Origin of the sequence: Methylobacter psychrophilus (genome assembly GCF_025583945.1) — a bacterium.
Lineage (GTDB): Bacteria > Pseudomonadota > Gammaproteobacteria > Methylococcales > Methylomonadaceae > Methylobacter_C > Methylobacter_C psychrophilus.
Window position 1 is genome coordinate 1 of sequence record NZ_JAOEGU010000004.1, and the last position, 115,343, is coordinate 115,343.

The 115,343-nt window shown below is 41.4% G+C and carries 106 protein-coding genes, 5 tRNA genes and 3 pseudogenes (1 of these 114 running past the window's edge); 84 read left to right on the forward strand and 30 right to left on the reverse strand.

What is annotated here, in order from left to right; genetic code table 11:
- A pseudogene (locus N7974_RS20720) lies at window positions 1-965 on the reverse strand (transposase); the annotation flags it as partial.
- Window positions 966-1,169: 204 nt separating this feature from the next.
- Between N7974_RS20720 and N7974_RS03025 the strand changes: the two are divergent.
- From N7974_RS03025 to N7974_RS03105, 17 genes are all read left to right on the forward strand, one after another.
- Complete coding sequence (locus tag N7974_RS03025; RefSeq protein WP_262964207.1) at window positions 1,170-2,213, forward strand: hypothetical protein; 1,044 nt, start codon at window positions 1,170-1,172, stop codon at window positions 2,211-2,213.
- A 137-nt stretch (window positions 2,214-2,350) separates the two neighbouring features.
- Window positions 2,351-3,112, forward strand: a complete 762-nt coding sequence (locus tag N7974_RS03030) for a bestrophin-like domain (protein WP_262964208.1) — start codon at window positions 2,351-2,353, stop codon at window positions 3,110-3,112.
- Between the two features lie 290 nt (window positions 3,113-3,402).
- Window positions 3,403-3,813 (forward strand): hypothetical protein, encoded by a 411-nt coding sequence (locus N7974_RS03035; RefSeq protein WP_262964209.1) that lies wholly within the window; start codon window positions 3,403-3,405, stop codon window positions 3,811-3,813.
- A 341-nt stretch (window positions 3,814-4,154) separates the two neighbouring features.
- On the forward strand, window positions 4,155-4,586 hold the full coding sequence (locus N7974_RS03040; protein ID WP_243220053.1) for a hypothetical protein: 432 nt from the start codon (window positions 4,155-4,157) through the stop codon (window positions 4,584-4,586).
- A 25-nt stretch (window positions 4,587-4,611) separates the two neighbouring features.
- Window positions 4,612-5,550: a transporter gene (locus tag N7974_RS03045; RefSeq protein WP_262964210.1), complete on the forward strand. Its 939-nt coding sequence runs from the start codon at window positions 4,612-4,614 to the stop codon at window positions 5,548-5,550.
- A 298-nt stretch (window positions 5,551-5,848) separates the two neighbouring features.
- Window positions 5,849-6,448 (forward strand): hypothetical protein, encoded by a 600-nt coding sequence (locus N7974_RS03050; RefSeq protein ID WP_262964211.1) that lies wholly within the window; start codon window positions 5,849-5,851, stop codon window positions 6,446-6,448.
- Between the two features lie 81 nt (window positions 6,449-6,529).
- Window positions 6,530-7,408: a DUF2092 domain-containing protein gene (locus tag N7974_RS03055; RefSeq protein ID WP_262964212.1), complete on the forward strand. Its 879-nt coding sequence runs from the start codon at window positions 6,530-6,532 to the stop codon at window positions 7,406-7,408.
- A gap of 335 nt (window positions 7,409-7,743) precedes the next feature.
- Window positions 7,744-7,881: a hypothetical protein gene (locus N7974_RS03060; RefSeq protein WP_262964213.1), complete on the forward strand. Its 138-nt coding sequence runs from the start codon at window positions 7,744-7,746 to the stop codon at window positions 7,879-7,881.
- A gap of 159 nt (window positions 7,882-8,040) precedes the next feature.
- A complete protein-coding gene (locus N7974_RS03065; protein ID WP_262964214.1) occupies window positions 8,041-8,778 on the forward strand; it encodes a DUF4410 domain-containing protein in 738 nt (245 codons plus the stop codon).
- A 128-nt stretch (window positions 8,779-8,906) separates the two neighbouring features.
- Window positions 8,907-10,049 (forward strand): hypothetical protein, encoded by a 1,143-nt coding sequence (locus N7974_RS03070; protein WP_262964215.1) that lies wholly within the window; start codon window positions 8,907-8,909, stop codon window positions 10,047-10,049.
- A 46-nt stretch (window positions 10,050-10,095) separates the two neighbouring features.
- Entirely contained in the window at window positions 10,096-12,513 is a 2,418-nt protein-coding gene (locus N7974_RS03075; protein WP_262964216.1) for a mechanosensitive ion channel domain-containing protein, read from the forward strand.
- 219 nt (window positions 12,514-12,732) lie between these two features.
- Window positions 12,733-14,364, forward strand: a complete 1,632-nt coding sequence (locus tag N7974_RS03080; protein WP_262964217.1) for a cytochrome P450 — start codon at window positions 12,733-12,735, stop codon at window positions 14,362-14,364.
- Window positions 14,365-14,383: 19 nt separating this feature from the next.
- A complete protein-coding gene (locus N7974_RS03085) occupies window positions 14,384-14,986 on the forward strand; it encodes a nuclear transport factor 2 family protein (protein WP_262964218.1) in 603 nt (200 codons plus the stop codon).
- Window positions 14,987-15,068: 82 nt separating this feature from the next.
- On the forward strand, window positions 15,069-17,297 hold the full coding sequence (locus N7974_RS03090) for a terpene cyclase/mutase family protein (RefSeq protein WP_262964219.1): 2,229 nt from the start codon (window positions 15,069-15,071) through the stop codon (window positions 17,295-17,297).
- Between the two features lie 61 nt (window positions 17,298-17,358).
- Window positions 17,359-18,717, forward strand: a complete 1,359-nt coding sequence (locus tag N7974_RS03095; RefSeq protein ID WP_262964220.1) for an FAD-dependent monooxygenase — start codon at window positions 17,359-17,361, stop codon at window positions 18,715-18,717.
- Window positions 18,718-19,293: 576 nt separating this feature from the next.
- The gene (locus N7974_RS03100) at window positions 19,294-20,523 is read left to right on the forward strand and encodes a pyrophosphate--fructose-6-phosphate 1-phosphotransferase (RefSeq protein ID WP_262964221.1); all 1,230 of its coding nucleotides are present in this window, start codon (window positions 19,294-19,296) and stop codon (window positions 20,521-20,523) included.
- A 101-nt stretch (window positions 20,524-20,624) separates the two neighbouring features.
- Window positions 20,625-22,955 (forward strand): dynamin family protein, encoded by a 2,331-nt coding sequence (locus N7974_RS03105; RefSeq protein ID WP_262964222.1) that lies wholly within the window; start codon window positions 20,625-20,627, stop codon window positions 22,953-22,955.
- A 669-nt stretch (window positions 22,956-23,624) separates the two neighbouring features.
- Here N7974_RS03105 and N7974_RS03110 read toward each other — a convergent pair.
- From N7974_RS03110 to hemA, 8 genes are all read right to left on the reverse strand, one after another.
- Window positions 23,625-24,344 carry an SIMPL domain-containing protein gene (locus N7974_RS03110; RefSeq protein WP_262964223.1) on the reverse strand — a complete coding sequence of 240 codons (720 nt, stop codon included), beginning with the start codon at window positions 24,342-24,344 and terminating at the stop codon, window positions 23,625-23,627.
- 168 nt (window positions 24,345-24,512) lie between these two features.
- Entirely contained in the window at window positions 24,513-25,529 is a 1,017-nt protein-coding gene (gene ilvC, locus N7974_RS03115) for a ketol-acid reductoisomerase (RefSeq protein WP_262964224.1), read from the reverse strand.
- Window positions 25,530-25,613: 84 nt separating this feature from the next.
- Complete coding sequence (gene ilvN, locus N7974_RS03120; protein ID WP_262964225.1) at window positions 25,614-26,105, reverse strand: acetolactate synthase small subunit; 492 nt, start codon at window positions 26,103-26,105, stop codon at window positions 25,614-25,616.
- Window positions 26,106-27,842: an acetolactate synthase 3 large subunit gene (locus N7974_RS03125; protein ID WP_262964226.1), complete on the reverse strand. Its 1,737-nt coding sequence runs from the start codon at window positions 27,840-27,842 to the stop codon at window positions 26,106-26,108. It abuts the gene before it with no gap.
- 255 nt (window positions 27,843-28,097) lie between these two features.
- The gene (locus N7974_RS03130) at window positions 28,098-28,517 is read right to left on the reverse strand and encodes a M67 family metallopeptidase (protein ID WP_262964227.1); all 420 of its coding nucleotides are present in this window, start codon (window positions 28,515-28,517) and stop codon (window positions 28,098-28,100) included.
- Between the two features lie 21 nt (window positions 28,518-28,538).
- Window positions 28,539-29,414 (reverse strand): peptide chain release factor N(5)-glutamine methyltransferase, encoded by an 876-nt coding sequence (prmC, locus tag N7974_RS03135; RefSeq protein WP_262964228.1) that lies wholly within the window; start codon window positions 29,412-29,414, stop codon window positions 28,539-28,541.
- Between the two features lie 5 nt (window positions 29,415-29,419).
- Entirely contained in the window at window positions 29,420-30,505 is a 1,086-nt protein-coding gene (gene prfA, locus N7974_RS03140) for a peptide chain release factor 1 (RefSeq protein ID WP_262964229.1), read from the reverse strand.
- Window positions 30,502-31,761, reverse strand: coding sequence for a glutamyl-tRNA reductase (gene hemA, locus N7974_RS03145; RefSeq protein WP_262964230.1), 1,260 nt, complete (start codon window positions 31,759-31,761; stop codon window positions 30,502-30,504). Before hemA ends, prfA begins: the two co-directional genes overlap by 4 nt.
- A 259-nt stretch (window positions 31,762-32,020) precedes the next feature.
- Here hemA and N7974_RS03150 point away from each other — a divergent pair, with 259 nt between their 5' ends.
- The 52 genes from N7974_RS03150 to rplQ all read left to right on the forward strand — a co-directional run bounded on the left by N7974_RS03150 (window position 32,021) and on the right by rplQ (window position 69,785).
- Window positions 32,021-33,766, forward strand: coding sequence for a tetratricopeptide repeat protein (locus N7974_RS03150; protein ID WP_262964231.1), 1,746 nt, complete (start codon window positions 32,021-32,023; stop codon window positions 33,764-33,766).
- Entirely contained in the window at window positions 33,753-34,364 is a 612-nt protein-coding gene (lolB, locus tag N7974_RS03155; RefSeq protein WP_262964232.1) for a lipoprotein insertase outer membrane protein LolB, read from the forward strand. Before N7974_RS03150 ends, lolB begins: the two co-directional genes overlap by 14 nt.
- Complete coding sequence (ispE, locus tag N7974_RS03160) at window positions 34,345-35,229, forward strand: 4-(cytidine 5'-diphospho)-2-C-methyl-D-erythritol kinase (protein ID WP_262964233.1); 885 nt, start codon at window positions 34,345-34,347, stop codon at window positions 35,227-35,229. Before lolB ends, ispE begins: the two co-directional genes overlap by 20 nt.
- A gap of 4 nt (window positions 35,230-35,233) precedes the next feature.
- Window positions 35,234-35,308: transfer RNA gene (locus N7974_RS03165), tRNA-Gln, on the forward strand.
- Between the two features lie 40 nt (window positions 35,309-35,348).
- Window positions 35,349-36,302, forward strand: a complete 954-nt coding sequence (locus N7974_RS03170) for a ribose-phosphate diphosphokinase (protein WP_262964234.1) — start codon at window positions 35,349-35,351, stop codon at window positions 36,300-36,302.
- 84 nt (window positions 36,303-36,386) lie between these two features.
- Window positions 36,387-37,007 (forward strand): 50S ribosomal protein L25/general stress protein Ctc, encoded by a 621-nt coding sequence (locus N7974_RS03175; RefSeq protein ID WP_262964235.1) that lies wholly within the window; start codon window positions 36,387-36,389, stop codon window positions 37,005-37,007.
- A gap of 10 nt (window positions 37,008-37,017) precedes the next feature.
- Entirely contained in the window at window positions 37,018-37,584 is a 567-nt protein-coding gene (gene pth, locus N7974_RS03180; RefSeq protein WP_262964236.1) for an aminoacyl-tRNA hydrolase, read from the forward strand.
- A 771-nt stretch (window positions 37,585-38,355) separates the two neighbouring features.
- A tRNA-Tyr gene (locus N7974_RS03185) sits at window positions 38,356-38,440 on the forward strand.
- A 22-nt stretch (window positions 38,441-38,462) separates the two neighbouring features.
- Window positions 38,463-38,536, forward strand: a tRNA-Gly gene (locus N7974_RS03190).
- A 15-nt stretch (window positions 38,537-38,551) separates the two neighbouring features.
- A tRNA-Thr gene (locus N7974_RS03195) sits at window positions 38,552-38,627 on the forward strand.
- A 32-nt stretch (window positions 38,628-38,659) separates the two neighbouring features.
- The gene (tuf, locus tag N7974_RS03200) at window positions 38,660-39,850 is read left to right on the forward strand and encodes an elongation factor Tu (protein ID WP_262964237.1); all 1,191 of its coding nucleotides are present in this window, start codon (window positions 38,660-38,662) and stop codon (window positions 39,848-39,850) included.
- A 48-nt stretch (window positions 39,851-39,898) separates the two neighbouring features.
- Window positions 39,899-39,974, forward strand: a tRNA-Trp gene (locus N7974_RS03205).
- Window positions 39,975-40,017: 43 nt separating this feature from the next.
- A complete protein-coding gene (gene secE, locus N7974_RS03210) occupies window positions 40,018-40,413 on the forward strand; it encodes a preprotein translocase subunit SecE (protein ID WP_262964238.1) in 396 nt (131 codons plus the stop codon).
- Between the two features lie 4 nt (window positions 40,414-40,417).
- Window positions 40,418-40,951 (forward strand): transcription termination/antitermination protein NusG, encoded by a 534-nt coding sequence (gene nusG / locus N7974_RS03215; protein WP_243220002.1) that lies wholly within the window; start codon window positions 40,418-40,420, stop codon window positions 40,949-40,951.
- Between the two features lie 117 nt (window positions 40,952-41,068).
- Window positions 41,069-41,500 carry a 50S ribosomal protein L11 gene (rplK, locus tag N7974_RS03220; protein WP_243219989.1) on the forward strand — a complete coding sequence of 144 codons (432 nt, stop codon included), beginning with the start codon at window positions 41,069-41,071 and terminating at the stop codon, window positions 41,498-41,500.
- The gene (gene rplA / locus N7974_RS03225; RefSeq protein ID WP_262964239.1) at window positions 41,500-42,195 is read left to right on the forward strand and encodes a 50S ribosomal protein L1; all 696 of its coding nucleotides are present in this window, start codon (window positions 41,500-41,502) and stop codon (window positions 42,193-42,195) included. The genes rplK and rplA overlap by 1 nt, the downstream gene beginning before the upstream one ends.
- 184 nt (window positions 42,196-42,379) lie before the next feature.
- A complete protein-coding gene (gene rplJ, locus N7974_RS03230) occupies window positions 42,380-42,877 on the forward strand; it encodes a 50S ribosomal protein L10 (RefSeq protein WP_262964240.1) in 498 nt (165 codons plus the stop codon).
- 47 nt (window positions 42,878-42,924) lie between these two features.
- Window positions 42,925-43,293, forward strand: coding sequence for a 50S ribosomal protein L7/L12 (rplL, locus tag N7974_RS03235; protein ID WP_243219983.1), 369 nt, complete (start codon window positions 42,925-42,927; stop codon window positions 43,291-43,293).
- A gap of 139 nt (window positions 43,294-43,432) precedes the next feature.
- A complete protein-coding gene (gene rpoB, locus N7974_RS03240; RefSeq protein ID WP_262964342.1) occupies window positions 43,433-47,524 on the forward strand; it encodes a DNA-directed RNA polymerase subunit beta in 4,092 nt (1,363 codons plus the stop codon).
- 250 nt (window positions 47,525-47,774) lie between these two features.
- On the forward strand, window positions 47,775-51,968 hold the full coding sequence (rpoC, locus tag N7974_RS03245; RefSeq protein WP_262964241.1) for a DNA-directed RNA polymerase subunit beta': 4,194 nt from the start codon (window positions 47,775-47,777) through the stop codon (window positions 51,966-51,968).
- Between the two features lie 184 nt (window positions 51,969-52,152).
- Window positions 52,153-52,527 carry a 30S ribosomal protein S12 gene (rpsL, locus tag N7974_RS03250; RefSeq protein ID WP_262964242.1) on the forward strand — a complete coding sequence of 125 codons (375 nt, stop codon included), beginning with the start codon at window positions 52,153-52,155 and terminating at the stop codon, window positions 52,525-52,527.
- Between the two features lie 16 nt (window positions 52,528-52,543).
- Window positions 52,544-53,014, forward strand: a complete 471-nt coding sequence (rpsG, locus tag N7974_RS03255; protein WP_243219972.1) for a 30S ribosomal protein S7 — start codon at window positions 52,544-52,546, stop codon at window positions 53,012-53,014.
- A gap of 75 nt (window positions 53,015-53,089) precedes the next feature.
- Window positions 53,090-55,141: an elongation factor G gene (gene fusA / locus N7974_RS03260; RefSeq protein WP_394813030.1), complete on the forward strand. Its 2,052-nt coding sequence runs from the start codon at window positions 53,090-53,092 to the stop codon at window positions 55,139-55,141.
- 27 nt (window positions 55,142-55,168) lie between these two features.
- Window positions 55,169-56,359 carry an elongation factor Tu gene (tuf, locus tag N7974_RS03265; RefSeq protein ID WP_243219960.1) on the forward strand — a complete coding sequence of 397 codons (1,191 nt, stop codon included), beginning with the start codon at window positions 55,169-55,171 and terminating at the stop codon, window positions 56,357-56,359.
- A gap of 5 nt (window positions 56,360-56,364) precedes the next feature.
- A complete protein-coding gene (gene rpsJ / locus N7974_RS03270; protein WP_006890490.1) occupies window positions 56,365-56,676 on the forward strand; it encodes a 30S ribosomal protein S10 in 312 nt (103 codons plus the stop codon).
- Window positions 56,677-56,693: 17 nt separating this feature from the next.
- Window positions 56,694-57,344 (forward strand): 50S ribosomal protein L3, encoded by a 651-nt coding sequence (gene rplC, locus N7974_RS03275; RefSeq protein ID WP_262964244.1) that lies wholly within the window; start codon window positions 56,694-56,696, stop codon window positions 57,342-57,344.
- 3 nt (window positions 57,345-57,347) lie between these two features.
- Window positions 57,348-57,968 (forward strand): 50S ribosomal protein L4, encoded by a 621-nt coding sequence (gene rplD, locus N7974_RS03280; RefSeq protein WP_262964245.1) that lies wholly within the window; start codon window positions 57,348-57,350, stop codon window positions 57,966-57,968.
- Window positions 57,965-58,264 (forward strand): 50S ribosomal protein L23, encoded by a 300-nt coding sequence (gene rplW, locus N7974_RS03285; RefSeq protein ID WP_262964246.1) that lies wholly within the window; start codon window positions 57,965-57,967, stop codon window positions 58,262-58,264. The genes rplD and rplW overlap by 4 nt, the downstream gene beginning before the upstream one ends.
- 39 nt (window positions 58,265-58,303) lie before the next feature.
- Window positions 58,304-59,131 (forward strand): 50S ribosomal protein L2, encoded by an 828-nt coding sequence (rplB, locus tag N7974_RS03290; RefSeq protein ID WP_243219950.1) that lies wholly within the window; start codon window positions 58,304-58,306, stop codon window positions 59,129-59,131.
- Window positions 59,132-59,143: 12 nt separating this feature from the next.
- Window positions 59,144-59,416, forward strand: a complete 273-nt coding sequence (gene rpsS, locus N7974_RS03295; RefSeq protein WP_243219946.1) for a 30S ribosomal protein S19 — start codon at window positions 59,144-59,146, stop codon at window positions 59,414-59,416.
- 6 nt (window positions 59,417-59,422) lie between these two features.
- Window positions 59,423-59,758: a 50S ribosomal protein L22 gene (gene rplV, locus N7974_RS03300; RefSeq protein WP_262964343.1), complete on the forward strand. Its 336-nt coding sequence runs from the start codon at window positions 59,423-59,425 to the stop codon at window positions 59,756-59,758.
- A 9-nt stretch (window positions 59,759-59,767) separates the two neighbouring features.
- Entirely contained in the window at window positions 59,768-60,439 is a 672-nt protein-coding gene (rpsC, locus tag N7974_RS03305; RefSeq protein ID WP_243219945.1) for a 30S ribosomal protein S3, read from the forward strand.
- A gap of 16 nt (window positions 60,440-60,455) precedes the next feature.
- The gene (gene rplP / locus N7974_RS03310; RefSeq protein ID WP_243219944.1) at window positions 60,456-60,869 is read left to right on the forward strand and encodes a 50S ribosomal protein L16; all 414 of its coding nucleotides are present in this window, start codon (window positions 60,456-60,458) and stop codon (window positions 60,867-60,869) included.
- The gene (gene rpmC / locus N7974_RS03315; RefSeq protein ID WP_262964247.1) at window positions 60,869-61,060 is read left to right on the forward strand and encodes a 50S ribosomal protein L29; all 192 of its coding nucleotides are present in this window, start codon (window positions 60,869-60,871) and stop codon (window positions 61,058-61,060) included. Before rplP ends, rpmC begins: the two co-directional genes overlap by 1 nt.
- Window positions 61,061-61,062: 2 nt before the next feature.
- On the forward strand, window positions 61,063-61,326 hold the full coding sequence (gene rpsQ, locus N7974_RS03320; protein ID WP_243219942.1) for a 30S ribosomal protein S17: 264 nt from the start codon (window positions 61,063-61,065) through the stop codon (window positions 61,324-61,326).
- A gap of 36 nt (window positions 61,327-61,362) precedes the next feature.
- Window positions 61,363-61,731: a 50S ribosomal protein L14 gene (gene rplN / locus N7974_RS03325; RefSeq protein ID WP_243219941.1), complete on the forward strand. Its 369-nt coding sequence runs from the start codon at window positions 61,363-61,365 to the stop codon at window positions 61,729-61,731.
- A gap of 13 nt (window positions 61,732-61,744) precedes the next feature.
- Window positions 61,745-62,062, forward strand: a complete 318-nt coding sequence (rplX, locus tag N7974_RS03330) for a 50S ribosomal protein L24 (RefSeq protein WP_262964248.1) — start codon at window positions 61,745-61,747, stop codon at window positions 62,060-62,062.
- 14 nt (window positions 62,063-62,076) lie between these two features.
- On the forward strand, window positions 62,077-62,616 hold the full coding sequence (rplE, locus tag N7974_RS03335; protein WP_262964249.1) for a 50S ribosomal protein L5: 540 nt from the start codon (window positions 62,077-62,079) through the stop codon (window positions 62,614-62,616).
- 14 nt (window positions 62,617-62,630) lie between these two features.
- On the forward strand, window positions 62,631-62,936 hold the full coding sequence (gene rpsN, locus N7974_RS03340) for a 30S ribosomal protein S14 (protein WP_262964250.1): 306 nt from the start codon (window positions 62,631-62,633) through the stop codon (window positions 62,934-62,936).
- Window positions 62,937-62,967: 31 nt separating this feature from the next.
- Window positions 62,968-63,363, forward strand: a complete 396-nt coding sequence (gene rpsH, locus N7974_RS03345; RefSeq protein WP_243219937.1) for a 30S ribosomal protein S8 — start codon at window positions 62,968-62,970, stop codon at window positions 63,361-63,363.
- A 12-nt stretch (window positions 63,364-63,375) separates the two neighbouring features.
- Window positions 63,376-63,909 carry a 50S ribosomal protein L6 gene (gene rplF, locus N7974_RS03350; protein ID WP_262964251.1) on the forward strand — a complete coding sequence of 178 codons (534 nt, stop codon included), beginning with the start codon at window positions 63,376-63,378 and terminating at the stop codon, window positions 63,907-63,909.
- A 9-nt stretch (window positions 63,910-63,918) separates the two neighbouring features.
- Window positions 63,919-64,272 (forward strand): 50S ribosomal protein L18, encoded by a 354-nt coding sequence (rplR, locus tag N7974_RS03355; protein ID WP_262964252.1) that lies wholly within the window; start codon window positions 63,919-63,921, stop codon window positions 64,270-64,272.
- A gap of 11 nt (window positions 64,273-64,283) precedes the next feature.
- On the forward strand, window positions 64,284-64,790 hold the full coding sequence (gene rpsE / locus N7974_RS03360) for a 30S ribosomal protein S5 (RefSeq protein ID WP_262964253.1): 507 nt from the start codon (window positions 64,284-64,286) through the stop codon (window positions 64,788-64,790).
- A 5-nt stretch (window positions 64,791-64,795) separates the two neighbouring features.
- A complete protein-coding gene (gene rpmD / locus N7974_RS03365) occupies window positions 64,796-64,981 on the forward strand; it encodes a 50S ribosomal protein L30 (protein WP_262964254.1) in 186 nt (61 codons plus the stop codon).
- Window positions 64,981-65,415 carry a 50S ribosomal protein L15 gene (rplO, locus tag N7974_RS03370; protein WP_262964255.1) on the forward strand — a complete coding sequence of 145 codons (435 nt, stop codon included), beginning with the start codon at window positions 64,981-64,983 and terminating at the stop codon, window positions 65,413-65,415. The genes rpmD and rplO overlap by 1 nt, the downstream gene beginning before the upstream one ends.
- A gap of 21 nt (window positions 65,416-65,436) precedes the next feature.
- Entirely contained in the window at window positions 65,437-66,738 is a 1,302-nt protein-coding gene (gene secY / locus N7974_RS03375; RefSeq protein ID WP_262964344.1) for a preprotein translocase subunit SecY, read from the forward strand.
- 31 nt (window positions 66,739-66,769) lie between these two features.
- On the forward strand, window positions 66,770-66,883 hold the full coding sequence (rpmJ, locus tag N7974_RS03380) for a 50S ribosomal protein L36 (RefSeq protein ID WP_243219931.1): 114 nt from the start codon (window positions 66,770-66,772) through the stop codon (window positions 66,881-66,883).
- 77 nt (window positions 66,884-66,960) lie between these two features.
- Window positions 66,961-67,317, forward strand: a complete 357-nt coding sequence (gene rpsM / locus N7974_RS03385; RefSeq protein ID WP_243219930.1) for a 30S ribosomal protein S13 — start codon at window positions 66,961-66,963, stop codon at window positions 67,315-67,317.
- Window positions 67,318-67,341: 24 nt separating this feature from the next.
- Window positions 67,342-67,728 (forward strand): 30S ribosomal protein S11, encoded by a 387-nt coding sequence (rpsK, locus tag N7974_RS03390; RefSeq protein ID WP_243219929.1) that lies wholly within the window; start codon window positions 67,342-67,344, stop codon window positions 67,726-67,728.
- A gap of 18 nt (window positions 67,729-67,746) precedes the next feature.
- Window positions 67,747-68,367 carry a 30S ribosomal protein S4 gene (gene rpsD, locus N7974_RS03395; RefSeq protein WP_262964256.1) on the forward strand — a complete coding sequence of 207 codons (621 nt, stop codon included), beginning with the start codon at window positions 67,747-67,749 and terminating at the stop codon, window positions 68,365-68,367.
- A 21-nt stretch (window positions 68,368-68,388) separates the two neighbouring features.
- A complete protein-coding gene (locus tag N7974_RS03400) occupies window positions 68,389-69,405 on the forward strand; it encodes a DNA-directed RNA polymerase subunit alpha (RefSeq protein WP_262964257.1) in 1,017 nt (338 codons plus the stop codon).
- Between the two features lie 17 nt (window positions 69,406-69,422).
- Window positions 69,423-69,785: a 50S ribosomal protein L17 gene (gene rplQ / locus N7974_RS03405; protein ID WP_243219926.1), complete on the forward strand. Its 363-nt coding sequence runs from the start codon at window positions 69,423-69,425 to the stop codon at window positions 69,783-69,785.
- 713 nt (window positions 69,786-70,498) lie between these two features.
- Here rplQ and ltrA read toward each other — a convergent pair.
- Together ltrA and N7974_RS03415 are read right to left on the reverse strand one after the other, a co-directional pair.
- On the reverse strand, window positions 70,499-71,734 hold the full coding sequence (gene ltrA, locus N7974_RS03410) for a group II intron reverse transcriptase/maturase (protein ID WP_262964258.1): 1,236 nt from the start codon (window positions 71,732-71,734) through the stop codon (window positions 70,499-70,501).
- 686 nt (window positions 71,735-72,420) lie between these two features.
- A complete protein-coding gene (locus tag N7974_RS03415; RefSeq protein ID WP_262964259.1) occupies window positions 72,421-72,624 on the reverse strand; it encodes an ATP-binding protein in 204 nt (67 codons plus the stop codon).
- Between the two features lie 702 nt (window positions 72,625-73,326).
- Here N7974_RS03415 and N7974_RS03420 point away from each other — a divergent pair.
- The 4 genes from N7974_RS03420 (at window position 73,327) to N7974_RS03435 (ending at window position 78,880) form a co-directional block, all read left to right on the forward strand.
- Window positions 73,327-76,545 (forward strand): response regulator, encoded by a 3,219-nt coding sequence (locus N7974_RS03420; protein ID WP_262964260.1) that lies wholly within the window; start codon window positions 73,327-73,329, stop codon window positions 76,543-76,545.
- Between the two features lie 544 nt (window positions 76,546-77,089).
- The gene (locus tag N7974_RS03425; RefSeq protein WP_262964261.1) at window positions 77,090-77,353 is read left to right on the forward strand and encodes a hypothetical protein; all 264 of its coding nucleotides are present in this window, start codon (window positions 77,090-77,092) and stop codon (window positions 77,351-77,353) included.
- A gap of 73 nt (window positions 77,354-77,426) precedes the next feature.
- Window positions 77,427-78,137 carry a transposase gene (locus N7974_RS03430; protein WP_262964262.1) on the forward strand — a complete coding sequence of 237 codons (711 nt, stop codon included), beginning with the start codon at window positions 77,427-77,429 and terminating at the stop codon, window positions 78,135-78,137.
- A gap of 266 nt (window positions 78,138-78,403) precedes the next feature.
- Entirely contained in the window at window positions 78,404-78,880 is a 477-nt protein-coding gene (locus N7974_RS03435; RefSeq protein WP_262964263.1) for a CYTH domain-containing protein, read from the forward strand.
- Window positions 78,881-79,304: 424 nt separating this feature from the next.
- Here the strand turns inward: N7974_RS03435 and N7974_RS20725 are convergent.
- From N7974_RS20725 to N7974_RS03450, 4 genes and pseudogenes are all read right to left on the reverse strand, one after another.
- Window positions 79,305-79,466 (reverse strand): annotated as a pseudogene (locus N7974_RS20725) (hypothetical protein); the annotation flags it as partial.
- A 44-nt stretch (window positions 79,467-79,510) separates the two neighbouring features.
- Window positions 79,511-79,774, reverse strand: a pseudogene (locus tag N7974_RS03440) (transposase domain-containing protein); the annotation flags it as partial.
- Complete coding sequence (locus N7974_RS03445) at window positions 79,770-80,441, reverse strand: transposase (protein ID WP_317451580.1); 672 nt, start codon at window positions 80,439-80,441, stop codon at window positions 79,770-79,772. The gene N7974_RS03445 and the pseudogene N7974_RS03440, both read right to left, overlap by 5 nt.
- The gene (locus tag N7974_RS03450; protein WP_262964264.1) at window positions 80,398-80,613 is read right to left on the reverse strand and encodes a hypothetical protein; all 216 of its coding nucleotides are present in this window, start codon (window positions 80,611-80,613) and stop codon (window positions 80,398-80,400) included. The genes N7974_RS03445 and N7974_RS03450 overlap by 44 nt, the downstream gene beginning before the upstream one ends.
- Before the next feature lie 687 nt (window positions 80,614-81,300).
- On the opposite strand from N7974_RS03450, the gene fdxA reads away from it, so the two are divergent.
- Window positions 81,301-81,624, forward strand: coding sequence for a ferredoxin FdxA (gene fdxA / locus N7974_RS03455; RefSeq protein ID WP_262964265.1), 324 nt, complete (start codon window positions 81,301-81,303; stop codon window positions 81,622-81,624).
- Window positions 81,625-81,721: 97 nt separating this feature from the next.
- On the opposite strand, the gene N7974_RS03460 is transcribed toward fdxA, so the two are convergent.
- A protein-coding gene (locus N7974_RS03460; protein WP_262964266.1) for an IS630 family transposase occupies window positions 81,722-82,854 on the reverse strand; the annotation gives its coding sequence in 2 pieces (ribosomal slippage) (window positions 81,722-82,428 and window positions 82,428-82,854; 1,134 coding nt in all).
- A 569-nt stretch (window positions 82,855-83,423) separates the two neighbouring features.
- On the opposite strand from N7974_RS03460, the gene N7974_RS03465 reads away from it, so the two are divergent.
- From N7974_RS03465 to N7974_RS03485, 5 genes are all read left to right on the forward strand, one after another.
- Window positions 83,424-84,638: a tyrosine-type recombinase/integrase gene (locus N7974_RS03465; RefSeq protein ID WP_262964267.1), complete on the forward strand. Its 1,215-nt coding sequence runs from the start codon at window positions 83,424-83,426 to the stop codon at window positions 84,636-84,638.
- Window positions 84,638-85,276: a hypothetical protein gene (locus N7974_RS03470; RefSeq protein ID WP_262964268.1), complete on the forward strand. Its 639-nt coding sequence runs from the start codon at window positions 84,638-84,640 to the stop codon at window positions 85,274-85,276. Before N7974_RS03465 ends, N7974_RS03470 begins: the two co-directional genes overlap by 1 nt.
- 224 nt (window positions 85,277-85,500) lie before the next feature.
- Window positions 85,501-85,767, forward strand: a complete 267-nt coding sequence (locus N7974_RS03475; RefSeq protein ID WP_262964269.1) for a helix-turn-helix transcriptional regulator — start codon at window positions 85,501-85,503, stop codon at window positions 85,765-85,767.
- Window positions 85,768-86,053: 286 nt separating this feature from the next.
- Window positions 86,054-88,354: an AAA family ATPase gene (locus N7974_RS03480; RefSeq protein ID WP_262964270.1), complete on the forward strand. Its 2,301-nt coding sequence runs from the start codon at window positions 86,054-86,056 to the stop codon at window positions 88,352-88,354.
- Window positions 88,355-88,650: 296 nt separating this feature from the next.
- Window positions 88,651-89,037 carry a hypothetical protein gene (locus tag N7974_RS03485; RefSeq protein ID WP_262964271.1) on the forward strand — a complete coding sequence of 129 codons (387 nt, stop codon included), beginning with the start codon at window positions 88,651-88,653 and terminating at the stop codon, window positions 89,035-89,037.
- 283 nt (window positions 89,038-89,320) lie between these two features.
- Here N7974_RS03485 and N7974_RS03490 read toward each other — a convergent pair whose 3' ends face one another.
- Both N7974_RS03490 and N7974_RS03495 read right to left on the reverse strand, forming a co-directional pair.
- Entirely contained in the window at window positions 89,321-90,403 is a 1,083-nt protein-coding gene (locus N7974_RS03490) for an HNH endonuclease family protein (RefSeq protein WP_262964272.1), read from the reverse strand.
- The gene (locus N7974_RS03495) at window positions 90,403-91,368 is read right to left on the reverse strand and encodes an adenine-specific methyltransferase EcoRI family protein (protein WP_262964273.1); all 966 of its coding nucleotides are present in this window, start codon (window positions 91,366-91,368) and stop codon (window positions 90,403-90,405) included. Before N7974_RS03495 ends, N7974_RS03490 begins: the two co-directional genes overlap by 1 nt.
- A gap of 1,388 nt (window positions 91,369-92,756) precedes the next feature.
- Here N7974_RS03495 and N7974_RS03500 point away from each other — a divergent pair.
- Both N7974_RS03500 and N7974_RS03505 read left to right on the forward strand, forming a co-directional pair.
- Window positions 92,757-92,993, forward strand: a complete 237-nt coding sequence (locus N7974_RS03500; protein WP_262964274.1) for a FitA-like ribbon-helix-helix domain-containing protein — start codon at window positions 92,757-92,759, stop codon at window positions 92,991-92,993.
- A complete protein-coding gene (locus N7974_RS03505) occupies window positions 92,980-93,399 on the forward strand; it encodes a type II toxin-antitoxin system VapC family toxin (RefSeq protein ID WP_262964275.1) in 420 nt (139 codons plus the stop codon). Before N7974_RS03500 ends, N7974_RS03505 begins: the two co-directional genes overlap by 14 nt.
- 167 nt (window positions 93,400-93,566) lie before the next feature.
- On the opposite strand, the gene N7974_RS03510 is transcribed toward N7974_RS03505, so the two are convergent.
- From N7974_RS03510 to N7974_RS03520, 3 genes are all read right to left on the reverse strand, one after another.
- The gene (locus tag N7974_RS03510; protein ID WP_262964276.1) at window positions 93,567-94,055 is read right to left on the reverse strand and encodes a DUF3368 domain-containing protein; all 489 of its coding nucleotides are present in this window, start codon (window positions 94,053-94,055) and stop codon (window positions 93,567-93,569) included.
- Window positions 94,056-94,061: 6 nt separating this feature from the next.
- Window positions 94,062-94,406: a UPF0175 family protein gene (locus N7974_RS03515; RefSeq protein WP_262964277.1), complete on the reverse strand. Its 345-nt coding sequence runs from the start codon at window positions 94,404-94,406 to the stop codon at window positions 94,062-94,064.
- Between the two features lie 128 nt (window positions 94,407-94,534).
- Complete coding sequence (locus N7974_RS03520; RefSeq protein WP_262964278.1) at window positions 94,535-96,979, reverse strand: TOTE conflict system archaeo-eukaryotic primase domain-containing protein; 2,445 nt, start codon at window positions 96,977-96,979, stop codon at window positions 94,535-94,537.
- Between the two features lie 133 nt (window positions 96,980-97,112).
- Here N7974_RS03520 and N7974_RS03525 point away from each other — a divergent pair, with 133 nt between their 5' ends.
- Window positions 97,113-97,631 carry a YqiA/YcfP family alpha/beta fold hydrolase gene (locus N7974_RS03525; protein ID WP_262964279.1) on the forward strand — a complete coding sequence of 173 codons (519 nt, stop codon included), beginning with the start codon at window positions 97,113-97,115 and terminating at the stop codon, window positions 97,629-97,631.
- Window positions 97,632-97,944: 313 nt separating this feature from the next.
- Here N7974_RS03525 and N7974_RS03530 read toward each other — a convergent pair whose 3' ends face one another.
- The 6 genes from N7974_RS03530 to N7974_RS03555 all read right to left on the reverse strand — a co-directional run bounded on the left by N7974_RS03530 (window position 97,945) and on the right by N7974_RS03555 (window position 107,855).
- Window positions 97,945-100,635, reverse strand: a complete 2,691-nt coding sequence (locus N7974_RS03530) for a DEAD/DEAH box helicase (protein WP_262964280.1) — start codon at window positions 100,633-100,635, stop codon at window positions 97,945-97,947.
- The gene (locus N7974_RS03535; protein WP_262964281.1) at window positions 100,632-100,817 is read right to left on the reverse strand and encodes a hypothetical protein; all 186 of its coding nucleotides are present in this window, start codon (window positions 100,815-100,817) and stop codon (window positions 100,632-100,634) included. Before N7974_RS03535 ends, N7974_RS03530 begins: the two co-directional genes overlap by 4 nt.
- A complete protein-coding gene (locus N7974_RS03540; RefSeq protein WP_262964282.1) occupies window positions 100,817-101,332 on the reverse strand; it encodes a zeta toxin family protein in 516 nt (171 codons plus the stop codon). Before N7974_RS03540 ends, N7974_RS03535 begins: the two co-directional genes overlap by 1 nt.
- The gene (locus N7974_RS03545) at window positions 101,329-103,005 is read right to left on the reverse strand and encodes a site-specific DNA-methyltransferase (protein ID WP_262964283.1); all 1,677 of its coding nucleotides are present in this window, start codon (window positions 103,003-103,005) and stop codon (window positions 101,329-101,331) included. Before N7974_RS03545 ends, N7974_RS03540 begins: the two co-directional genes overlap by 4 nt.
- Before the next feature lie 10 nt (window positions 103,006-103,015).
- A complete protein-coding gene (locus N7974_RS03550) occupies window positions 103,016-104,803 on the reverse strand; it encodes an AIPR family protein (protein WP_262964284.1) in 1,788 nt (595 codons plus the stop codon).
- Window positions 104,804-105,002: 199 nt separating this feature from the next.
- Window positions 105,003-107,855 carry an SNF2-related protein gene (locus N7974_RS03555; RefSeq protein ID WP_262964285.1) on the reverse strand — a complete coding sequence of 951 codons (2,853 nt, stop codon included), beginning with the start codon at window positions 107,853-107,855 and terminating at the stop codon, window positions 105,003-105,005.
- Between the two features lie 514 nt (window positions 107,856-108,369).
- On the opposite strand from N7974_RS03555, the gene N7974_RS03560 reads away from it, so the two are divergent.
- Window positions 108,370-110,070, forward strand: a complete 1,701-nt coding sequence (locus N7974_RS03560) for a hypothetical protein (protein ID WP_262964286.1) — start codon at window positions 108,370-108,372, stop codon at window positions 110,068-110,070.
- A gap of 192 nt (window positions 110,071-110,262) precedes the next feature.
- Here N7974_RS03560 and N7974_RS03565 read toward each other — a convergent pair whose 3' ends face one another.
- The 3 genes from N7974_RS03565 to N7974_RS03575 all read right to left on the reverse strand — a co-directional run bounded on the left by N7974_RS03565 (window position 110,263) and on the right by N7974_RS03575 (window position 114,574).
- Window positions 110,263-111,090 carry a hypothetical protein gene (locus N7974_RS03565; RefSeq protein ID WP_262964287.1) on the reverse strand — a complete coding sequence of 276 codons (828 nt, stop codon included), beginning with the start codon at window positions 111,088-111,090 and terminating at the stop codon, window positions 110,263-110,265.
- A gap of 413 nt (window positions 111,091-111,503) precedes the next feature.
- Window positions 111,504-113,420, reverse strand: a complete 1,917-nt coding sequence (locus N7974_RS03570) for a UvrD-helicase domain-containing protein (protein WP_262964288.1) — start codon at window positions 113,418-113,420, stop codon at window positions 111,504-111,506.
- A gap of 248 nt (window positions 113,421-113,668) precedes the next feature.
- Entirely contained in the window at window positions 113,669-114,574 is a 906-nt protein-coding gene (locus tag N7974_RS03575; protein WP_262964289.1) for a hypothetical protein, read from the reverse strand.
- Between the two features lie 454 nt (window positions 114,575-115,028).
- On the opposite strand from N7974_RS03575, the gene N7974_RS03580 reads away from it, so the two are divergent.
- Window positions 115,029-115,343 carry the 5' portion of a DUF2285 domain-containing protein gene (locus N7974_RS03580; protein WP_262964290.1) on the forward strand. The gene runs 504 nt beyond the window's last position, so 315 of the gene's 819 nt are visible here — the first part of the coding sequence; its start codon is at window positions 115,029-115,031; its stop codon lies beyond the right edge, outside the window.

Genomic DNA, 115,343 nt, shown 5'->3' on the forward strand with positions numbered 1-115,343 from the left:
GGCAAGCGTTAGGTCATCACTAAACAACAGTACCTTTGCGATCCGTCCTGTTTTTAGGTTGGTCTTTACAATGATGGCGACATTGAGCAATTCAGGAAAGTTTTTGTGCCAAACGTGTACCTGATAGATACACGTTTGAATGCCTTTTTCCACGACCTCCGATTTCCGATGCGCGTCCGTCAAGGTTTCCAGTGTTAGTTTTTCACCGTATTTACGCGGCTTACCTTTTCCTGAATACTCGCCCGAGTAGGGAAAGTAAAGCTGCGAATCATGGCGTAGTTTGCAAATAAGGTGTAGCCCGGTTTGTATAACGGCTTGTAGGCCGGCATTGTTGCCCAGTGCGCCATCGTAAACAAAATAGACGATTCCCAAATCCAACGCTATCAGCGTTAACGATGCATTAATACAGGCTTGCAACTGTTTTTGAAAGGATGATAGTTCAACCGATTTCCGGTTTTTGTTAACACTGCCCTTAGGTCTGCCAGGTTTCGGATGTTTGGGTTTAACAGCCTTTGGCGCACTGGCTTGAACATCGCTACGCACCAACTGCTCGGTGATTAAAGGGTAGGCTATCCGCGTTTCGACAGATAACAAGGACAGGTTTAAAAAACACAGCCCCGGCAATGGCTTGTTGTAAATCGAAGAAAAAAAAACCCTAATCCATGCGTTTCTTTCCCTGATTTAGTCACCATGACCTCATCCCCAATCAGCAACCATATACCTTTAGTTTCCTGTGTGTGTTGCTTTATGAGCTGCCAACGTAACGCCGACCACTCTATTTTTTCTTTAAAAAAACGCTGTACCGTTCGATAGCTGCCACCTTTTTCAGTCCAACGCGACAAACTCAGCATGGTTACTCGCCCCGTCATCGACAGCATGGCTTCAATAAGCAGGGTCATCTGCTTTAGCGTGCGGGCTTTTAAATGTGGACTTACGGTATTTAGTATTGCTATGATTTCGTTCATGGTCAGTTTGGGTGCGAATGCTCTGTTAGAAGCGGTATTCTACCTTCTCTGACCTTTCTCTTTCCTTCGATATCTATAAATTACTCATGCCAATTGGCGAAGGTATTGTTAAACGGAATTATTTTAGGAAAGTTTTTAAATAAAACAGATGTGAATGGTGAGACTTTGGATTATTATTTGTTTTTTATAGGCAGGTATAAAGGTATGGCCAAGCAAATCAGTATCATAGGAAATGGTTTTTTAAAGAAACAAAAAATTCGGTACGTGTTGTTAGCCTTTATGGGATTAAGCATAAGCATGGTTTCTCCAGTGTTTTCTGCAAATATGCCCGATTCTATAACGTTGATTCAACAACTGGGAATCAAGCAACAAGACCTTGCGAGCCTTGATCAGGGCGAAATTGTTTTTTTCAATGTTCCAGGTAGTAGCGAAAATGAGCTAACCACGGGTGCTGCAATGTATTTGCCGGTAGAGTCCTCCAAAATTATTGAGTTGATCAAGAGAGAAGACTTGCAATCCATGGATACTGCCGTTATTGCTGCGGGTGTTATTCCGTTACAGGCTACGCAGGATGCGTTTAAAGGTTTTGCTTTCCGGACTGGAAGTGATGACGCTGAAGATTTTTTGGCGGCAACGCCAGGCAGTCAATTTAATTTGTCCACTCAAGAATATCAGATTATACGGGCTATCAATACGGCACTACCTGATGCGGCATCGGAAGTTTATAGAAAGATTTTATGGCAGCGTTGGCAGTCTTATCGCAAGACAGGCTTGATGGGCGTTGCAACTTATGATCGTGGTGATGGCGCAGAAGCTAATCCGGGCCAAGAGTTGCAGACAGCGGCGTTAGAAGACAAAGTGCTGGCGCACTATTTTTCCGAGTTATTTAAGGCTTGGTTGAATTATCCGGTTGCTTTCCCGATGGGTGTCGAAGAAGCATTTTTTTGGAGTAATCGAGAAATCCAAGGTAGTCCTACGGCTATTCTTGTTCACCGTGTGATGTTGAGTGAGCGTGGTGGCTATTTAATTCTTACCCGGCAATTTTATGCCGGGCATTCTTTTAATTCCAATCAGCTCGTTGTTGTTTGCTTACCGTATCGCAATGGTTCTCTGGTTTTTTATGAAAATCGAAACTTTACCGATCAAGTTACTGGATTTGGCAGCGTTTTAAAACATGTTATAGGTAATAGTATGGCGCAAAGTGAAATCAGCAAGTTACTGAAAAATTTGCGTAAGTCTCTTAAATAGATTGCTTTTATTAGCCATTATCAGGCTGTATTTTCTAAATACAGCTATAGTGTAAAGGGCATAAATTAACAGGTAAAAAATGAAATACTATTTTTCGTTTAATTCATAAATCCGGTGATAGTAGGGGAGGGTAACTGATGTCTGCTCCGTTAACTGCTTTCGTTATTTTTGTCTGTATGCTTTGTGGAATGGCATTGGGTTCATACCTCCGGTTGATTATACCCGATCATCACACGCAATCGGACTCCAAAGATATTTTGAAGACGTCGGCCGGGATGATGGCTACGCTGATCGCTTTGATTATTGGTTTACTGGTGACGTCGGCGAAAGGCAACTACGATAATACAACTTCAGGCATTACTCAATCAGGTGCGAAAATCATCACGCTCGGCTATTACTTGTCTAACTATGGACCGGAAGCGAAAGAAGCGCGTGAGCTTGTGCGTCAGGCGACCGCTTCGGCAATCGAACGCATTTGGCCTGACGAAAGTACACAAGAGGTCGATTTGACGAAGATAGAAATGGCCACTGGAATGGCTGAAGTTTACAGCATGATTCGTGAGCTTTCGCCGCAGAACGACTCGCAAAAATATCTTCAAACTCAGGCCCTGCAAATAAGCGCCGACATGATGCAATCACGATGGATGTTAATCGAACAGTCACAAACTAACTTGCCGAAGATATTTCTTGTGGTGCTGACATTCTGGCTTACTGTTCTGTTCGCTCAATTTGGCTTGTTGGCTCCTCGAAACCTGACAGCAACGTCGGCATTGTTCATCTGCGTCCTATCGATGACGGGTGCAATTTTCCTTATCCTGGAATTAAATCAGCCACTGGAAGGAATTATTAAGGTTTCGAGTGTCCCGCTTCACAAAGCCCTTTCTGTAATCGGAAAATAGCTTGTCGAGATACAGGGTTAAATAATCTACTGATAGCCGTTACAAATATAAAAAAATGCCATGAAATCTGTGCTAAAAATTATAGGTTGTTGGGTTTTAGGAAGTTCTGTTACACGTTATACTCCGTGCGGTCACTATTGCGGATTCTTAAATGTGCTTAACATCATATATTACAAAGGGTTAATGTGTTTCTATTTTCCGCATCCGTGACCGCGCGGAGTATAGTTATCAATCGCCGTCGGATGACAGGATCGAAATTGGCGGCTTATCTATAAATTGGGAGAAAAACCATGAAAAATTCAGGAAAGCTCAATACCGTTAGCAGTCAAATACAGTTTGGCATAAGTCGCCCTATCCGGGTCGGCTTAGCTGCGCTGGTGCTGCCATTAATTATCAATGCCTGTGCGACTGAGGCTCAGTTTCTCGCGCAAAATTCCCCATCTGCTTTAAAAACTGCACTAACCCGGGGACAGTTTGAGCTCAATTGTCCTCAGGCTACAGGAACAGTGCTTTCGCAGAAAGTTACTTACATCAATGGTTTGGGTGTAGGCATGAGGGGCGGCGCTGGCTATGAATGGACCGAATATACCATCGGCGTCAGAGGTTGTGGCAAACAGGCGGTTTATGAAACGATGTGCCGCGATCCTGATAATTGCAATGCCTTTGGACAGACTGCACGCGTTCTGGAAGGTGGCCAATAACGCACACATTACCCGATTACGTAGGGTGTTGTGTTCCTTTGGTGAATTCTACGATTACATTTCGTCAGACTGGCTGTGCCAATAATTTTGGCAATGACACTATGTTGGCGAGTGCTTTAAATAGTGAACCTAAGGCCTTTCCAGTATACTCCGATCTCTCTGTGCAAACTTATCTATCAGGGCTATTTTATGCGGCATAATATACCGCTGGTATAAAAATGATTAAGAGGGTAATTGCGAGGGGTACCGTTATTTTGGAGTGGAGGCCGATGTTTTGAAAAAATTGCCTTCGTTATTCAATATAAAATTTTTGTTAAACTATCAACAACGAGCAATATGTTATGAACAACAACTTAACTATAAAGTTACGACTATTAAAAGGCGTTGGCATCGCCATACTAAGTAGCGTTTTAATTTCCTGTGCCGCGATAAACGCGCAGAATGCTGAGGATAAAGAACAGCTGTTAGCCGCTGCCGGATTTAAAATGCAACTGGCGAATAGTCCAGAAAAGCTGGCTCATTTAAAAACATTGACGCAACAGAAAATAGTAACACATGAAAAAGACGGCAAAAACTATTACGTATACGCCGACGCTACAAATTGTCAGTGCCTCTATATAGGTGAAGATGCCAATTATCAAAGTTTTCAACAATTGCAACTCCAAAAAAATATTGCTCAGGATCAACGCACGGCAGCGGAAATGAATGAAGATGCCAACATGAATTGGGGTATGTGGGGCCCTGGATATGGAATGGGCGGGTATTATTATTGATTAATGTTTGCCGCACAGACTGGTTATGTTTTGCCGTTTAGTCGAATGCTTTTTTTCTCATTTCGCCAGATCCACTATTCTGGCGATTCTGGGCATAACAAGCTCGCCGGTAAGTGCGACAGATATGGATCCACGAGCGTATTCAAATATACCCATTGGTCTCAACTTTCTGATCGCTGGCTACACCAACATTAAAGGCAATATAGCCTTCGCCCCGACTGTGCCCATCACTAACGCCAACTTGGAAACTCATAGCTCCGTCTTTGCTTATGTGCGTTCACTGGATTTTTGGGGAAAGTCTGGCAAGGTTGATATTATTATTCCAGAGGCTTGGCTATCCGGTCAAGCCGAGGTGTTAGGGCAACAGAAGAGCCGAGATGTTGTTGGTTTTGCCGATCCCATGGCTCGTTTATATGTGAATCTTTACGGAGCACCTGCTCTGGCGATGAAAGAGTTTGCCAGCTATAAACAGGATACTATTGTCGGTGTCAGTCTTGCGGTAACGGCACCCGGAGGTCAATACGATCAGCGCAAACTGGTGAATATCGGCACTAATCGCTGGTCTATCAAGCCGGAGATCGGTATTTCCAAAGCGTGGGGAGCATTGATTACTGAATTCGCTGCCGGGATGTACATTTTTACCGATAACACTCAGTCATTTATGAAAAATACCTTGGAGCAAAAGCCGATTTATAACCTTCAAGGACATCTGATTTATAACTTCGGTATGGGTATTTGGGCCGCTTTCGATGCCAATTACTACACCGGTGGTCGTACCATTCAAGATAATATAATGGATGCCAATATGCAGCAGAATTGGCGTGTTGGCGGTACCTTGTCGTTTCCGATCACCAAGCAGAATTCCATCAAACTGAATGGTAGTACGGGTATTTACTCACGGACTGGGAGTAACTTCGATATAATCGGAATTGCTTGGCAATATCGATGGGGCGAAGGGCTTTAGATGCTTGAACGATTGCTGTGTAGTTACCAATAAGAGTAAAAATAGCGGTTATTAGTCTGCCTGTTTCAAAAAGTGTGTTGTATTTCGTCAATGAAACTACGGATTACTTTTACACTACGAATACTACGATTTATAACTTATAGATTGGTGGCTGGATAATAGTAAGGCAGGTTATTAACTTGCGAGAGATATTCACTACCCAGATAATCTCATTGAGAAGCCTGTTCTTGGGATAGCCGAAGGGCGACCATAAATCGTTGGCTAATATTGGTTAAGTTATTTTGCAGAGGTAAGCGTTATGATTATTCGAAATAAAGGTTACTACCTTCTGGCTACAGCTATTTGTATGGCCGCTATATCAATGCCAACACAAGCCTACAGAAGTTACGGCGGAGGCAGTGGCTCAGTTACTACCGCTCGTGGCGGTTCGGCTAGCTGGAGTGGTGGCTCCGGTTCTGCATCCGGCTATCGTGGCGGTTCGGCGAGTTGGAGTGGCGGATCCGGTTCTGCGAGCTGGAGTCACCCACCTGGCTATGGCTATCATCCTGTCCCTGTGCCTGCCTATGGTTATCGCCCGCCGCCGGCTGTTTATTATGGCAACAGTGGCTATAGCTCTGGTCAGGTCGCGGCAGCTGGTATTGCCGGTCTGGCGGTTGGCGCAATGGCGGGCTCTGCTGCAGCATCCAGGCAGGCTCCCCCTCCGACTACCGTAGTGGTGCAGCAACAGCCAATGTATGCCTCGCAGCTACCTTTGGGTACCAATCTGAATAATCTGCCGGGTGGTTGTGTCAGTGTAACTGTCAGTTCAACTCAATTTTATCAGTGTGGCATGAGTTGGTTCAGGCCTTATTTCGGAAGTAACGGTGCCTATTACCAAGTAGTACCGGCTCCCTATTAATATTGCCAGATAGCCAGGTATAAGTTGAAGCAAACTCTTCGGGTCAAATATGGATAATCACTATTTTACAAAAGGCTGATCATGAAAAATAAACAAAAAAATATCAGAAAGATTCCCGCAGAATATGTGCTGTTACCTGTAATCACTTTTGCGCTTTCGGTGCAGGGCTGTGCGCACCAGGAAACAATGCCGATTAATATGCAGACTCAAGCAGTAGCAACAAAGGTGGTAGAACAACCTGCTGTACAGCTTGAAAACCCTGCATCCCCGCCAGCGCCTATTATTCAACAATATGCTCTGGATCGACTTAAGCAGATGAGTGACAAACTGACTTCTGCCAGGGAGTTTACCTATCACTCGAATAGCTCTATAGAGCTACAGGCAGTTACCGGTCAATTTATAACTTTCTTTACCGACGCTGAAGTCGGCCTGCAGCGGCCTAATAAATTACGCATCAATGTTTCAGGTGATGCGCCAAACTTTCAACTTTATTTCGATGGCTCCAAAGTTTTAGCCTTTGACCCACATAAGAAGCTTCATGCTGTTTCCAGTCCACTCACAACGATTGATGAGATGCTGAACTTTGTAATGACAAAGGTACCAATGAATTTTCCCGCTGCGGATTTTTTGTACAGCAACCCCTATGCCGTGATGACCAAAAATTTGACACATGCCATTGTGGTGGGAGACTCGATGGTGAATGGTGTACCTTGTGAGCATTTTGCCTACATGGAACCTGCTATCAACTGGGAAATTTGGATAGAAAAAGGTAAAAATGCATTGCCGCTTCGTTTGGCCATGACCTATAAGCAAGTCCCAAACTTCCCCCGCTTTCTGGTTGAATTCGTGGACTGGAATTTAAACCCGAATCTGAAAGCGGATGCATTTATGTTTAAAATACCCGCCAATTCTAAACAAATTGAGTTTGGTACTTATGGGGCCGAGAAAAAAATTAAATGAATAAGAATCACACAATGAAGCTAATGAAAATAACACGGTTGTTGGTGAATTTTGCCTTGGCGATGTTGATATCGCTACCGGTTGGCGACGGTAATTTATAAGTGAAATATTCTGGAAGGGTGGGCTCCCAGTAAGGCCGAGTATTCTCTTTAAACCATTACCAGTTAATGATTATGTTAATTTCACTTCAAACGATGTAAGAATAGTTATGCAATTAAAATATGCTTTAAGATTATTAGCAACTGGTCTGTTTGTTTTGCTGATGTCTGGTTGTGCCAGTCCAACTGTTCAGGAGGCCTATGTGTCACCTCCTGTTTACAGAGCCTGGGATTACAATGCCTATCCCAATTACGGCTATAGGTCTTGGAATTATCGTACAGGTGTCGTATATGGCGGCCGTGCTGAATGGAACTACGGTTATGGGTATCGCAATTCAATGGGTTGGCACCGATGAGTATCTCATGGCATTATGATGTTGGGGTAAGGACTTGCCTATGAGGCATGAGCAAAATATCATGTAAGGCTGGGCTACTATCAAAGTTGACCAATTTTTTTAAACTGTCACCAGACAATGACTGTATTGATTCTGTCTCTTTTCTGGTACTTTACTGCAAACTCTATCAGGAATACTTATGCGATTTAAACACTTATCAAGATTATCAGGGGTCGTTCTGCTTTGTCTATTTATGCTTGGTTGTGCCAAAACCAATGTCAAGGATACCTACGAAGTAGCCAATACCGGTATGCCTACACCGAATCCTGTGTTGATTTATAACTTCGCCGTTAGCCCTCAAGATGTTCAACAAAATTCCAGTGTTTTTGCGAAGATACAGAGAAATTTTGAAAATAAAGATCTGACCAGCGAGGAAATTCAGGTGGGTCGTGAGGTATCCGATGCTCTGGCAACGGAGCTGACACTGAAAATAGCGGCTTTAGGCTTACGTCCTGTGCGTGCTGATCAGAGCTTACCGGTTGCTCCCGGGTCAATTTTGATTACTGGTTATTTCGTTGATATTAATGAAGGTAATCGATTACGCAGAAATGCCATTGGTTTGGGCATGGGAAAATCTTCGTTGGATAGTAAGGTGCGTGTTTTGGTACCATCAGCTTCGGGCTATCAGGAGTTGATCGCTTTTGACGCCCATACTGACAGTGGCAACATGCCGGGAGCTGCCATCTTTGGGCCGGTGGGTGCCGCAGCGGGTGCCGGTGCAGCAGCCGTAGTCGGAGCTAACGTAGCAGTGAGTGGTGTTAAAAGTTATAAATCGGCTTCTGCCCAGCAAGCAAAGAAAATGGCAGAGGACATCACAGCCCGGCTGGCAAAGTATTTTGCCCTGCAAGGCTGGATCAATCCCGCTTTGGCGCAATAAACGGATAATTTTTGCCTCAGTCTTTGGTGCTTACCGAGAATACATATACTTTAGCAATAACCTGTTACGAATGATGGTAGGTATTGCCTGTCTTTTTTTGAAATCAAAGTACCTTAATGAGGTTTTTCTTGTCTGTCGTAATTCAAGTGCAATGGTTGGCGGGATTTCTCGCTAACCATCATATTCGATGTCCCAAACCATCGCTTCTGCTCCTGATAATTGGCGTTTTTTTGTCTGGTTGTTATTCATTTGGCCCCAATGAACTCAGGGGTACATATCCTCTTTATAATGCGGCTATCGTTGATAGCCAAAATGAGCAATTCATACAAAATATTGTCCGATTACACTACCGGGATCCGGTTTTCTTTTTGGATGTGACCAGTGTCACTGCTTCCTTAAAAATGGATCTGTCTGCCGGATTGGATCAATCTGCCTTCGATCTGAGTAGTGGTGGTGCCGATGTCTTGCAACTTAGCGGTGGAGGGGCTTACACAACTGCGCCAACTATTGCTTATGCGCCCCTTCAGGGTGAGAGCTTCGTTAAGAGCATACTCCGGCCGCTCTCTATTGAAGATATGTTTGCCTTGATTGAATCTGGATGGAGTGGCCGGCGGGTACTGGGTCTTTGCGTGGAACGCATCAACGAGCTTGAAAATGCGCCGAATGCCTCGGGGCCAACGCCTAAATTTTCTCCGAAGCGTATTGATCCTTTTAATCGGCTGTTACAGCTTTTTGATCAGGTCATGAGTGAAAACCTTATAATCCCCAGAGTTGATCCCGTCACCAAGGAAGCGCAGCTGGAAATTAACTCGACACCGGAACATTATTACGCAATTCGGGAAATCAAACAGCTACTTGGGCTCGATCAGAATCTTACGATTTATCATGTCAACAATGGCTTCCTGAAACACAGGAGCGATACTATCTCGATAAATCTTCGCTCACTAATGAGCATCTTTTTTTATCTGTCTCAAAATATAGATACTCCAAAGGCACACAAGATCACAGGTTTAGTGACTGTTACACGAAATCAGAATGGCTCGGAATTTGACTGGGGTAAAACGGCAGGTGGAAATCTTTTTCACATCCACCAAAGCGATAAGCAGCCGGATACTGCTTTTGTTGCCATACCGTATCGTGGTCAATGGTTTTATTTGATGGACAACGATTTGGAGTCGAAGTCGACTTTTATGCTTTTAACCCAGTTATTTCGACTGCAAGCGGGTGCGGCCAAATCAGCCGGACCCACATTAACTCTTCCACTACGTTGATTTATGGTTTTTAGTTCTGATTTGTTCATTTTTTTAGGCGGCTAAAATGTTTCACATACTAAAGCAGTACGGCATCGTTCGCCTTTGCTTGATAATTAGACCAATAAATATTCGCGTAATCCGCAGACTATTAAGTCTGCTATTGTTGCTGTCATTAACACCGGTCTTGGCAACTCCTACATCCGCAATTATCAATGGGTTAATGAAACAGACTTCTGACAAGACTGCCATAATCAAACCTACGTTTGATCAGGCAGTTCTTATGGAGGATGTCAAAAAAAAACTTGCAGCAACTAACGCGGAACTTGTTGTTATGCCTTCGGAAGCCGTTAGTGGATCACCGGTTACCGAGTCGGCTGGTGATGAAGATATCTTTGTTCGACGTTTATATCTCAGGCAACTGGTATTTCTTTATGAGGGACAGCTTGCCCGATTGGTAAGTTTGCAGGTACATCAGCAGCAGCGACTAAAGATAGAAGATCAAGCCTTCAACTGGTCAGGTTTCAGCGCACCGTCTCTCCATCCATTTCTCAGAGTCGATGAGCTCAAAGAATCTGTTACCAAGCTCACAAGACGCGTAGCCGAGCTTGAGGCTTGGGCCTCTACCGTTGAGTTGGCGGGAGCGCAGCTGATAAATACTGCCGAGAATTCCATAGTAAAGCTAAGGCAGGCTGACGAAGCTGTAGAGCAGGCTAAAAATACACCTGATCAGCAAGTCGTCTTGAGTAGGGCCCGGGATTTATTGGCTCTGCAAAATCAGATTGATTTGGCACGCGTTATAGGATTTCAGATTGAAAAACAAACAATTATTGAGGACTTACTGGAAAACAGGGCACAGTTGCAACTGGTCCGTAAACAGCTAAGTGTGGCGTCTGAACACGTAGAGTTGACGCAGCAAGATATCGATCAGGTACAAAAGAATATTGAAATTGAAAATCAACATATTATTGCCGAGCTTAAAGAAGGGGTATCAGCATTTGACCTTTATAATAGCTCTGTTAAACAGAACGAGTCTGCCTTGAGTGCCGACGGTCAATCCGCACAATCCCAGCGCTTCGAGCCTGAACAGCTTGATCAAATACGTCAGGCGCAACGTAATAATGTCGACATTAAACTACAAGCTCTCAACAGGATACTGTTTTATCTGCAAATGCAGCGAGATGTCTGGAATTTTCGCTGGGCGTATGCCAAGGTAACTGATCGTGAAAAAGTCAGCGCGGCTTATGACAAGATTGCCCAGAATCAGGTAGTTCTTAAAGTAGTTCACGATTATGTCGATCAGCAGCGCAATCGTGTGTTGACACTGGTTACCAATCAGTCTGCTGAATCGCTTGATCCTGCGATTAGTGGCTCGAATGCTTTGAGGGATATATTAAGAGATCTTGATCTTGATCAGGTGGTTTCATGGTCGCGGTTATTGGGGACAATTGAAGCAACCCAAGATTTACTGGATCGTTGTAAGCAGGAACTTGATAACAGGTTCCGGGTTAAGTCATTTTTCGATTACTTGGCAGAGGTGTTGCTGGAAACGCACGATTTTGTGTCACAAGTTTGGGCGTTCGAGCTCTTTGCCGTACAAGACAATATTGAGGTTGACGGGCAGATAGTCAGTGGTAAACGTAGTGTTACCGTTGATAAGGTGGCCACTGCATTGGCAATTTTGATCATTGGTTACTGGTTTGCCGTGCGTCTGGCTCGTTTGGTAGAAGGTCTGGCAGTGACACGTTTGGACATGGATGCCAGTCTTGCCCGTATTGCGCGGCGCTGGATGCTATTTCTTGAAGTTGTACTCCTGATAGTATTGAGCATGTTGGTCGTCAGGATTCCATTGACGATATTCGCCTTTATGGGCGGTGCGCTGGCTATCGGTGCCGGGTTCGGGATGCAAAATATGCTCAAGAACCTGATCAGTGGGCTTATGCTATTGTTTGAACGCCCCTTTAGGCCGGGGGACTTGGTCGAGGTTGGTGGTATCCGTGGTCGTGTCATAGATATCGGGGTAAGAAGTTCGCATATCCGCGATGGTAACGGCATTGAGACCCTGATTCCTAACAGTACCTTTATAGAGCAAAACGTCACCAACTGGACGCTAAGTAACGAGAAGATACGTATTGTCGTTAAAATTGGCATTGCCTATGGTTCACCGGTAAGAGAGGTCACTGATCTGCTTCTTGAGGTTGCAGATAAGCACGGGGTCGTTGAAGACGACCCGAAACCCAGAGTGCAATTTGAAGATTTTGGTAGTGACGCGCTACAATTTGGCTTGTATGTTTGGGTCGAACTTAAACCAGATGTATCCTGGGCTGTTGTGGCCAGCGACCTGCGTTATATGATCTATAGAACAATGAACGAGCATGGTATAGCGATTGCCTTTCCGCAACGGGATATTCATCTTGATACCAGTCGACCGCTGGAAGTTAGGGTTTTTAAGGATACTCCTGATGTGGGGAGCATAAAAGAATAATTGGTCGAGGTAGACGCATACTGCTTTATTTCTTTGAATGCATCGTTTGGGTAATATGCAGGCTGGTAATTATAAAACCATTAGGTGATAAAATTTTGTACATTAACCAAGCACGGCGTAAAATCACGAATTGCCTTGCATTCGCCTGTAGGATTTAAAAGGCCTATGTTTTCCGAGGAATGCCAGCGTCCTTTAATGTACGTTCATCTACATCAAGTTATGAATACAACGAATACCGAAAATACTGTTTCTTCTGGCAAAGAGCCACCTAAAATGCGGGGTGCCTTGCCGATTTTAGGACATATGCTGGAATTTGGGAAAAATCCTTTTCAGTACATGATGAACCTTAGAAAGTCATTGGGGGAAATCGGTGAATTTCGTATGTTTCATCAAAAAATGGTTTTGATGACAGGGCCTGAAGCTAATGAAGCTTTTTTTCGTGCGCCGGATGGGCAGCTGGATCAAAGTCAGGCTTATAAAATCATGACCCCAATTTTTGGCAAAGGTGTGGTTTTTGATGCGCCGCCGCATAAAAAAGATCAACAGCTTAAAATGTTGATGCCGGTATTACGCGACAAGCCAATGCGTGGCTATGCACAAGTGATTGTTCAGGAAGTTGAACAAATGATTGCTGGTTGGGGCGATACCGGTGAAATTGATTTGCTTGAGTTTATGAAAGAGCTGACGATTTATACTTCCAGCCACTGTCTGTTGGGCAATGAATTTCGTTATGAACTAAATGAAGAATTTGCGAAAATTTATCATGATCTTGAAAAAGGCGTGAATCCGCTGGCTTTTGTTTTTCCTTATTTGCCGTTACCGGTATTTCGCCGCCGTGATAAAGCCCGTGCCAGACTACAAGAATTAGTGACCGGCATTATTGCCAAAAGAGCGCTGAAGACAGAAAAAAGCGAAGATGCGTTTCAATTGCTCATTGAATCTAAATACGACGATGGCACTCACTTATCTCCGCATGAAATAACCGGGATGTTAATCGGTACCATATTTGCAGGCCATCATACGACCGCAGGAACAGCTGCCTGGACCTTGCTGGAATTGGCAAGACGACCAGAACATTCGGCGGCTGTGTTGAATGAGCTGGATGACTTGTTTGGTGCTGAGGGTGAAGTTACTTTTCAGTCTTTGCGAGAAATTCCGCTATTGGAAAATGTCATTAAAGAAGTGTTGCGCCTGCATCCGCCATTGATATTTTTAATTCGCAAAGTGATGCAAGACTTTCACTTTAAAGGTTATACGGTTAAGGCCGGAAAGTATGTTTGTGCCTCGCCGCGTGTATCGCATCGTATTGCTGAAGTTTTTCCAGATCCAGAAAAATTTGATCCTGAGCGTTATTCAGAAGCGCGCCAAGAGGATGCCAGGCCTTTCAGTTGGATTGCTTTTGGCGGCGGTAAACACAAATGTACCGGGAACGCTTTTGCGATGCTGCAATTAAAAGCCATTTTTAGTATTTTGTTACGACGCTATACCTTTGAACTGGTTGATGACAAAGATAATTATCAGGATGATTTTACCCAAATGGTGGTCCAGCCTCTATCACCCTGCCGCATTCGCTATATAAAGCGCACTGATATTAAAGATACTGTTGATGAGTCTGCGAAAAATAATTTACAGGAAGCAGCGCAAAGGGGTATTGGTTTTAATATAACAATCGACAGGGAGCTTTGTCAGGGTCATGCAACTTGTATGGCTGAAGCTCCTGAACTTTTTCAGGTAGACGATGCCGGCAATGCAACTGTCTTACAAGACAATCCGTCGCTGAATTTACTGGAAAAAGCCCGACAAGCCGAAAAATATTGCCCAAGTAAAGCAATTAAAATTAAACTCAATTAGAGCGTATGAGAGATAAAGAATGACCGCATATCCCAGAGCAGAACTTGAAGAAATGGTTGAACGTTGGTTGCAAGCCAATCGTGATGCGGAAAAAGAAGGCAACTGGCCTAAACACTTAGGCAAGATGTATACCGATGACGCTGAGTATCGCTGGAATATTGGCCCGAATGAAGAATTTGTCGCACGTAGCCGTAAAGAGATAGAAGAATGGGCTCTAGGCGTCCAAATGGAAGGCTTTGAAGAATGGCGCTATCCGTATCACCGCATTTTAATTGATGAGAAACAGGGTGAAGTAATCGGTTTATGGCATCAAGTATCACCTGCATTGCGGGAAGATGGTAGTCATTATGAAGTCGCCGGTATAGGCGGTTCCTGGTTTCGTTATGGCGGTAATTATCAATGGGAATGGCAACGCGATTTTTTTGATTTGGGTAATGTGAAATCCTTGTTTTTTGAGCTGGCCGCCGATGGTAAGCTCGATCCTGCAGTAAAAAAGAAAATAGGTCGATTGGCTAAAGGACAATTATTGCCAGGTCATGAGCGCTTACGCACGGCACCGAGTTTCTTTAAAAAACTGAAAGGCTTTATGGCAATGGTACGTATTGCCTTATTTAATCAATAAATTTTAAATGTACAGATACTGTCTGGTTAATAGATAGTCTCTGCCGTTCAATCAAGCGATAAGGTATTTCATAAAAAAATCTATGCTGAAAGTAAAATCTGGCTGGAAAAACTGGCAACTACTCACTGAAAAGGGACGGCATATTTGGGCATTCAAGCCTGGATCAAGCAAGATCAACGAGCATCTAAAAAATGCCGATAACGTTACTGACGAAGAAGTAGTACAGTTTACCGAAGATTTTCAGTTTGATAAATTCAGCAATCCCAATTCTGCTGATAAGGTGTACCGGCATACCGCCATTAATGAAAATTTTCAGGCTTTTGCCGGGCAAATTCCGCAGATGGAAAGCTCCGAAGCACAGCAAGCTGTTGATGCGCTGGTCAAAGGGATAAACTACTATTCTTGCCTTCAAAGTGATGACGGCCATTGGCCCGGTGATTACGGTGGTCCACTATTTCTGTTGCCCGGTTTACTGATAGCTTCTTATATTTCAGAGACACCGTTTCCCAAAGCACACCGGGAAATGATGAAGGTCTATTTATTTAATCATCAAAATAAAGATGCTGGCTGGGGCATGCATATTGAAGGTGAATCGACGATGTTTGGCACGGTAATGCAATATGTGTCATTGCGTATTTTGGGCGTCGATAAAAATCATGAGCAACTGATAAAAGCCAGGGCGTGGATTAAAAGCAATGGCGGCGCAACCGGTATTCCGTCATGGGGGAAGTTTTATCTATCCATTTTAAATTTGTATGACTGGCAAGGTTTTAACAGCCTGTTTCCTGAAATGTGGCTATTTCCAAAATGGTTGCCGGTACATCCGTGGCGCTACTGGTGCCATACTCGTATGGTGTATTTGCCAATGGCTTATTGTTATGCCCAGCGCATTAAAGCACCCGAAAATACACTGATTTTGTCGTTAAGAGAAGAGCTTTATAATGAAGCTTTTGAAACCATTGACTGGCCCAAACAACGCACTACGGTTTGTGAAAAAGATTGTTATACCACGCCATCACCGGTGCTAAAGTGGATGAACTTTTTTACCAATAACTATGAGAAATGCAAATTACCTTGGCTAAGAAAAAAAGCTACCGGTTATATCTTAAAATATCTTAATGCTGAAGATGAGCAAACGAATTACCTCAATATAGGCCCTGTTAATAAAGCCATTAATTCTATTTGTATCTGGCATGCTTATGGCAAAGATTCCGAGCAATTTAAAAAACATGTCGCGCGTTGGTATGATTATTTATGGGTTGCTGAAGATGGTATGAAAATGAGCGGTTATAACGGTTCTCAGCTTTGGGACACAGCTTTTTCAACCCGCGCCATACTGGAAAGCGACGTGGGTAAATTATTCCCGGCGACATTGGAAAAAAGTTATCAATTTATTGAATTGTCGCAAATCAAAGCTGAACACGCGACGCATACCGAGTTTTTTCGTCATCCCATGATTGGGAGTTGGCCTTTTTCAACGGCTGAACAAGGCTGGCCGGTAGCAGATTGTACTGCGGAAGGTTTAAGTGCCACTTTAGCTCTTCATCATTCAGGTCTGGTGAAACCGGTTATTGATGAGCAACGCATTAAACAAGCGGTAGATACGCTTCTATCTTATCAAAATACCGATGGCGGCTGGGCAACTTACGAGTTAACACGGTCAGCCAAGTGGCTGGAAAAACTCAATCCCTCTGAAGTGTTTGCCGATATAATGATCGACTATTCATGGACAGAATGTACGGCGGCTTGTGTTATTTCTTTACTGGAAATTCAGGAAGACTATCCCGGCTATAAAGATAGCGAAATACATAAAGCCATTCGTGCCGGACTCAACTTTATTGTCAAGCAACAAAAAACCGATGGTTCCTGGTATGGTGGTTGGGCAGTCTGTTTTACTTATGCTACCTGGTTTGGTGTGGAAGCGATTAGTAAGGCCAAGAGTAAAGGCTATTGTGATGATACCATTTTAGTGAATAGCATCAACAAAGCTTGCGCTTTTTTAGTATCCAGGCAGAAAATCGATGGTGGTTGGGGAGAAACTTTTGAATCTTGCTCTAAACTGGTTTATACCGAAGCGGCAACATCTCAAGTTGTTAATACCGCTTGGGCGTTATTGGCATTAATGGCCGCAAATTTTGACGATAAAAAAATTATCGAAAATGGTATTAATGTGTTGTTAAACAGACAAAGCGATATTGGCGATTGGCCACAGGAAAATATTTCCGGCGTTTTTAATTATAATTGTATGATAACCTACTCTAACTATAGGAATATCTTTCCTATATGGGCATTGAGTCGATACTGTCGTTAGTATGTTCAGGGATGATAAAAGAATCAATCCAGTTTAAAGTATTTGTATCAAGTAGCCCAATATGAAATCAGAATTTGACATTTGCATTATCGGCGCAGGTATGGCGGGCGCCACCATTGCCGCCTATCTTGCCCCCAAAGGCATTAGGATAGCGTTAGTTGATCATTGTTTTAAGGAAAAAAAGCGTATCGTTGGGGAGTTATTGCAACCTGGAGCGGTATTGTCGCTTGAGCAAATGGGTCTTGGACATTTGCTGGAGGGGTTTGATGCGCAGTCGGTCGATGGTTATTCATTGCTGCAAGGTGACGAAAATATTACCATTGCCTACCCCAATCACTATAAAGGCATGGGCTTGCATAACGGCCGGTTTTTGCAGCAAATTAGAGCTTCCGCCATACAAAATGAATCGGTTACGCAAATACATGGCAAGGCTTTGCAACTGCTGGAAAATGAACGGCATGAAATTATTGGTGTTAGTTACCGGGAGTCGCTTACGTCTGAGATAAAGTCTATTTATGCGCCCTTAACCATTACCAGTGACGGCTTCTTTTCGAATTTTAGAGTCGATCTCAGTAATAATAAAAAAACCGTGACGTCTTACTTCATCGGTTTGATTTTAAAAGATTGTAAAATGCCTTTTCCAAAGCATGGGCATGTGTTTTTATCAGGACCTACCCCCTTTATTTGTTACCCGATTTCTAATTATGAAGTCAGATTGTTAATTGATTTTCCGGGTGATCAACTACCCAGAAAGTTATTATTACAGGCACATTTAGATGCCAACGTAACGCCTTATATTCCGCAATGCATGCTTAAAAGCTATGAACAAGCGATCCAAGAAGGTGGCTTTAAGGTTATGCCTAATCATTATATGGCGGCCAAGCCGATCATTCGTAAAGGCGCGGTAATGCTGGGCGATGCGCTTAATATGCGGCACCCCTTAACGGGGGGCGGCTTGACTGCGGTATTTTCGGACATACAAATATTGAGTGCGCATTTGTTGGTGATGCCTGACTTTAATAATACCGATTTGATTCACGAAAAAATCGAAGCCTATTATCGCGATAGACAGTACGCCAATGCAAATCTTAATGTGCTTGCCAATGCGCTATATGGCGTGATGTCAAATGACTTGCTTAAAACGGCGGTATTTAAATATTTGCAATGTGGTGGTGCTAATGCACAAGAGTCGATTGCTATTTTGGCCGGTTTGAACAGAAACCATTACTCTCTGATTAAACAGTTCTTTTTCCTCGCTGTATTTGGTGCTTATGATTTAGTCCGTGAAAGCATGGCTAATTTACCCAAGGCAATAAAGATTTTGTTGGATGCCCTCAGAATAATTAAACCGTTGGCCAAGAACGAGCTTTCGTTTACGGCAATTATTAGGGGTTACTTAAATAAATCAACGCCGATGTAGTTTTACTTTTTTATCACAGATAAGTTTCTTGAAAACTGCTGTTTGTCATTAAATATCAACAAAATTTACTGTCAGATAGTAGCCCCTTCGCAATCGGTTTAAACAGAATCGAAGTTTTTGTACCTCCATTTTTGACGCTGACTATGTTGCCGGGACAGGTGCTTGAGTCAACGAAAAATTGCTTTAAGCTCATTAAAAACAAAAGAAATTCTTTTGTAATATGGTAGAATTCGGGCTCATCGGAGTGGCTTGACGCTAAAGTTATTACGCTGATATTTTTCTTTGCTGCGCTATAGTAGCGTTAGTCCTGAAATGATTTGTGTGGTTTAAGTTTTGGCTTGGCACGATAGTTTAAAAGGTGGCGTATAGCGCTCCTTATCAGAGGAATGGTCATTATATTGTCTAGCTATTGATTAGCTTTTTATTCATCTTCTGCTGCGCTGTATCAACACCTAATATGGCTCACCAAGGCCAGGTTGACTTAGCTTGGATGGGAATAAAAATGCGCTGTCAAATAGCCGCCTTATTTTAGTGCCGTTCCATAATTTTTCTTTAACATCATATTTTATAATTCTTATGAACAAACCCAAAAAAGTCGCAATTCTCACCGCGGGTGGTTTGGCACCCTGCCTAAACTCGGCTATCGGCAGTCTGATTGAGCGTTATACTGAAATCGATCCTTCTATTGAAATTATTTGTTATCGCAGCGGCTACAAAGGTTTGCTATTGGGCGATTATTATACCGTTACGCCAGCAATACGTGAAAAAGCCGGTCTTTTACATGGTTTTGGCGGTTCAGTAATCGGTAATAGCCGCGTTAAACTGACTAATATTAAAGACTGCGTAAAACGTGGACTTGTTAAGGAAGGCGAAGATCCACAAAAAGTAGCCGCAGACCAATTGGTTAAAGATGGTGTTGATATTCTTCATACCATTGGTGGCGATGACACCAATATCGCTGCTGCAGATCTAGCTGCGTTTCTTGCGCATAATAATTATGGCCTCACGGTTATTGGTTTGCCAAAAACAGTTGATAATGATGTCTTTCCCATCAAACAATCATTGGGTGCCTGGACCGCAGCAGAGCAGGGCGCCCGTTACTTTTGGAACGTGGTTGCCGAAAACAATGCCAATCCCCGTATGCTGATTGTTCATGAAGTGATGGGGCGCAGTTGCGGTTGGCTGACTGCCGCCACTACCCAAGAATATCGTAAGCTGCTTGATAATGCTGAATGGTTGCCAGAACTTGGGCTTGATCGCAATGCGTTTGAAGTTCATGGCATATTTATTCCTGAAATGGCTATTGATATTGCCGCCGAAGCCAAGCGTCTTCGCGCTGTCATGGATAAATTCGACTGCGTAAACATCTTTGTTTCTGAAGGTGCTGGCGTAGAATCTATTGTTGCTGAAATGGAAGCCAAAGGTCAGGAAGTGCCGCGCGATGCTTTTGGGCATGTTAAACTTGATGCGGTTAATCCCGGTAAATGGTTTGGTGAGCAGTTTGCGGAAATGCTCGGTGCAGAAAAAACATTGATTCAAAAATCCGGCTATTTCGCCAGAGCTTCCGCTTCAAATATTGAAGATATCAAGTTGATTAAGTCTTGCGCTGATCTGGCTGTTGAATGTGCTTTCCGTGGTGAATCGGGCTTGATAGGTCATGATGAAGATCGTGGCGATGAACTGCGTGCGATTGAATTTCCTCGAATTAAAGGCGGTAAGCCTTTTGATCTTGATACACCTTGGTTCAATGAAACGCTTGTTGAAATTGGTCAAGCCAAGGGTGCCAAGGTTGAAGTAGGCCACTAAGCTATTGGAGAGAGTAAAGGAAGAGCCGTTTATTCTCTCCAAATCCTCATGATTGAGGTATTGGGTTTAAAATAAAAAGTATTTAACAACTCTGGAATCTTATGGCTACCTGGCTGGAAACATGTCAACAACAACTTGCGCGGTTAGAAATAACCTCTGTGCTGGCGGACAAATTGGTGACGCTTTGTAATAAAACAGGCGAAGATATTGCGCCCGAGCTTGTGCAAAAACTTAATGCCGAGCATGAGCGCTTAAATCGGCAGTTGGAGCGCTTACATGCCAACCGTTTTGAGGTCGCTGTTATTGGTCTGGAAAAAGCAGGTAAGAGTGCGTTGCTGAATGCCTGGTTAGGACAAGAAATTCTACCGTCTGCCCGCGAAAGGTGCACCTTCACCAGTACTGAAATCTGGTCGGCACAGACCGAACAGGACCAACTCCTGTCAATTCAATACTACAGTAAAGAAGAGATAAAGAAACTTCAGCAGCAAAGGCAAGAGGCGCTGGATGGCACACTGGGTGACAAGGAAAGGAAGGAAATACAAGAGGATTTTGATGATACTGAAAAAAATCTGCATGCTATTTACGAGTTTACCAAGCAAAAAAACGGCTTTAGCCAAAGTTTTATAGATATTAGTGAAATTAATGAGCAACTACAGTCGGCGATTTTTAAAAACCGCGCACAGTCTTTAGCCATTAAACGAATTCAACTTAAAACCGTCCGCTTGAGAAGTGATAGGGATATTATTTTTCATGATGTTCCCGGTTTTAATTCAGGTATTCTGATGCATTCCGAACAAGCGATTGACCGGTTGAAGGGTTGTGATGCCATCATTTATGCAAAAGAAATGAAGCAACCTTCAATTACCGGGCCGGAAAAAGAAATATTAAACATTGCTGATTCTGAAGATCCCAGCATTAAAGTGTCCGACAAAATTTTTGTGGTGCTTACGCAAGCGGATGCTTTGGATGATCCGATTGATTTTAAGGAAACTCTGGAAAAACACAGAAATTACTGGCCGACTGTTCCCGAGCGACGCATGATACCTGTTTGCGCCCGTGCTCATCTGGTTGAGTTTGGTATACCTTCAGAAGATACTTTGAGGCGTACTAAAAGCGCAGACGATAAACTCAAATTAAAAAAACTGGGTATCAATGATGGCATGCTGCTATTAAAAGATACCGTCAATCATTATATCGACCATGAACGGGCAGAGGTTTTGCAAAGGCGTTGTGATGCTCTGGTTAGCAATATTCGCTTGTATGCCGGTGATATTTTGCTAAAACTTGAGCCTGTCTATGCTGCCATAGCCGATGGTGAGGTAGAAGAGGATGACCTGCTGGGTAAAGAGTTTAATCAATGGTGGGGACGCGAATGGCAACGTATCAAAAAAGACTTTGATGTCTGGTATGCGGAAAGTATTCAAGGCCGTAAGGAAGCCGATGCCTTGGGTGCAGAGCATCAGGAGTTGGCGACATTACATGCGGCTTATGATGAAAAAATTGATGCTTTGCTGTCCAATCTCACTACCGGTCAAACGGATGAGTTAAAGCGTATTTATACTGCAGGCCGAACGATTTCGATGCCTGATCCGCGCGAAGGTAATTATAAAATTCGCGAAGAATTATTTAGGGAAATTCAGCAGAAATTTGAAACCGAGTTGACTGATCAATTAGCCCAATCCTTGCAAGTATTGATTGATCAAATCGTCCAAAAAACCCAAGCACTGCTTTGGCAAACTGAAGATGTACGTAAAGCTTTATTAAATTCTGATGAAACTATTGAGCAAGCCCGTATCCGACATGGCTTTCAAGTGTTGTTTTTACGTTTTGGCCGGGTTGCTGTTGAAGCTTTTATAGCCAAGCCTTTACAGGCACGTGAACGCTTATTGGATGAACGATCAGCCGAGATTAAGACTTTGGAAGCCTTTTATCAGGGTATTGATATGAACAAACAGGATGTTACCCATTATTTACGGTATGGCTTATGGGCAGATAAAACGCCCGTTCAGCCAGTGGTTGGAAAAGCGGTTAAAACCGCTCTTAAAGCAGCGCTTAGTCAGGATATGGCCAACTTATCGTCTAATGATTCGGAAGAACAAGAAAAATTACCCGAGCCCAATAATTTTGAGCAGGTTGTTGAAGAAATTAATAGCGATTTAGCCGCTTTAAAAGATTATCTGAAAAATAGTGTATTTTATGCAGCAGGTTTTGTGACTTATTGTAATCAGGAATTGGAGCGGATTCGTAATCGCTTTAAAGAGATGGAAGATAATGACCGGCAATGGATAGGTCTTATTCGCACAGCAGTTAAGTACGAAAGAAACCCCAATATTCCTTATAATATCGCTCATACCCGACGTGACTTCCGTTTGCGCCGTGAAATAGCCATGGAGCTTAAAGAAGTCAGAGAAAGCTATACCCAAGTGTATTAGTTGTTGAGTAAAGCTTTTTTCTCCATCAGATCGTAGTATTCAGTTTTCCTCCTTGAAAAAAGGTTAGGGAGATTTTTAAATAAATCCTCTAACCTTTTACTTATCCCTGATCAGTTCAAAAAATAAAAGTGGTTGAAATGAACCGGTCGGCATGGTTTATTTCAACCACTGACTTTACCTTAGCTTTTTTAAATCCTCTTTGATATTATTATCTTGTTGATTTTTAACGATCTATTTGATTTAATCGCCTTGGCATGAAAATGGCTTAACCTTTAGTAAGTTCTTTTAAAGGACTGCCTTCATTATTGAGTAATTCTGATGAAGCAATGCACAAGAGTTTATATTAACAATAGGAGCGTCATTATTATGATAATAGATATTTTTCTTACCGGTGTTTTTGGCGTAGCTGTGGCTTACGCTTATGTTTTTATTAAAAAGATAAATACCAGTAGCTAAAAATACTTAAAATGAGCTGGCACTAATTTTTAAATTAGTGCCAGGCAAGGCTTTAAAGTTAAATAAGTCAGAGTAAGGCCGGTTCTCTCCCTATCACTTGGGCTGGCTTATTCTGATCTATATGGCAGTTAAGATACGATCAAATTGCAGTCCTAAGCCTCGAATCATGTCAACAATGAGTTTCCATCATCGGCCAAGAAGTAGCGTAAATATTTAGTCGGATAAATAATATTCCACAGTGGATACAATGCGTATTTTTTTGATATGTGGATTATTTTTATCACGTGGATTTATCTCAAATTGTCCTTGGGATGCCTGTTTGATTTTACCCAGTTTACTGTTTGAATCCTGGGCAAATTTTAAGGCTACTTCGCGTGCCTTGGTAGTCGCTTCTTGAATCATTTCGGGTTTTATTTTATTTAAACCGGTAAAAATATATTCGTTCTGGTTTTGGTAATCGCCAGCAGTAAAGGCGATGCCTTGTTTGCCGAGTTCCGCCAGTTCAGTCATTACTTTACGAACCAGATCGACTTTTGATGAATAGACTGTGACCGTTTGAATGGCTGTATAGCGAAAGTCAGCTTTGCTGGCATCATTATACTGTTGAGCTGATTTATCGGTAATAGACGGCGTTGAGACCGTTATTTCAGCGCTATCAATACCTTTGGTAACAAGAAAATCCCTGATTTTTGTAGTACTGTCTTCAATGGACGAATATAGGTCGCCAAGCTCATTGCTGGCCTTAGTGAATACAATCGGCCAGATAACTATATCGGCTGGCAATTCCCGTTCAGACAAGCCTTTAACGGTTACACTACGCTCATATTCTTTGTAGGTAATTGCGGCACCAGAGAGCAGATATCCAAGTACGCTTAGCCCCAGAAATATGGATACGCCCAATAAAAATGCACTGACAGTATTTTCTTGTTTCATGGTTTTCTCCCGTCCACAATGAGTGGTCTTAAGTTTTATATCGGGTTTAAATTTTGCCGTCCATGCGAGGCTTTGTCCAGCTAAAATTAGGGTATTGATAATAAAAAAGTAAAAAAAACCCGTCATAAATGACGGGCTTTTTTAAAGCGTTACGACCAACAGTAATGTTTAGTTTTTGGCTTTATCAACAATCTGATTGGCTTTAATCCACGGCATCATACTACGCAATTGTGCGCCGACGACTTCGATAGGGTGTTCAGCATTTAAACGACGTTTTGCAGTCATTTCCGGATAGTTAGTTAAGCCTTCCATGATGAATTTTTTCGCATATTCGCCGTTACGAATGTTTTGTAAGGCTTCACGCATCGCCTGACGGCTTTCTTCATTAATGACTTTAGGACCGGTGACATATTCGCCATACTCTGCATTGTTGGAAATAGAGTAGTTCATGTTGGCAATGCCGCCTTCAAACATTAAATCAACAATCAATTTTAATTCGTGTAAACATTCAAAGTACGCCATTTCTGGTGCATAACCCGCTTCAACCAATGTTTCAAAACCCATTTTTACGAGTTCAACTGCGCCGCCACATAAAACGGCTTGTTCACCGAACAAATCGGTTTCACATTCGTCACGGAAAGTCGTTTCGATAATACCTGAACGGCCGCCACCGATAGCGGAGGCATACGCTAAACAAATTGATTTCGCTGTGCCTGATGCATCTTGATGAATAGCGATTAAGTCAGGAACGCCACCGCCGCGTACAAATTCAGAACGCACGGTATGACCGGGTGCTTTTGGCGCGATCATGATGACATCTAAATCGGCTCTGGGTACAACCTGATTAAATAAAATCGCAAAACCATGAGCAAAAGCCAATACTGCGCCTTGCTTGATGTTGGGCTCAATTTCATCTTTATATAATGACGATTGAAATTCATCCGGTGTCAAAATCATGACCACGTCTGCACTGGCAACTGCCGTTGCTACGTTTTGAACAGTTAAGCCATGTGCTTGCGCTTTAGCGACTGAAGGTGAACCGGCGCGTAAGCCAACGACAACATCAACACCAGATTCTTTTAAGTTAAGGGCATGGGCATGACCTTGTGAACCGTAGCCGATGATAGCTACTTTTTTAGCTTTTATGATGGAGATGTCTGCGTCTTTGTCGTAATAAACTTGCATGATTTTTCCTGTTTTTCTGGGTATAAAGTAAATAAAAATAATAAAAGCTGCGATGTTATTTTAACCTTGCAACTTTTACTTAAGTTATAAATGTAGGCCTTTCTCGCCTCTGGAAATGCCTGTTGGTCCTGATCTAACGGCTTCAATAATGCAGTCAGGATTTATCGCGGCAATAAAGGCATCAAGTTTTTCTGAAGTGCCGGTCATTTCAATAATATAAGTTGTAGGCGTGACATCAATAATCTTGCCCCGAAATATATCTGACAAGCTTCTGATTTCATGACGCATTTCGCCCGTGGTTTTTACTTTAACCATCATCAGTTCACGTTCAATATGAAATGATTCGGCTAAATCAATTAATTTAACTACATCAATCAATTTATTAAGTTGTTTGGTAATTTGCTCAATGATTTCTTCACTGCCACGGGTAACTACTGTCATTCTTGACAAGGTTGGATCTTCGGTTGGGGCTACGGTGAGTGACTCAATGTTGTAGCCGCGCGCCGAAAATAAACCCGCTACGCGAGATAATGCGCCGGATTCATTTTCCATTAGAACAGAAATAATATGTCTCATTTAAGCCAATTCCCTATCTGTCGATGTGCCTGTAGCGACTCTTAATTTCATTTCATGATGACCTTTGCCCGCTTCAATCATTGGGTAAACATTTTCGGTTTGATCAGTCATTACGTCCAAAAATACAGTACGATCTTTCATGGCGAAAGCGGCTTCCAGAGCAGGTCTGACTTCTTCGGGCTTGGTTATACGCATACCGACATGGCCATAGGCTTCTGCCAATTTAACAAATTCCGGAATAGTATCCATATAGGAGTGCGAATAACGGCTTTGGTAAGAAAATTCCTGCCACTGCCTGACCATGCCCATATAGCGATTGTTCAGGTTAATAATTTTAATCGGCGTGTTATATTGCAAGGCGGTTGATAATTCCTGTATGCACATTTGGATACTGGCATCGCCGGTAACGCAAGCCACATTTTCGTCAGGAAATGCCAATTTAACACCGATAGCTGCCGGCAAGCCAAAGCCCATCGTACCAAGGCCACCTGAATTTATCCAGCGACGCGGCTTGTCAAAAGGATAGTATTGCGCGACCCACATTTGATGCTGACCGACATCTGACGTCACATAGGCATCGCCTTTGGTGACTTCATGCAATTGTTCAATAACATATTGCGGTTTAATCAACGGACTTTGACGATCATATTCGAGGCAGTTAACGGATTGCCATTGCCTGATTTGGTTCCACCAAAGTTCCAGTGCTTTTGCATCTGGCTGCTTTTGGCTTTCCTTAATTATTTCAAGCATTTGCTCCAATACCGGTTTAACATCGCCGACAATGGGAATATCTACTTTAACGGTTTTGGAAATAGAGGCCGGATCAACATCAATATGAATAATCTTGGCATACGGACAAAATAAATCCAGTTTGCCGGTAACACGATCATCAAAACGTGCGCCGATAGCAATAATCACATCGCTTTCGTGCATCGCCATATTGGCTTCATAAGTGCCGTGCATGCCCAACATACCGATAAATTGCTTGTCAGTGGCCGGATATGCACCCAATCCCATTAAGGTATTGGTAATGGGATAGCCCAGTGTGTGAGCAAACTGAATCAATTCCTTACTTGCCTCACCTAAAACGACACCGCCACCTGAATAAATGATGGGCTTGTGTGCGCTTAACAATAAATCAACTGCCTTTCTGATCTGTCCCTTATGACCGGTAACTACCGGATTGTAAGAGCGGATAGAAACCTTTTCAGGGTATTTATAAGGTACTTTAATTTGTGGAGCAGTTATATCTTTGGGCACATCAATAACGACAGGCCCAGGTCGTCCTGTGGTCGCCACATAAAATGCTTTTTTAATGGTTTCTGCTAATTTGGTGACATCTTTGACCAAAAAATTATGTTTAACACAGGGTCGGGTAATACCAATCATATCGACTTCCTGGAAAGCATCGCTACCAATGACGGGCAGAGATACTTGACCGGAAATGATTACCATGGGAATTGAATCCATATAAGCGGTAGCAATGCCGGTTACCGCATTGGTGGCGCCAGGACCTGAAGTGACCAATACCACTCCAGGTTTTCCGGTTGCCCGGGCATAACCATCAGCGGCATGGGTTGCACCTTGTTCATGGCGAACCAGGATGTGTTTGAGTTCATCTTGCTGGAATAGGGCATCATACAGATGCAATACTGCTCCGCCAGGATAGCCAAAAATATATTCTACGCCCTCGTCGACAAGACTTTGAACCAGGATTTGTGCACCACTTAGCTCCACGCTAACACCTCCATAAATAGGATGATTGTTCGATTTAAGTCAATTATATGCATTTTTAAATGATTATTTTTATTTTGACAATATATATAGTCGACATTTTACTAGGTTCTTAATGAGGTTGTCATTATCTCTCCCATCCTTTTTGATTTTTACTCAATGAATAGCGATAAATTCAAGCTAAATGAGGAAGGAATATAAGAGCAGGATTTTTAACAAAAATGTTTCATCGTGGCGTAAAGTCGGCTTTCTCAAGCATTAATTGTCACTCATTGTTAACGGTATTTCCATGGCCGTTTTCTGGTGAATTTTAAAGCCACGCATTTCCAGAATGCCTTTGGTATTAAGTGAAATAATCAGATAAACTGCATCAGGATAAGCGTCCAGCTCTAAATCATGGCTTGACGGAAGGGCTGGTGAGCTTGGGTGGGAGTGATAGATAGCGAAGATATTTTCGCCCAATTCACGCATTTTAGTCATGGCCGCTATTTGTTGTCCGGCATCAAGTAAAAAATGTTGTTGTGGAAGTTTGGCAGCGTTTTCTATGGGGTAACAACGGGTTGGCAAGCCGTTTTTACTGCCGATCAGGCCACAGACTTCAAAGTTGGGCGAGATTTGCGCAAGATGGAGTAATTGGCTGGTTAGTTTACGAGGGATCTGGATTTCTGCTTGGGTCATAATGGTCAGGGTTCAATGTGTTCAAGGTTCAAAAGGCGATAGGTGCGCCTCTATACGGTAATGCCATTGTCCATAAGTTACTCTGGGTTGTCCTGACAGGTCGGTAACTGTTTGAACGTTATCATAATGAAAGTCTTTAAAAATTGACTGAACCTGATGCTGTTGGTCGTAACCATGTTCAATTAATAGATGTCCACCCGACTCCAGATGATTGCGTGCTGTTTCAGCAATGATTTTAATATCGCTGAAGCCCTGATCATCGGCACACAATGCCGATTGAGGTTCAAAGCGAATGTCACCCTGCCTTAGGTGGCTATCGTTCTTTGCGATGTAGGGCGGATTGCTGACAATAATATTGAATTTTTCCTCATACACATTTGCAAGCCAGTTGCTTTGATAAAACTGAATGTGCCTGGTTTCGTGTTTGTCGGCATTGAGCTTTGCAACGCTCAGTGCGGCCAGGGACAGGTCGGTTGCACTGACCTGAGCCTCTGGGCGCTCTGCTGCCAGAGTGATCGCTATAATACCCGAGCCGGTGCCAAGATCAATAATCTTCACAGGTTTGTCTTTAGGAATCAGCTTTAAGCTGAGCTCAATCAGGAGTTCAGTGTCTGGGCGGGGAATTAACACGTCGGGGGTAACGTGAAAAGTCCGTGACCAGAATTCCCTGTTACCGGTGATATAAGCAATAGGCGTCCCGTTTTGTCGTTGTTGTATCAGCAGCCAAAACCGGGTTGTGTCTTCGGGTTGTAATTCCTTGTCCGGCCAGGCGCGAAGATAGGAGCGCTCTTTGCCAAGTACCAGGCACAGCAAAACTTCCGCATCAAGTGCCGCCGAATCCGAGCTGGCGGCAAGTAGTCGGGATGCTTCACCGAGTATGACTTTAATCTGCTGCATTAAATTTAATCTTCGCCAAGTTGAGTTAAAAGCTCGGCTTGGTGTTCGCGAATCAATGGTTGAATAACTTGTTCAAGTCCGCCCTGCATGATGTCATCCAGTTTATACAGCGTTAAATTAATACGATGATCTGTTAAGCGTCCTTGCGGGTAATTGTAGGTACGGATACGCTCAGAGCGGTCACCGCTGCCGACTTGCAGTTTACGGGTTAAGGATTGTTCGGCGTGTTGTTTTTCCTGTTCTGCCGATAGTAAGCGGGATGCCAGTAAAGACATGGCTCTGGCCCTGTTTTTGTGTTGTGAGCGCTCGTCCTGGCATTCAACGACTGTTCCCGTAGGCATATGGGTAATGCGGATGGCCGACTCGGTTTTATTGATATGCTGCCCGCCGGCTCCTGATGCCCGGTAGGTATCAACTTTAAGGTCGGAGGGATTAATGTCAATGGCATCAACTTCTTCAACTTCGGGCATAATGGCGACAGTGCAGGCTGACGTATGTATGCGGCCTTGCGATTCTGTTTCAGGCACTCGTTGTACACGATGCGCACCAGATTCAAATTTTAATTGGGAGTAGACGTCCCGACCGGTAATACGCAAAATAACTTCTTTGTAGCCGCCGTGATCGCCTTGATTTTCGCTGATAATTTCTGTTTGCCAGCCCTTTCTTTCAGCATAACGTTGATACATGCGGGAAAGGTCACCTGAAAAAATAGCGGCTTCATCACCACCGGTGCCTGCGCGTACTTCCAGAAAGATGTTGCGGTTATCGTTAGGGTCTTTGGGTAATAGCAAAACTTGTAATTCATGATCCAGTGACTCTATCAGGTCTTCTGCGTCATTGACTTCTTCTTTGGCCATTTCCCTGAGTTCGGGGTCTGTGTCATTAGCCATTTCTTTCGCTGACGCGAGCATGTTTAATGCTTGCTCGTATCTTTTGTAACAGTCAACCAGGGGTGCGATTTGGGCATATTCCTGGCTAAGCGTACGAAATCTGTTTTGATTGCTTTGTACTTCGGGTTCGGAAAGTAAGGCGGCGATTTCGTCATAACGTTCGCACAGGTTTTCTAATTTAAGTTGTATGGATTGTTTCATTGAGATTTGGTTAATTTAAAAATTTCGCGGGCAGCGGTAATCAAGTCGTGGCGTTCGTTTTCGGCAGCTGCTCTGATTTGGGTACTGGGCGTATGAATGAGTTTATTGGTAAGGTTGTGAGCCAGTCGATTAAGCGCCTCTTCAGCAGAAATGCCATTTTTTAATAGCATCAGTGCTTTTTGCAGTGCATCGTCTCGGGATTGTTCAGCTTGATGTCGATAATCCTGGATCGTTGATTGCGCGCCTTGAGCGCGTAACCAGTTTGAAAAATAATCAACCTGAGTGTCAATTATTTCTTCGGCCTGTGTCGCCGCCAGTCTGCGCGAGTTCATATTCTGATCTATAGTATTTTGCAGATCGTCAACGGTGTAGAGATAAACATCTCTAAGTTGTTCGACTTCTGCTTCAATATCCCGTGGTACGGCCAGATCGACCATGAACATAGGTTTATGTTTACGTTTTTTAAGCGCGCTTTCTACGCGACCTTTGCCCAGAATTGGCAATTGACTGGCTGTTGAAGAAATAACGATGTCTGCTTCAGCCAGGTGGATAGGTAATTCCGATAAAGCGATGGCATAGCCGTTAAATTGTGTGGCAATAGCGTGTGCTTTGTCATAGGTGCGATTAGCGATAATAATGCGGCCTATACCTTGCTGAGATAAATGTCGGGCCGCCAGTTCTATGGTTTCACCTGCACCTATGAGTAAAGCCGTCTGTTCACTAAGCTTATCGAAGATTTGTTGGGCCAGTTGAACGGCGGCAAAGGCAATTGATACAGGGCTTGAGCCAATTGCAGTATCGGTACGTACTTTTTTGGCGGCGGTAAATGTCTGCTGAAAAAGTTTGCCCAGACGTTTGCCTAGCGTGCCGGCATCGTAAGCTGCCTGATAGGCAGTTTTCATTTGTCCCAAAATCTGCGGTTCACCTAGTATCATGGAGTCCAGGCCGCAAGCGACTCGAAAGATATGGCGATACACCGAGCTGTCGGTATGAGTATATAAATACGGGGCAAAATCTGCGGAGTTAATTTGTTTGCTTTGAGCAACCCAATCAATCAGGCCTTGTTGGTTGGCTGTGGTTGATGTGTAGTAAAATTCAGTACGATTACAGGTTGAAAGAATGGCGGCTTCGTTAATATCTTTGAGTAGCCATAGTTCTTTTAAGGATGATTCGAGTATGTCTGCAGGGAATGACAGGCGCTCACGGACGGAAACCGGTGCGGTATTATAATTAATTCCTACTGCGAGAAAAGTCATGGCGTTTATGGTTAAGTAAGAGTGATTTTACGTAAAAAGCATCAAGATGCAGGATTCGAAATAATACTTTTTGAGCGTTTTGTCTGACATTATGAACCTTATCGTTATAGCTTTTCGTAGAAACCTCAGTATATTATGTTGTCTTATTTTAAGAAATATAATAATTTTATCCAAAGGGAATAAATCAGCTGTCTAAATTGACGGGTTTTTTATGATAATCTATTGTGAAACATGTATTAAGTAATAAATAGGATTGTGTGTGTTAATTTTTAGATTGGTTTCAGTTATAACTTTCGTTTTTCTTAGTGGTTGTACCGATTCATCTGTAAAGCCGAGTGCTGCAGAAGAATCTGTTGCGCCTGTTAAAATAGCTCAGGCTAAAGAAAAAACCCAACAAAAAGAACTAAAAACATCAATTGATCCTGATGTCCTTTTTACGCTATTGACAGCAGAAATTGCCGGGCAACGAGGACAATATGATATTGCCTTGGAGGGTTATATGGAAGCCGCCAAGCGAACGCATGAGCCAAAGTTTGCTGAAAGAGCGGCAATGATTGCCATGTATATGAAAAATAGTAATAAAACTAATGAGGCTGTGGCTTTATGGTTGCATCAGGATCCAAAAAGTCAGGCCGCAAGAAAAATTGCAGCCCTGCTTGCATTAAGGGCCGGTAACAAGAAGGCTGCTACCGAGCAATTAAATGCATTATTGGTTGTTGATCCTGCCGGTTTTGAAAATGCATTGCTCGAATTGGCCAGCGTGCTACAAAAAGAGGGCAAGATAAATGCTGTTTATGATTCGCTGGACGCATTGTCAGTACAGCATCCCGATCAGGCCGTTATTTATTTTATGCAATCTTTATTTGCGATGCAGCAAAAAGATAAAAACTTGGCTGAAATAAAGATACAGCAGGCATTGAAGATTCAGCCAGGCTGGGATAAGGCGCTAATTTTTCAGGCGCAAATAGCAGTATTTTCAGGTGACTTAAGTAAAGCAAAAGTACTATTAGAAGATGCCTCACTGAAGTATCCAAGCAATAACAAAATTAATAAAACGTTGGCGCAGGTATTAATAAAATCCGAGAATTACGAAGAAGCAATCGACGTTTACAAGAAAATCATATCAACTGAGCCTAATGATTTGGAGAGTCAATTTGCGATGGGATTGATTTATTTGCAGCTTAATCAGGATGATCAGGCTGAAGATATTTTTAAAAAATTGTTGGAGTTGCCTGAATGGCAGTATCAGTCCATGTTTTATTTAGGGAAAATAGAAGAAAAACACGGTCATTCGAAAAAGGCGCTGGCTTGGTACGATAAGGTAGTGGATGGGCCTTTTGTTTTTGATGCGTCGATTTCAGCAATTGCTTTACTTGAAAAAGATAAGCAATTAAATGAGGCCAGTTTACGTTTAACGCTTTTGCAGGCCAAGTTTCCAAAACAAAAATTACGCTTGCTATTGGTGCAGGCGGAACTGTTCAATCAGCAAAAACAATATGAAAAGGCCTTTAATTTATTGACCAAGGCGCTGGCTGAGTTTCCTAATCAAAAAGAGTTGTTATACACCCGCGCATTGATGGCCGAGCGCGTTAATAAGCCAGATGTGGTTGAAGCTGATCTGAAAAAAATATTGGCAACGGATCCTGATAATGTCGAGGCTTTAAATGCGCTCGGATATACTTTATTGAGCAAGTCCAGTCGCTACGTTGAAGCAGAAAAATACCTTCAGCATGCGCTTAAGCTTGCGCCGAATGAGGCGGTAATTATTGATAGCTATGGTTGGCTACAATTTAAGCTTGGAAATAATGAAAAAGCCTTGGGTTATTTACAGCAAGCCTATGATAAACAGCAGGAGAATGAAATAGCCGCGCATCTTGCCGAGGTTTTATGGGCTTTAGGCAAAAAAGATGAGGCTAAAAAATTATTTAATAAAGCTATTAAAGAGGCGCCAGATGATGAATATTTGCTGGATTTTCAACGAAGAATATTGAATGGTGCGCGATAGAGTGATGCTGGTTCTTAAAATAAAGTGGCTAAGTTGTTTGTTTGTGGCATTGACGCTATCAGCCTGTACTTCGGTGCCAGTAGGGCCAGAAGCGAATTATTCAAAGTTGGTAAGAGAGAATCTTTACAAGTTGGAGCGTTGGTCTTTTGAAGGCCGATTGGCGTTAACCGGAAAGAATGATAATTGGCAGGCGAATATCAATTGGGGGCATAGGTCTGGTGATGAGGAAATAAAGCTATCCGGGCCTTTAGGGCAGGGGGCGACAGTCATTAAATTAACCGACGATTTAGTAACCATAGATCGTGGTGATGGAAAGGCGCAGTCATCAGCCCAGCCAGAAGCCTTTATAAATCAACAGTTGGGGATGTTTGTTCCGGTAAATTCCTTGCGCTATTGGGTAATAGGTTTGCCGGAGCCAAATAGTGCCTTTGTAGAAACGACTACTGGTTTTAGGCAGGCTGGATGGCTTATTGAATATAAGCAGATGCAGGCAGTTGATAGTCAGTCTATGCCTCATAAAATCACTGTTACCAATGAGCAGGTCAAATTAAAGCTAGTCATAGATCAGTGGGTTTTAAATGTCGCAAAAGCAATATAATTATCTCGTAAGTGCAGAGAAATGGCCGGCACCAGCAAAATTAAATTTAATGTTACGGATTGTCGGTCAAAGGTCTGATGGATATCATTTGCTGCAAACGGTATTTCAATTTATAGATTTATGTGACTGGATTACTTTTCATCCTGTTGATGATGAAAGGGTGAGTTTGCAAAAAACGATTCCAGGTGTGCCAGAGTCTGATGATCTGATTATTAAGGCAGCCAATCTGTTAAGAGCTGAAACAGGGTGTGCTTTAGGTGTGTGCATTGAGGTAGAAAAAAATCTACCTATGGGTGGGGGGTTAGGTGGTGGCAGTTCTGATGCGGCAACGACTTTAGTGATATTAAATAAATTTTGGAATCTACAGTTATCAATGGAAAAGTTGATGGAGCTTGGGCTAACTTTGGGTGCGGACGTGCCTGTATTTATCTATGGCTATTCCTCTTGGGCAGAAGGTATTGGTGAGAAATTAGAGAAAATAAGTCTTAATGAGCAATGGGTTGTCGTTATTAAACCGGATTGTCATGTTGATACAAAAGAAATATTTTCATCTAAAGATTTGACAAGGAATAGTAAATCGATCAGAATAGCCGACTTTATAGCAGGCAAACAACAAAACGATTGTGTTGAAGTGGTTTGTCAGCGATACCCGTCTGTTAAAAATGCTTTGGTTGCTTTGTCTGAGTTTTCAGAGGCAAAATTAACCGGGACAGGGGCTTGTGTTTTTGCACAGTTTGATTCGGAGAACGCAGCAGTTAACGCCTATGCATCGCTTAAAAAAAATAAGTGGCAGGTTTATCTGGCTAAAAGTTTAAATGAGTCGCCGTTGTTTTCAAAGTTAAAGGCTGGTAAATATATATCATAATTATTGGGTCGTCGCCAAGCGGTAAGGCACGGGGTTTTGATCTCCGCATACCAAGGTTCGAATCCTTGCGACCCAGCCATTTTATATCCATTAAGTTAAATTCGTGTGGGAGTGCTTGAATGAATGACACCTCTATGATGGTGTTTTCTGGAAATGCTAACCTAGCTTTGTCTGACGGTATAGTTAAGAAGCTTAATATGCGCCTGGGAATGGCGACTGTTGGTAGATTTAGTGACGGTGAAATTGCAGTAGAAATTGAAGAAAATGTCCGAGGTAAGGATGTTTTCGTTATTCAGCCTACTTGCTCTCCTACTAATGAAAATTTGATGGAATTGTTAGTGATGATTGATGCGCTTAAGCGCGCATCTGCATCACGTATTACAGCGGTATTGCCTTATTACGGTTATGCGCGGCAAGACAGGCGTTCGCGTTCTGCGCGAGTGCCAATAAGTGCCAAGCTTGTTGCCAGAATGATAGAGCAAGCAGGAGCCAGTAGAGTTTTGACGGTTGATTTGCATGCTGATCAGATTCAGGGGTTTTTTGACATACCGGTTGATAATGTTTATTCATCACCCATTCTTTTGGGTGATGTGTGGCGTCAACAATATAAAGATTTAATTGTTGTTTCGCCAGATGTTGGTGGTGTAGTTAGGGCTCGTGCTCTTGCCAAGCGCCTTGATGATGCTGACCTTGCAATTATAGACAAGCGTCGGCCAAAAGCTAACGTATCAGAAATAATGCATATCATCGGTGATGTTGATGGTCGTACCTGTGTATTAATTGATGACTTGGTCGATACAGCTGGAACTTTGTGTCATGCCGCGGCCGCATTAAAAAAGCACGGTGCAATAAAAGTAGTTGCCTATTGTACGCATGCTGTATTGTCAGGCGCCGCCATGAAAAACTTAAACAATTCCGAGCTGGATGAGTTGGTTGTTACCGATACTATACCTTTGAATCAGGATGCAGTTGATTCAGGAAAAATAAGACAGCTTAGTGTTGCAGAGATGCTGGCTGAGACTATAAGGCGTATTGCAGTAGGTGAGTCAGTTAGCTCACTTTACGTAGACTAATGATGTTAATTAGTTCTGTCAATTAAAAAAAAATTTAATGTATGTGCTCTTGGGGCGCGGACTTCAGAAAAATAGTGAGGAAAAATGTCAAACGTATTTGAATTTGTTGCTGAAAGCCGTGGGCAATCAGGTAAGAGCGCAGCAAGACGCTCGCGTCGTCAAGGTAATGTGCCTGCGGTTATATATGGTGGTCCGAATGGTCCTCAAATGTTGGAGCTGAATCATAATGAGGTGATTAAGCATCTTGATCACGAAGCTGTTTACTCGCATGTGCTTGATATTACGGTTGATGGAAAAACAGAAAAAGCTATTTTGAAAGGTGTTCAAAGGCATCCAGCAAGAATTCAGATTTTGCATCTAGACTTTTTCCGCGTAAACATGTCTGAGCCTGTAAAGGTGCATGTGCCGTTGCATTTTACCAACGCAGATACCTCAATTGGTGGAAAAAAAGGCGGTATTGCAACTCATTCCATGGCTGATATAGAGGTTTCATGTTTGCCTACGGCATTGCCTGAATATATTGAGGTTGATCTGTCCAGTCTGGACATCGGTGACACTATTCATCTTTCAAATATTGTTTTACCGGCAGGTATTGAAATTGTAGTATTGGCTCAAGGTCCTGAGCATGATTTGCCTGTTGCATCCATGATGGCTTCAAAAGCCAGTAAAGACGATGCCGGCGAAGCTGCTGAGGCTGCTGAATAAAGTCGTTGTTATGATTAAGCTTATCGTTGGTCTGGGTAATCCAGGTCAGCAGTACGAAAAAACCCGGCATAATGCCGGGTTTTTGTTTTTAGACGCTCTGGCTAGGGATATGGGGTGTGTCTGGTCTAATCAGTCCAGATTTCAAGGTTTATTTGCTCAAGGTGGTATTGCTGCAGGTAGTGTTATGTTGTTAAAGCCGGACACTTTTATGAACAGAAGTGGTCAGTCCGTAGGAAAAATTGCCCGATATTACAAATTGCATCCTGAAGAAATTCTTGTGGTCCATGATGAGTTAGATTTTAATCCTGGCGTGGTAAGGCTAAAAAAAGATGGTGGTCATGCCGGGCATAACGGCTTAAAAGATATTATTGCTCATCTGGGTTCAAAGGATTTTTACCGCTTGAGAATTGGTATTGGTCGTCCTGCCGCCGGAAAAGTTGTTGCTGATTTTGTATTGTCTTCTCCATCGAAACCGGAATGGGAGAGGCTCCTTGATGCTTTCGATTTGAGTAGGGGCTTTATTGGTCAAATGGTTGCTGGTGATATGGCTGCTGTGATGAATAAATTAAATACCTGATTATAGTTTGGTTTGTACGGGCTATTTCTGTGTGTTAAGTAAATGACTAAAATGTTTTTAGTTTATTCAAATGCGCTTGATTTCATAAGTCGATCTTGCATTAAAGGCTTTTAAGTGGATGCGTAAGCGTTACAGGAAAGCATTGCAGATTGAAGTTAAAGGCTTTAACGCTAATCCTAATCTTGGTGGTTTCTATAAGTCAATGTAGGTTGTTTTTATTTGCGAGTTGCCAGAATAGGTGCGGCGAATAAAGCAACCAAGTTAATGCCTATTCAGTCAAGCCGATTGCCATGGCATGTGCTCGGTGTCCTCTATTTTTTTTAAATCGAGACGCGTCAGTAAGTTTAAATGGCGGTCTTGGGTTTTTATGATGGTATTGATAGTTGTGGTTATAAAGGTTGCTTCAAAGGGTGTTTTAAAATTCACTTTCTTTTTATAATAGCCAGGCACTTTTCTTTGTGAGTAAGGGTGTTCTTCATTTTAAAGCAAAAATAGTCAGCAGTTGAGGTGTAAAGTCCGTCAGTCCCTCAGGTTTCCCTGATATATTTTTTAAAATAAATGTTGTTTTTTAAAGGCTTTAGTGATTTTATCGGTGTCTTTCTTGTTTGGTGAACTCATTGAATAGTATGGTTTTATTGTTCTTTTAGGTTGTAGTTAGTTACGCTTGATATATTGCGATTAATAGTTTGAATCTTTTAATGGTGTTATTAAGAAAATAAATGATTGACAGTTGGTGTCTTGTAAAAGATAATAGTCAGCTTACCCGATATAGGAGGGGTTCCCGAGCGGCCAAAGGGATCAGACTGTAAATCTGCCGGCTCTGCCTTCGGAGGTTCGAATCCTCCCCCCTCCACCATCATCTTGAATTTAAAAAATCTGCGGGTGTAGTTCAATGGTAGAACTCCAGCCTTCCAAGCTGATCACGTGGGTTCGATTCCCATCACCCGCTCCAAATTTCTGAGATTAAGCTCATATAGCTCAGTTGGTAGAGCACTTCCTTGGTAAGGAAGAGGTCACCGGTCCGATTCCGGTTATGAGCTCCATATTGTATTGCGATTGTTATTAGGTGTGAGTTATGGCCAAAGAAAAATTTTCACGTAGTAAGCCCCACGTAAACGTGGGCACAATCGGTCACGTTGACCACGGCAAAACAACGCTAACTGCTGCTTTAACAACGGTAATGGCTAAATTGCACGGTGGTGCAGTTAAAGCATTTGACCAGATTGATAATGCACCTGAAGAGCGTGCTCGCGGTATCACCATTGCTACGTCACACGTAGAATATGAATCTGCGGTTCGCCATTATGCTCACGTTGACTGTCCAGGTCATGCTGATTATGTAAAGAACATGATCACCGGTGCGGCGCAAATGGATGGTGCCATTTTGGTCTGTTCAGCTGCTGACGGTCCTATGCCGCAAACCAGAGAGCACATCCTGTTATCAAGGCAAGTTGGTGTTCCTTATGTTGTGGTATTCCTCAATAAAGCTGATATGGTTGACGATGAAGAGTTGATCGAATTGGTTGAAATGGAATTGAGAGAATTGCTGGATATGTACGAATTTCCAGGCGATGATACTCCTATCATCAGAGGTTCGGCGCTACTTGCATTGCAAGGCGATGAAAGTGAAATCGGCATGCCTTCAGTTATTAAGTTGGTGGAGGCTCTGGATACTTACATTCCTTTGCCGGAAAGAGCAATCGATGGTGCGTTCTTGATGCCTATTGAAGATGTATTCTCTATTTCAGGTCGTGGTACGGTAGTAACCGGTCGTATAGAGCGTGGTATTATCAAGGTTGGTCAGGAAGTTGAAATCGTTGGTATTCGACCAACAGTAACAACCACTGTTACCGGTGTTGAAATGTTCCGTAAATTGCTTGATCAAGGTGAGGCTGGCGATAACGTTGGTTTGTTATTGAGAGGTACCAAAAGAGACGACGTAGAGCGTGGTCAAGTTTTGGCACACAAAGGCACTATTAAGCCACACGCGTTTTTCAACGCAGAAATTTATATATTGTCAAAAGATGAAGGCGGTCGTCATACACCATTCTTTAATGGTTATCGTCCACAATTTTACTTCAGAACTACTGATGTAACCGGTGCGGTTGATCTGCCAGAAGGCGTTGAAATGGTAATGCCTGGTGACAATATATCTGTAAAAGTTAAATTGATTTCACCGATCGCTATGGAAGACGGCTTGCGTTTCGCAATTCGTGAAGGTGGTCGTACAGTAGGTGCGGGCGTTGTTGCATCAATACTTGAATAGTGCTTCAAATTAGTATAACATAGCAAGTTCTGTAAAGTTTGTCTGAATAGGTCAGTAGTTCAATTGGTAGAATGGCGGTCTCCAAAACCGCTGGTTGGGGGTTCGAGCCCCTCCTGGCCTGCCAGTCAGATTAAACAAATCGATATTTCTTATAATAATAAATACACATGAATACTCAAGCAGAGCCGGCAGCATCAGTTGCTGATATTGTCAAGCAGGTTTTTTCTGTTGTCCTGATAGTCGCTGGTATAGCAGCATTCTACTATTTCTCAGCAGATCATTCTTCTTTCAAAGAAGTCCGTCTATTATATCGAGTCCTGGGCTTGGTTGCTGTCATGTTGGTTGCATTAAGTATGCTGTTGACTACTGGATTGGGTCGTGATGTTTGGGGTTTCGCACTAGAATCCCGCCAAGAAGTCAGGAAGGTAGTGTGGCCGACTCGCGAAGAAACTATTCGCACTACCTTGCTAGTATTCGCTATGGTGTTTATTGTTGGGTTGATTCTCTGGTTGTTGGATATGTTCCTCTTCTGGGGTGTTCGTTATTTGACTGGTCAGGGGTAAGGTAATGGCGCTACGTTGGTATGTTGTTCACGCCTACTCAAACTTTGAAAATAAAGTTAAGCAAGCATTGGAAGACAGGATAAAGAGAGAAGGTCTTGAACATTGTTTCGGGAAAATTCTCGTCCCTACCGAAGAAATTGTTGAGATGCGTATGGGGCAACAACGTAAAAGTGAAAGAAAATTTTTTCCTGGTTATGTCCTTGTTCAGATGGAGTTGACTGATGAGACATGGCATTTGGTTAAAGACGTTCCCAGGGTATTAGGTTTTATTGGTGGAACTTCAGATCGTCCTGCACCTATCTCAGAAAAAGAAGCTTTATCCATACTTAATAGGGTAGAAGAAGGCGTTAATAAACCTCGGCCTAAAACTTTATTTGAGGCTGGAGAAGTAATTAGGGTAATTGATGGCCCATTTAAGGACTTTAATGGCGTTGTTGAAGAAGTTAATTACGAAAAAAATAAATTAAAAATATCAGTGCTTATTTTTGGCAGGTCAACATCGGTTGAGTTGGGTTTTGGGCAGGTCGAAAAAGGCTGATATAAAAAACGTAAACATTGCGTTTGTTTTGTTTTACCGAATCTTTGTCTGAGTAAGGCAGAGATTTTTGTGTCTAGGGGGAGCTGAAAAGCGTTTGTACCCATATTGGAGTAAAAAATGGCAAAAAAAATAACAGCATATATAAAACTGCAAGTAAAAGCAGGTGAAGCTAACCCAAGTCCACCAGTAGGGCCTGCGTTAGGTCAGCGTGGTGTAAATATCATGGAGTTTTGTAAAGCATTTAATGCCAAAACACAAGATGTAGAAAAAGGCTTGCCTCTTCCCGTTGTTATTACAGTTTATAGCGATCGTAGCTTTACTTTTATTACAAAAACTCCTCCAGCTTCAATTCTACTGAAGAAAGCGGTAGGTATAAAAAGTGGTAGTAGTAACCCCAATACCAAAAAAGTCGGCACAGTGACTGTGGCGCAATTGGAAGAAATAGCTAAAACAAAAATGGAAGATTTGAATGCAGCAAATCTTGAAGCAGCGATAAAAACAATTGCAGGTAGTGCGCGTAGCATGGGCCTGACTGTGGAGGGTTTGTAATGGCTAAGTTATCAAAAAAAGCAAAGCTAATTAAAAGTAAGGTCGATAGAGCTAAGCAATATTCAGTCACTGAAGCAGTGCAAATATTGAAAGAACTAGGTACTGCAAAGTTTAATGAAGCCATTGATGTTAGTGTTAATTTAGGTGTTGATCCACGTAAATCTGATCAGAATGTACGTGGAGCGACTGTGCTTCCAAATGGTACAGGAAAAACAGTTCGCGTGGCGGTATTTACTCAAGGCCCGAACGCAGATGCAGCAAAAGCTGCAGGTGCTGATATTGTTGGTATGGAAGATCTTGCTGAGTTGGTTAAAAAAGGCCAAATGGACTTTGATGTGGTTATTGCGTCCCCTGATGCGATGAGAGTCGTTGGACAGTTAGGTCAGATTTTAGGTCCTAGAGGTTTGATGCCAAATCCTAAAGTAGGTACGGTAACTGCAGATGTCGCTACAGCTGTAAAAAATGCTAAATCCGGACAGGTGCGTTACCGAACTGATAAAGCAGGTATTATTCACTGCACATTAGGCAAGGTTACTTTTGATGTGGCCGATATTCAAGGAAACTTGGAAGCGTTGTTGTCAGACTTAAGAAAAGCCAAGCCGACAGCTGCAAAAGGTATTTATATTAAAAAGATAACCTTGTCTTCAACTATGGGCCCAGGTCTATGGCTAGACGCAAGTAGTATTGCAAGCTAAAAAATATAAAAGACTTTCGGTTGCCGTTTAGCACGGTAACCGTCAAAGACCGCAGGGGTTGTAGAACTTAATTTTCCTGCGTAGACGGGAATTGAACCTGAATAAGGGGAGAGGCCGTAAGGGGCATCTGAAAAGATGTGTTTTATTAATTCTGGGAATACCAGAAAAATACCGGAGCTAAGCTGTGGCACTAAATTTAGACGGCAAAAAAGCTGTCGTAGAAGAAGTAGCTCAATTCGCTGCAAAAGCACATTCTGCTGTTGTAGCAGAGTATCGTGGACTAACTGTCACGGAATTAACTGAACTACGTAAAACGGCGAGAGAGACTGGCGTTTATCTACGTGTAGTTAAAAATACATTGGCAAAACGCGCTGTTGCGGGAACGGAATTTGAATGTATGCAAGATGGGCTGACAGGTCCATTATTAATTGCATTTTCTATGGAAGATCCTGGTTCTGCCGGACGTTTGATCAGTAACTTTGCCAAAACACATGACAAATTAATTACCAAGATTGTTGCTATTGGTGGTCAGGCGTTTGACGGGTCTGAGCTTGCTCGATTGGCAAGTCTGCCTACACGCGATCAAGGTATCAGTATGTTGATGTCTGTAATGAAGGCACCTGTAGAGAAATTTGTGCGTACCTTGGCAGCCGTTAAAGAACAAATGCAAGAAGCCGCATAAACACTATATATCCAGTTTAAAACCAAATTATTTTAGAGGAATACACAATGGCGATTTCACAAGCCGATATCTTAGAAGCAGTATCCAGCATGACTGTTATGGAAATTGTTGATTTAATTTCAGCAATGGAAGAAAAGTTCGGCGTATCTGCAGCTGCTGCAGTTGCTGCTGCTCCTAGTGCGGCTGCCGCAGTAGTTGAAGAGCAAACAGAATTTGATGTTATTTTGACATCTTTTGGTGCAAATAAGGTTGCTGTTATTAAAACAGTGCGTAGTATCACTGGTTTAGGCTTAAAAGAAGCCAAAGATGCAGTTGAAGGCGTTCCTACAGTTCTAAAAGAAGGTATCCCTAAAGCTGAAGCTGAAGATATTAAAAAGCAGCTGACTGATGCTGGCGCTACTGTCGAAATTAAATAATAAATTTTGACGAAACTGAAGAGACACATTTATAGTGTCTCTACTTAAGTATGGCTGGTGGCACTATGTCACCGGCCTTTTACTGTTTGTAACAAATACACAGTAGAAATAATTCATGACGAAAAGGTTTGGAAGCGATATGTCCTACTCTTTTACCGAAAAAAAGCGTATTCGAAATAACTTTGGGAAAAGTACTGAGGTACTTGAGGTTCCCTATCTCTTGGCAACTCAGATTAATTCATATGCCGGCTTTTTGCAATCTGGCGTTACGCCTGAAAAGCGCTTGGACACTGGATTGCATGCCGCATTCTCCAGTGTTTTTCCTATTGATAGTCATTCTGGCTATGCTGTGCTGGAATATGTTAGGTATAGGTTGGGTGAGCCCACTTTTGACGTAAGAGAGTGTCAGCAAAGAGGGGCGACTTATGCTGCTCCTTTACGCGTATTAGTGCGTCTGGTTATCTATGATAAAGAAGCCTCTGCTAATGCCAAGGTTGTTAAAGACATTCGCGAGCAAGAAGTCTATATGGGTGAATTGCCCTTAATGACTGATAATGGCACTTTTGTTATCAACGGCACTGAGCGTGTTATTGTGTCGCAGTTGCATCGTTCGCCAGGTGTATTCTTTGATCATGATAAAGGTAAGACTCATTCATCAGGAAAGTTATTATTCAATGCCCGGGTAATTCCGTATCGCGGTTCTTGGCTTGATTTTGAATTTGATCATAAAGACTGTGTTTATGTGCGGATTGATCGCCGCAGAAAAATACCAGCAACGATTTTATTAAGAGGTTTAGGTTACGATAACGAAGAAATGATTAAAATTTTCTTCGAAACTAACAAATTTACCTTAACTGCACAAAAATGCCTGTTTAATATTGTTCCTGAAAGAATGCGTGGCGAAATTGCAGCATTTGATATTAAGCATAACGACCAGGTTTTGGTAGAAGAGGGGCGTCGAATCACTGCCAAGCATATTCGCGAGATGAACAAAGCCGGGTTGACTGAAGTTGACGTTCCCAGAGAGTATCTGGTGGGTAAAATTCTTGGTCATAATCTTGTTGATCAATCAACAGGCGAGTTAGTTGCCAGTGTTAATGATGTACTGACATCTCCTGTGATAGAGCGATGTATAGAAAGTGGTATTACTGAAATTAATACCCTGTTTGTTAACGACCTGGACAATGGCCCGTACATCAGTAATGCAATGAAAATAGATACAACCTCAAATGCTTTAGAGGCATTAGTTGAGATCTATCGTATGATGCGTCCTGGCGAGCCACCGACTAAAGAATCTGCCGAGAATTTATTTCAGAATTTATTTTTTACTGACGAACGATATGATTTGTCTACCGTTGGTAGAATGAAATTTAATCGTCGCCTGGGTCGTGAAGAAACGACAGGTCCGGGTACGTTAACCAAAGAAGATATTATTGATGCCCTTAAAGAATTAATCGCTATTCGTAATGGTAATGGCACTGTTGACGATATTGATCATTTAGGTAATAGGCGGGTACGTTCTGTTGGTGAGATGATTGAAAATCAATTTCGTGTTGGTTTGGTTCGGGTTGAGCGCGCCGTTAAAGAGCGATTGACGTTGGCTGATTCTGAAGGCTTGATGCCGCAAGAAATTATTAATGCAAAGCCTGTTTCTGCTGCCGTTAAAGAATTTTTCGGCTCAAGTCAGTTGTCGCAGTTTATGGATCAAAATAATCCATTATCGCAAGTGACTCATAAGCGCCGTGTATCTGCTTTGGGACCTGGCGGTTTGGCAAGAGAACGTGCCGGTTTTGAAGTTCGTGACGTACATGCTACTCATTATGGTCGTGTCTGCCCAATTGAAACGCCTGAAGGGCCAAACATTGGTTTAATTAATTCGTTATCAGTATATGCTCGTACCAATGGTTACGGTTTCTTGGAAACACCTTATAGAAAAGTAATTAATGGTGTAGTAACTGATGAAGTCGATTACCTTTCTGCTATTGAAGAGGGTGAGTTTGTTATTGCTCAGGCCAGTGTTGCCGTTGATGAAAAAGGCAAATTGGTAGAAGGTTTGGTGTCCTGTCGTCATAAGGATGAATTTGCTTTGGCAATGTCTGATACTGTGCAGTACATGGACGTCTCTTCAAAGCAGATTGTATCAGTTGCGGCATCTATTATTCCGTTTCTTGAACATGATGATGCTAACCGTGCCTTGATGGGTTCTAACATGCAACGTCAGGCTGTTCCTACATTAAGAGCTGAAAAGCCATTAGTGGGTACGGGTATGGAAAGAATTGTTGCCAAAGACTCAGGAGTAACAGTAGTTGCTGCTCGTGGCGGTAGTATTGAAGCTGTGGATGCCGCAAGAATCGTTGTGCGCGTCAACGACACGGAAACCGAAACAGGTGCTCCGGGTGTTGATATTTATAACCTGACCAAATATACGCGCTCAAATCAAAATACTTGTATTAATCAAAAGCCTTTGGTGAAGCCTGGCGATATAGTTAATGCAGGTGATATTATGGCTGATGGACCGTCTACCGATATGGGCGAGTTGGCTTTGGGTCAGAATATGTTGGTCGCGTTTATGCCCTGGAATGGCTATAACTTTGAGGATTCTATTTTAGTATCCGAGCGTGTTGTTAAAGAAGACCGTTTTACTACGATTCACATCGAAGAAAAAACATGCGTTGCCAGAGATACCAAACATAGTCCGGAAGAAATTACGGCCGATATTCCTAATGTCAGCGAAGAAGCCTTGTCCAAACTTGACGCTTCGGGAATTGTATACGTAGGAGCCGAAGTCAAAGGTGGTGATATCTTGGTGGGTAAAGTCACGCCAAAAGGTGAGACTCAATTAACACCCGAAGAAAAACTATTACGTGCAATTTTTGGTGAAAAAGCCGCCGATGTAAAAGATACGTCATTACGTGTTCCTGGTAGTATTGAGGGTACGGTTATTGATGTTCAGGTATTTACTCGTGATGGCGTAAAGAAAGACAAGCGCGCTCTTGATATTGAGCAGGAAGAGATTAAGCGTTACAGAAAAGATCTGGATGATCAGCTTAAAATTCTGGAAGAAGATATTTTCGCTCGTGTTGCCAGAATGCTGGTAGGCAAAGTTGCCCAAGCAGGACCCGGTGGACATAAAGCAGGTACTGAAGTAACGCAAGCTTATTTGAATGGCTTAAGGCATTCAGAGTGGCTAAAAATCAAAATGAAAGATGAGGATATTAATCTTCAGTTGGAAACTGTTGTTACTCAAGTTGAACAGCAAAGAAAAGATTTTGATGAAAAGTTCGAAATTAAACGTAAAAAAATAACCATGGGCGATGATTTGGCTCCGGGTGTACTAAAGATGGTCAAGGTATATTTGGCTGTTAAGCGACGCATACAGCCAGGCGATAAGATGGCTGGCCGTCATGGAAATAAAGGTGTTATTTCCATGATCAGACCTATTGAAGATATGCCTTATACCGCTGATGGCAATCCAGTGGATATTGTTTTAAACCCTCTGGGTGTGCCTTCGCGGATGAACGTAGGTCAGGTGCTTGAAACACATTTAGGCTGGGCTGCAAAAGGCTTGGGAATCAAGATCGGTAAAATGCTTGAGGCTAAATATGAAGCAGAGAAAGAAAAAGTAACTGCTATCAGAGAGTATCTCGATAAAATCTATAATAGCAGTGGGCGTCAAGAAGATCTGGCTTCATTTTCCGATAAGGAAATTTTGGAAATGGCGGGGAACCTGGTTGCTGGAGTACCAATGGCGACACCCGTATTTGACGGTGCCAGTGAAGATGAAATTCGTGCCATGTTGAAGTTGGCAGATTTGCCTGAGCATGGACAAGTTACGCTTTATGATGGTTTGACCGGTGAGCCGTTTGAACGGGAAGTTACCGTAGGTTACATGTATATGCTGAAGTTGAATCACTTGGTTGATGATAAGATGCATGCACGGTCAACAGGGCCTTATAGTCTTGTTACCCAGCAACCATTAGGCGGAAAAGCACAATTCGGCGGTCAACGTTTTGGAGAAATGGAAGTCTGGGCTTTAGAAGCTTATGGTGCAGCCTATACCTTGCAGGAAATGCTGACTGTTAAATCAGATGATGTTACAGGTAGAACGCGTATGTATAAAAACATCGTCGACGGTGATCATAAAATGGAAGCGGGTATGCCGGAATCTTTTAATGTTTTGATTAAAGAAATTCGTTCATTGGCAGTAAACATAGAATTACACCGGGAGTAGGATAATATCCTGGCTAGAGATAGAGATGTTGCGAGGCAGCATCTCTACTTTTGTTTATAAGGGATTTAGTGCTTTAATAAAATAAACCATTTATCTAAATTGCTTATACCTAAATTAAGTGCTCTTTTAAGCCGGTCATTTAATCTGGGCAATACCGAAATTTGTACTGTAGAGGCGCACATATCGCGCCTAAGTCTGTTCTGGACTACGCCAGAAACTATTTAAAGAGGACAAGCTCTTGAAAGATTTAATGAATTTCTTAAAGCGTCAAGGTCGTGCTGATGATTTCGATGGAATCAGTATAGGCTTGGCATCACCAGACATGATCCGTTCCTGGTCTTATGGTGAAGTAAAAAAACCTGAAACAATTAATTATCGTACTTTTAAGCCTGAGCGTGATGGTTTATTTTGCGCTAAAATTTTTGGTCCTGTCAGTGATTATGAGTGCCTTTGTGGTAAATATAAGCGCCTTAAGCATCGTGGCGTTATTTGTGAAAAATGTGGCGTAGAAGTCACATTGTCAAAAGTTCGCCGTGAAAGAATGGGGCATATTGATTTAGCCAGTCCTGTGGCGCATATTTGGTTTTTAAAATCACTGCCCTCAAGAATAGCGCTGTTATTGGACATGACACTGCGCGAAATTGAACGGGTTTTATATTTCGAATCCTTCGTTATTCTCGATCCAGGTATGACTCCGCTAGAAAAAGGGCAGTTATTAACCGATGATGAGTATCTTGATGCTGTGGATTTACATGGCGATGATTTTGTTGCCAAAATGGGCGCAGAAGCAATTTATGATTTGCTGAAAGCTATTGACTTAAAAGAGCAAGTTAATACGCTTCGTGAAGAAATAAATTCAACTAATTCAGAAACCAAAATAAAAAAATACTCAAAGCGTCTTAAGGTTATGGATGCGTTATTGAGTTCAAAGAATCGTCCAGAGTGGATGATTCTAAAAGTACTACCTGTGTTGCCTCCTGAGTTACGGCCATTGGTGCCTTTAGATGGCGGCCGTTTTGCTACCTCTGATTTAAATGACTTATATCGTCGTGTTATTAACAGAAACAATCGGTTGAATCGTTTGTTGGACTTAAACGCTCCCGATATTATTGTTCGTAATGAAAAACGTATGTTGCAGGAATCTGTTGATGCGTTGTTGGATAACGGTCGTCGCGGCAGAGCGATTACTGGAACCAACAGGCGTCCACTGAAATCCTTGGCTGACATGATTAAAGGTAAGCAAGGACGCTTTAGGCAAAATTTGCTAGGTAAGCGTGTTGATTATTCAGGTCGCTCGGTTATTGTTGTAGGTCCTACGTTAAGGCTGCATCAATGTGGGCTGCCTAAAAAGATGGCATTAGAGCTGTTTAAACCATTTATATTCAGTAAATTACAATTTCGTGGGCTTGCTACAACCATTAAAGCTGCAAAGAAAATGGTTGAAAGAGAGGGTGCCGAAGTATGGGATATACTGGAAGAAGTTATTCGTGAGCATCCGATTTTATTAAATCGTGCGCCAACGCTACATCGATTAGGTATTCAGGCATTTGAACCTACCTTAATTGAAGGTAAGGCAATTCAGTTGCATCCATTGGTGTGTAGCGCATTTAACGCCGATTTTGACGGCGATCAGATGGCTGTGCATATTCCGCTGTCTATAGAAGCGCAGATAGAAGCCAGAACATTGATGATGGCAACTAATAATATTTTATCACCGGCTAATGGTGAGCCTGTTATTAACCCGTCGCAGGATGTGGTATTAGGGCTTTATTATATTAGTCGTGAAAAAATAAACGCTAAAGGCGACGGAAGTATATTTGTCAGTGTTGGTGAAATTCATAAGGCTTTATTGGCTAAATCGGTAGAATTGCAATCAAAAATACAATTGCGTATTACTGAAAAAGTGATCAATGAGCAGGGTGAAGCTGAAGATAAGACTCACAGGGTACATACTACTGTAGGTCGTGCGTTAATTTGGGAGGTCGTTCCTGAGCGTATGCCTTATGATTTAGTGAATTGTGATATGACCAAAAAGAACATCTCACGGTTAATAAATTACAGTTACCGTTACTTGGGTAACAAAGACACTGTCGTATTGGCTGACCAATTGATGTATTTGGGCTTCAGATATGCAACGATTTCCGGGGTATCGTTTGGTATCGAAGACATGGCAATACCCGCTAAAAAGGTCGATATTATTAAAGCAGCTGATAAGGAGGTTAATGAAATTCAAAGTCAGTATGCCTCTGGTTTGGTTACTGATGGTGAGCGATATAATAAAGTTGTTGATATTTGGTCGCACGCTAATGATCAAGTTGCCAAGGTAATGATGGACGGGTTGGGTGAAGAGTCTGTTGTTGATGCTGAAGGTAATACAGTAAAACAAAAATCGTTCAATTCAATCTTTATGATGGCTGAATCTGGTGCGCGGGGTTCTGCCGCCCAGATTCGTCAGTTGGCAGGTATGCGTGGTTTGATGGCAAAACCTGATGGTTCCATTATTGAAACGCCAATTACCGCTAACTTTAGAGAAGGTCTTGACGTACTGCAATACTTTATTTCTACTCACGGAGCGCGTAAAGGCCTTGCTGATACCGCTTTGAAAACAGCTAACTCAGGATATTTGACGCGACGATTAGTGGATGTTGCGCAGGATTTGGTTATTACCGGCAATGATTGTGGTACTTCTAACGGTTTAATTATGACACCCATTATTGAGGGTGGCGATGTAGTTGAGCCATTGTCCGAGCGTGTGCTGGGTAGGGTTGCTGTTGATGACATAATGGATGCGTCTGGGGAAAACATAATAGTACCCGCAAAAACTTTGTTGGATGAGCATTGGGTTGCGATTCTTGAAGAGCAAAGTATTGATCAGGTATTAGTTCGTTCAATTATTACCTGTGAAAATAGACATGGAGTTTGTGCTGCTTGTTATGGTCGTGATTTAGGGCGCGGGCATTTGGTGAATATCGGTGAGGCAGTGGGTGTTATTGCTGCACAATCGATTGGCGAGCCAGGTACTCAGTTAACCATGCGTACCTTCCATATTGGTGGTGCAGCATCAAGGTCTGTTGCCATTAGTAGCGTACAGGTGAAGTCTGCCGGCATAGTGCGTCTGAACAATCTAAAGTCAGTAATTAACCGCGAAGGTAAGCTTGTTGCAGTTTCAAGATCAGGCGAAGTAGGTGTGGTAGATGATTATGGTCGCGAAAGAGAGCGCTATAAAATTCCTTATGGATCTGTGCTTTCGGTTCAAGAAGGTTCAAAGATTAACGCAGGAGATATTATTGTTACTTGGGATCCATTTACCCATCCTGTTATTACAGAAGTTGAAGGTATTGTTGAGCTCAAAGATTTTATTGATGGCGTGACTGTGCAGAAACAATCTGACGAAGTTACCGGCTTGAGTTCGTTGGTCGTTACCGATCCAAAACAGCGTGGTTCTGCAGGTAAAGAATTGCGTCCAATGGTCAAATTATCGGATAGTGAAGGCAACACAATCTATTTGCCGGGTACAGAAATTCCTGCGCAGTATTTCTTACCTGCAGGTGCTATTGCTGGTATTAAGGATGGTGGTGAAGTCAAGGTGGGTGATGTATTGGCAAGGATTCCGCAAGAATCCAGTAAAACCAGAGATATTACTGGTGGTTTGCCTCGTGTTGCCGATTTATTCGAGGCTCGTAAAACAAAGGATCCGGCAATTCTTGCGGAGACCAGTGGTACTATTTCATTTGGTAAAGAAACTAAAGGTAAGCAACGGGTTATCATTACTGATGCCGTTGGTGATCTGATTGAGACCCTGATACCAAAATGGCGCCATATCACTGTATTTGAAGGTGAGTACGTAGAAAAAGGTGAGACTATTGCAGAAGGTGAACTAACTCCTCATGACATTCTCAGGTTGAGAGGTATAGAGGAATTGGCTAACTATCTGGTTAAGGAAATCCAAGACGTTTATCGATTGCAGGGTGTAAAGATTAATGACAAGCATATTGAAGCAATCATACGTCAAATGCTTAGAAAAGTTGAGATTACAGCATCTGGTGATACCGACTTTTTGAAAGGTGAGCAGGTTGAGCGTGCAGCGATGAGAGTCGAAAATGACAAAATGGAAAGTGAAGGTAAGATTCCTGCCAGTTATGAATCTATATTGTTAGGTATTACTAAAGCATCATTAGCAACTGAATCATTTATATCGGCCGCTTCTTTTCAGGAAACAACACGAGTACTGACTGACGCTGCTGTGCGTGGGTTGAGTGATGGTCTTCAGGGATTAAAAGAAAACGTTATTGTCGGTCGATTAATTCCTGCTGGAACCGGTCTGGCTTATCATGAAAACAGAAAAAACAGGTTTGCTCAGAACCAAGCTGTAGATAGTGATGCATCGGTTGCTGTTGATGCTGGAGATGTAGAAGAGGCTCTTAAGCAAGCGTTGAACGTTTGAATATAATGTAAGTATTTTAAAAAAAATGAACTTGACCTGACGAGTAATAACAAGTATTATGTTCTGCTCACATAAGCCAACGTGCTTAGGTCAGGTCGAAAAGCAAATTAACCATTGGAAATTTTTTGATTAATGGTTGATTTATCAACTGACAGTTAAATTGTATATCGGAGTAAACAAAGATATGGCCACGATCAACCAATTAGTTCGAAAGCCACGCGCTAGAAAAGTAGAAAAAAGCAATGTTCCAGCGTTAGAGGCGTGTCCTCAGCGCAGGGGTGTATGTACACGTGTTTATACCACGACACCTAAAAAACCAAACTCGGCCCTGCGTAAGGTGGCAAGAGTAAGGTTGACTAACGGCGCTGAAGTGAGTAGTTACATTGGTGGTGAAGGTCATAATCTTCAGGAGCATTCTGTTGTTTTGATTAGGGGTGGACGGGTCAAGGATTTACCTGGTGTAAGATACCATGTAGTCCGCGGTAGCTTGGATGCTTCAGGTGTAAATAACAGAAAGTGCGGTCGCTCCAAATACGGAACTAAACGACCTAAAAGTTAAAGTGAGTTGGTGAGAAATGTCAAGAAGAAGAGTTGCTACAAAAAGAGAAATCATTCCTGATCCAAGATTTGGCAGCATTATGTTGACCAAGTTTATGAATATGATAATGGAAAGCGGCAAAAAATCTATTGCTGAAGGGATCGTTTATGGTGCTTTGGATGTAATTGAAAGCAAAGGTCATAGCGAACCATTAGAAATATTATCAAAAGCTCTGGAAAACGTTCAGCCAAGAGTCGAGGTTAAATCTCGTCGTGTTGGTGGTGCTACATACCAGGTTCCAGTTGAGGTTCGTCCTTCCCGTCGCATGGCTCTGGCCATGAGATGGTTGATTGACGCTTCACGTAAGAGAAATGAAAGGAATATGTCGTCAAAGTTAGCTGGTGAGTTAATGGATGCTTTTGAAAGCAGAGGCTCAGCAGCCAAGAAAAGAGAAGATACCCATAGAATGGCTGAGGCTAATAAAGCCTTCTCGCATTATCGTTGGTAATCAACGAGACATCTTGAAAGCTGTATAGTAAAAGTGCGTAAAACTCTAATAGAACGCTATCGTAATATTGGCATAATGGCTCATATTGATGCGGGTAAAACGACGACGACAGAGCGCATATTGTACTATACCGGTGTCTCTCATAAAATCGGAGAGGTGCATGATGGTGCGGCAACAATGGACTGGATGGCCCAAGAGCAAGAGCGTGGTATTACGATAACTTCTGCTGCGACAACTTGTTTTTGGAGTGGGATGGAAAAACAGTTTCCGCAACATCGGATTAATATCATCGATACCCCCGGGCATGTAGATTTTACTATTGAAGTTGAGCGTTCGTTGCGTGTTCTAGATGGTGCATGTGCGCTGTTTTGTGCTGTTGGCGGCGTTGAGCCCCAGTCAGAAACTGTTTGGCGTCAGGCGGATAAATACAGTGTTCCTCGTCTGGTTTTTGTTAATAAAATGGACCGTTCCGGAGCTGATTTTTTGCGAGTCATTGCGCAAATAAAAGTTCGTTTGGGTAGTAATGCAGTTCCTATGCAATTACCCATTGGTGCAGAAGATAGCTTTTCTGGTGTTGTCGATCTTATTAAGATGAAGGCGTTGTTCTGGAATGAAGCCAATTTAGGGATGACTTTTGAAGAAAAAGAAATTCCGGTTGATATGCAAGATCTCTGCGAAAAGTGGAGGGAGCATATGATAGAGGCGGCAGCTGAAGCTAATGAAGAGTTGATGGAAAAATACCTTGTAGATGGGTATCTGACCAATGAAGAAATAAGAAAAGGTATTCGTATTCGTACTTTAGCGAACCAGATTGTTCCGGCATTTTGTGGTTCTGCCTTTAAAAATAAAGGCGTTCAAGCAATGTTAGACGCGGTAATTGAGTATCTGCCTGCTCCTACAGATGTTGAAGCTATAAAAGGTTTGCTTGAAGATGAAGTTACTGAGGTTCGCAGACCTGCTTCTGATCAAGAGCCATTCTCTGCTTTAGCATTTAAAATTGCGACTGATCCCTTTGTTGGTACGCTAACTTTTTTTAGGGTTTACTCTGGGGTTTTAAATTCCGGAGATAGTATTTATAACTCGGTTAAAATGAAAAAAGAGCGGATTGGGCGCATAGTACAAATGCATGCTAATAGCCGAGAAGAAGTTAAGGTTGTTTGTGCTGGAGATATTGCTGCTGCAATAGGTCTTAAGGATGTTACTACCGGAGATACTTTGTGTGATCTTAATTCAGTTATTGTTCTTGAGCGTATGCAGTTTCCTGATCCAGTTATTTCTGTTGCGGTCGAGCCCAAGACTAAAGCTGATCAAGACAGGATGGGCGTGGCTCTAAGTAAGCTGGCCCAGGAAGATCCTTCGTTTCGTGTGCATACTGATGAAGAGTCAGGTCAGGTGATAATATCAGGCATGGGCGAGCTTCATTTGGAAATTATTGTTGATCGAATGAAAAGGGAATTTAATGTTGAGGCTAATGTTGGTGCGCCACAGGTTGCCTATAGGGAGACAATTCGTAAGTCAGTAGAGCATGAAAGTAAATTCGTAAGGCAATCCGGAGGTCGAGGTCAGTATGGCCATGTCTGGTTACGAATTGAGCCACAAGAAGCAGGTGCGGGTTACGAGTTTGTCAACGAAATTGTTGGTGGAGTTGTTCCTAAAGAATATATACCAGCTGTTGATAAAGGAGTGCAAGAGCAGTTAAAATGTGGTGTTATTGCGGGATATCCCATTTTAGATGTAAAAGTGTCTATATTTGATGGTTCCTATCATGATGTAGATTCGAATGAAATAGCTTTTAAAATTGCCGGCTCTATGTGTTTCAGAGAAGGTGCAAAAAAAGCAGATCCTGTCTTGTTAGAGCCTATAATGCGAGTTGAAATAGCTACACCTGAAGAGTATATGGGTGATGTTGTTGGTGATATCAATAGGCGGCGTGGCATAATTCAGGGTATGGAAGATACACCATCAGGTAAAGCAGTTAGCTGCGAAGTGCCGTTGTCGGAAATGTTTGGTTATGCAACTGATTTGCGTTCAGCAACACAGGGGCGAGCTACATACAGTATGCAGTTTGAAAAATACAATGAAACTCCTGCTAATATAGCGGAAGCAATCATTAGAAAATCTTCATAAAATTGAATAATATAAAGGTATTAACTCATGGCCAAAGAAAAATTTTCACGTAGTAAGCCCCACGTAAACGTGGGCACAATCGGTCACGTTGACCACGGCAAAACAACGCTAACTGCTGCTTTAACAACGGTAATGGCTAAATTGCACGGTGGTGCAGTTAAAGCATTTGACCAGATTGATAATGCACCTGAAGAGCGTGCTCGCGGTATCACCATTGCTACGTCACACGTAGAATATGAATCTGCGGTTCGCCATTATGCTCACGTTGACTGTCCAGGTCATGCTGATTATGTAAAGAACATGATCACCGGTGCGGCGCAAATGGATGGTGCCATTTTGGTCTGTTCAGCTGCTGACGGTCCTATGCCGCAAACCAGAGAGCACATCCTGTTATCAAGGCAAGTTGGTGTTCCTTATGTTGTGGTATTCCTCAATAAAGCTGATATGGTTGACGATGAAGAGTTGATCGAATTGGTTGAAATGGAATTGAGAGAATTGCTGGATATGTACGAATTTCCAGGCGATGATACTCCTATCATCAGAGGTTCGGCGCTACTTGCATTGCAAGGCGATGAAAGTGAAATCGGCATGCCTTCAGTTATTAAGTTGGTGGAGGCTCTGGATACTTACATTCCTTTGCCGGAAAGAGCAATCGATGGTGCGTTCTTGATGCCTATTGAAGATGTATTCTCTATTTCAGGTCGTGGTACGGTAGTAACCGGTCGTATAGAGCGTGGTATTATCAAGGTTGGTCAGGAAGTTGAAATCGTTGGTATTCGACCAACAGTAACAACCACTGTTACCGGTGTTGAAATGTTCCGTAAATTGCTTGATCAAGGTGAGGCTGGCGATAACGTTGGTTTGTTATTGAGAGGTACCAAAAGAGACGACGTAGAGCGTGGTCAAGTTTTGGCACACAAAGGCACTATTAAGCCACACGCGTTTTTCAACGCAGAAATTTATATATTGTCAAAAGATGAAGGCGGTCGTCATACACCATTCTTTAATGGTTATCGTCCACAATTTTACTTCAGAACTACTGATGTAACCGGTGCGGTTGATCTGCCAGAAGGCGTTGAAATGGTAATGCCTGGTGACAATATATCTGTAAAAGTTAAATTGATTTCACCGATCGCTATGGAAGACGGCTTGCGTTTCGCAATTCGTGAAGGTGGTCGTACAGTAGGTGCGGGCGTTGTTGCATCAATAATCGAGTAATAAACATGTCTAATCAAACTATCAGAATCCGTTTGAAATCATTTGATCACAAACTGATTGATCAATCGGCTGGTGAGATAGTAGAAACAGCAAGGAGAACAGGTGCTCAAGTAAAAGGCCCTATCCCTTTGCCTACTAAGAAAGAACGCTTTACAATTTTGATTTCTCCGCATGTTAATAAAGATGCGCGGGATCAATATGAATTAAGAACATATAAAAGATTGCTGGATATCGTTGAGCCAACTGAAAAAACCGTAGATGCATTGATGAAGTTGGATCTTGCAGCTGGTGTTGATGTCCAGATAAAATTGAATTAAAATAGAGGGATTGGCAGATGTCAATAGGTCTTATAGGTCGTAAATGTGGTATGACCAGAGTTTTTTGTGAAGATGGTTCGTCGGTACCTGTTACTGTTCTTCAGATTGATTCTAATAGAGTTACTCAGGTTAAAAGTGTTGATGTTGACGGTTACCGTTCAATACAAGTAGCTGCTGGTGATAAAAAGTCTTCAAGAGTTAATAAAGCAATGGCAGGTCATTATGCTGCTGCTAATTTGACTGCTGGGCGTGGACTTTGGGAATTCAGGCTTGAAGATAGTGAAGGTGCTGATCTTGTTGCAGGCTCTCAATTATCACTAGACATTTTTTCCGCAGGTCAAGTTGTTGATGTGCAGGGAAAAAGTATCGGTAAAGGTTTTGCTGGTGGAATAAAGCGGCATCATTTTAGCATGCAGGATGCTACGCATGGTAACTCGCGCTCACACAGAGTGCTTGGTTCTATTGGTATGTGTCAAACACCAGGGCGTGTATTTAAAGGCAAAAAAATGGAAGGTCATCTTGGTAATGTGAAAACTACCATTCAGAACCTTACTATTCATGCAATTGATACAGAAAGAAATTTAATTTTAGTAAAAGGCGCAGTGCCTGGTGCTAAAGGCGGAGATGTAGTAATTACACCCGCCATGAAAATGCGAAATAAAGGTTAAGCCATGGGTTTGCAAATACCTGCTTTAAATGAACAAGACTCTTCTGGAAAAGTAGAGGTAGCCGAAGCTATTTTTGGTCAGTCTTTTAATGAAACATTAGTCCATCAATTGGTGACTCGCTATCTAGCTGGAGCTCGTGCGGGTACTAAGGCTCAAAAAACACGATCAGATGTAAGTGGTGGTGGGTCTAAGCCATGGAGACAAAAAGGGACGGGCCGCGCAAGATCTGGTACAATAAGAAGTCCAATTTGGCGTACTGGTGGTGTTGCGTTTGCTGCAAGGCCAAGGTCGTATGAGCAGAAGCTAAATAAAAAAATGTTTCGGGTCGGTGTGCGTTCAATTTTGTCAGAATTACTTAGGCAAGATCGTCTGGTGGTGAGTAGTGATATAGTTCCTACTACGACTAAGACTAAAGAGTTTAATGAGAAAATAAAGCAAATTGACGCCAAGCGAATATTAATTGTTGTTGAAAATGTAGATGCAAATCTGGCATTGGCTTCAAGAAATATTCCTTATGTACAAGTTATAGAAGCTGTAAATTTAAATCCAGTGCTATTGGTTTCGGCCGATAAAGTAATAGCTACACCAGGCGCGCTGAAGCAATTAGAGGAGCGCTTGGCATGAGTATTAACAAATATCAGTTAGCAGGAGTCCTTCAGTCGCCAATTATCTCTGAAAAGAGTACTAATGCCGCTGAGAAAAACAATCAATTTGTTTTTAAGGTTCAGAAAGCTGCAACAAAAAAACAAGTTAAAGATGCTGTGGAATTAATGTTCGCTGTAGAAGTTGATTCTGTTCATGTTTTGAATGTTAAAGGAAAGCAGAAAAGAGTTGGCAAGTCGCCGGGCAAAAGATCAGATTGGAAAAAAGCTTACGTAAAGCTTAAGCCTGGTAATGACATAGAATTCTCTGCTGCTTAATTTATTAAAGTGATAGATCAATAGGAAACGGTAGAAAGCATGGCGATTGTAAAATCAAAACCGACGTCACCGGGATCACGGTTTGTAGTTCGCGTAAAAAATGATGAATTACATAAAGGCAAACCATACGCACCTTTGCTAAGTAAAAAAAGCAAAAGTGGCGGTCGTAATAATCAAGGACGTATAACAACGCGTCATATTGGTGGTGGTCATAAGCAACACTACCGTATCATTGATTTTAAAAGGAATAAATTTGATATTCCTGCTATAGTTGAGCGTCTGGAATACGATCCGAATAGAACTGCAAATATTGCTTTGGTTCTGTTTAAAGATGGTGAGCGTAGATATATTATTGCACCAAAAGGTTTGGTGATTGGGCAGGAAGTTCTTTCATCAGAAACTGTTCCTGTCAAGGCTGGCAATTGCATGCCTCTAAGAAACATCCCTATGGGTACCACTGTGCACTGCGTTGAGCTACAGCCAGGCAAGGGTGCGCAAATTGCCAGAAGCGCAGGCACATCTGTGCAATTGGTTGCTAGAGATGGTGCGCATGCTACCATCAGAATGCGTTCAGGCGAAATGCGTAAAGTTATGGCTGATTGTCGCGCTGTAATTGGTGAGGTATCAAACTCCGAGCATAATCTGACTTCTCTTGGTAAAGCAGGAGCGTCAAGATGGCGAGGTGTTCGTCCTACTGTTCGTGGTGTAGTAATGAATCCGGTTGACCATCCGCATGGTGGTGGTGAGGGTCGTACATCAGGTGGTAGACATCCTGTGTCACCTTGGGGTATGCCAACCAAGGGATACAAAACAAGAAAAAACAAACGTACTGATAATATGATTATCAGACGTCGTAAGCAGAAATAGAGAGGAATTAGCGTGCCGCGTTCAATTAAAAAAGGTCCTTTTATTGATCATCATCTTCTAAAAAAAGTTGAAGATGCTGTAAGTATTAATAATCGGAAACCGATTAAAACATGGTCAAGAAGATCAATGATTATTCCAGATATGCTGGGCTTAACTATTGCAATCCATAATGGACGGCTGCATATTCCCGTTCTCATTTCTGAGAATATGGTCGGGCATAAATTAGGTGAGTTTGCTCCAACTCGAACGTATAGAGGCCACGTGGCTGACAAGAAGTCTAGGTAGGTTATGATGGAAATTTCAGCAAAATTAAATAACGCCCCCTTGTCAGCGCAAAAAGCGAGATTAGTTGGTGATCAAATTCGTGGTATGTCGGTTGAAAAAGCGCTAAATACATTAAAGTTTAGTTCAAAAAAAGCTGCAGGTATATTCAAAAAAATTCTGGAGTCGGCTATAGCTAACGCAGAACATAATGAAAGTGCAGATATTGATGAATTAAGAGTGTCTACCGTTTTTGTTAATGAAGGGGCGACCATGAAAAGATTCAGGGCAAGAGCTAAAGGGAATGCGAACCATATCCTTAAAAGAACCTGCCATATTACAGTTAAAGTCTCAGAATTCGAGTAGGGGCAGAAAATGGGTCAAAAGGTACATCCAACAGGTATACGCCTTGGAATTGTAAAGGATTGGAATTCAAGATGGTATGCAAATAGTCAGGATTATTCAGTTTTCCTGCTTCAAGATTTAACAGTCAGAGCATTTATAAAGAAAAAATTAGCTCATGCATCTGTAAGTCGTATACAGATTAATCGTCCGGCTAATAATGCACAGATAACTATACATACGGCACGTCCTGGTATTGTTATTGGAAAGAAAGGCGAGGATATTGATGCTTTGAGGCAAGAAATATCTAAAATGATTGGCATTCCTGTTCAACTTAATGTTGAAGAGATTAGAAAGCCTGAGTTAGATGCTCAATTAGTTGCCGAAGGCGTAGCTCAACAGCTTGAAAAAAGAATCATGTATCGCCGGGCAATGAAGCGTGCAGTAACTAATACTATGCGTCTGGGTGCTGAAGGTATTAAGGTGAATGTAGGTGGTCGCTTAAATGGTGCTGAAATCGCACGTAGCGAGTGGTACAGAGAAGGCCGAGTGCCTTTGCATACCCTACGTGCAGACATAGATTATGCAACTGCAGAAGCACATACTACCTATGGAATTATTGGCATCAAGGTGTGGATATTCAAAGGCGAAGTATTCGACATGGATGCCCATATGGCGTCTATTAATTCTGACTCCAAGAAATAGTTGAAGGAACACAGTCATGCTTCAACCTAAAAGAACTAAATTCCGTAAGCAACACAAAGGCAGAAATAACGGTACTGCTGTACGTGGATCATCAGTCAGCTTTGGCGAATATGGTCTTAAATCAATCGGTCGTGGTAGGTTAACTGCCAGGCAAATTGAAGCGGCTCGTAGAACCATTACTCGTCACGTCAAGCGTGGTGGGAAACTTTGGATTAGAGTATTCCCTGATAAGCCAATTACCAAAAAACCTTTAGAAGTTCGTATGGGAAAAGGTAAAGGTAGTGTAGAATACTGGGTTGCTCAAGTAAGACCGGGAACTATGCTGTATGAAATACAAGGTGTTTCCGAAGAGCTGGCACGCGAGGCATTCGCATTAGCGGCTGCTAAGCTACCTTTAAAGACACTATTTACCGCTCGGACAATAATGTAATGAAAGTAAGTGAATTACGCCAAAAATCAAAAGACGAATTAGGGGTTATGTTGCTCGATTTATCACGTGAGCGATTTAATCTTAAAATGCAAAAAGGTACTGGTCAATTGTCAAAGCCCGATCAAGTAAAAAAGGTTAGACGAAATGTGGCACGTATCCACACCATATTAAACCAAATGGCGAGTGCATAATTATGACTGAAAATGTAACCAAATTACGTACAATCACTGGTCGGGTTGTTAGTAATAAGATGGATAAAACCATTACAGTTTTGGTTGAGCGCGTTGTGAAACACCCTGTTTACGGTAAGTACATTAAGCGTTCAACAAAAATGATGGCTCATGATGAGCAAAATATTTGCCAAGAAGGTGATGTGGTAGCTATAACATCATGTAGGCCTTTATCTAAGAACAAAACATTCAATTTGGTTCAAGTCTTAGAAAGTGCTAACAAATAGCATCAACTTTTTATATACAGAGTGTAGGAATAAATCATGATTCAGATGCAAACTAACCTTGACGTCGCCGATAACAGCGGTGCAAAAAGGGTCATGTGTATCAAAGTATTAGGAGGATCGCATCGACGGTATGCTGGTATTGGTGATATTATCAAAGTCAGTATCAAAGATGCAATTCCTCGTGGCAGAGTAAAAAAAGGGGAGGTTTATAACGCCCTTGTAGTGAGAACTCGTAAAGGTGTTCGTAGGCCCGATGGGTCTGTTATTCGTTTTGATGGTAATTCTGCCGTGATTTTGAATAATAATCTGCAGCCACTAGGTACCCGTATTTTTGGCCCTGTAACGCGTGAGTTAAGAGGAGAAAAATTTATGAAAATTATCTCTCTTGCTCCTGAAGTTTTATAAGGTAGGGTTTAAAATGGCAAAAATTAAAAAAGGTGATGATATTATCGTTCGTACCGGTAAGGATAAAGGTAAGAGTGGTAGGGTAACCCAGATTTTAAAAGGCGATAAGGTTTTGGTTGAAGGAATTAACCAGGTTAAGAAGAACCAAAAACCAAATCCCAATGCAGGTATCTCTGGCGGGATAATTGTAAAGGATATGCCGATTAATATTTCCAATATAGGATTGTATAATCCTGAAACTAAAAAAGCAGATAGAGTGGGCTACAAGTTTCTAGAAGATGGAAAGAAAGTCAGATATTTTAAGTCAACAAATGAAGTTGTTGATGTGTAAGGTGCAGATGAATCATGGCTAGATTAGAAACCGTATATAAAGAAAAAATTCTTCCCGCATTAGTTGAGCAGTTCGCTTATAAATCTATTATGCAGGCCCCGCGTATCACTAAAATAACGCTCAATATGGGTGTTGGTGGTGCAGTAGCTGATAAAAAAGTTCTACAATCTGCTCTTTCTGACATGGAAAAAATTTCCGGTCAAAAGCCTATTGTGACACTTGCTAGAAAATCAATCGCCGGGTTTAAAATTCGTGACGATATGCCTATTGGTTGCAAGGTTACCTTGCGTAGCGATAGAATGTATGAATTTTTAGATCGGTTAATAAGTATATCTATTCCAAGAATACGTGATTTCAGGGGTTTAAGCCCTAAAAGCTTTGATGGTCGTGGTAATTATTCCATGGGTGTTAAAGAGCAAATCATATTTCCTGAAATTGATTATGATAAAATTGACACTTTGCGTGGTATGGATATTACTATCACTACTACAGCACAAACCAACGAAGAAGGTTTGGCTTTGTTAAAGCTGTTTAATTTTCCATTTAAGAGCTAAGGGGCAGTTTTAACATGGCTAAAAAGTCAATGATTGCGCGTGAAGACAAGCGTAAAAAATTAGTAAAAAAATATGATGTTAAACGTAAGGCTCTAAAAGAAACAATAAGAGACCCTAACGCTTCGTATGAAGATAAAGAAACTGCTCATTTACAACTCCAAAAATTACCAAGGGACTCTAGTGTAACAAGGGTCCGTAACCGTTGTAATTTAACTGGACGTCCGCATGGGTATTACCGTAAGTTTGGTCTTAGTAGAAATAAATTAAGAGAAGCTACTATGCGCGGTGATGTTCCTGGCGTAGTCAAAGCAAGTTGGTAAGATCTGTTAGATCAAAGTTGGAGATAAAAAAATGAGTATGACAGACCCAGTAGCAGATATGCTGACTCGTATAAGAAACGGGCAATCTGCCGGTAAAAAAAGTATTAAACAACCTTCTTCAAAATTGAAAGTATCCATTGCTAAGGTACTTAAAGAAGAAGGTTATATTACAGAATTTAGCACTGAAACCAACGGTAGTCACACTGAAATGACTGTTGAGTTGAAATATTATAAAGGTGCTCCTGTAATTGAAGCTATAAAAAGAATTAGTAGGCCTGGTTTACGTATTTATAAGTCTAAAGACGAATTGCCAAAAGTTCTTGGCGGCTTAGGGATTGCTATTGTATCAACATCAAATGGTGTTATGACTGATAGAGCTGCCCGTGCCATTGGCCATGGTGGCGAAGTTATTTGCACTGTTTGTTAATGTAGGTGTGTTATGTCAAGAATTGCTAAAGCCCCAGTCATTATTCCAAGTGATGTAGAAATAAAATTAGATGGAAGCATCATGACTGTAAAAGGAATTAAGGGTGAGTTATCACTTACTCTTAATTCTGCAGTTAATGTTGATATTGCAGATAATGTTGTACATGTTCAATGGGATAAAGATAACAAAAAAGCGACTGCTCAAGCTGGAACTGCTAGAGCGATCCTAAGTAATATGGTTACAGGTGTCTCTGCAGGATTTGAGAAAAAATTAACATTAATTGGTGTGGGTTACAGGGCTCAAGCAAAAGAAAGTATTCTCAGTCTTTCGCTTGGCTTCTCTCATCCAGTTGATTTTGAGGTTCCAGCTGGAATTACAGTTGAAACGCCAACTCAAACTGAAATAGTAGTCAGGGGAACTGATAAGCAACTAGTAGGTGAAGTATCTGCCAAAATTAGAGCTTATCGTCCTCCTGAGCCTTATAAAGGAAAGGGTGTCAGATACGCTGACGAGCATGTTGTAAGAAAAGAAGCCAAGAAGAAGTAAGGTAGCGTAATGGATAAGAAAAAATCTAGAATGAAGCGCGCATTAAAATTGCGTTCAAAAATTAAGAGTTTAGGTGCAACTCGTTTATCAATTCACAAAACCTCTCAGCATATATATGCTCAAGTGATTAGTGGTGATGGATGTACTACATTAGCCAGTGTATCAACTACTCAAGCAGAGATTAAAGCATCTTTAAAAAATACCGGTAATATTGAAGCTGCTGCTGAAATTGGAAAGTTTATTGCTCAAAAAGCTATTGCTGCCGGGGTAACTGTAGTTGCTTTTGATCGCTCAGGATTTAAATACCATGGTCGCGTAAAAGCATTAGCAGATGCTGCACGTGAAGCCGGCTTGAAATTTTAGGAGAATAAAAAATGGCTACAGCACCTGCTCAAGGTAGTACTGACGGTTTACAAGAGAAATTAGTTAATGTAAGGCGTGTTGCAAAAGTTGTTAAAGGCGGTAGAGTTTTTGGCTTTACTGCGCTAACTGTTGTTGGTGATGGTGAAGGTCGCGTTGGCTACGGTGTTAGCAAGGCTCGTGAAGTGCCTATTGCTATTCAAAAGTCACTGGAACAAGCGCGCAAAAACATGCGTAAAGTTTCATTAAAAGGTGATACTTTGCAATATCCAATCATGAATACGACTGGCGCCGCCAAAGTTTATATGCAACCTGCGTCTGAAGGTACAGGTATCATTGCTGGTGGAGCAATGAGAGCTGTATTTGAAGTTGTTGGAGTGCATAACGTATTGGCAAAATGTATAGGAACCAGTAATCCCATTAATGTTGTAAGAGCAACAATTAACGGTTTGACCGGAATGCATAATGCTAACCAGATAGCTGCAAAACGCGGTTTATCAGTTGAACAGATTATTGGATAGTTGCGATGACTGCTACTAAATTAAGTGTAACAATGACAAAAAGCAAGTTTGGTCGCCTTCCGCGCCATCAAGCTTGTTTGAAAGGCTTGGGCCTGCGCAAAATCAACCAAACAGTTGAGGTTCTTAACACGCCCGAAAACAGAGGTATGATAAACAAAGTATCATACATGCTAAAAGTTGAGGAAGTGTAATGTATTTAAATACTATTCAGGCTGCCGTAGGCGCCCGTAAAAAATCAAAGCGCGTTGGTCGCGGTATAGGTTGTACGCTTGGTAAGACATGTGGAAGAGGGCACAAAGGGCAAAAATCCCGTAGTGGTGGCTTTCATAAGGTTGGCTTTGAGGGTGGGCAGATGCCATTACAACGCCGGTTACCAAAAGTTGGTTTTACTTCACTTAAAAGCAAATATTCAGCCGAGGTTCGTCTAGGTGAATTAAATGCTTTAGTTGCTGATGTAATAGACTTGAAAGTTCTCATTGATGCTAATATCGTTCCTGCTTTTACAAAAACTGCGAAAGTTATTCAATCCGGTGTCGTAAGTAAGGCGGTTAATATTAAAGGTATTAAAGTAACGCCTGGTGCTAGAGAATCTATAGAAGCTGCTGGCGGCAAAGTAGAGGTATAAGTGAGTACTTCAACAGCTCAAATGGCTAACAAATCAGGTAATTTCTCAGAGCTTAAGTCAAGATTAATTTTTGTTCTGGGCGCTTTATTCGTATATAGAATCGGTTCACATATTCCCGTTCCCGGGATAGATCCGAAAGCGCTTGCGGTTATGTTTGAACAGCAAAGTGGATCCATATTAGACATGTTCAACATGTTTTCTGGTGGTGCTTTGATGAGGTTAAGTCTGTTTGCGCTTGGTATAATGCCGTATATTTCTGCATCAATTATTATGCAGTTAATGACTGTCGTTATACCTTCCATGGAACAAATGAAAAAAGAGGGGGAGTCAGGAAGACGTAAAATTTCTCAATTCACTCGGTATGGTACCGTTGTTCTAGCAACATTTCAAGCTATCGGAATATCGCTCGCTTTGCAGAATCAAACAGCTGGTGGTCTTTCTGTGGTTTTGACTCCTGGAGTTGGATTTGTAGCCATTACTGCTATTACATTAGTTACTGGCACTGTTTTCTTAATGTGGCTTGGTGAGCAAGTAACTGAGCGAGGAATTGGTAACGGAATTTCAATGATTATTTTTGCCGGTATTGTTTCTGGATTACCCAAAGCGATAGGCGGAACCTTGGAATTAGCCAGAACTGGTGAGATGAATGGAGCATTTATAATATTATTGTTTCTGTTGTCGCTTTCTGTGACTGCACTTGTTGTTTTTGTTGAAAGAGGGCAGAGAAGAATACTTATTAACTATCCTAAAAGACAGCAAGGACGTAAGTTATATGGCGGGCAAAGTAGTTTTTTACCGTTGAAGTTAAATATGGCTGGCGTAATTCCTCCTATTTTTGCTTCAAGTATAATTTTGTTTCCGGCCACTATTGCTGGCTGGTTTGGCAATAGCGAAGGTTTTACCTGGCTTCAGGATGTGGCGACAATGTTGTCTCCTGGACAGCCGGTATACGTAATGTTTTATGCGGCAGCAATTATCTTCTTTTGTTTCTTTTATACTGCACTAGTGTTTAATTCTAAAGAAACAGCTGAAAACTTAAAGAAATCAGGAGCTTTTTTACCTGGTATCAGGCCTGGATTGCAGACGGCTTCGTACATTGATAAAGTAATGACTAGATTGACTCTTATTGGTGCATTCTATATAACCTTGGTTTGTTTGCTGCCTGAGTTTTTAATAGTATACTGGAACGTCCCGTTTTATTTTGGTGGAACTTCTTTGTTGATTATTGTGGTCGTAGTGATGGATTTTATTTCTCAAATGCAAACCCACGTAATGTCGCAACAATATGAAGGCTTAATGAAAAAAGCCAATCTAAAAAAATAATTAACAAGCAAGAAAAATTTAGGAGTTAGCTGTGAAAGTTCGTGCTTCTGTAAAAACAATTTGTAGAAATTGTAAAATTGTAAAAAGAAACGGCGTTGTTAGAGTTATTTGTGTTGATGGAAGGCACAAACAACGACAAGGCTAAATAATTGTTGCGCCTCAATTACTGCAATGCTATAATTCGGCGCTTAACTTTAGAGTACTACTCAGGGGAGTATCTAGATGGCACGTATTGCCGGGATAAATATACCAGATCATAAGCATTCAGTAATAGCATTAACTGCAATCTATGGTGTTGGTCGTCAAACTGCAAGTGAAATTTGCGTTAAGGTTGGTATACTACCTTCCGTAAAAATTAAAGAACTGACTGAAGAGCAATTAGAAGCTATTCGTAATGTGGTTTCGAAGATGACAGTGGAAGGTGATCTGCGTCGTGAAGTTTCTATGAATATCAAGCGTTTGATGGATCTAGGTTGCTATCGCGGAATAAGGCATCGCCGAGGTTTGCCATTAAGAGGGCAGAGAACGAGAACAAATGCTCGTACTCGTAAAGGTCCACGCAAACCTATTAGAAAATAAGATATCCCTTAAGAGGTCGAAGTAATGGCTAGTCCAAACCGTTCAAGAAAACGTATCAAAAAAGAAGTTGCAGATGGCATCGTTCACGTGCACGCTTCTTTCAATAACACAATCATAACTATAACAGATAGAAAAGGCAACGCGTTGTCTTGGGCAACATCTGGTGGTTCAGGTTTCCGTGGATCAAGAAAAAGTACTCCATTTGCTGCGCAGGTTGCTGCTGAAAAAGCTGGCATTGTCGCGCAAGAGTTCGGTATGAAAAATCTTGATGTCATGATTAAAGGTCCCGGTCCTGGTCGTGAATCCGCTGTGCGTTCATTGAACAATCTCGGTTTTAAAATTAATAATATCGTTGATGTGACGCCTATTCCTCATAATGGATGTCGTCCGCCTAAGAAACGCCGCGTATAAAGAATCTGGAGTAGTATCATGGCAAGATATCTTGGACCCACTTGTAAGTTAAGTCGAAGAGAAGGGACTGATCTGTTTTTAAAAAGCAGAGGAAAGTCTTTAGAAAATAAATGTAAGTTAGATCAAAGGCCCGGTCAGCATGGTACCAAACGTACCAGAAGTTCTGACTATGCGCTTCAATTGCGAGCAAAGCAGCGTCTACGCAGAATTTATGGGATTCTAGAGAAACAATTTAGAAATTACTATAAGTCTGCTGATATGAAAAAAGGTGCTACCGGCGAAAACTTATTGAATCTTCTTGAATCAAGATTAGATAATGTGGTGTATCGCATGGGTTTTGCTTGTACACGAGCAGAAGCTCGTCAGTTAGTTGGTCACAAATCTATTCAGGTAAATGGTGCATTGATTAATGTTCCTTCTTATCAGGTAGCTCCTGGTGATATTTTAACAGTTAGAGAAAAATCAAAGAAGCAGCAACGAATTGTTGATGCCCTAACTGTAACTGAGCAATACGGATTCCCTAATTGGGTTGAAGTTAACTCAAAAACCATGTCTGGAACATTTAGTTCTTTACCTGATCGTGTTGATTTAGGTAGCGACATCAATGAGCAGCTGGTTGTCGAGCTTTACTCTAAATAATTGCAGTTCTGAGGGATATAAATGCAGAGTTCTATTTCTGGCTTATTAAAGCCTCGACTAGTTGAGGTTGTTAGTAAAACACCTAATCATTCCAGGATTGTTATAGAACCGCTTGAGCGTGGTTTTGGTCATTCTCTTGGCAATGCCTTGAGGCGTGTGCTGTTATCCACGATTCCAGGCTGTGCAGTTACGGATGTGGAAATTGAAGGTGTTCTCCATGAGTACACAACTATAGAGGGTGTTCAGGAAGATGTAATTGATATCTTGCTGAACCTCAAAAAATTAGCAGTAGTGCTTCATTCGAAAGATGAAATTGAGCTTACGCTATCAAAAAATGGTGCAGGTTGTGTTACTGCAGCTGATATAAGTCTCCCGCATGACGTTGAGATTATTAATCCAGATTTAGTTATAGCCAATTTAACTCAAACTGGCGCACTGAATATGAAAATTAGAGTGCGTCGCGGAAGAGGCTATGAACCAGTTAGTGTTCGTAAATTAAACTCTGAACATAGTTTGGCTGTTGGTGCATTGCAATTGGATGCCTCTTATAGTCCAATTGTAAAAGTAGCTTATCAGGTTGAAAGTACTCGTGTTGAACAGCGTACTAATTTAGATAAGTTAGTTATTGAACTGGAAACAAACGGAACTGTTGATCCAGAAGAAACGATAAAAATGGCTGCTACAATACTTCACGATCAGCTATCTGTTTTTGTTGACTTCGAAAAAGTCAATGAAAAAGAAGCAGAAGAAGAAGTAGAAGTTGAGGAAGTATTTGATCCTGTTCTGCTTCGTCCTGTTGATGATCTTGAGTTAACGGTTCGTTCTGCTAATTGTTTAAAAGCCGAGAATATATTTTATATTGGTGATTTAATTCAGCGTACTGAAGTTGAGCTATTAAAAACACCTAATCTTGGAAAAAAATCTTTAACAGAAATTAAAGATATACTTGCACTTAAGGGTTTATCACTAGGTATGCGATTAGAAAATTGGCCGCCGGATAACCTAGCTGATCAATCACATGCAATATCAACACATTAACATTAGGTCTTCGTATAATGAGACATCGTAAATCAGGTAGAAAATTTAATATGAATAGCAGCCATCGTAAGGCGCTATTCAGCAATATGGTTAGTTCGTTATTTAAGCACGAGTTAATTAAAACAACTTTACCTAAAGCTAAAGAATTAAGAAGCTTTGCTGAGCCCTTGATTACTTTATCTAAAGAAGATAGCGTAGCCAAAAGACGTCTTGCATTTGCAAGATTACGCGATCGTGAAGTTGTAACCAAGCTTTTTAATGAATTAGGTCCACGTTATAAAAATAGAGCAGGTGGCTATTTACGTATCATGAAATGTGGATTCAGGCCGGGTGATGACGCACCTATGGCTTATGTTGAATTGGTTGACAGACCAGAATAGTAGTTAAATATTAAAGACATAAAAAAAGCCGGTTAAACCGGCTTTTTTTATGTCTTTAATAACGCTATTACTGGCATTCAAAGCCTTTGAAAAAAATAAATATTGCAAATAAAGGTAATAAAGTTGGTATGGTTATGTGACCTTGGTTCGATACATGAAATCATATTAATGGTGCGTATTCTGTCGGGTAAGAAAAAGGCATTACTGCCTTTTTCTCCCCTAAGAACCGTACTTGAGAGTTTCCCCTCATACGGCTGAAGCCTCTTTTAAGGCACCTTTCGGCACCCGGTTTCACCACTTTTATCCGCATTTAAATGCGGCTCTTAGCAATAGAGATGGCACATAATGAGGTTGCTTGACGCATTTGTCCCGCCATCGGCCCTTTTCACACGAAAACGAGTCTCCCAAGGAGTGTTCCGTTTGATTGGTTTCTGACAGTAAGGACATAATCGGTCTTGCTTCAGCCAGAGACGGTATAGCTTCATCCGACCTCTCGACGAGCTCAGCATTTTCTTTCCCCAACGGAATTCAAAATACCGAGCCCACTTGGGGTCGTGTGGATTGGCATCCGCTTTAATCTTGATATGCCGTTGTATTGGCGTATCAGCTTCTCTGAACAAGACTATTTCCCCCTGTTTTCCATTCTCTCTTTCTTCTGTGGCGGAAAATACCCAATTTCGGGCTCCTTTGGTTTTAAAGTATTTCTCTTTAATCTATTTAGCGCCCTTGTTTGGATGTCTTCTTGTCGCCCATTTCCATAGCATGGACCATACTTCGGCATCAACACGATTAAAGGTTTTCTTAGCGACGACATGCCGGTGATAATTTGCCCACCCGCGTAAAATCGGGTTGAGCATTTTTATCAGATTGGCTTGCTTGGCCGTTTTGTTGTCTTTGATGACGCCCCGAATTTTGCCAAGATGGGCTTCGACATTCGATTTCGACGGTTTTATTAGCAGCTTGTCGTCGTATTTGCGAATGTTCCATCCGAGAAAGTCAAACCCTTTCTTAATATGCGTTATTTTGGTCTTTTCCGGCGACAAGACTAATCCGCGTTCCCCCAGAAATTCAACCACGGCAGGTTTTACCTCATTTTCCAGCCATTCTTCAGAGTTGCCGGTGATAATGAAGTCATCCGCATAACGCACCATATTCATTTTCAGGCCGGATTGCTTGCTTTTCGGAAATCTCGCCGAAAGCATTGCTTCCAAGCCATCCAATGTCATATTGGCCAGGGCCGGACTGGCAATTCCCCCTTGCGGGGTTCCGGCTTCTGTGGGAAAGAGTTCGTTCTGATACACGTATCCCGCCTTGAGCCATTTCTGTAACATTAATTTGTCCGTAAGGACATTTTTGATCATCCAGTCATGGCTAATATTGTCGAAACAGCCTTTGATGTCGGCCTCTAGCACCCATTCCGCTGAGCTTTTGCGAGCCAGTACAATAAAACATTGCTCTCCGGCGTCGGCTGTTGAACGCTCCGGCCTGAATCCGTATGAGTTCGGGTCGGCTGTCGTTTCCGCGACCGGCTCCAATGCAAGCAAATACAGCGCTTGCATGGCGCGGTCTTTCATCGTGGGAATGCCGAGAGGCCTTGTCTTGCCGTTTTTCTTCGGGATTAATACTCGCCGAAGTGGACGTGGCGAGTAACCTCGCCGCTGCATCGACGCTATCGCGTTGGTCTTTGCTCCCGGTGTTTTCCATGTGACCTTGTCCACACCGGCGGTGTTTTTGCCTTGATTTTCAGTCACCCGTTTTACGGCTAAAGCTTTGCCGCTAAACGAGTGGGTCAGCAGCCATTGCAAAGCTTTCACCTTGTTATGCCTGCCTTCCTGTGTGGCCTTCACAATACGCGCTTGCAGCCTCCTGACTTGACGAAGAACATCGGCCCAATTGATACCGTTCCAGATCAAATCTGAAGGTGCACACGCCAATATTGCAGCGTTCATTTGCTTTCCTTCTGAAAGGGGTTCTACAAACTCTCTTGTGACAAGAGACCATGAGGAAGTCTGCCCGCTTTTGCGTGGGATGATGTTTCAACCCCTATCCACCCAATTACAGAGTGGCATTCGCTTTTTCCTCTTTCCTTTACCTGCACCTCCGATGGCGTTCCTTACGGTTCGCTTGCCCACTGTTCAGGGCGGAAATATAGGCTTACGATGTTTCACAGCCGTTACACGATTAGCTTAGGCCCTGTCTATTCCCCGGCGATCATTTGTCCCTGTGCCCGTATTAATCAAGCGAACAACCGATCACATACTTTTTAGTTCAAGCCTATCAGCATCTTTGGCTTGCTGTTCATTACGAGGTTTATCAACAGTTCACATCTATTGGCCTTACTATTCAGCCTAGCACCCCAGCCGCCTGACGCTGGCAGCATTTGGAATTACCTCACAGCTTTTCCTTCTTTTGCGAGGGGTTACATTGTCCCGATGGCTTCAAACCAAGCCGTTGCCAGCTTCGCCTGCATCGGTAGGCTACCGTTGAGGGAACAACGAGTCTCACTGCCTCTTTCGAGGTAAGACAATAACGGGTGTGACTTCATGTCGCACGGTTAATTTGAACACTGATTCTGTTCCAAATTAAATACCTAAAACCTAGCGCATCAGTAGAAATGAGTTTTTACTCCAAGTGTTCAACTTGGGTCAAAGAATTCATTTTTAAATTTTTTTCGCATCGATTCGCCTTGTAAACTGATCCGATCAGTGTCGTACATCAACCGATCAAAAATAGCGTCACCTAAGGTATTATCACCAATCGCTTCATACGATTGTTTTGTCGGCACTTGACTGATAATGTTGGTTGTCGACTGTTCATAACCATCATTGGAAGGCGGCAATGTACATTTTGAAAATATGCCAGTAAAAGCTTATGAAAAATACTTCAACCTTAATCGAATAATGTTAAATTTACGATACTAGCTATCAAAATAGAGAAATGATAAATATATACTTATCACTTATTTTTTTATCATAAGTACCTTAATATATTAATCAGGTACTCTTGATGATCTTGCATGGACAAAAACATAACGCCACTGACATTGTTGAGCTATACTTGGCGCGATAACGAATGCGGAAAACAGAAATATATTAAACCCTTATAATATATAGTATTCAACACGTTTAAAAACCCGCAATCTTGACCGCTCTGAGTATATCAAGCCATTTCATTATAGCTGACACTTTTGAAGCCCAAGAATGGTTAAAGTTTTAATGACGAAAGCGTATAGCAAGTTTATTGCTAATTTCAGGGCATGCACAGCATTTACCTCTGTATTTAAGAATATACCAATTAAATCTAAGTGCTTGATTTTAGAAAGCAGTTTACTTTTACAACGATTAATTGAACTGAATGGCCTGAATACAATTTTTGAAATCTTACCGATTCTACCTTCTACTTTAGATACATTGGATGCAAAATGAAGCCCATTATGCGAGATACGTTGTTTGAAAACAGACGGAACACTAGACAATCTAAACTTACTCGTGTTCTTTTAATCGTAAATGAGCCAAACCAAGCTCAACGCATACAAATTTGCTTGCGACAATTTAAAGACATCCCTCTTGAAGTAATGAGGTCTGGAGCACCCGGAGAAGCACCCAAGAAATTTATCGATACCCGCTCACGCGATATGAGCTTTGAAGTAACCTGGGTGATGTCGCTAGATGAGGCATTAAAAAAAATAGCTGAATTTCATTTCGACATCCTGGTTCTGGACTTATTACAGTTGGATCCACAAGGACTATCGGCCATTCGCCAAGCCAGAGCAGCCAATAATGCTCTACCAGTCATCATGTTAATCAATAACGAAGATATTGATAGTAACCAACCAGGTGCCGATGACTACGTAGTAAAAGATGAGTCAGGTTATGAAGGCCTTATTCGTGTTATGCGCAATGTTTTAAATCGCATTAATAGCGAGGAAACATTTAACCCGTTATTTGTAGCGGCATTAAAAGCGACCTCTAATGCTGTTCTTATTGCTAACAAAGATGCTCGCATAGAATGGACAAATCCGGCATTTACACAACTGACAGGCTATACTTTTCAGGAATCATTGGGTCAACTGCCTGTTGAGCTATTAAAATCCGATTTACATGATGATTCGTTTTACCAGCACATGTGGCAAAAGATTTTGAATGAAGAGCACTGGCAAGGGGAAATCGTTAACAAACGTAAGGATGGGAGTCTTTATAATGCTGATATGACTATATCTCCTGTACTTAATAAATATGGTTTATTGGCTGGCTATGTCCAGATTCAACGAGATATAACAGATAGCGTAGTACGCTTGGCAATATCTGAAGCTTTACAACAAAACAGTCCCCTTGATGAACGCTTTAAAAAGGTTCTAAATATTATTTTTGATGTTAAGGCATTTAATTTACAACGTAAAGGCGGCGTATTTCTTCGCGTTAAAGGTGAAAATTATTTAACCTTGTTTGTAGTGCAGGGAGAATTTAGTGCAGAGTTTATCGAAAAAGAAACATGTATTAGTTGTGGATCTTGCCTCTGCGGACGAGTAGCTATTTCAGGAAAAGTACTTGTTTCTGATTATTGCTTCATTGATGCTCATAATGAGCATAAATTTACCGATATGCAAGCACATGGCCATTTCATAATACCTATTACTTCTGGCGAAGAAGTATTGGGCGTATTATTTTTATATACCGATCCCGATCCCCTGCAATCAGAAAGCCTGCTCGCCATGCTTAAGCAAGTTGGCGAAATGATGGCACTCTCATTGCGTCAGGAAGAAGCAAAAACAGCTCTGGAAATGGCGAGAGATATGGCCATGAAGACTTCATTGGTAAAAAGCGAATTTTTAGCCAATATGAGCCATGAAATTCGCACACCGATGAATGGCGTATTAGGTATGCTGGATTTACTCTGTGAAACAAAAATGACGCCTACCCAGCGTGATTGGGCAACAACAGCACATAGCTCTGCGGAAGTTTTACTGGAAATTATTAACGATATTTTGGACTTATCCAAACTGGAAGCTGGAAAGTTTGAACTAGAACGGGTTGATTTTAACCTGGTTGATCTGGTCGAGGATATTTGTGCTTTATTGGCTGGGCGGGCTCATGTTAAGGGGTTGGAGTTAAACTGTTTACTACCCGTACTTATGCCTTTAACCTGGCGAGGTGATCCCATGCGTATCAGGCAGGTTATGACTAACTTAATTGGCAACGCCGTTAAATTTACCGAACAGGGTGAGGTTTCAGTAAGAATTATCCTGCCATCCGGCGCTGATAGCTTGGATGATTTACGCTTTGAAGTTTGCGACACCGGCATCGGCGTTTCATTAGAAGCACAGCCAGAATTATTTAAGTCTTTTTCTCAGGAAGATAGTTCAACCTCACGTCGTTTTGGCGGTTCTGGGCTTGGACTATTCATCAGTAAAAAGTTAGTAGACCTCATGGGCGGTAACATTGGGATGAACAGCGCTCCAAATGCAGGCTCCTGTTTTTGGTTTACTTTGCCACTGGAGCAGTGTAATAGCGTGCGCTTACCGGAATTATCTTACGATCTTTCCGGTAAGCGCACGCTGGTCGTTGACGATAACGCGACCAACCGAAACATACTGGTTAATTATTTAAGTAACTGGGGATTGGAGGTAAGCGAGGTCGATAATGGCGGCACAGCACTGATGCAATTGCAGACTTCTGCTCTTCAGGGACTGACCTATGATTTAATCGTGCTGGATATGCATATGCCGGTTATGGACGGCTTGACCTTGGCAAAATGTCTGGTGCAAATTCCCGCGTTAGCGAGAATACCCATTATTTTATTATCATCAAGTGACCAACTTGATATTGTTGACTATCAAAATACCGGGATTGTCCAACGCTTGCTTAAACCAGTGCGCCAATTACAACTCTTTGATGCAATTGTCAATGCCTTACAGCAAGTCTCAGAAGCCACCTTGAAAACGGCGTTACCTGAAATTAAACTACCCAGCTATCACGACAAAAAAGTACTTGTGGTAGAAGATAATAAAATCAATCAAAAAGTCATTATAGCCAGGCTAGCCAAATTTAATATTGTTCCTGATCTTGCTGAAAATGGCCAGCTAGCCTTGGTCAAGTTGGCACAATACTCATACGATTTAATTTTAATGGATTGCCACATGCCGGTCATGGATGGTTATATCGCCACTCGTGAGCTTCGGCTATTGGAAGAAAGCAGAAGGTTACCTCGTCAAACAGTGATAGCCCTAACTGCAAATGCCCTGGAAGGTGAGCGTGAAAAATGTCTTGAGGCAGGAATGGATGACTATTTGACCAAGCCGATTATTACCAAGCAATTAATAGAAATGTTGGCATATCGATTAGGATCACTACCTACCGAAAATACTACAACTTTATGCGATGAAAACAGTGCTTTGGCGGAACGCGGCCATATGGCTTGGGACAGATCCGTCACGCTTGATCATTTAGAGGGTGATGACGACCTATTAAATGAATTGATTGCGCTATTTTTAATAGAAAGCCCTAAACAGCTTCATGAATTATCGCGCTTTCAGGCCGAAGGTAATATTACTGAACTCGCTAATGTTGCACACGCCATTAAAGGTACAATAGCCCATTTTTATGTCGCTACTGCAACAGACTGCGTCAGTTTGCTGGAAAAAACAGCGCGAAGTGGTCAGTCAGCTGACTATCAAGGTATGACTGAAGTGGTGATTAAGGCGGTAACGGATTTAATCGATAATCTGCAACCAGCAAAAGATACGGTGATATCCAAGAATTAATATATCTATGTGGCGCAGGATTTTTATTTACTTACAACGACGGTAACGATGCAGGAATTACTCAGCCATGGATGGCGGAAAGTAGAATAGCACTTGGAACAGTGATCGAGTGTAATACAGGATAGTTGCCGAGACTGAAAAATAGTCGCTTAGCTGGTTACGCTGCTATTTTGATAACACAGTAAATGAATAAAAAGACCAGCAAGTGGGGTATATTATTAGCAGTAAATCGCAATAAGTTTATCGCAAAAGTAATCTACATACTGTGATGGCAGTAATAACTATAACTCGATGTTCAAGTTTTTAACCTTAGAAAAACCATAGGGAAGCGTGTAAGCTAATCAGTGTTAGAATCGTAAGTATTTTAACAGTATGTTGATGAACGAGCCTGCGCACTTTATAAAAACTTTTGTCACTGATTTAGATGGGGCTCTGGGAAAACTAAAGCCCACGGCTAAACTGACGCCACTATAAAAGATTTGGTTGGGATTTTGTTTGACGGGAATATTACTGACCAATTCGGTATGCTAGGCGAAGTTCGAGTTTGGGAGAACACAAGATTGCCGCACTTTCGTGGATGTTTCGCGAAGCAAAAGTAGCCTGGGATTACTTGCTTTTGGCGAGTGTGACATTGGTTTTAAAGCGGCACGGGATTACAGAAGGCGTACTGGTTCTTGATGAATCGGATCGGGCACGCTCAAAGCGAATCAAGCGAATTTATGGCGTTTATAAGCAAAAACACAAGGTTTCAGGGGCTATGTCAACGGACAGACGCTGGTTTTATTATTGCTGGTCACGCTTCCGGTAGGCCTTGCTTTTTACCGACCTGATCCGGCGCTAACGGCATGGAGTAAAGAAGATAAACGCTTGAAAAAGCGGGCATGGCGAAAAAAGATCGCTCTGTTCAGCCTGTGCGCGATAGTCGGTATCCAACAAAAACGCAGCTTGCTTTGCGACTGCTGCAAGGTTTTAAGGATGCCCATGGCGATATCAAAATCAAAGCCGTGTTAGCTGATGCCTTGTACGGCGAAGCAGGTTTTATGGATACCGCTTCATGGATATTTGATATTAACCAGGTTATCAGCCAGTTACGCGAGAACCAGATCATTGAATATAAAAGCAAGAAAAGAAATTTGAAGGGCTATTTCAATACCATCAATAAAGGCATAGATGTGACTTTGCAGGTGCGTGGCGGTGAACAGGTTAAAGCAACCGTGAGTAGTGCGCGATTAAAAGTGCTTGCGCATGGTAAAAAACGCTTGGTCGTAGCTCTGAAATATGAAGGCGAAAGCGATTACCGCTATTTAGTGGTCACCGATATGACGTGGCGTACCATGGATATTATTCAAGCCTGCGCGTTGAGGTGGCTTGTAGAGGCTTTCTTTGAGGGCTGGAAGCTTTATGAAGGATGGGGGCGTGAGGCCAAACAATTGGATGAAGAGGGATCAAGCCGTGGCCTAATTCTAAGTCTGTTGTTTGACCATTGCCTCGGCAACCGCTCCTGCATGCTCTACCTCCATGCAAGTCGTTCTCCTTCACTCCAAGCCGCCGGCCCGTATAGAAAACAAACGGCCCGCGTATACGGTAGCTAGCCTGCAAAGAAAATCTCAAATGGATGTGCTACTCGACTTTATCAAAGCATTACTGGAGCACCAGAATCCAGCAGAGAAACTTAAAGAATTGGCTGTACTTGTTGGCGATGTTTTTCAGTAAATGCCTTCTGGCAAGTATATGGTTGGCAGAGATTTAGGCCGACTGGAACCCACGGCTTCGCTACAGTACCGTTTTGCTGGATGATTTGCCAAAAATCGGAATGCAAAAAATTTAAAAACTTGAACATCGAGTATAAGGAAATCTAATGGCTATCGAAATTGAACACAAATTTTTACTTGCCAATAATAATTGGCGGGAACATATCACTCACTCAGTTAAATACCGACAAGGATATTTGAGCTCTCAAGCAACCAGTTCCATCAGAGTCAGGATCAGTAATGATTGTGCATGGTTAAATATTAAAAGCGCCACTATTGGTACTCACAGGCACGAATATGAATATGAAATCCCTCTTGAGGATGCAAATGAAATCATCAATGATCTTTGCAAAAAACCTGTTATAGAAAAAATTCGCCATTTTGTAATTGATGATGGGAATACTTGGGAGATAGATGAGTTTACTGGCGACAATAAAGGGTTAATCGTCGCTGAAATCGAGTTATCCGAGGTAGGTAAGAATTTTTCAAAACCCAGCTGGATAGGTGATGAGGTTACCTACGATTTACGTTATTATAATAATAATCTTGCGAATTACCCTTACTCGGAATGGCCCGAAAACTAAATATTTTATAGGGCCTCTGAAAATGGTTGGCATTTTACTCTATATTTCCTGCATAAAAAAACAACTTTTGTTGCATTACTACCACCTCAATGTGATGTGTCAACACTTTTCCGGACACAAAGTTAAGCAGACTTTAGCTGCATTTCGTAGTCCACTGGCGACTTTAATGGTCAAGTAAAACAGGACATTTTCTTAAGCAGTCTTCTTATAAAATTCCCGTTCAAATTCCAGTGGGGATTGGTATCCTAATGTTGAATGCAATCGTTTGCCATTATCAATACTTCGGACAGTTTTAAGTTATTGAAATGATTTGTTATTTGGCGAGTCATCTAAAAAACATAATGTTTATACTAAAAAATAACTTATTAATTTTCAATTGGTTAGTATTTTATACGACTCTGTATTTTGCATAAGTTTGATTTAATTATCCACAAACTGCCGCAAGCCTTGTTATTGGTGGAGTACCAATTATCAAAACTGTCCGAAGTATTGCATTATAAAACGCCAAATAATTAATAATACTTAACTTTGCCGCCTTTTTAGCTTTGAATTTTTCGTAGTTTAGTTTCTCACGTTTTAAGCTTCGAAAAAATCGCTCGGTCGTAAGCGTCCAGCGCGACCGTCTACCCCCTAAATTTCATTCGGTGAATTAACCTCGACTGACACAATAGGAAATGGCAACAATTCATCAATACGACTATTGGGCCAGGTTGGCAGTTTTTCCAAGGTATCTTTTAGCCACGCCTCAGGGTTTAATCCATTCAGTTTCGCGGTGCCCAATAAGCTCTGAATAGTAGAGGCTCTTTGCCCTGAACGTTCTGAGCCAGCAAGCAGTCAGTTCTTTTTTCTTAGGGCGATGGGGCGGATGACGTTTTCAACAGGATTATTGTCAATTCTCATGCAGACTGGCCGTCTGTACCAAATTCCCACGAATGATGTTGTATGCCAATAAGTAGATGGCTATCTCCTTGCTTACGATGTCAGTGGTTTTGCACCGCAATATTTCCATACCCATATTGGTTTTGATAGAACGAAAATCCAGCTCAATTTTCCAGCGCTGTTTATAAACCATAGCCAACTCTTGTTTATGAGAGTGCTTTGCATTCAGTACAGTGGTCAAATAGATCCTGCCGTTTACCGTAAACTCGCGGACGTTAATCGATTCCGGCAAGTCGCTATAGTCCTGTTTAGATATCCACACCGGTTTCCGTTTGGGTTTTGTCCAGTCAAGCAAATGATCTCTTGCTCTCAGGCTATAGTCAAGCAAGGTTCCAGCGACCAAAGAAATCAACACAACCCTACGAGCAATCGGAAAGCTCAAGCCAGGCTTTTGATTGTCCAGCTGAGGGAAGTCTGCTTGGTTCTGAGGTGTATCTGGCATCTGTACCGTTGCTCCATCAGTAAGGACAACGTTATAACCCTTACATTTCCATGCGGCCAGAGCCTGGTTATGAAGACGTAAACCAGCGGCTGTGGTGGCATTTTTGAGTTCCTGTAGCGGTAAGCGTTGACGTGCTTTACAAGTAAGGCCTCGTGTTGACCGTAGTGGCTGATTGTCCATCGACGATACGGTCAATCAATACGCCTGCAACCGCTTGCTTACAGGAACCATCATCACTTAATACTTGGAAAATGAAGGCCTTAAGCGTTACTAAAGGCAATAATACCGAGGAACGTTTATGCGGGGTATTGGCGATAATGTTGGCAATGCTGTCGGCTGAAAAAATCCTCAACCCTGGGTTCTTTGGATTGCAAAAATGACTTTTTAAATCGTTCAATTTGCTGCTGAATACGGGTTTTTTAATCACTGGCATGGTTAAGTTATTAATCAGGCTGTGTAATACCCGAAATTCTATCAGAATAGTGATTGATCTTTATCTTATTATTCGTGTATCTAATTGTAACTTATACATTAATTACATTTACGGTAGAAGTATTAACCTTAAAGCGGATGGGTAACAATCAACACGAACTGTTTTGCGTACTGGATAAACCTTATCTACTGCTTCACAACAATCTGAGTGAACGCAATATTCGGAATTACGTAAAAAAACGAAAAATAAGCGATAGCAAACGTAGCGAGGCAGGACGAAGGTATCGCGATACTTTTGCCAGTTTAAAAAAGACTTGCCTAAAGCATAAGATTTCGTTTTGGCATTATCTTAAAGATAGGCTGCTGGGCTTAAACAATATTCCACTGCTACCTGCAACTAATGAGGTGTCACGATAATAAAACTTAAAAAACAAGCAAAACTTGCTCTAAAAAATATTAAAGAACATTGACGTAACGCTGCAAAACTATCTTATTGTTCATTTTAGTTAATTAAATAATGACTTGGTGTTCTATCAGTTATCCCTTTCTGCTAATATAGCATCCTAACTCCACAACAATTTCCCTTAACCTTACTTGGTAAAAAATTATGGCTTTTGTAGTCACTGAAAACTGTATTAAATGTAGATTTACTGATTGTGTCGATGTTTGTCCTGTCGACTGTTTTCATGAAGGCCCTAACTTCTTGGTTATAGATCCAGATGAGTGCATTGATTGCACATTGTGTGAGCCAGAATGTCCAGCTAATGCCATTTTTGCAGAAGATGAATTACCTGAAGGACAAGAAATATTCATTAGCTTGAATGCTGAATTAGCAAAGCAATGGCCTGTAATTACCGAAGTAAAATCACCATTACCCGATGCTGATGAATGGAATGGAAAAGTAGATAAACTAAAATTTTTAGAAAAATAATTAAATAAATTATTAATGCGGTTTTAAGATGTTTATATAGCGAACATTTCCAGTCTCTCGACATTGAAATGGTTTAATTAAACAGGCTAGTACTCAGTCAATCTGATAATGTCGGATAAAGTTTCTTCAGTTTTATCCGTGCATCCTCCGTGGTAAACCGCCATTCCATAGGCCGAGCAATAGTATTTCTTTTTTCTTGCCACGCGGAAATTTCTGTTTTTAAAGTTTCTTGATCTGGAATGCGGCGATCCATACATTGCCGTGACAGGATGCTTAATTCTATCTCGGCCATATTTAACCAACTGCCATGCTTGGGCGTGTAGTGTATTTCCAGTTTTTCAAGAATTCTTCTCGCCTCTTTTGGCTCAAATGCCTTATATAAAGAGGCGCCAGTATGGGTATTCAGATTATCCATAACCAGGGTAATACGTTTAGCCTGCGGGTAATGGACATCAACCAGGTTACGAATTTGATGCACCCAATCAATGGCCGTTCTTTGATCGGTTGCCTCAACAAACCGTTTGCCCTGCAAGGGTTCAAAAAACATAAAAACATTGCTCACTCCATTACGCTCATATTCCGTGTCGTACCGAGCGACCGTGCCAGGCTTTGCCGGTATTGGTGTTCGCGTGTCTTTAATCTGTTGCTTGCTGCTTTCATCCATGCAAATCAGTGGTTGCGCTTCATCATAAGGTTGCTTGTAAACCTCAAGCGTATCTTCCATAGCGCAAACAAACTCAGCATTTTTTTTAGCCGGAATACACCACTCTTTATTTTGCCAGGGTTTTAATTCGTTTTTTTTAAGGTTTGCCGGATAGTTTCATGCGATACACTTTCAATATAACCCAGCTCAACCATCTGCTGTCCAAGTAAACGTAATGTCCAGCGGCTACGCCCTTCAGGTGCATTGCCACAACTTAACGCGATCAAACGGGCTTCATTCTCTCCATCAATAGCACTTCTAACCCGAATTGACTTTGCCCGGTTTAAAGCCGATTCCAAGCCTTCTTGAACCAGTCGCTCCCGGACTCGTTCAACGGTACGTCTTGAAATACCAAAAGCTTCACTTATTGGCCGGTCCAGCCATTTTTCTCCTAACTCGCTAATATCCGCTTTCAGCAGTATTTCAGCGTGTAATCTTTTATGAGCGGCCACTTTTCCGGTATGAATCAAATTCCCTAAATAAGCGCGTTCATCTTCCGTTAGTCGTACTATGTATTTCTTTTTCAATGGTGTTTCTTGATGTCAATGTAAAGCCATTATATGTCGGATAAAGTTTCTTCAGTTTTATCCGTGCATCTTCAGTGGTAAATCGCCATTCCATAGATCAGAGCGTTGTTATTAATTTTTGTGAGCATCACGCGCTGGCATTAAGAAAACTGCTTGATACTGAAGTGAAAAAATAGATAGAGTTGGATGAGTTAACAAAAAACGAAGATTTGGCGAGGTGTTGGGTGGCAGATAATTTTTTTACTACGCTGTGTGTCGAAAAAGATTCTCTGTAGTTATGCTACATTCTCTCTAAATTCTAACCCATACCTAACCCAGAGCCAAATAAAAAAGCCCTAGATGAAAAACACCTAAGGCTTTGAATTCTTTGGAGCTAGTGAGGGGATTCGAACTCCTGACCGGCTGATTACAAATTAGCGTTCCTGCCATTTAGCTACTTTTAATAAGCACTTACATACCTTGTATTATAAGGTTTTGTTGTTATAATAAGTCAGACGGTCTTTTAAAGGCTTTTAAACAATCTGCTTATTATATGCTTATTAATTTTAAGCTCTAACACGTTGAATACTATGAAGCTGACAAAACCGGTGGTTACTAATTTTGAATTTACTGAAAAAGGACAGGTGTTTTATTGGGACGATGAAATAGCCGGGTTCGGTATGTATGTCGGCACGAAGTCAAAAACATGGTGTGTTCAACAACGTATCGGTAATAAGACAAAACGTGTCGTGTTGGGTAAATATCCGACCATGACAGCAGAACAGGCAAGGACAGCAGCCAAGAAAGGCATAGGTGCGCTTGCATCGGGGATTGATACGGTACAAGAAAAACGCGAACAGAATATTAAGGCTGTCACCTTGGGTGAGGTATTCGAAGCATTCCTTGATGTTAGGCAACTTAAACCTAAGACGGTGAGGGATTATCAAGGTGTGATGAATAATATTTACCCAGACTGGCAAAAACTACCTATAACTGATATTACCCGTGATGCTGTAGAGCGTCGTCATAAGAAGATAGGTACTGAACGCGGTGAGGCCTACGCTAACTTGGGTGCGCGTACTTTACGCAGCGTTTTGAATTATGCCAGTGCCAAGTACGAGACCGGCAAAGGTTTAAGTATATTGCCAGAGAATCCCGTTAAGCGTATCAGTCAGACTCGGAGCTGGTACAAAGTGGAACGGCGCACCGGACACCTTAAGTCCCATCAATTACAGGCGTGGTTTGATGCTGTACTAAATGTTGATAATCCTACGATACGAGACTATTTGCTCTTTGTCTTATTGACCGGAACCCGAAAAGATGAATCGGCAAAACTCCAATGGGCTGACATTGACTTGATTGATAACAGCTATATTTTGCGAGACCCGAAAAACGGTAGACCCATGCAGTTACCTTTGTCTGACTATTTAACGGATATGCTGACGACACGTAAGGCAAACAGTACCAGCCCTTTTGTATTTCCCGGTGATGGTGTGCGTGGTTATCTAGTCGAACCCAAGCGGCAGTTAGCCAAAATCATTGAAAAAACTGATATGCCGTTTGCCATGCACGACTTAAGACGAACCTTTGTAACCATAGCAGAATCGTTAGATATTTCATCGTTTGCCGTCAAAGCATTGGTGAATCATAAATCAGCTGACGATGTAACCAGTGGCTATATTCAGATGAACGTGGAACGATTACGCAAGCCCATGCAAACCATTACTGATTTTATTTTGAAGTCGGCCGCGTTAAAGGATGCTGACGTAGTCGAGTTTAAGGTTGCTGCGCGGGAATCCGTGTAATGGGCATATTCGATAGCACTCATTCCGAAAGGACAATAAACGGCTCACCGATTGATTGGGAGGGATGGAAAAGCCGTAAAGACATCACACCTGCACAATCGGCAAGATTGGCGCATCGTTTTGACCCTAATTTATGGCCTGACAAAACCAATGCTTTGGGTGTTATTGTAGTAGCCAATGCTTTGGGTGTTGTTCCTGATAAGGAATTGAAGGCTATACACCGCTTGGAATGGAAACTGGAAAATAAACAGAAAGTTTATACACTGGAGGAACTTGTTATTTTTTTACAGAGCTATGTGTTGGAAGCTGGGGAAGATGCCGAACCAAAAGATAAGGGTGATGTATCGATAGAAAGAAAATTCCATATACCGGTAAGGATGCTGGTAGCAGTATCACAGTCAGTTAATAACGCGACTACCCCAGTACAGCAGCGCAGCGGTAAATACGGTGAGCGTGACAGAGATGCCAGTCTTTGGCTAACGACTGTTACACCTGGCTTTGTTGAGGCCTTGACAATTCCAGAAATAAAGGCAGTACTGGTATCCAGAAACAAAGCCTTATGGGGTCAAGGCTTTGACGACTGGAACCGTGAACAAACGGTTTGGCCTAAAAAGAAAGCAGGTGTGAAGCGCAAGTAAAGCCGTGAAAAAATCAGCTTAATTCTGTGATTTTAAGGTCGGGTAACACTGGCCTTTTTTGTGCGTTCCTTATTATCCGTGGTAGTTAATTCTGTGAAAAATCACAGTATTAAAAACACAGAAATACCATTATTTTCAAAATAAAAACAATCACTTAAGATTTACTCCAAGTTATAAAAAACAATTTATGACGATTCAATTTTAAACGAATCAGGAGAAAAATCATGTCCACACAGCTCGCAAAAAAAGACGCACAAGCCCGCGCACAAGCGCTTAAAGCTTTCTACGAGGCGCACGACGATGCTTTGTTTAGTCAAGACACTATCGCGCAGGTTCGAGATTGTTCACGGGCTACGATGGAACGCGATAGATGGGCAGGTGGTGGGATTCCCTTTATCAAACTTGGCCGGGCAGTCAGATACAGAAAATCCGATGCACTCGCGTGGCTGGCAAAGCCAACTCAAACATCGACTTCTGAGGTGGCAGTGTGAGCGGCGGGGGTTTACCGATTCTGTGTGGCTCAATTGAGCGCACTTATGCCGCAAATGAAATCAGAAAAAAGGCGAGGGCGTTAGACTCTAAAGCTGTCAACTATATGCCTGATCCGAATGGCTCCAGAAAAGAAAGGCGTGTTTTTGCGTCGATGATGCGTAAAAAACAATAAAGCCCAAACTGCAACGACACAGCCTGGGCTTTATGAAATACCACAACGACAGCGTAAGTATAGCGCGTTTTAAGGTATCGCAGAACACACAGGCGATGTAAGGATAAATTCGCATGAAAAATAATGAAATTCTATTAACGTCCGGTCATGGTAAGTTTCACACGAACGAGCCCGACCCCGCGAAGCCAAACAAGAAGCTGACTCCTTACGACGGCATTATATGGCCTGAAATTCAGAGGATGATGGACGCGCCACAGCGAGTCGAAAAAGAAAACGCTCTATGGGTAATACCTTCGACAAAGCCAAGCCGATGCTATAAGGAGCAAGAACAAAATGGAACATTTTACTTTTGCTGGGGGGATATTGACGGGACAAAATTAACCCAAGATGACAAGGAATACGCGCAATACATAAAAAAATACGATCACCCCTTGCCGTCTTTATTTGAAATTGAACAGCGCGTTAAAATAATTCTCAATGGGTGCGACTACGAAATTTACACGAGCAAAGGCGCAACGCTTGAAAAACAAAAAGCACGTGTACTAATTTTGCTCAAAGAACCGCTAGGTGGGCAGGATTGGCGGATTGTTCAAGAGATTCTTAACGATAAATTAGCGGCTCAATTAATTAAACCTGATCGGGCAACCGAACGCGCGGCGCAACTTTGCTACCTGCCTAATCGTGGTGAATTTTACGAAACCCGCCGACAACGCAAGGGGGTATTTTTTAACCCTTTAAAGTCCTTTGCCAAGGAAATTTCAGCTAAGCGCAACGAACTATTAACGCAACAATCCGAACTCGATAGAGCCAAACAACTTGCAACAGAGAAACGAATAGAGTTATCACTAGGTAATTCACCAAACATTATAGAGGCATTTAACCAGTGCTACACGGTTGATGAATGGCTGTTAAAGGCTGGCTATGACCAGCGCGGCAACAGTTTTCGACATCCCCAAAGTGAGAGTGGCAGTTATTCGGCATCAGTAAAAGACGGCCGTGTACATACGCTAAGCAGCAATGACCCCTTATTTACAAACGGCAAGGGCGCACACGATTCCTTTAGTTGCTTCACCGTGCTAATTCATGGCGGCGATAAAAAGGCAGCGTTAAAAGATGCAGGGGATAATTTGCTAACCATTGGTTCTGTGTCTTATAACAAGGCCGTGCAAATTGAGTATGCAAAGAAAAACTCACCTGAAAATTTAGCTAAACAGAAAGCCGACATGCCCGGAACGATCAAAGAAAAATTTGCCAAGATGAAAGAGGCAGAACCGGAAAGCAAATCAGGTTGGAGGGAATCCGATCCAGCACCGGCAAAACAAAAAGAAATTTTGCCCTTTAAATTCGCCGAAGTAAGCGAATTAATGAACCGCCCCTATAAACCTGATTTTTTAATTCATTCGCTATACGAGCTATATGCCTTGGGGCTAATTTTCGGTGAAACCTCAGCCGGTAAAAGTTTCGTGGTTCTGGATATGGCCTACTGCATCGCAACAGGTATTTCGTACTACGGACTTGAAACTAAGCAAGGTAATGTTGCATATATTTGCGGTGAAGGTTTTAGGGCTATTGGCAGGCGCGTTAAAGCCCTACAAAATAAATATTCCGGCGATATTAAGGGACATTTATTTATATCCGAACAGCCCGGCGCATTTATCGATATAGGCGTGACCAGCGCGGTTGCTGAATCAATAGCGGCAATAGGTAATATAAACCTAGTCATTATTGACACCTACCACAGGAACATGGGCGGGGGTAATGAAAACAGCGCAGATGATTTTGGCGCAATTTTAAGAAATATTGACACGTTTTTAAGACCACTGAATGTGACTGTGTTGATTGTCCATCATTCAGGACACCTTGAAAAAGATAGATCGCGTGGCAGTAGCTCTATACGCGCGGCTATGGATTTTGAGTTTCAAGTATCAAAATCAAACAACACAGTGACACTCAAACCCACGAAAATTAAAGATGGAACGACCCCGCCACCTATGTATTTTAGTCTGGTAGATAGTGAAATTGGAAAAGATATACACGGAAATCCGATCTTTTCAGCATTTTTGGAGCATACAGATAAAAGTGAAGCCACAAAATGCACACATCGTAAATTATCCGCCCGTGACGATGCCATATTGCAAACGCTTAATGATGCCATTACCCGTCACGGCATTAAGCCCACCGAAGAAATAAAAATCAAGTATGGGAGTTTCCCCTTATCCCAAAAAATTGTACATGTCGAGCATTGGCGCGAACTAGCGTACAAAACTATTACGGTCGAGTGTAATGGTTCAGAAAGTAAGCCCCAAGCACTAAAAAAAGCGTTCAAACGCAGCCGGGACAAGCTGTTTAATGATAAATATATTATCGAGCATGGGGATTATGCGTGGCGTATGCACGAAGAACCCAAGTGTTAGGGGTACAGGGTACAGGGGGGTACAAAAGGGTACAACTTGTACCCCATAAAATACGGTTTAGGGGTACAACGGGGTACACATGTCTAAAGACATGTACCCCTGTACCCCACCGGAATCACTTTTAAATTTAACCATTGGGGGTACAGCTTTAAAACACCCACCTATGGTTAAAACCATTGATTGTTTTTTGTTCTACAGACTACATATTTTTATGTAAACCCACGTAATTATGAGGTGTGTGTAATTTTGATAATTTTCAGGATACCCATAACCCCTTCCACCACTAGGAGAACGAAATGTTAGATTCAATCATTAACGGTAATGCCCAACGATGTCACGCAACAGCAAAGTCTACAAAACAACAGTGCCAATGCCTTGCCGCTTATGGATGCAGTACTTGCTGTAAGCACGGCGCACACCGAAAAATCATTTCTGGCGAAGACTCCCACTTCTACGTTCATGGCCGTGAGACAAGAGCCGCGCGTAAAGCAAGACCGGCACAACTTAAAGAGCTTAAAGTCTACGAGAAGTTATTAGAATCCGGTGAGCCTATAACCCAAATACCCATTGATAGTGATGAGGCACGGTTAATGAATCGGGCGTTTGCTCATGCAAAAGAGAAATCCGAAAAGAGATTGTTAAAAGGAGTTTCTAAATTTCTGAAAATGAACCCTGTTTCTTAACAATGTCATCCCTGACGCAATCATTGCTGGCATTGATTAATGAAGGCACAGCATAGCCCTAAAAATCGCCGTAGCGACGCAATAATACAAAAGCCATCCAAGTAACACTTACCCAAGTAATTTCGCTCAAAAAAATATTAGCTGAAGAAAAACAATGCCTGTTGCATATAACTAATACATCGTTCACAGATATTAACAGGCTGGTCGCCTTGCGAGGAAATCATGATTACCGGACTTAAGAATAAGATTGATAGGCTGATTAATAAGGGGTTATTGCCATTTTTTATTTTCCTGATTTGGTTCTATTGTCATTTACGCATAACATTTGGCAATTTTCAGAAATGGTTTTTCCACCTTCGTGCCAAGGCGTTATATGGTCTGCTTCCATTCCACTCAATTCAAAATGTTCCTCACATTTGGCGCAAATCCCCTTTTGTTTTTCGTATGACTCTCTTTTTTGTCTGTCAGTAAAAGCACGAATATTCAAATGTTTTTCATTCCTTGTTAAAACATAAGAATAGATACCTGGCTTTTTAGTTACATCTTCATCTTGCATTAATTGAGTTATTTCTTTTTCCAACTCTTTTGAATCAAACTGTTTGTCTTTAAATTCATTATATAAATTACCGAATGAAATACCTTTCATTTCTTTGCGATATTTTGGAAAAACCACACTTATCCAATTTATTACACCTTGAAAATATAACCACAATTCATTTGCATTTGGTTTATGTTGATTATCAGCCATATATTGCTCAATAGTATCATGGCTTATCCAGCTAATAGTAGTTTGCAAATAATCTTGACGAATTGCTGAACCCTTCAAATAATCACTTCCCATATTTTGAGCTGCACAATTTGATTTACTAAAATACCTTTTTGCATCAGTTAGCCAAGATCCAGTATAAATAGCATTTCTCAATTCTTGATCCATGAGTTTTTCGCCTGCTATGTTGATGGTTTTAAACCAATCTAATTTTTCTTTATCAGTTCCTTCACAGAAATAAACCATTAATTTATAATCAAGAATCTGCTTTTTTTCAGTATCCTCAAGATTATGAAAATATTGATAGTTTAATGAAAATTTACCTGCTATGTATTCGCAGATACTGATTGTCCGCTGTTGTCCGTCCATCACCTCATAAGTATCGTCTATATTTTTTACCCAATACAGGACATTAAGAGGAAAGCCCTTCCTAACAGTTTCAATCACTGCATCGCGTTGCTTATCTTTGTAGACAAATTCCCGCTGATATTTTGGGCGGATATTGAGTTTTCCATCATAACCGACAACCCCTTCTTCTAGGTCATTTATATAACCATTAAAGACTTCTTTGATTGATATTTCTTTAAGATCTATTTTCATTAGTAGGTATTTAGTGGTTGGATTTTCTTATTTTTTATAAAAATTCGGCTGTACATTCTTTTTCCATTAATATATCCACGACCTTTATGTATATTTAGACCATATTCATTACCTAAAATTTCAAACTGATCAGGATTATATTTACCTAAAAAAGTGATGGGGACACCCATAGCCCCTGGATAATCTACAGGAATATCACTTACTTTATTAACATTTATTGCGTCATAGTTGTCATATTTAGGGTATTCACTTTCGTAATATGTTTTATAAATCGTTAAATCTTCATGGCGTTTTTTATGCTCTAAATTGGTAAACCACATAATGCTCCCCATACTAAAAAACTTTTTCCCATTTTCTATTTTTTTTCTCGATTCTGTTGTTATGTCATAATGATCCGGAACTTCAAACCATTTTGTCCCTCCGTTATCAACACCTAACCAAAGTTTATTTTCTTTAATCAACTCAAAAACTTCCTTATAGGTTATTGCGTTTTGATTTCCTATAACTATGAATTTTTTATCATATTTCATTAATTGAATCACATAATGTCGAAACAAAGAAAAAGGTGGGTTGGTAACTACTATATCTGCTTCTTTGAGTATCTCTATGCATTCAGGGCTTCTAAAATCACCGTTTTCTCTTAAGGGCGTCTTAATGGTGTCTAATTTATTTATTTTTCCATCACCATTAATATCTTTTATAATTTCTAATTTATAGGACGGTTTTTCATATTCAAAATGTGTTGAAACCAGTTTTTTTAGTCCAAGAAATTCAAAATTCAAGGCGAAGTAATTCCAAAAGTTACTTTCTTCGGGATCGTCACAATTACAAAACACAACTTTATCTTGTAAGTAACCTTTATAATTACCTAACTCTTTTTCAATGTCCGATAGCTGGGTATAAAATTCATCTTTCTTGGCTGCATTTGCTTTTTGTAAAAATTTATTTAAAGATTTATTTTTCATATGTAATTTGGTGATGCTTTAATGTTTTGTAAGTTGAGTTATGTGTATACCCAGGTTTTGTAGGTGTTACATGATAACCTTTTATTACAATAAAACTATCTTAGCCTTGGCAACGCCCTGCCACTAAACTATATTTAGTGTTGATTCTATGTCTGCTTAGGCACTAGCATCGCATTCTTAATGTTTTCGATTAATTCAAACCAGTTCATACTGCCAAACTTACAAAGCTGTCTTAATAAATTTTAAAAGTGGGACTCCGAAAATTTAATATTTACGTAACAACATCTCTGCTTGATACCGGCACAAAATAATCCTAAAAAATCGCCATAGCGACACGATAATACAAAAGCCATATAAGCCCATACCCCAGCACAAAATCAATGACTGATTTATGCAGTTGGAGCAAGCCGCACAGGTATATTAGTAATTACTTATTCTGGTAACTGACACAACTATATCAACTATATCAACTATATCAACTGACACAGCTATATCAACTATATCAACTATATCAACTGACACAGCTATATCAACTATATCAACTGCCCTAACTGCATTAGGCGCAAAGTAAACCCCGCCCACCTAAATGCTGTCCTTCATGCCGGTAAAATTGTAATGAAAAATTTTTAATGCCGGAGTTTCTGAATCGGGATGGGGCTTGTTCCGTATAGCGGGTTTTACAGAGCTACCAGAAATTATAAAAATTATTTTAAGTTTACGTCCATTTACATAGGTAGGGGGGTATTTCTAAAACAGGACACTTCGAGTCTAAAATAGATTGTAAGGTTTATCTGTGTGAAAATCGAAAATGACGGGGTGGGGTGGCATAGGGGGTGGTCTGGCAGGGAACAGGTTTAATTTTGCCTGATTGGATTTTTGTTTTTTGAAAGTATCTACACAACTGCTATACAGCAAGGCGGGAATTTGCAAGACTACACAGAGAACCGCAACTATACGGTTTTTTTATGCCTGAAATATTGGCAGGTATTGCGGTGGTTTTTTGTTGGTATTAATAAGCAAATTGTTCCAAGTGCTTATTATGTGCTTATTAATTTTCTAACAGGCAATAAAAAAGACCTACATTTTCATGTAAGTCTTTGAATTCTTTGGAGCTAGTGAGGGGATTCGAACTCCTGACCGGCTGATTACAAATCATGTAATTTAATTATAACTTATTGATTTTATTATAATTTCATATTCATTTCTTGCGTGATTTGCATAACAAAGCATAACGAAGCACAACCGAAACACGCAAAAGTCACGCATACCTCACGCATTGATGCATCAAAACAGCGTTGTCGGAACAGCTTCCTCGGCATATTTTGTCTTTTGAAAATGCCATCAATAATGATAGCATTGATAGCATCTGTAATTTTGGAGTATCCCTTATGCCCAGTTTAGTCGTTAGAAATCTTGATGAAACAATAATCAACGCTCTTAAGGCGAGAGCTGTAGCACACCATCGATCTACAGAAGCAGAGCATCGTGCAATTTTGGCAGAAGTCTTGATGAGGCCACAACGAAAGTCTTTTGCCGAAGCCTTATCAAACATCCCTAGTGTCGGCACTGATGCTGACTTTATGAGGCTCAACGATGATACTAGAGTGTCCAATGTATTTGATTGATACCAACGTCATCAGTGAAATCAGAAAAGGCGATAGGGCAAATAGTGGTGTGCGTCAGTTTTTTGATGTCGCTATTCAAAATAATACCCGTCTATATGTCTCATCAATTACTATCGGCGAGTTACGTAGAGGTGTTGATTTGATTTTTCATCGGGGTGATACCAGTCAAGGTAAGTTATTGGAAAACTGGTTAAATTCCATCCTCGAACACTATCAAGACAATATTCTTAGTGTTGACTGCGAAATTGCTTTGCTTTGGGGGAAATTACGCGTTCCAGGCTATCAACATGCGCTGGATAAATTAATTGCTGCAACTGCGTTAAACTACAACCTTACTGTTGTTACGCGTAACGTCAAAGATTTCGAAAGCACAGGTGTTAGTCTACTGAATCCTTTTGTAAAGTAGAAAGCAAGAATGCCAAGGCTCAATGATATAGTGTGTAGACAGCAGCTGCATGGTTATTAGTCTGATAGAAGCCGATACCGAGCAGCGTAAAGCTTTAAAAAAACATCCGTCATCTCAGGCTGTTTTCAGTTCGGAATCATCAGTAAGACTTGAAGTCCGGATATGGGCTATTCATTCACGCTAAGCAGTACCTGATTAATAACCGCCGCTGAAATGCGAAAATCAGAGGCATGCAAAACCTCAAAAGCGACCCTTGCTGATACAATTAACCCTTGTTTTTTCGCCTGACCAATAATCGCCGCAGTACCGATCACAGGTAGTCCTTTCTCTTTCGCTACAGCACGACCGGCACGCTCATCCATAATCAACAAAACCTCATCAGCATGACTTAAACCCAGATTAATACAGTCCGTTTCACCGGCGTCCAGATCAATATCCAGTCGTGGTTCTATCGGCTCAGGCCATACTGTTAACCAGCCTACATTGATAGCGTGAGCAATAGCCTCTTCACCACGTGCAGCTTTACCTGGCAATACTTCTTGTTTTACAGTCTCGGGTAGAAAAACCGTACCAAAAATATCAGGTAACCACTTTAAGCCATCAACCATCGCCAGCCCGATTAAGGGACTGGCATCAATAACAACAATTCGTGACATATAGTGTTACGCCTCTTTCAACCATTGCTCCAGGGTATCCATATCCTGTTGCACATCCTCAGCCGTTTGATTGATGACCGGAATGCCCAAACGTGACACGTGGGCGATAAAGTCGGCCAACGGCGTGTCAGCAAGCTTGGCAGAACGCGCTAATGATAACTCACCATCTTTAAATAATGCGGTTGCCAAGGCTTTGCGTACACCAGGCATGCCGATAATTTTGGATGACTTGAGTCCTATCATTAAGGCATCCGGTTCGTTTCTATTCATTACCAATACCAAATCATTATGCGCCATACGCAACGCTTCACTGGGATTATTCTTTAAACCGCTGACATTCACTGTTTTCATGGCCTTTCCTTATAGGAAGATTGTATAGGTATATTATAAGCGCGATTGTTTTAAAACCCAATAAAGATGAATTTTTATGGTATTTGATTTATTCATAAGTACCTTCCAATAAGGTTGCGTAGATAGGTTCACAACGGTGAATTGATCATCGTGTAGCCTAAACTCTTATATCCTGTTTTTCGTTTATCGCTCATCTTGCTTAACATCGGAACATTGCCATCGACATAGTCGTAAATCCTGACTTCGGTTTTTGCATGATGTAATCGATGCAACCGGCCGACATATTGGGCCAAAATGCCTTTCCAGGAAACGGGCATAACCAGAAATAGTGTGTCCAGTCTGGCATCGTCAAACCCTTCGCCCAGATAGCGTCCTGTAGCAACAATAATTCGTTCTTCCTCGTCGAGAATACTTTGTAGGCCGTCTTGTAATTGCTTACGTTGCCGGACACCCATGCCACCTTGCATAACGAAAACATTTTTTGCAAATGCGCTGATCTGCTCGGCCAAGAGCAGTACATGCTCTCTCCTTTCGGTCAACACAATCGGTGAACGTCCTTCAGCTAAAGCTTGCTTGATGTCTTCGAGAATAAGCTGATTGCGTTGTTCATCAACAACCAGTGCCTGATAAATCTCGTGTATCGACGATGGATTGTCGGTGTTAGTATTTTCAGGCATGATAAACGCCGTTTTCCGTTGTGTTACATAATGGTCAAAAGGTCTTGCCAAAGCCTGTTGTTTAGCGCTGACATGGTGTCGAACTGGACCGCACTGCATAAATACAATCGGATGGTGCCCATCTTTTCGTGTTAGGGTTGCGGACAAGCCCAGTACATATTTTGCTTTACACGCTTTAGCAACAGCCTCAAAGCTGACTGCGGATAAATGATGACATTCATCAAAAATGATTTGACCATAATTAGCCACCACATCGTCAACCATTTGATTTTTGGTTAAGCTTTGCATAATGGCGACATCGATAATACCTGTCGGTTTATTTTTACCGCCGCCGATTTTGCCGACCTGTTTTTTACTCACCGTTAAAAACAGTTCAATACGTTCCAACCATTGATCTAAAAGTTGACGGCGATGGACAATAATCAAGGTATTGACTTGGCGACTTGCCAGAACATATAGCGCAACCACTGTTTTTCCAAAAGCGGTTGTCGCAGAAAGTGTGCCAATATCGTGTTCGAGTAGTTTATTGGCTGCCTGGGTTTGTTCATCCGTCAACTGCCCCAAGAACTGTAAGTCTGGAATATTTTCACCTGAAAACCGTTCATCCTGAATCACGGGTTTTATTTTTAGCTCAACCAAAAGATTTAGCAAGTCATCCAGACACCCTCTCGGCAACGAAATATGCTGAGAATAATACTCGGCACAAGAAATGATCCGGGGCTTGCCAAAAGTCGACAAGCGCATAGCTTGGTTTTTATAAAATTCCGGATTTTGGAATGCGGCAAGGCGGATAATCCGGCTTTGCAAGGCCGTAGGTAAATCACGGTTATCGATAAACAGCTGATTACCCAAAACAATGGTTACGGACTTAGGCAAAGATTCATTGAAACTGATTTCTTTTATTTTGCGTGAAGGCGCTATTTTCCAAGGTTCAGCATCTACTTCATCAATGGGTAATTTCACGCCTAAAATTCGGTTTTGTTGTTCAGCCTTTGCAATCAACTGATTTAGTTCAATAGGTGTAATCCGCTTAATAGTCGACAGATAAGCCCATTGATCAGAATAGGCAGCAAAATTGTCATCTACAAATACACTATTACCCAGTTCACGGGGCTTTTTTTGTAGTGGTAAGGCAATCAGATTCCCAAAACCACCTTTCGGCAAAGTGTCCTGATTAGGAAACAGCCGATCATAAGATTCAAAACCTAACTCTGGATGTTTATCCATGGCTTGAGTTAATAGGTAGGAACCTAACTTTCTGGCTTCTATCGCAAAAACGGGACTGCTAAAAAAGATCCAGACATGCGAGCCCTTACCAGACCGTGATATTTCAATGCTATACGGAATAGCATTGTCTTTACAGGCAGAGACAAACGCACTGACATCAAGTTGCCAAGAGGCTTTGTCAAAATCGACAGCCAGAAACCAGCAGCGTTCATCCTGCATCAATGGGTAAACACCGACGACAAAATCAGCCAGTTGCTTACGCGTTTTGTCATTACCCGCCAAATGGTTGTTAATCACTTGATCGCTTATAGGTAGGAATGACCTTGACTTACAGTCGCCACATTTAATGCGAGGTTTTTCGCAAACTATAGGCCTCCATTCATTCGCACAAACCGGTGAATACCCTGACTTGCCGGTCTTGCTGCTTACAAAGCGTTTTGGATAAAGATCCTCGCGTCCTTTGAATAGATCGCGAAACAAGTTGACCTTGTCATTACTGGAGGATTGCCGGGTAATGGTCGCCCCTGTTGTCAATTGCGTCAGACTTTGCTGTTGCTGTTGGCTCTGCTGTTTTAATAGGCTTAACTTTTGAAACAAGACTTCACGTTTAACATCCATAGCTTTAATTTGTTGCTCTAATGTTGTGATTTGTTGTTCAATGATGCTCATAATATGCCTACAAAGCCTGGCTTAATGCCTAACAACACTATGGTTGCAGGATAGTATTTTCAATGGAAACGCAATATCATAAAACATAAGCCAGCACTATTCGAAAATATAGACAATCACACGGATCAAACTTATGCAAAAACTCGTCATCTATAATCACGGAAAAGACAGTATTCCTTGGGGTGAAAAGGCCATAGCGCTAGCAGACGTTGCCAAGCATCACGGCTTTATGTTTATCAGCCCCGATTACCAGGCTAGCAACGATCCCGAACTGCGCGTTAAACAACTGCTTGCCATGGACCTGTCGGCTTATCAGGAAATTGTTTTGGTTGGCTCCAGTATGGGTGCTTATGTGGCAACGGTCGTATCCGAGATCATTAAACCCAAAGGTCTGTTTCTGATAGCGCCCGCCTTTTACTTGCCGGGTTATTACATTACTGATTTCAAACCTTATGCTGATCACGTCGAAGTATTTCATGGCTGGCAAGATGAGGTTGTCCCACCTGAAAATGTTTGGCGCTTCTGCCGGCAACATCGCGTTTCTTTGCATATGTTCGATGCGGATCATCGACTACTCAGTATTTTGCCCCTTATCGCCGATGCCTTTGATCGATTTTTGAGCGAATGTCTGAGTAATCGATCCAATGTTTAAAGCCATACTACCCATGGAATACTTATGATCCCTAACGATTTTTTGACTTCCACTTATGATGTAAAGATACCTTGGATTATCTACGGGACAGCCTGGAAAAAAGACGGTACAGCTGCCTGTGTGCAAGAGATCATTTGATTGACTGGATGAAACCCAAACGGAAAACGGTGTGGATTCTAAGTACGACTATAGCTACTTGCCTGAATCGATTACCGTACTTGAGTTTACGGTAAACGGCAGGTGACCTCGCCAAGAAACGAGGCATGTTTAAGCCTCTCTTTGTTTTTTTATATTTGCGGTAGCAGTATTACCATCACACTCTTTCAAACTTCCTAACATAATCTACCAACTGAAAATTTTCCTTAACTTCATTATGTGGAATCAACAAATATTTCCAAGCCTTACCACCGTTTTTTAGCAAATACTCGCCAGCATTTTCACACCACTTTACGGCAGCATCGGCTTTTGCTAGCACTATTGCATCTGTAATTTCTGCTTGTGATTTTGTTTCCACCATCAACACATAATCTTTTGTTTCTGCAACAAAGTCTGGAACATATTCCGGATGCTCAGCACCATTTTTGTAATAAATCTTAAATTGGCCTTTTGCTGGTTTAAACCACTTTTGCGCATCGCGTTCCATAATCACAGCAAAGCGGCGTTCCGTATCGGAATCAAATTTCTGAAAAGGGTATAAACAATGATTGAAGCCACCAAACAACATCTGCTTAATTTTGCTTTTATCAGTTACCGTATCGCGATATGGATGCACGGATTGACCGGCTGCAACGGTATAAGCGCAATTCTTTAAGGGTGTAAAACCATTATTCACAACAACTTCATAGGTATCGGCTTGCTCCCAAAAATGATTCGCCATTTGGGTGCGGATGGTCTTGGCAAGTAATTGGCTGTTATTGCTCAAGACATTATTTACTTCATCGTTTGATGTCAGATAGCCTTTCAAATGCTCTACGGCTTGTGTTGCCAAACCATAAATTAAATCAGCATGGTCATCATAAGAAATGTCGTCAAAATCAATGAGTGCGCGGACAATGTAATTTTCCGGCTTTGCTTCGCTCAAACCAATTTGAGATGCCATTAATTCTTGTTCATTGGTTTGCAGGCTTTGAATCAGAATATCCCGCTCTGAAGGTTGCAGATTCAAGCCACTCATATCCAAAGTAAAGGGTTTGTAGCCATAACTGACTTCGCCTTTTGGCACAACGACGACACGAGGGATATCTATGGTTTGCTTTACTATCAATGCAGTAACTTTTGCGACAATGTCCACAACGTCTACAGGAGTATCATCTTCTTCGGGTAACGATTGTTGACCACTGGTCAAATGTTCAGTGACGGCCAGAACAACCGATGCTTGCACATACTCATGTAATAACGCTTTACTGGTCGCAACCGTGGATGGAGTGTGTTGAAACTTGTTCAATTCAGTCATGGCAAATTGGGCAACTGCCGTTTCTGCAACGCTATTAAACAACGGTGAATTAGTGTTACCTGATACCGGATAAGCCATACCACCTGTGTTGCCGCTAATCATCGTTTCAAGATTTGAACTGATGGCGACACTTTCAGTTTTTACGTCATCTGAAGGTGCGTCAAGAATGACCTGCTTCAAGCGTAACGGATTAGCAGGGTTATTGGCTTCGTCTATTATTTCCTGAAACCGGTCATGAGCCACGATGTTTAATCTATCAACAGCGGTCACACCAGTGCGTTTGCCATAAGGTAAGCGCAGACCACGGCCAATCGACTGTTCAATTAAGGTTCGCGCATTGGCGGCGCGTAACGGCACAATGGTATAGAGATTGGTGACATCCCAGCCTTCCTTCAGCATGTTTACGTGTATCACCACTTCTGTAGGCTCATCTTTGCTTTCCACGGCCAGTAAACGGTTAATCATTTCTTCTTCAGCAGCACCGGTTCTGCTGCTATCTACTTGAATAATTTTGCCTTTGTACCTGCCATCAAAAAATGCCGTCGACTCCATCAGTTCTAGTAATTGAGCTGCATGTGTCGTATCTCTGGCAATAACAAGCATAAATGGTTTAATGACAGCGACATCATTTTCACGCGCATAGGTCAGCAACTCCACTTTGGTTGCTTCATGCAAACGAATACCGTCCATTAACTTGATGCGTTCCACTTCTTCTTTAGTGTGTTGCGTCGCATCAAAGTTACGTTGAGTAACAACGGCAGGCTCTTTGACAAAACCATCATCCATCGCCATTGATAAGGGATAATCAACGATGACGTTTTTAAATGGCACGGGGCCTCTGCTACTTTCCGTAAACGGAGTTGCCGTTAATTCCAGGCCTAATAAAGGCTTTAATTCATTTAGTGCTCGAACACCGGCATCGGCTCTATAGCGATGTGATTCATCCATCAACAAAACCAGATCCGGCAATTCTGCCAAATAATTAAAGTAACTATCGCCCAAATATTCTGACAAGCGTTTAATCTTTGGCGACTTGCCGCCACGTACTTCGGAATTGATTTTTGAAATATTGAAAATGTTGATGGAAATTGACGTGAACATATCAAGCGCACGCCCCTTTACTTCATAGTCATCGCCTGTAATGATTTTGGGTGAATTGATGGCAAACTCGGCAATGCCCTTAAAGACATATTTTTTAGTATTGGGCGTAAAGTCGGCAATCAGTTTGTTATAGATGGTCAGGTTGGGTGCCAAGACAAAAAAATTGCTAATGCCATGCGCCATATGTAGATAACTAATAAAGGCACCCATCAACCGGGTTTTCCCGACGCCGGTAGCCAACGCAAAACACAGTGATGGAAATTCTCGTTCAAAATCGGATAATTTGGGAAACTCAAGTTTTAAGATTTCTAATAAGTCAGCAACATCACGTTTTGGATTGAGCATATCCGGTGATGCAGCAATGGCTTTTTGTAAAGCCTCCAACGAATCACGTTGCGGTTTACGTAAACTTAATCGCCCTGCAACGGTTTGAAATGCTTTATCGCTCATGTCATTGCCTGTTTCTTAAGTTCTTCAGCAGATATTCTGCATAACACGCCATCCTTGATGACAACAATAGCCGTATTGGTTTGTATAGCCGTTTGTCTTGCCTGTTGTGCTGCACGTTTAATGGCGGCAACAGAGGCAATCAAGTCAGGATTTTTTGCCAGTTGTAATTCGGATGCTTTCATCAGTTTTCTCCCCATTCAATCAGTAACGGTTCTTCACCGGCATTGTCATATAACGCCCAGTCATTGACGAGAGGACTATACTGTTGTTCAAAATTTTTACGACCCGCAATAAAACGGCGTCTAATAACCGCTTCTGGAATATGATGTCCACCTTGCTGAACTCTAAAAGCAACGCGCTCAATGGCCACGTCAACCGTGGGTAAGCTTAAAAAATACAAACTGACCTGATAACCCTGTTCCTGCCATTTTTGTATATGACGCAAATACGCCAAACCAGACAGTGTCGTTTCAAAAGCAAAAGACTGTTGCTGTGCGACACAGCTAGCCAGTTCCTGCAACATTAATCGCCCCGCTTTAATAGCCATGATTTCAGGCGCAAACGGTGACAATCCTGCAGCAATCAAATCAGCATTAATGAACCTCTGGCAGTGTGCTTCTTGAGGTAAAAAGGCCCGCGCAAAAGTCGTTTTTCCAACGCCATTTGGACCTGCAATGATGATGATTCTTAAGGTCATGGTTCTTTACCAAAGAGATCATCTTGATTAATGTTGGTTTGTTTAAGGCTAACGTTCTTTGGCTTATCTACTTCAGGTTCAGGTTGAGCCATCGGTAAATTAGCAACGTTTAAACTGTAATCATCATGCGCCCATTCGCAACGCGACAACACCATCTTGGGGATTTTCTTTAAAGTGAGATTTTGAAACTGATCCGACTTGCCACGAAATGCTGTACAACACACCAACAGGGAACGGTCACCGCCAACTTCATCTGACAACTCTTCCAGTTGCTGGTGTGACAAGTTTTGCGTAGTGACGTAAATGAAATCCTGCTCAGACGAATAGCCATGATTCCACCATTGACTGTCAGAGGGTGCGGAAGTGAAGCCCTCCAACTTGCATAAGGCTTCTGCCAGCATGGCCGGATTGTAGTTTTTATTAACGACCCAGTTGCCCCAACGGTCTTGTTCCAATAAGGATGGAGCCAAACTGTAATAACGAAAACCGCCACCGCCTTGCCAGTTGGTTAGATTGGAAATGCCACCTTGATCTTCACCATTTATTACTTTTTTGAGGCGTGGAATAATATGCGTGTGGCAATGCTCACCCAACTCAATCATGATCCAGCGTCTACCCATTTTATGGGCAACAGCACCCGTAGTGCCTGATCCAGCAAAGGAATCGAGGACTAGGTCGCCTGGGTTGGTGGCTATTTCTAAAACACGTTTAAGAAGACGCTCAGGTTTTGGCGTATCGAATATATCAAGGCTATTAAAAGCTCGCACTTCCAGTTTAGCTTCATGATTGTGACCAACTTCTTCCGTTGGCCAAAAAGTTGCGGGTGGTCTTGTTGGACTCTCCTCTATGTATTGCTTTACATAGATTTCCCATCGCCCTTCTTTTTTTATATATTCCAGCTGATTTACATTCTTAACAACATTTTCTTGCTTCCAACGCCAGCGGCCCTCAGTACCATCTGGTTTAATAGGAAAAATCTCTGTACTGTCTGGGGCTAAAATTGGATACCACATAGATGGACGGTGGTGTCGCAAAGATTCTGACCCTTCTTTCCTTAAGGATCGTCGCCGATAATATTTATTTTCAGTTTCATCAAAAAAACCAAACTGTGCTGTGTTTTGATCCTTCGGAAGTTGTTTAGGAAAAAATCTATCTGTCTTTTGATAGACCAATAAATGGTCATGTGAAACACTAAACCCTCGCGCATCCATTCGTTCGCTATAAACCTTTTGCCATAAACAGTTTGCAGAAAAATTGTTCCGGCCAAAAATCTCATCACACAGCACCTTCAAATAATGCGCTTCATTATCATCAATGGTAATCCACAAGGAACCGTCATCGGACAATAAAGAACGGATAATCTCCAGACGGTCACGCATTAAACCTAACCAAATGGAATGTTCCAAACCATCGTCATAATGAGTAAAGGCACTGCCGGTATTGTAAGGAGGATCAATAAACACGCAATTTACTTTGCCAGCATACTCTTGTTCCAAAGCTTTTAACGCGAGCAAGTTGTCACCAAAAATCAACTTGTTATCAAACTGGTCATTCTCACTGACACGATGCTTTGCGTGATACGACAAGCTTGGGTTTTCCAGTAATATTCGCGGTTCCAGTTTAGGCCGCTTATCCTTGCCTATCCAAGTCAGTTCCAGTTTGGTTTTGCTCATTCGCTCAATCTCATATTTGTGGTGCTTGACTAATTAAATAATCGACTAGCATTTGCATTGGATACTTGTCAGTCCCTTTGGATACGTTTCTTAAATTGGTTACTGTTGCATTTGCAGAATGCCCATAATTTTTTATCATTAACGCATTGATAATTGGCAATGTATGTCCCTGATTGCGAAATAATGCTAATGGCCCCCCGAGTATTCTATGAGAATCAACAATATCTAATGTTTGTTGCCTTAACTCATCCAATGGTAGGCTAATTAGGTCTTTTATTTCCTTGTCAGTAAGCACGTCAGACGATTTGATTCGATTACTGAGCCGTTTTAGCAATATGCCTGCAATACAAAACACACCATGCCTATAAGTAAGTTTTACCCAACCAGCTGCACTATTCTCATTTGCCAAAATAACCGTGCGTATTTCACGGTATATTTTAACTGCATTGATAAGCTGTGTTGCTCTCACGTCGTCAGTAAATATTGTTTTGTATTCATTGGTGTCTTTATCTACAAATCGAGCCGACTCAGATTTTAATCTAACCAAGAATCTTGGATCATTTTCTAACAAAGCCAAGGCTTTTGCCGCCTCGTCGAGTTTAATAATTTGATTGGTAGAATGAGATATTGCTCCCGGTCGATAATGATAGGCATAGCCTTGTATAGCAACATCTTGTCTCAACCGTTCTTGGTTGTCATCAAGTGCGGCAAAATGTGCAGATAAAACAGGGTTTTGATGATTCCTTGCTTTGGTAATTTTTTTAGAAAAATCATCGGCAGCATTTGCTTTAATAATTGTCAGCATCACTTTAGCTGAACTCAAATCACTTTTCGGATTGTTTTTAATATATTCCGCTGCCGTTGCAACTGTTTGCGCACCATTGATAATGGAGAAACCACGAACATTAATATTTCTATATCCAGCAACAGTTGACTTAGGATCAACAATCTCACTTAGAGCCGTTACGCCATTATTTAAAAATAGAAAATCTTGCGGATTATCGCCTAACGTAGTCCTAATAGATTGGTTGACGTTAGATTGTGTTGAGCCAAGGTAATATCGGATATTCTTTTCATATAAATCTTTTCCATATTTTTCATGTAAAGCGGCTAAATCAGATAACTTGGCAACTCCATAATAGACTTCTCTCTGCTCGTTTATTTTTTGATAGCCTTTCAATTTAATTTGATCATTTACCTGTTTGCATGCACGCTCTGATCTAAGTGATTCAATAATATTTTCTGAATTATAAGTAATTATCTGACTATCAAAACGCTCTTCTTGTAGGTCATCGTCAGAAGTTAAACGTTCTAATGCCTCTAAAGCATGCTTCGATATACCATCACCTGTAAACGCAACTACTAATTTGATATGATTACATGAATCAAGTGCAGCTTGAATTTGTAAACACCTGCTTTGAACATTGGCATTAAAATTATCGAATTTTTGCTTTATTAATAATCGAATACCTTCAACAAACGCTTGCACATCCTCCTGCTTGAATGATTCAGAAGCTTTTAATTTCGATTGTACTAAGTATAGTGTTTCCGTTTTTTCATGATAATAGATGGCATCAATGCCGTTATCATCAAAATCATCTACGACTGATTTTGCAGCTTCATGAGCAGGCACATCCAGAATATGCTGAAGAACAAATGCACTAAAAGCTCTGGAAAGTTGCTTGTTTTTATTTTGTTCCGGGCCTTTGTCGACTAACAAATCCGGCAAATCGGATACATACCTTTGCTCCAAAATCCCCTTTAGTGCGCCCATGAATTCTTTAGGTAATGCTGTCATTTTTAGCTTTCCATATTGGTGTTATCTCTCAATTTTGATGAATATTAGAACGGATCTTTTCTCCATACCATTCTTACACAGCATGAGCTATTGAAAATAATCCATACGAATCTCCCAAGTGAAAGTTGACTTTCACGTTATTCATTCAGAATAAATCACAAACTCCATCTTTCTATTTACTTTCGAGGATATAAATTCATTACACACTCCAAGCAATTGTAAACAAATCTTCTTCGTATAATTTCTGATTGAGTTTACTTTCCAGTTGCTCAATTAGGGCTTCCCGGCGCTCATCAACTTCGTCTTGCCGATCAAAGAGTTCTTTGCGTTGCTTGTTGCGAGCGCGTTCCAACTCCTGTTGTTGCTTTTGCCAGGATAACTTTTCTGCCAGCGTAGGTGCTATTTTGGCATTGCGCCGGACTTCTTTAATTTGCTGATCAATGTCTTTAATGCCGTGTTCCAGACCAAACTTCAAATCATCCGCCCAATGGTCAAGCTTATTCACTTCATCTTCAAAAAAGGTCAAGTTACGACTGTTGACCATTTTAATAATATCGTTTTTAGAACTGGTCAGTGCGTCTTCAAGTTGCGCACTGGCTAACACGCTTTGTGGCTGGCATTGAGTCGCTGGCAACTGCATGAGTTTCTGTGCTGTTTCAGCAGGCAATAACTTTCCGTCACTGGTCTCGGCAGAAAATATCAGATGGTCTTCCGTCCGTTCCAATGCTTCTATGCTAAAACGCTGTAATTTTAACGTGCCGGACTGCCCAAGCAGTGATTCAATTACACTAACTTTTGCGCCATGTGCGGCATAGTCAAAGCTAATTTGTGCAGTGGGGGTTGGTTTGTTTTTTGCCGTTTCCAGTACCCATTCGCCCAGTGGATGATTAAGACGATAGACATGGGCATTAACCGACGCTGTACTTTGATTTTGACCACGGGCAATCAGTTGATAGTCACCCAGAGGTACTTCATTTGTAACATTATCATGTAGATTAAAACGATGTTGATGGTCGTCAAATATTGCGTATGCTCTGAGTTGATGCTGCGTTACTGCCCAGAACCAACGACTAATTTTATCCAAGCGTTGTTCTGCTTGATCAAGCTGTAACTTGAGCAAGTTGTGAATATCTTCATCAAAATTATCGAGTAGTTGTTGGCGCGTTTCAGTCATCTGTTTGTTAATGTCACCTTCCATTTCCTGTTGGAGCTGGGTAAAGGCAATTTCAATTTGCTCGGTGCTACGACAGGTTTCGTAAATGGCTTGTATGCGCTTTTCAAAATCAATGCCGGATTCAATTGAGCCCAATACATCATCAGATGCACCAAAGACGCCATCAAACAAATGAAACTTATCCGTTAACAATTGCAGTACACGCTGGTCGGCATAATTGCTTTGGTTAATAAAATTGATGACGACTACATCAAAATTTTGGCCATAACGATGACAACGACCAATACGCTGTTCTATACGCTGTGGATTCCAGGGTAAATCGTAGTTGATCACTAAAGAACAAAATTGCAGGTTGACGCCTTCGGCACCGGCTTCTGTTGCAATCATAATTTCGGCATGAAACTGAAAATGTTCAATAAGTGCCGTACGTCTGTCAATTTGTGGTGAGCCGGTTATTTTGTCAGAGCCTTTATTTTCTAATAACCATTGCTGGTAAATATGAGTAGTTTCCGGGCTGTTATTGGTACCGTTAAAGGTGACCAAGGTATCTGAGTAATGATTGGCAGCAAGATAGTTTTGCAAGTATTCTTGGGTGCGTTTGGATTCGGTAAAGATTACGGCTTTGCGCGGTGCATTCATCAGCGCCATTTGTTGAAAGCCCTGATTTAACGCAATCAATAGAGCTTGAGCTTTGCTGTCGTCACTAATTTTTTCAGCTTGTCCAATGAGGTCTTGTAGTTCAAGTATTTCCAACTTCAACTGCTCTTTATCTATGACTTGCTCGGAATTATCTATGGAATCGCTATCCAACTCTTCAAGATAATCCGTTTCCAAATCGTCACTTTCAATTAGCTTGGCAATAAAGTCAGTATCATCAACCTTATGTTCACGAAGCGTTTCCAGTCGGCATTTGATAGTAATCAATGTGCTATGAACGGCATGAGTACTGGAAGCTAATAACTTACGCAGGATGAGTCCGGTAAGATGGCGTTGACGCTTGGGGAGAGCATAACTGTCTTCACGTTCCAGTAATGCGGTAATGCCATTATAGAGATGCATTTCTGCATAAGATGGGGTAAAGGGAACCGTGATGGTCTTGCGTTGTGTGTAACGAATGTATTCCAAAACCTGTTTGCGCAAGGTTCGCTTTACAAAGCCCTTTAATCTATCTTTCAATTGGCCAACGCCATCGGTGCCCATGTAGTGCTGACGAAACGACTTTTCGTCACCAAAAAGATGCTCATCCAATAGGGTTGATAATCCGTAAATCTCTAGCAATGAGTTTTGTAAAGGTGTCGCCGTAAGCAACAACTTTTGCCGCCCCGATAAGGAACGTTTTAACGATTGTCCCATTTTATTGCTGCTACGATACGCATTGCGTAGTTTGTGTGCTTCATCCATGACCACCAGATGCCATGGTTCAATGAGTAAAGATTCTTCTAATCGTACTGCAAAATGGTACGAGAGAATATTGATGCAGTTATTGTTGAGCGGGTTGTTAATACCTTGCTTCTTTAATTGTCGCCAGGTATTGGCATCAAGAATCTGTGACGGTAAATTAAATTTGTCTTGCAGCTCTTGCGCCCATTGCTTGCGTAAAGAAGCAGGGCAGATGATCAGTAATTGACGTTTGCGTTCTGCCCAATACTGACAAAGAACTAAGCCTGCTTCAATGGTCTTTCCTAAGCCAACTTCATCTGCAAGGATAACACCTTTATTAAATGGATTGTGAAGCGCAAACAGTGCGGCGTTAATTTGATGAGGATTGAGATCAACTGTGGCATCAAATAATGACTGAGATAGCCTGTTAACGCCATCAGCGGCGTAATGGCAAGTCAGCTCATAGGCGTAATATTTCGCGTGGTAATCAGTTATCACTCGCTGTATAAATCCATTGACTGTTGTTTAATCCATTACGTGACTAATTAGTTGTTAATCGCCAGAAGTTTGTCTGCTCAAAAGGCTGTCGGCTTATGGCTAAGGCTATGAATATTACAGTAAATTATCCTTAGTTACTACGAGCTCAAGAAAACCGGTACCAATAATTAACGCGGTCAATCATCACCAGCGTAGTTATAGTGTTACCTGAAAACAATTTTTTACGTGTATTGGGATGTTATCCAGCTTGGATAAATTACCGCTATAACTTGATGTTCAAGTTTTTAATTCTTGATTTTAACTAATGCTGTTAAATAAGGCCTTACAGCCAAGTACCTATGATGCTACACCATGAACGCATGGACGAAAATCCCTTGATTTATCTGGGATCATCTCAGTCAAGCTAAAAAACTTGAACGTCAAGTATAAGGTATTTTTATAAAATAAAGTTAAAAATAGTGTATTTTAACCAGACTTAGATAGTTTCTTCATAAAGTCAGAAAAACTGGAAAATATGAATTTATTTAATTTAAATAAAATTAATTTGCTTGCTTTAGAACCAAATGATATTGATGGCTTTGAATGTTGGGTGCAGCAAAAAGAAGTTGCATCATGCTTAGAAAATGAAGCCCAAGACGAGTACATTATACTCTACGCATCTCTGCCTCATACTTTCATTCATACAGTGCTAATACCAATAGCTGAGCCAGAAGAAGAAATTATTAATGATCTTTTAAAATGGAGTTACAACCCTTTCTCTTCTTGGAGTCTGGTGTGTTCTTCTGATAATGCCTGGATTGAACCCCCTCTTTCTGGTTCAAGGAGTAAGACTCTTAAATCTGGTGAGCAAATTATATTTGGGCGCTCATTTGATGGAGACCCTAGTCAAAAAAACTACTATGAGCTAAATCAGAAAATTGCTCATGTACTTGACGTACATTTCGTTTCTGAAAGAAATTCCTGGTGTAAATTGGATGACCATGGCGATATAGATGATATTTTCAAAATTATAAATATTAATACCTTCCCACGAAATCAAGAAGGAACAATAATTTGTGTAAAAAGAGATGTCTTGGGCGGATTTGCTAGTGTAGAGAACTTACGCCTAATGAGAATGTTTGATTTTACTAGATATAGATCTGATAATTTCTCTGGTTGGGGGAATAGTCGAGAGCACTCAACCTTCAATAATTCAAATTTTATTTTTGGCACGTTATCCATCGCGTCAGGAATTGGAAGCTATTCGACAGGTTTTCAACTCATAGATATAAAAGTCCCAAAAGAACAAGTTGTAAATACCGCTTGGGGAAAATCTGAAACCGAAGATGAAAAAGAGTATTGCACATATATCGCAAGTGATTTGAAAAATAAGGTTATTGCTGAAATATCATGCAATCCATCTTGTTTGTCTAACTATTTTACAGTATCTGAACTTCCATTTGAGGTTACACCCGCATTTTTCAAGCCTGAAGTTTTATCTAAATACAAAAGTGATCGTGCAAAATACAAATTAGATAGCCGCTCTATTGAGTGTAGAGGCTCATGGCATTTAAAGACCTTTGATATCAATTCGGCAGGTCAGGTACACACATACTTAATCTATTTAAGCAATTTACCATACCATGAGCAGCTTCATTGGAAACAATTTAATGAAAATCCTAAGGCTCCGCTTTCCGATAGAGCCATTAAAACTGATTTTGAAGGACAGTTCTATGAAGAATATGATCCATTGCCTAGTTTAAAACGCAAGCTAGATACGCTCTATTCTGAAGATGTAAATTGGTGGAAACTTCGCGACCAAGAAGCTCCCGGTAAAGTTCACTATCCTTACACAAACTCTCGGGACGAATGGGCAGAAGAAATTTTAAATTTAGACCAGTTGTTAGTCGAAGGCCTAGAAGAAAAATGGCTTCGTAAAAAAGCCAAAGACTTAAAATGTAACCCAGATGAACGCCTTCGAGCATTAAAGCTTATAGAAATAATACTCGTTGCTGCAAATTTTGAAGAATTCCATGCACGTGAAATAATGTCTTCACTTCATATTGTGCATAACTTACGTTCAGTATTAAAAGGACATACCTCCGGTACCAAGGCAGAAAAAATCAGAAAAGATGCTTTAACAGAACATGGTAGCTTTAGAAAGCATTTTGAAAAAATTTGCACTGACTGTGATGAATCAATTGAGATATTAGCAAGTGCGTTTAAAGAAATATGAAGACTATAGGTCGACAGTTGACAAAAGTACTTCCCAAGAGTTGTCGTTGATCTAGCGTAAATAATTACATAAAGTCGCACCCTCCCAGGCCACATAGCCAATCGGAATGATCCTCTCGGATGGCCTTTACGCGAGTTTCAATATCGACATGAATTTGAGCGAGGGTGTTCATCTTAGATTTCCTACCACAGGTTACTGTAAAGCGTTATCCAGTCTGGACTCAAACATCCTTCGATTTATGATTGGAGGAAATGCTTTAACAAAATTAGGATCCTCCATCAAAAGATGCTGTGACCCGACAAAATTGTCGAAATAGCTTTGACCATGCCTTCTATAAGAACTATCGGTCAAGGTTGCTTTTTCTTCAGTAACTAAACCACCCAGTTTAGTGTAGTTAACATCTCGTAGATCAAGATATTTGTTCCAAATTTTATCATGCGAGAAGTCGATTAAATCCTGAATAGCGTAAATATCAAATTTCTTTAAAATCTTTGAACCGTATAGTCTCATCTCAATATGGACACACTGTCTACCTGAGGCTACTTTAGATTCTCTATCGCTGTAGAGCACTAAAATATCGCTATGCTTAAACCGTTGTCCGAAGTAATGTGTATTTTCATGTTGATTGTAATAGAAACGGTTACGACTTCTTCTTTCGAATACAATCCGTTCAATTAACAGCTCACTTAATTTAGCTACCTGATTTTGACTACCGAGAATGTCCATGGCGAATTCGACATAGTTAATAACGTACTCGTGAGTAAGAGCATTCTTGAGTCGTCCAAAATAGGCGGAGCGAGGTTGATGAACATCAATCATTTGTCCTATGTCGTCGTAATGGAGCAGAGCTCGTGGAATGATTATTTGCTGATCTTTATTTACACATATCTTATCAAGATTAATCGTTTTATTACCGCTAGAAACATATAATTTAACGCGATCGTAGTAAAATTTAACTTGAAAGCCCTTAGCTTCAAGGCAACTTAGAAAGATGTTTAAACTGAGTTTATTTGTAGGCATAGTTAGTCATGTCCGATTGTAAGTTATTGTTTATGATATATATTGCTCAAATTATTATTAACATTCCCACACTACTATTCAAAAACACCGTGTTTTTACGGGTATTTTGACTAAAAACACTTAAATTACCCCTATAAATACACATGTAAAACACGCATTCACACTTAAGACCGAGACTAAGGATGTTTCCATTAAAATCAGGAAGCTAGAAGATATTACCGGACCATTATTCATCTCTAATGCCTTATGGGGTTTATAAATAGTTGTAAGAGAGTTATAACTACGCGCAGTCATATTTGCGGAACATTCCACAAGCCTTTATGAGAGTTGGTTTAAAGGCCATTCAAATTCCGCATTTATGACCACGCGTACTATAACCAGTATTAATCAGGCATTACTTATCACTATTAGAGTTAAACGAAACTTTTGAAGAGCAAACCCTGTTTATCGATGTCAATGAAGGACGAAGGCTCATCATATATCACAGGTTTTATTGAACCAGATCTAGCTTTAGAACCACATATCTTGGAGGTCACTTTTCTTGCTGGTGTAGGTGTTTGTAGAACGTATAACGCCTTATGGTGCCTGGTAACTGCTACATAGAAAACTCTGTTTTCCTCCAAGGATTTAGCCTCTGTTGCCTGATGTCTAGGGATAATGCCTTCTACGACGTTAAGGATGAATACGTAGTCCCACTCTTGCCCTTTTGCTGCGTGGACCGTCATTAACTGAATACCACTGTTAACGTCTTTGTCTATAGAAGGTTTAAACCAGCCATGATTGATGTTATCTAAGGATGTACAATTACGGGCCATAATTTTAATCTCTGTCAAATCGCGCAGCCGCAGTTTGTAGTGATGTTCATCTCTATCTTTTAAGATCGATTTACTGGCATCAATCAAACATTGCAAGGCACTTTCTACATTTTTTAATCCAGCGGCTTTTCTGACAGCTTTAGATAAGTTGTTAATCCGGTCGTAGTTCGAGTTATATGATTTTATACTCAATAAAGCTTTAGGCTTAACCGTCAATCTCTCCTGAAGAAATCGTACCGTTTTCTTTGGTAACCACAGATTTTCAATACAATTCCGGGCAAGTGTTTGTTGTTCACGGGTCTGCGTTTTTGAAGAGCGACCTATACGTAGTTGCTCTAGCTGAGTTAATTGAATGAGCGCCAACAAATGGGTTTTATGCTTCTGGTGGTCAATGTTGTTAGCAGAAAGCCCGTAACGCTCGGTAACCGTGATATCACGAGCTCTTAACGCTAAGGCTGTTTGGCTCAGTTCTTTACGTGTTTTACCTAAGATAGCGATCTTATAGACCTCTACACCGCAAGCCAACAATCGTTCAATCTCTTCAGCCATATACGTGTGTTGTTGGTCCTGGTCAACGAACTCCAATAATTTAGGAATCTCGCCATCGAATTTGCTGGTGAGTAACGGCGCGTCTGGGTTGATCTCACGTCCTAGATTGTTAATCAAAGCCAGCGCCTGACGAGGGGCACGAAAGCTCCGGGTCAGTGCAAATTTCTTGGGTGTTAGGGTTTTCTCGATGTCATGCCAATAACGAGGTAATGACTGACGCCAGCCGAAGATTGATTGCAATGGATCGCCCACCATTACAGTGCTTTTCATCCTCGGTGCGAGCAGTAATAAAAGATCTTTTTGGTTGCGGTCAATATCCTGTAGTTCGTCAACCATCAAGTGTTGATAGCCCAGTAGAGTTGATCTTGAATTTGTACGTAGTTTAAGCAGTTTGATTGCACCGACTACCATGTCATTGAAGTCGACAGCGTTCTTTCTCAATTTATACTTGGAATAATGCCTATAACTCTTTTTGGCTAGTTTAGCCTTGTCGTTGCCTAACATATCTTCAATCTTCCTGGACTTGATGCCAGAATATAAGTCATATTGATTAAAAGCCTGCTTCAATTCCTTAAGTTTGACACCGGTACCTTTTACACGACGCTTTAAGAACCGCTCTCTACTTTGCGGATTAAAGACTGTAGGTTTTTCATCATGTCCTAGCGATTTGTAGAACTTGTTCACTAATTTATAGGCGAAGCTATGAATCGTTGAGACGGTAATTTGATTAGCGGCAGCCGGGCCTATCAATTTAGATAAGGTATCAACAATATCTAAGGATAATGCCTTGCCGAAGGTCAATATGACTATAGATCTTGGCTCATAACCCTGGTCGAGCATGTGCTGAACCCTTAACGCTAAGGTTGATGTTTTGGCACAACCAGGTCCAGCGTTAACCATCGCATGCCCCTTTAGATGGTTAATGATTCGCTTCTGCTCGAGTGTTGGTTTTAGTATTAATTTCATAAGTAAAATTCCTCTGTCTGAATAAGTAAACTGGTGGTGGTACAGTTGTTTGTTTACAGTTTTACTTAATTCGGCTCAGAAGAGGTTTGTGGTTATTAGGTAAAGTAGCGATTGATAAAATCACGAAAGATACGCTAACCTATAAGTAGGCTGAGGATCTTAGAATAAAACTTAGGCGAATGTTTCTTCGTTATTACAACCATAGGGAAAGCCATCCTTGGTTTAAAATTTTTTATAGCCGCTTAAGATTAATTGACGTAATTCGACGACAACTCGGCAATATATTTTTCATATTCTTCTGAAATAGATGTCCGCTGCGAATTTAGCAATATATTAAGAGTCTTATCAAAATGATCTTTTGTAACTGGAGGGGTTGGACAGGAAGAAGTTTGTTCGATAAATTCCTTGACCAGCTCCATCATTACAGTTGACATTTTTTTCTTAAGTTTTGGTGAAAATTCTACGTCGCGGAATTTATCTATCAGACATGGAGCTTTTATAACACCGGTCTCAATCTGGTACTTTTTTACTTTGTCTGAAATTTCTCTGGCTGTAGGCATAGCATCTTTTTTATCAATATATTCCCCAATCGCCGAATTCCATACTTTCTTCATATCATCTTTATTATCCAATTTATGCATTGGCCTTAGCACACTTTCGGGAACGCTTCCCATCCGAAGCTGAGGGCAGACGACGATATGTACCTCTCCTGCATTTTTCATTTTATGGGCATAGGCATAGTTAATGACACCATTAAATTCATTCATGATGCATGCTTTGAAATCTGGATATCCATTTTCATACTCAGGGCGTCCTAATGCTTTATAACCATTTCTTGCCCAGAGTTCGTAGCACAGTCTCATAACTGAACATGTTTGGTTCTTTATTGCTTCTACGCATTTACGGGCCTCATCTTCATCCATTTCTTTGGTTTCATATTGTGATATGAGACGTAAGTTACTACGATAATCATCGCGTTCGCGATTTGTCATTCCTTTGTAAATTACGGGATCAAAAGATGGAATCTTGCGCAACTTCTTTAACTCAACTTTTTCTGCCAATTGACGCTGAGCTTTCTTTTCCTGGCTGCGCAGAGTTTTTCTCTCAAGAGCTTCTTTTTCTGCGTTAGCTTCTTCAAGCGTGCGAATTGCCATGATTTAAATCCTCAAATTGTTAGTTAATTTTTAAATCTTTATCTGATACTAATAAAGACCGCTACAATCTTTTCGATATGAATTACTTTGTTGTTCATATCGAAAACGACAGTAATAGTTATACCAATCAAACGATCGACTGAAAATCTATACCAGCAGTCACTTATTGTTTCTATTGACTTGTGGTCTTAGTTATAGTGATAATTTAAAAAATGATTGGGCTTAGCACTGAAAACTAGACAGAAAAGCACTTCGATGACTATGATGAGGTTTTAAGGAAGAATTAATATAGTGACAGAGATGACACGCAGTAATGCAAACTAATTTAAACTATTAGTATGGACTCAAAAATACCGACACCGACAAAATGATATGCACTATTCGATTTTGAAAGTTCTTCTGATTTTTTAAGGTAAAGGAATATTTAAATTTTTTTTGGAGAGATTCAATTCTAATGACATCAATAATATCTGCAAATAAAGCACCAACCTGGCTGCCTGACTGGAAGGACGCAAATGCTTATCTTTCACTAAACAAAAACACCTCAAGAGAGCAGTGGGCGTGGGAGTTCATACGAAGAAATTCCAAGTATCAATTTTTGTATAAACAAGGCCGTCGGCATTATAGATCTTGGTATCAAAAAAATGAAAACGACAAAAGATTTTATAAGTATTTCAAATGCAAGCCAACGGCGATCAAAAATATAAGCTATTCAGAATACAAGTTTCATTGTGATGCACTAAAAATAACACCTAAAATAACAAGTAAA

Bases quoted from the DNA above. Each gene is read 5' to 3' on its own strand.
- N7974_RS03025 (WP_262964207.1), top strand. From the start codon at position 1,170: ATGGCCAAGCAAATCAGTATCATAGGAAATGGTTTTTTAAAGAAACAA.
- N7974_RS03030 (WP_262964208.1), top strand. From the start codon at position 2,351: ATGTCTGCTCCGTTAACTGCTTTCGTTATTTTTGTCTGTATGCTTTGT.
- N7974_RS03035 (WP_262964209.1), top strand. From the start codon at position 3,403: ATGAAAAATTCAGGAAAGCTCAATACCGTTAGCAGTCAAATACAGTTT.
- N7974_RS03040 (WP_243220053.1), top strand. From the start codon at position 4,155: ATGAACAACAACTTAACTATAAAGTTACGACTATTAAAAGGCGTTGGC.
- N7974_RS03045 (WP_262964210.1), top strand. From the start codon at position 4,612: ATGTTTTGCCGTTTAGTCGAATGCTTTTTTTCTCATTTCGCCAGATCC.
- N7974_RS03050 (WP_262964211.1), top strand. From the start codon at position 5,849: ATGATTATTCGAAATAAAGGTTACTACCTTCTGGCTACAGCTATTTGT.
- N7974_RS03055 (WP_262964212.1), top strand. From the start codon at position 6,530: ATGAAAAATAAACAAAAAAATATCAGAAAGATTCCCGCAGAATATGTG.
- N7974_RS03060 (WP_262964213.1), top strand. From the start codon at position 7,744: ATGCCTATCCCAATTACGGCTATAGGTCTTGGAATTATCGTACAGGTG.
- N7974_RS03065 (WP_262964214.1), top strand. From the start codon at position 8,041: ATGCGATTTAAACACTTATCAAGATTATCAGGGGTCGTTCTGCTTTGT.
- N7974_RS03075 (WP_262964216.1), top strand. From the start codon at position 10,096: ATGTTTCACATACTAAAGCAGTACGGCATCGTTCGCCTTTGCTTGATA.
- N7974_RS03080 (WP_262964217.1), top strand. From the start codon at position 12,733: ATGAATACAACGAATACCGAAAATACTGTTTCTTCTGGCAAAGAGCCA.
- N7974_RS03085 (WP_262964218.1), top strand. From the start codon at position 14,384: ATGACCGCATATCCCAGAGCAGAACTTGAAGAAATGGTTGAACGTTGG.
- N7974_RS03090 (WP_262964219.1), top strand. From the start codon at position 15,069: ATGCTGAAAGTAAAATCTGGCTGGAAAAACTGGCAACTACTCACTGAA.
- N7974_RS03095 (WP_262964220.1), top strand. From the start codon at position 17,359: ATGAAATCAGAATTTGACATTTGCATTATCGGCGCAGGTATGGCGGGC.
- N7974_RS03100 (WP_262964221.1), top strand. From the start codon at position 19,294: ATGAACAAACCCAAAAAAGTCGCAATTCTCACCGCGGGTGGTTTGGCA.
- N7974_RS03105 (WP_262964222.1), top strand. From the start codon at position 20,625: ATGGCTACCTGGCTGGAAACATGTCAACAACAACTTGCGCGGTTAGAA.
- N7974_RS03110 (WP_262964223.1), bottom strand. From the start codon at position 24,344: ATGAAACAAGAAAATACTGTCAGTGCATTTTTATTGGGCGTATCCATA.
- ilvC (WP_262964224.1), bottom strand. From the start codon at position 25,529: ATGCAAGTTTATTACGACAAAGACGCAGACATCTCCATCATAAAAGCT.
- ilvN (WP_262964225.1), bottom strand. From the start codon at position 26,105: ATGAGACATATTATTTCTGTTCTAATGGAAAATGAATCCGGCGCATTA.
- N7974_RS03130 (WP_262964227.1), bottom strand. From the start codon at position 28,517: ATGACCCAAGCAGAAATCCAGATCCCTCGTAAACTAACCAGCCAATTA.
- prmC (WP_262964228.1), bottom strand. From the start codon at position 29,414: ATGCAGCAGATTAAAGTCATACTCGGTGAAGCATCCCGACTACTTGCC.
- prfA (WP_262964229.1), bottom strand. From the start codon at position 30,505: ATGAAACAATCCATACAACTTAAATTAGAAAACCTGTGCGAACGTTAT.
- hemA (WP_262964230.1), bottom strand. From the start codon at position 31,761: ATGACTTTTCTCGCAGTAGGAATTAATTATAATACCGCACCGGTTTCC.
- lolB (WP_262964232.1), top strand. From the start codon at position 33,753: ATGGTGCGCGATAGAGTGATGCTGGTTCTTAAAATAAAGTGGCTAAGT.
- ispE (WP_262964233.1), top strand. From the start codon at position 34,345: ATGTCGCAAAAGCAATATAATTATCTCGTAAGTGCAGAGAAATGGCCG.
- N7974_RS03170 (WP_262964234.1), top strand. From the start codon at position 35,349: ATGAATGACACCTCTATGATGGTGTTTTCTGGAAATGCTAACCTAGCT.
- N7974_RS03175 (WP_262964235.1), top strand. From the start codon at position 36,387: ATGTCAAACGTATTTGAATTTGTTGCTGAAAGCCGTGGGCAATCAGGT.
- pth (WP_262964236.1), top strand. From the start codon at position 37,018: ATGATTAAGCTTATCGTTGGTCTGGGTAATCCAGGTCAGCAGTACGAA.
- tuf (WP_262964237.1), top strand. From the start codon at position 38,660: ATGGCCAAAGAAAAATTTTCACGTAGTAAGCCCCACGTAAACGTGGGC.
- secE (WP_262964238.1), top strand. From the start codon at position 40,018: ATGAATACTCAAGCAGAGCCGGCAGCATCAGTTGCTGATATTGTCAAG.
- nusG (WP_243220002.1), top strand. From the start codon at position 40,418: ATGGCGCTACGTTGGTATGTTGTTCACGCCTACTCAAACTTTGAAAAT.
- rplK (WP_243219989.1), top strand. From the start codon at position 41,069: ATGGCAAAAAAAATAACAGCATATATAAAACTGCAAGTAAAAGCAGGT.
- rplA (WP_262964239.1), top strand. From the start codon at position 41,500: ATGGCTAAGTTATCAAAAAAAGCAAAGCTAATTAAAAGTAAGGTCGAT.
- rplL (WP_243219983.1), top strand. From the start codon at position 42,925: ATGGCGATTTCACAAGCCGATATCTTAGAAGCAGTATCCAGCATGACT.
- rpoB (WP_262964342.1), top strand. From the start codon at position 43,433: ATGTCCTACTCTTTTACCGAAAAAAAGCGTATTCGAAATAACTTTGGG.
- rpoC (WP_262964241.1), top strand. From the start codon at position 47,775: ATGAATTTCTTAAAGCGTCAAGGTCGTGCTGATGATTTCGATGGAATC.
- rpsL (WP_262964242.1), top strand. From the start codon at position 52,153: ATGGCCACGATCAACCAATTAGTTCGAAAGCCACGCGCTAGAAAAGTA.
- rpsG (WP_243219972.1), top strand. From the start codon at position 52,544: ATGTCAAGAAGAAGAGTTGCTACAAAAAGAGAAATCATTCCTGATCCA.
- fusA (WP_394813030.1), top strand. From the start codon at position 53,090: ATGGCTCATATTGATGCGGGTAAAACGACGACGACAGAGCGCATATTG.
- tuf (WP_243219960.1), top strand. From the start codon at position 55,169: ATGGCCAAAGAAAAATTTTCACGTAGTAAGCCCCACGTAAACGTGGGC.
- rpsJ (WP_006890490.1), top strand. From the start codon at position 56,365: ATGTCTAATCAAACTATCAGAATCCGTTTGAAATCATTTGATCACAAA.
- rplC (WP_262964244.1), top strand. From the start codon at position 56,694: ATGTCAATAGGTCTTATAGGTCGTAAATGTGGTATGACCAGAGTTTTT.
- rplD (WP_262964245.1), top strand. From the start codon at position 57,348: ATGGGTTTGCAAATACCTGCTTTAAATGAACAAGACTCTTCTGGAAAA.
- rplW (WP_262964246.1), top strand. From the start codon at position 57,965: ATGAGTATTAACAAATATCAGTTAGCAGGAGTCCTTCAGTCGCCAATT.
- rplB (WP_243219950.1), top strand. From the start codon at position 58,304: ATGGCGATTGTAAAATCAAAACCGACGTCACCGGGATCACGGTTTGTA.
- rplV (WP_262964343.1), top strand. From the start codon at position 59,423: ATGGAAATTTCAGCAAAATTAAATAACGCCCCCTTGTCAGCGCAAAAA.
- rpsC (WP_243219945.1), top strand. From the start codon at position 59,768: ATGGGTCAAAAGGTACATCCAACAGGTATACGCCTTGGAATTGTAAAG.
- rplP (WP_243219944.1), top strand. From the start codon at position 60,456: ATGCTTCAACCTAAAAGAACTAAATTCCGTAAGCAACACAAAGGCAGA.
- rpmC (WP_262964247.1), top strand. From the start codon at position 60,869: ATGAAAGTAAGTGAATTACGCCAAAAATCAAAAGACGAATTAGGGGTT.
- rpsQ (WP_243219942.1), top strand. From the start codon at position 61,063: ATGACTGAAAATGTAACCAAATTACGTACAATCACTGGTCGGGTTGTT.
- rplN (WP_243219941.1), top strand. From the start codon at position 61,363: ATGATTCAGATGCAAACTAACCTTGACGTCGCCGATAACAGCGGTGCA.
- rplX (WP_262964248.1), top strand. From the start codon at position 61,745: ATGGCAAAAATTAAAAAAGGTGATGATATTATCGTTCGTACCGGTAAG.
- rplE (WP_262964249.1), top strand. From the start codon at position 62,077: ATGGCTAGATTAGAAACCGTATATAAAGAAAAAATTCTTCCCGCATTA.
- rpsN (WP_262964250.1), top strand. From the start codon at position 62,631: ATGGCTAAAAAGTCAATGATTGCGCGTGAAGACAAGCGTAAAAAATTA.
- rpsH (WP_243219937.1), top strand. From the start codon at position 62,968: ATGAGTATGACAGACCCAGTAGCAGATATGCTGACTCGTATAAGAAAC.
- rplF (WP_262964251.1), top strand. From the start codon at position 63,376: ATGTCAAGAATTGCTAAAGCCCCAGTCATTATTCCAAGTGATGTAGAA.
- rplR (WP_262964252.1), top strand. From the start codon at position 63,919: ATGGATAAGAAAAAATCTAGAATGAAGCGCGCATTAAAATTGCGTTCA.
- rpsE (WP_262964253.1), top strand. From the start codon at position 64,284: ATGGCTACAGCACCTGCTCAAGGTAGTACTGACGGTTTACAAGAGAAA.
- rpmD (WP_262964254.1), top strand. From the start codon at position 64,796: ATGACTGCTACTAAATTAAGTGTAACAATGACAAAAAGCAAGTTTGGT.
- rplO (WP_262964255.1), top strand. From the start codon at position 64,981: ATGTATTTAAATACTATTCAGGCTGCCGTAGGCGCCCGTAAAAAATCA.
- secY (WP_262964344.1), top strand. From the start codon at position 65,437: ATGGCTAACAAATCAGGTAATTTCTCAGAGCTTAAGTCAAGATTAATT.
- rpsM (WP_243219930.1), top strand. From the start codon at position 66,961: ATGGCACGTATTGCCGGGATAAATATACCAGATCATAAGCATTCAGTA.
- rpsK (WP_243219929.1), top strand. From the start codon at position 67,342: ATGGCTAGTCCAAACCGTTCAAGAAAACGTATCAAAAAAGAAGTTGCA.
- rpsD (WP_262964256.1), top strand. From the start codon at position 67,747: ATGGCAAGATATCTTGGACCCACTTGTAAGTTAAGTCGAAGAGAAGGG.
- N7974_RS03400 (WP_262964257.1), top strand. From the start codon at position 68,389: ATGCAGAGTTCTATTTCTGGCTTATTAAAGCCTCGACTAGTTGAGGTT.
- rplQ (WP_243219926.1), top strand. From the start codon at position 69,423: ATGAGACATCGTAAATCAGGTAGAAAATTTAATATGAATAGCAGCCAT.
- ltrA (WP_262964258.1), bottom strand. From the start codon at position 71,734: ATGAACGCTGCAATATTGGCGTGTGCACCTTCAGATTTGATCTGGAAC.
- N7974_RS03430 (WP_262964262.1), top strand. From the start codon at position 77,427: ATGGCGAAAAAAGATCGCTCTGTTCAGCCTGTGCGCGATAGTCGGTAT.
- N7974_RS03435 (WP_262964263.1), top strand. From the start codon at position 78,404: ATGGCTATCGAAATTGAACACAAATTTTTACTTGCCAATAATAATTGG.
- N7974_RS03445 (WP_317451580.1), bottom strand. From the start codon at position 80,441: ATGGACAATCAGCCACTACGGTCAACACGAGGCCTTACTTGTAAAGCA.
- fdxA (WP_262964265.1), top strand. From the start codon at position 81,301: ATGGCTTTTGTAGTCACTGAAAACTGTATTAAATGTAGATTTACTGAT.
- N7974_RS03465 (WP_262964267.1), top strand. From the start codon at position 83,424: ATGAAGCTGACAAAACCGGTGGTTACTAATTTTGAATTTACTGAAAAA.
- N7974_RS03470 (WP_262964268.1), top strand. From the start codon at position 84,638: ATGGGCATATTCGATAGCACTCATTCCGAAAGGACAATAAACGGCTCA.
- N7974_RS03475 (WP_262964269.1), top strand. From the start codon at position 85,501: ATGTCCACACAGCTCGCAAAAAAAGACGCACAAGCCCGCGCACAAGCG.
- N7974_RS03480 (WP_262964270.1), top strand. From the start codon at position 86,054: ATGAAAAATAATGAAATTCTATTAACGTCCGGTCATGGTAAGTTTCAC.
- N7974_RS03485 (WP_262964271.1), top strand. From the start codon at position 88,651: ATGTTAGATTCAATCATTAACGGTAATGCCCAACGATGTCACGCAACA.
- N7974_RS03490 (WP_262964272.1), bottom strand. From the start codon at position 90,403: ATGAAAATAGATCTTAAAGAAATATCAATCAAAGAAGTCTTTAATGGT.
- N7974_RS03495 (WP_262964273.1), bottom strand. From the start codon at position 91,368: ATGAAAAATAAATCTTTAAATAAATTTTTACAAAAAGCAAATGCAGCC.
- N7974_RS03500 (WP_262964274.1), top strand. From the start codon at position 92,757: ATGCCCAGTTTAGTCGTTAGAAATCTTGATGAAACAATAATCAACGCT.
- N7974_RS03505 (WP_262964275.1), top strand. From the start codon at position 92,980: ATGTATTTGATTGATACCAACGTCATCAGTGAAATCAGAAAAGGCGAT.
- N7974_RS03510 (WP_262964276.1), bottom strand. From the start codon at position 94,055: ATGTCACGAATTGTTGTTATTGATGCCAGTCCCTTAATCGGGCTGGCG.
- N7974_RS03515 (WP_262964277.1), bottom strand. From the start codon at position 94,406: ATGAAAACAGTGAATGTCAGCGGTTTAAAGAATAATCCCAGTGAAGCG.
- N7974_RS03520 (WP_262964278.1), bottom strand. From the start codon at position 96,979: ATGAGCATCATTGAACAACAAATCACAACATTAGAGCAACAAATTAAA.
- N7974_RS03525 (WP_262964279.1), top strand. From the start codon at position 97,113: ATGCAAAAACTCGTCATCTATAATCACGGAAAAGACAGTATTCCTTGG.
- N7974_RS03530 (WP_262964280.1), bottom strand. From the start codon at position 100,635: ATGAGCGATAAAGCATTTCAAACCGTTGCAGGGCGATTAAGTTTACGT.
- N7974_RS03535 (WP_262964281.1), bottom strand. From the start codon at position 100,817: ATGAAAGCATCCGAATTACAACTGGCAAAAAATCCTGACTTGATTGCC.
- N7974_RS03540 (WP_262964282.1), bottom strand. From the start codon at position 101,332: ATGACCTTAAGAATCATCATCATTGCAGGTCCAAATGGCGTTGGAAAA.
- N7974_RS03545 (WP_262964283.1), bottom strand. From the start codon at position 103,005: ATGAGCAAAACCAAACTGGAACTGACTTGGATAGGCAAGGATAAGCGG.
- N7974_RS03550 (WP_262964284.1), bottom strand. From the start codon at position 104,803: ATGACAGCATTACCTAAAGAATTCATGGGCGCACTAAAGGGGATTTTG.
- N7974_RS03560 (WP_262964286.1), top strand. From the start codon at position 108,370: ATGAATTTATTTAATTTAAATAAAATTAATTTGCTTGCTTTAGAACCA.
- N7974_RS03565 (WP_262964287.1), bottom strand. From the start codon at position 111,090: ATGCCTACAAATAAACTCAGTTTAAACATCTTTCTAAGTTGCCTTGAA.
- N7974_RS03570 (WP_262964288.1), bottom strand. From the start codon at position 113,420: ATGAAATTAATACTAAAACCAACACTCGAGCAGAAGCGAATCATTAAC.
- N7974_RS03575 (WP_262964289.1), bottom strand. From the start codon at position 114,574: ATGGCAATTCGCACGCTTGAAGAAGCTAACGCAGAAAAAGAAGCTCTT.